This is a genomic window from Pseudomonas sp. P20, assembly GCF_016463925.1.
Taxonomy (GTDB): Bacteria; Pseudomonadota; Gammaproteobacteria; order Pseudomonadales; family Pseudomonadaceae; genus Pseudomonas; species Pseudomonas aeruginosa.
This window is the reverse complement of record NZ_JAEMVM010000003.1, coordinates 111,828-225,294: the sequence shown is the minus strand read 5'-3', so window position 1 is coordinate 225,294 and position 113,467 is coordinate 111,828. Positions and strand designations below refer to the sequence as shown.

The following is a 113,467-nucleotide window of genomic DNA, read 5'->3' as shown; positions in this document are numbered from 1 at the left end:
CGACGCCGAGGGCGTCGAGCAACTGCTCGCGGCTGAATACCCGCTCGGGCTGCCCGAGCAGCGTCTGCAACAGGCGGAACTCGTGGCGGGTGAGGTTGAGCGGGGTGTCGCGGTAGTGGATCCGCACGCGCTCCTCGTCGACCTGGAACGGCCCGCTCGGCGCGGCCCCTTCCAGCGCCGCCGGGCGCGGCGCCATGCGCTTGAGGATGGCCTTGACCCGAGCCGCCACCTCGCGCGGGCTGAACGGCTTGACCACGTAGTCGTCGGCGCCGATCTCCAGGCCGACCACGCGGTCGATCTCGGCATCGCGCGCGGTGAGGAAGATCACCGGCACCTCGGAGAACCGCCGCAGGCGCTTGCAGGCCTCGAAACCGCTGATGTCCGGCAGACCGACGTCGAGGATCAGCAGATCCGCCGGCTGGCGCTCCTGTAACGCCAGCGCCTCGCCGGCGAGGGTCACCCAGGTGGTGGCGAAGCCTTCGGCCTGCAGGGCGTAGAGCAGGGTGTCGGCAATCGCGGCTTCATCTTCGACGATCAGGATATGCGGCATGGCGTGACGGCGGCTGACGGGAATGCCGGAACGGTGCCGCAAGCCGGCGCGCGCGTCAATCGCGCCGCCGGTGGCGTAGGACGCTTACTTGCAGGTGGGCTTGTCGGCGACGAAGCGCTCGGAGGGATCGACCGCGACGTGGAATTTGCGCAAGCCCTTGGTGCCCATCAGGAACGGATAGTTGAAGGCGCTGCGGTCGGTGAGGTTGACCTCGATGGTCTTCATCGCTCCGCCCAGGCAGACCTGCAGGTCGATCACCGGGCGTTCGCTCAGGCGGTCCTCATCCTCGTCCTCGCCGTTGCGGTTGTCGGCGCGGTTCTTGATCTTGCCGATGCGCGCCAGCTTGTGCTCGAACACCGAGCCATCGGCCTCCTTGGTGGCCAGGCGGAAGCGCACCCACTCCTCGCCGTCGCGCTGGAACAACTCGATGTCCTTGGCCGACAGCGAGGAGGTGTAGGCGCCGGTGTCCATCTTCGCCTGCAGGGTGCGGTCCAGCTCCGGCAGGGAGACCCATTCGTAGCGGCCGTAGAGGTTGGGCTCGGCGGCGAGGACCGGCAGGGCGAACAGCGAGAGCAAGGCAAGGGCACGCTTCACGCGGGCATCTCCTGAAGTGATACGAGGTCCACATAGGACTAGCACGGCGCGGTTTCGTTCGCCACGCCGGCGGCTTGGGCGGCGCGGCGCGGATGCGTATGATGGGCCGCGTCGACCCACACCCAGGACAGGGAAACCAACCATGCGGGAACTGTTGACCGGCCTGACCAGCAGCCTTCTGCTGCTTCTCAACACGCTGATCCTGATCGGCCCGATGATGCTGATCGCACTGCTCAAGCTGGTGCTCCCCGGCCAGCGCCTGAAGGACCTCTGTTCCAGGGGCGTGATGTGGATCGCCGAGACCTGGGCGGAGATCGACAAGTGGATCTTCGCCACTTGCACGCCGACGGTCTGGGACGTGCGCGGCGCCGGCGACCTGCGCCAGGACACCTCGTACCTGGTGGTGAGCAACCACCAGTCCTGGGTCGACATCCCCGCGTTGATCCAGGTGTTCAACCGGCGCACCCCGTACTTCAAGTTCTTCCTCAAGAAGGAGCTGATCTGGGTGCCCTTCCTCGGCCTGGCCTGGTGGGCGCTGGAGTATCCGTTCATGAAGCGCTATTCCAAGGCCTTCCTGGAGAAGCACCCGGAACTCAAGGGCAAGGACCTGGAGATCACCAAGGCCGCCTGCGAGAAGTTCAAGCGCATCCCGGTGACCGTGGTGAACTACCTGGAAGGCACGCGTTTCAGCGAGCAGAAGAAGGCCCGGCAACAGTCGCCCTATCGCCACCTGCTCAAGCCCAAGGCCGGCGGGGTGGCCTTCGTCCTCGCCGCGCTGGGCGAGCAACTGGACGCCCTGCTCGACGTCACCGTGGTCTACCCGAGCGACAAGGTGCCGGGATTCTGGGACCTGCTCTGCGGCCGAGTGCCGAAGGTGATCGTCGACATCCAGACCCGGCCGATCGATCCCGCCCTGTGGCAGGGCGACTACGAGAACGACCCGGTGTTCCGCCAGTACGTGCAGGAATGGGTCTCGCGCATGTGGGAAGAAAAGGACGAACGCATCGCCCGCTTGCGGCAACTGCGCTGAAGTACCGGCCGAAGCACACCCATCTCGTAGGGCGGATAACGCCGGGGGCGTTATTCGCCCTACCGGTGCAGGCAACGAATATCCGGGCGCCGCACCCACTTCGTAGGGCGAATAACCGCAGCGCGGTTATCCGCCGATCCGCTGGCGGCAGATCAGAGCAGCGACGAGCCGCCCGCCTTGCTCACTCCCCAGAGATTGCTCAGGCTGCCCAGCAGCTCGCTGTTGGCGCCCTGCTTGCCGAAGTAGTCGACCAGCACCTGGGCGAACTTCTCGGTCATCCCGCTATCCATGCCCAGGGTGCCGAAGGCCTTGTTCACGTCGCCCATGCTGTCCGCATTGCCGAGCAGCGAACCGAGGCCCTTGCTGTCGCCGCCGCTCTTGCCGAGCACGTTGCCGAGCCCGCCGAGACCGGCCAGGGCGTTGTTGCCGGCCAGCTTGTCGAGGCCGGGGATGGTCTTAACCAGTTGTGAATAATCGTTGCCGGCCAACTGGTTCTTGGCCAGGCCGAGCAGGGCGCCGGTACCGCCGACCGCCTGCTCCTGGCTGACCCCGAGCTGGCCGGTGAGTGCGCCGAGCAGACCGCTGGTCTGCGGGGTGGTGGCTACCTGGGCAGAGTCGCCCTGGGATGCCCCGGCGACCGCCTTGGCGGCATCCCCGAGATTGAAGGCGAACGCGGAGGCGGCGCTGAGCAGCAGGGCCGCGGCCAGGGTAGCGTGGGTGGTGACGCGCATCGGCAATTCCTCATGAGATATCGAACGCCCCGGCCGCATTCGCAGGCCGGGGTGAGATTTCGACCGGCCGGCCGGTGCCTTGTTCCCCAACCTTGGTCGGGTCACTTGGCCTTCGGCTTGTCGGCCTTGCCCTTGGCGGCGGCGCCTTTCTTCGCCGCCGGCTTCCTCGCCGCCGTCGCGCGGCCCTTGGGCGTCTCGCCGGCGCCGGACTTCTTGCGTGCCGCCGGCTTCGGCGCGGTGCCCTTGCGGTAGCCGACGCCGTCCTTGGCATCGTAGAAGAAGGTGACCGTCTCGCCCTCTTTCACCTCGCCCTTGAGCATCGCCGTGGCCAGGCGCGTCTCCAGTTGCTGGCGGATCTGCCGCTTCAGCTCGCGGGCGCCGAACTCCGGCTGGTAGGCCTCTTCGGCGAGGTGGCCGACCAGGCTGTCGTCGATGTGCAGGTAGATGTCCTGAGCGTGCGCGGCGCGCTTCACCCGCTCCAGTTGCAGGCGCACGATGTCCTCGATCTGCGCCTTGCTCAGCGACTCGAAGACGATCACCTCGTCGAGGCGGTTGAGGAATTCCGGGCGGAAATGTCCGCGCAGGGTAGTCATCAGTTCGCGCTTGAGCTTCTCCGGCGGCTGGGCGAACTCGCCGGCCTGGGCGTTCTTCATGATCAGCTCGGAGCCGAGGTTGCTGGTGGCGATGATGATGGTATTGGTGAAGTCCACCACGCGCCCCTTGCCGTCGGTCAGGCGGCCGTCGTCGAACACCTGCAGGAGGATGTTGTTGACGTCGGCGTGGGCCTTCTCGATCTCGTCGAGCAGGATCACGCTGTACGGCCGCCGGCGCACCCGCTCGGTGAGCTGGCCGCCCTCGTCGTAGCCGACGTAGCCCGGCGGCGCACCGATCAGCCGGGACACCGCGTGGCGCTCCATGTATTCGCTCATGTCGATGCGGATCATCGCGTCTTCGTCGCCGAACACCACCTCGGCCAGGGCCTTGGCCAGCTCGGTCTTGCCCACCCCGGTCGGGCCGAGGAACAGGAAGGTGGCGATCGGCCGGCTGCCCTGGCGCAGCCCGGCGCGGGCCAGGCGCACGGCGTCGCTGACCGCGGTGATCGCTTCCTGCTGGCCGATCACCCGCTGGTGCAGGCGCTCTTCCATCTGCAGGAGCTTCTCGCGCTCCTCGGCGGTCAGTTCGGTGACCGGGATGCCGGTGAGCCTGGAGATGATCTCGGCGATGTCCTCGACCCGCACCTCCTCGGTCTTCGACCCCTGGGTCTGCTGCCAGCGCTCGGTGATCTGCTCGAGGTGTTCCTTGCGTTCCTGGATGCGTTTCTCGAAGACCTTCGCCTCGTCGTACCACTTGCGGCTGGCGGCGTAGTCCTGCTCGCGCTTGAGCTGCGCCAGCTCGGCCTCCAGTTCCTGGATCTCGGCCGGCCGCGAGGTGCTGGCGATGCGCACGCGGGCGGCGGCCTGGTCGATCAGGTCGATGGCCTTGTCCGGCAGGAAGCGGTTGCCGATGTAGCGGTCGGACAGCTCGGCGGCGGCGACGAAGGCCTCGTCGCGGATGGTCACCTTGTGGTGGCCTTCGAGCTTGTCGCGCAGGCCACGGAGGATGGAGATGGTCTGCTCCACCGTCGGCTCGGGGATGAACACCGGCTGGAAGCGCCGCTCCAGCGCGGCGTCCTTCTCGATGTACTTCTGGTACTCGTTGAGGGTGGTGGCGCCGATCAGGTTCATCTCGCCGCGCGCCATCGCCGGCTTCAGCACGTTGGCCACGTCCAGCCCGCCTTCGCCGCCGCCCTGGCCGGCACCGACGATGGTGTGCACCTCGTCGATGAACAGGATGATCTCGCTCTGCGCCGCCTGCAGTTCGTCCATCACCTGCTTGAGGCGTTCCTCGAACTCGCCGCGGTACTTGGCGCCGGCGACCATGGCGTTGATGTTCAGTTCGACCAGGCGCTTGTCGCGCAGCACCTCCGGCACCTCGCCCTGGACCATGCGCTGGGCCAGGCCTTCGACGATGGCGGTCTTGCCGACGCCGGGCTCGCCGATCAGCACCGGGTTGTTCTTCTTGCGCCGGGCGAGCACCTCGATGGTGGTCTCGACTTCCTTCGAGCGGCCGATCACCGGATCGAGCTTGCCTTCGCGGGCCAGCCGGGTCAGGTCGCGGCTGAACTTGTCCAGTTGCGGAGTGTTGCTCGGGCCGTCCACGCGGCCATCCTCGGCGCCCTTGCCGACCACCTTGACCGCTTTCTGCCGTAGCGCCTGCTCGGTCAGGCCGTACTTCTTCAGGAGCGTCCCGGCGAAGCTGTCCGGCACCGCCGCCAGGCCGAGCAACAGGTGCTCGGGGCCGACATAGCTGTGGCCGAGTTCGCGGGACAGGGCGAAGGCATGCTGCAAGGCGCTCTTCACCCGTGGGGAGATGGTCATGTCCTCGCTCGCCTCGCCCTTGCTGGCGCCGCGCACGGCGTTGGCCTCGATGTACTGCTTGAGGTCGGCCGGCGACAGGCCGAACTGCTTGAGCACCGCCTGCACCACGTCGGCGTCGGCCAGGGCGTAGAGCAGGTGCTCGGTGTCCACTTCGCGCTTGCCGAATTCGGCGGCGACCTGCGCGGCGCGTTGCAGGTACTCGGTGGTCTGCTTGCTGAAGTACTCGGCGATGTCCACCGCCTCCGGCTCGCGGGCGCGCACCGGGGTGACCGGGCTCTGCTCGCCGAAGCCGGAGAAGATCTCGTCGAACGGGCTGCCGCCGCCGAACAGCGACTCCAGCGGCGAGCGCATACGCTGCTGGCGCATCAACTGGCGGTAATGCAGTTCGCAGAGGGCGAGTTCGCGGCGCTGGCCGTTCTGTACCAGGCTGACGCGGGCGACGGCGGGACGTTCGTGGCAGATAGCGCAAAGTTCCTGGGCCATGGGAGGACTCCTGTTTCCACGGAAGGTGGGCTTCGGCGACGGCAGCGGCGACCGGGGTCGCCGAGCGCTGCGTGGAGAACATCGCGACAAGGCGGTGAAGCACGCGCCGTCGAGCATGCAACGCGGGACATGTCCGTGCGATGACGAAGCGCCGACGTCGCATCCGCAGCCACTGACGGGGTGACTCTTGAGTACTAGCACAGCAGCCGGCGAGCGCCAGCGCTTCGGCTTGACCCAGGACAATGAAAGGCGACCTCTCTGGCCGCGACTTCCGCCGCAATGCCCGCTGTTCGCCCCGATCCGGTCGTCGGCCGTCCCATCGCGGCGAGAACTTCTCTATGCTTGGGCCCTGTCCGCCCGAGGGAGCCCGTCCATGAGCGAGCCGTTCCAGCTCACCCCCCGCATCGCCCGCCAACTGCCCTGGCTGGTCGCCGTCGCCTTCTTCATGCAAGCCCTCGACGGCACCATCCTCAACACCGCACTACCGAGCATGGCCAGTTCGCTGAACGAAAACCCGCTGCGCATGCAGGCGGTGGTGATCGCCTACCTGCTCACGGTGGCCCTGCTGATACCGGCCTCGGGGTGGATCGCCGACCGTTTCGGCACACGCCGGGTATTCCTCGGCGCGGTACTGCTGTTCAGCCTCGGCTCGTTGCTTTGCGCGCTGTCGCCGAGCCTCGAACTGCTGGTCGGCGCGCGCATCGTACAGGGCGTCGGCGGCGCGCTGATGATGCCGGTGGGACGGCTGGTGATCCTGCGCGTCTACCCGCGCCAGGACCTGGTGCGGGTGCTCAGCTTCGTCACCATTCCCGGCCTGCTCGGCCCGCTGGCGGGACCGACGCTGGGCGGCTGGCTGGTGGAGTACGCCTCCTGGCACTGGATCTTCCTGATCAACCTGCCGGTCGGCCTGCTCGGCTGCCTGGTGGCGATGAAGCTGATGCCGGACCTGCGCAGCCCGGTGCCGAGCCGTTTCGACAGCATCGGCTTCCTGCTCTTCGGCGGCTCCATGGTGCTGATCTCCATCGCCCTGGAAGGACTCGGCGAGCTGCACCTGTCGCACCTGCGCGTGGTCCTGCTGCTGATCGGCGGACTGGTCCTGCTCACCGCCTACTGGCTGCGCGCGCTACGCATCGACAAGCCGCTGTTCCCACCGAACCTGTTCAAGGCGCGGACCTTCGCCGTCGGCATCCTCGGCAACCTGTTCGCCCGCCTGGGCAGCGGCGCCCTGCCCTTCCTCACCCCGCTGTTGCTGCAGGTGGGACTGGGCTACCCGCCCTCCACCGCGGGCATGACCATGATCCCGCTGGCGCTGTTCGCGATGGTCGCCAAGCCGATGGCCAAGCCACTGCTGGACTTCTTCGGCTATCGCAAGCTGCTGGTCGGCAACACCCTGATCCTCGGCTGCCTGATCGCCGGCTTCGGCCTGGTCGACCAGGACACCCCCTACGTCTGGCTGCTGCTGCACCTGAGCCTGCTCGGCGCGGTGAACTCCCTGCAATTCACGGCGATGAACACCCTCACCCTGATCGACCTGCAGGACAGCAACGCCAGCAGCGGCAACAGCCTGATGTCGGTGGTCGTGCAGTTGTCGATCAGCCTCGGCGTGGCTTGCGCGGCGGCGTTGCTGGGCGGTTTCCAGACCGACCTGGATACGGGGCAGGACACCGTACTCGGCGCCTTCCACGCCACCTATGTCAGCGTCGGCCTGATGTCGATGCTGGCCGCGGCGATCTTCTTCCAGCTCGGCAGCGAGGACGGTCGCACCAGCCCGCGCCGGGTCGATCCGGAAAAGGACCCGGACCTCTAGGATGGCCTGGATCGCTACGCTCAAGCGCTGGGCTCGCGAGCTGAAGACCGAGGTCATCGCCCTCTGGCTGTGCAGCCGCCATCAGCACATGCCCTGGCTGGCCCGACTGGTGGCTCTGCTGGTGGTGGCCTATGCGCTGAGTCCGATCGACCTGATCCCGGACTTCATACCGCTGCTCGGCTACCTCGACGACCTGTTGCTGGTGCCGCTGGGGATCTGGCTGGCGATCCGCCTCACCCCACCCACGCTGCTCGCCGAGTGCCGCGCGCGGGCTCGCGAGGTCGAGACGCACCCGCGCAACCTGTGGATGGCTGCGCTGATCGTGCTGTTCTGGGTGGCGCTGGGCGCTGGACTGCTGCGCTGGTTCTTCTACTGAGCGGCGAGCGCGCTGCAGGTAGGTTTGCGGGTAAAGGTTCGGGACACGTCGACCGCGCCGAGGTGTTCGAGCGTGCGGCGACCGAGCAGCACCGGATAGTTCATGTTGCCGCGGTCGCGCAGGGAGAACTGCTCGCGCAGCAGCTTGGCGCCCAGGCAGATGTCCATCGCCACCACCAGACGGCTGTCGCTGCCGCCGGCGCCGCGTACCTTGATCAGCCGCAGCACCTTGCGCTCGAAGGTCACGCTGACCGGCGCCTTGCTGTCGGCGGTGGGCAGCACGACATCGAAGCGCACCCAGCGCTCGCCGTCCTTCCTGTAGCGATGGATATTCCTCGCGTCCAGCGACGAGGTCAGCGCGCCGGTATCCAGCTTGGCCTTGGCCTGCATGCGCTCGGGCATCAGCCAGGACTGCTCGATCCAGCCCCAGTGCTCGGTGGCGGCATGGCAGGACGCGGAAGAGAACGACAGCGACAACAGCGCGGCGAAGGCCAGACGACGGGATTGCACAGGCTTCATCGAAACGACTCCGAACGGGACCGGGCCACTCTGGGCGGGAACTCGTCAAGACAGGGTGAACGGCAGGCGAAGACAGTGTGACGGTTTTCTCCGGGCAATAAAAAACCCGGATGCTTCCATCCGGGTTCTTCGGGCTGGGGCCCAGGGATCTTAGTTGATCACCTGAACGCGCTCGGCCTGCATGCCTTTCTGGCCTTGTACGACTTCGAAGCTGACCTTCTGGCCTTCGGCCAGAGTCTTGAAGCCGTTACCTTCGATGGCACGGAAGTGAACGAAAACGTCCGGGCCGCTTTCCGGGGTAATGAAGCCGTAGCCTTTGGTTTCGTTGAACCACTTAACGGTGCCGTTCTGACGGGACATTGCAAGTTCTCCTTGGAACTATGGGTATTGATTTAGCCACGAAATCGTAGCCGGTAACTGAGTTGCAAGGAGTTACAAGGAGTCGAGCAGGACGGGCTGGAATTTCCGACCGCATCAGGTCACGATCGACGGCGACCCATGCAAACACAGTGTCAGCACTCTACGACAAAAAACTGAGGAAAGCGAACCTGTATAAAAATACAGAAACGCGCTTTTTTCGTTTTTCGGACGAACGGTACTGGCCAAAGATACATTGCCTGTCGCTGCTGCTCCGGCGGCGATCGCACGCGGCAAGCCGCCGCAGGCTGCTAGACTAGCCGCTCGTATCGCCTGCCGAGCCCTGCCCCGTGACCTCCACCGCTTTCTCCTCGCTGCCGCTTTCCGCGGACCTCCTGGCCAATCTCGACTCCCTCGGTTACCGGGAGATGACGCCGATCCAGGCGCAGAGCCTGCCGCTGATCCTCCAGGGCCACGACCTGATCGCCCAGGCCAAGACCGGCAGCGGCAAGACCGCGGCCTTCGGCCTCGCCCTGCTCAGCCCGCTGAACCCGCGCTACTTCGGCTGCCAGGCGCTGGTGCTGTGCCCGACCCGCGAACTGGCCGACCAGGTCGCCAAGGAGATCCGCCGGCTGGCCCGCGCCGCCGACAACATCAAGGTCCTGACCCTCTGCGGCGGCGTCCCCTACGGCCCGCAGGTGGCTTCGCTGGAGCACGGCGCGCACGTGGTGGTCGGCACCCCGGGGCGCATCCAGGAGCACCTGCGCAAAGGCACCCTGGTCCTCGACGGGCTCAATACCCTAGTCCTCGACGAAGCCGACCGGATGCTCGACATGGGCTTCTACGACAGCATCGCCGAGATCATCGGCCAGCTCCCCGAGCGCCGGCAGACCCTGCTGTTCTCCGCCACCTACCCGGACGGCATCGAGAAGCTGGCGAAGACCTTCATGCGCGATCCGCGACAGGTGAAGGTCGAGTCGCTGCACGCCGACAGCCAGATCGAGCAGCGCTTCTTCGAGATCGATCCGAAGCAGCGCATGGACGCCGTGGTACGCCTGCTCCAGCATTTCCGGCCGCAGTCCTGCGTGGCCTTCTGCCAGACCCGCCAGCAGTGCCAGGAGCTGGCCGACGCACTGAAGGCGCAGCGGATTTCCGCCCTGGCCCTGCACGGCGACCTGGAGCAGCGCGAGCGCGACCAGGTCCTGACGGTGTTCGCCAACCGCAGTTGCAACGTACTGGTGGCCACCGACGTGGCCGCCCGCGGGCTGGACATCGCCGCCCTGGAAACGGTGATCAACGTCGAGCTGGCGCGCGACCCGGAGGTCCACATCCATCGCATCGGACGCAGCGGTCGCGCCGGCGAGAAAGGCCTGGCCCTGTCGCTGGTGGCACCGGCCGAGGCCAGCCGTGCGCAGGCCATCGAGGACCTGCAGAAGCAGCCGCTGGCCTGGTACGCCCTCGGCCAGTTGAAGGCCAGCCCGGAGCCATTGCTGCCGCCGATGAGCACCCTGTGCATCGCCGGCGGACGCAAGGACAAGGTGCGCCCCGGCGACCTGCTCGGTGCCCTCACCGGCGACGCCGGGCTGCCCGGCAGCGCGGTGGGCAAGATCGCCATCTTCGACTTCCAGGCCTTCGTCGCCATCGAGCGCGGCCTCGCCCACCAGGCCCTCAAGCGCCTGAGCGAAGGCAAGATCAAGGGGCGCTCGTTCAAGGTCCGCCTGCTGTAGCGCGCCGCCGCTTCGCTCGCCGGGCCCGCTCCGGCGAGCGATATCGCCGCCGGGTAACTTCCGGCGCGGCGACGACGTCTTAGCGTTCGCAGGCACGAAGCCTGCATCCGCCAGATGCCCGGCTCGACCGAGTTGCCCACGGCAGCGTTTCCTGCGACTGCGGCGGGCAGCGGACTTCCAGTCGCGCGAAATCGGCCGATTGAATTAGCCGGACAGGCCACATAGGCTGAACCACGGACCATCGGATAGCACTCCGCCCCCATGCCGCCCTCTTCGCTGACACACACGCTCCGCCGCCTCTGGGCCCTCGACAAGTTCGCCTACAGCCTGCGGGTGTTCATCGCCCTGGCCGGCGCCCTGCTGCTGTGCTGGTGGCAGGACCGCATCGAGCTGCTGATCCCGCTGTTCCTCGGGATCATCGCCAGCGCCCTGGCGGAGACCGACGACAACTGGCTCGGCCGCCTGCAAGCGCTGCTGGTGACCCTGCTGTGCTTCAGCGTCGCCGCCTTCGCCGTCGAGTTGCTGTTCCCCTATCCCTGGCTGTTCGTTTCCGGGATGGCGCTGTCGGCGTTCGGCATGATCCTCCTCGGCGCCCTGGGCGAGCGCTATGCGGCGATCGCCTCGGCGACCCTGATCCTCTCGATCTACACCATGATCGGCGTGGACCAGCGCGGCGGTGAGGTCGCCGATGTCTGGCACGAACCGCTGCTGCTGGTGGCCGGGGCGGCCTGGTACGGGCTGCTCTCAGTGCTGTGGAACGCGCTGTTCTCCAACCAGCCGGTGCAGCAGAGTCTTTCCCGCCTGTATTTCGAGCTGGGCGAATACCTGAGGATCAAGTCGAGCCTGTTCGAACCGTTGCGCCAGCTCGACGTGGAGGGCCAGCGCCTCGCCCTGGCACGGCAGAACGGCAAGGTGGTGGTGGCGCTGAACCAGGCCAAGGAGACCATTCTCAACCGCCTCGGCCATGGTCGGCCGGGCCCCAAGGTGAGCCGCTACCTGAAGCTCTATTTCATCGCCCAGGACGTCCACGAGCGCGCCAGTTCCTCGCACTACCCGTACAACCGGCTGGCCGAGGCGTTCTTCCACAGCGACGTGCTGTTCCGCTGCCAGCGCCTGCTCAACCAGCAGGGCAAGGCCTGCCAGGCCCTGGCGCGGGCTATCCGCCTGCGCCAGCCGTTCGACTACGCCGACCGCGAGCTGGCCCTGGAAGACCTCCAGGCCTCGCTCGAACACCTGCGCCAGCAGAGCAACCCGGCCTGGAAGGGCCTGCTGCGCTCGCTCGGCGCCCTGGCCGCCAACCTCACCACGCTGGACCGCAAGCTGGCCGGGGCGAGCAACCCGGACGCCATCGCCGACGAACAGGACAGCGCCCTGCTCGACCGCTCGCCGCGCAGCCTGAAGGACGCCTTCGAGCGCCTGCGCCAGCAGCTTACCCCGACCTCGCTGCTGTTCCGCCACGGCCTGCGCATGGCCCTGGCGCTGACCGCCGGCTACGGCGTGCTGCACTGGATCCACCCGACCCAGGGCTACTGGATACTGCTCACCACGGTGTTCGTCTGCCAGCCCAACTATGGCGCGACCCGCCTGCGCCTGGTGCAGCGGATCCTAGGTACGGTGGTCGGCCTGGTGGTCGGCTGGGCGCTGATCGACCTGTTCCCCAGCCCGCTGGTGCAGTCGCTGTTCGCGGTCGCCGCCGGGGTCGCCTTCTTCGCCACCCGCAGCAGTCGCTATACCCTGGCGACGGCGGCGATCACCCTGCTGGTGCTGTTCTGCTTCAACCAGGTCGGCGATGGCTACGGGCTGATCCTGCCCCGCCTGTTCGATACCTTGCTAGGCAGCCTGATCGCCGGCCTCGCGGTGTTCCTGGTGCTGCCCGACTGGCAGGGCCGCCGGCTCAACCGCATGCTCGCCAACACCCTCGCCTGCAACAGCCGCTACCTGCGGCAGATCATGCAGCAGTACGCCACCGGCAAGCGCGACGACCTCGACTACCGCACCGCCCGGCGCAACGCGCACAACGCCGACGCGGCGCTCTCGACCACCCTGTCGAACATGCTCCTGGAGCCCGGCCACTTCAGGAAGGACGCCGAGATCGGCTTCCGCTTCCTGGTCCTCTCGCACACCCTGCTCAGCTATCTATCCGGCCTCGGCGCGCACCGCGAAAGCCTGCCCGAGGACGCCAGCGACGGCCTCCTGGAGCGCGCCGCCGAGCGGCTCTCCGCCAGCCTCGAGGAAATCGCCGCGAGCCTGGAACAGAAACGCCCGGTCGCCATCTACAGCGAAGAGGAGGAAGCGCTGGCCAAGGAACTGGAGCAGATGCCCGAGGACATGGACGACAGCCATCGCCTGGTACAGACCCAACTGGCGCACATCTGTCGCCAGCTCGCCCCGCTGCGCACCCTGGCCGCGCACTTGCTGAAGAAGGAACTGGCCGGCGCGCAGCCGCTGCCAGGCCAGCCCTAGCGCGCGCCGTAGCGCTCCAGCAGGCGCTGGTAGCTGCCGTCGTCGCGCATGCCGCGGATGGCCAGGTCGAAGCCGTCGACGATCTCGTCATGCCGGGGATTCCTCAGGCTCACCAGCAGGTGCAGGCCGTTCTCGCCAAGCGGGGTGGGCAGTACCTCCAGCTTGTCGCGCAAATCGGCCAGCTCGCCCTTGAAGGCGACCCCCAGCGCCAGCTCGTCCTCCACCGCCAGGTCGACCCGCCCCGCCTCGAGCATCCGCGCGGCGTTGGCGAAGCTGGTCACGTTGACCTTCTGCAGACGGCTGTCACGGTCGAATTCGGGCGCGTAGGCATAGTCGCGCACGACCGCGATGCGGTAGGGACGCAGGTCGCTCAGGCGGGAAAACTCGATACCCCGCCCCTTGCGTTGCAGCAGGCGAATGCGGTTGCTCAGGTAGGCGCGGGAAAACTGCCCGTAGAGGCTGCGGGCGGGCTCGTACCAGGCGCTCAGGGCGATGTCGTAGTCGCCGCTGCGCACGCCGTGCAGGGCACGCGACCAGGGTACCTGCTGGAAGCTCGAGTCGAAGCCGGCGCGCTTGAGCGCGGTGGTCACCAGTTCCACCGCCAGGCCGTTGCCAGGCAGGCGCGAATCGACGAAAGGCGGCCAGGAGTCGCCGACCAGGCGCAGGTTGGCGGCAGGCAGCGCGCAAGGGAGGAGCAATGTCAGCAGCAGGAGTGCGCATCGCAGCATGAAGGAGCGTCCCGGGAGTGGATCGCCACAGCATAGCCATCCCGACCCCGGGCACGCATGTCCCCGTGTCGCGGCTCGATGATATTTCCATCACAAACCGCGCGCGTTCACCTCTCCTCATCCTCTTCGGCGGCCTTTTCGTTCCGCGGCGCGGCACCTGCGTACTTGCCGCCGAAGAGTTCGATCGGCATCGGGAAGACGATGGTCGAACTCTTGTCGCCGGCGATCGCGCCGAGGGTCTGCATGTAGCGCAACTGCATGGCGCCACTCTGCCGGCCGAGCATCTGCGCCGCCTGCATGAGTTTCTCCGAGGCTTGCAGCTCGCCCTCGGCATGGATCACCTTGGCCCTGCGCTCACGCTCCGCCTCGGCCTGCCGGGCGATGGCGCGGACCATCGATTCGTTGAGATCGACGTGCTTGATTTCCACATTCGCCACCTTGATGCCCCAGGCGTCGGTCTGCGCATCGAGCACTTGCTGGATATCCAGGTTCAGGCGCTCGCGCTCGGCGAGCATCTCGTCCAGCTCGTGCTTGCCCAGCACCGCGCGCAGGGTGGTCTGGGCCAACTGGCTGGTGGCGGCCAGGTAGTTCTCCACCTGGATGATCGCCTTCTGCGGATCGAGCACGCGGAAGTACACCACCGCGTTGACCTTCACCGAAACGTTGTCGCGGGAAATCACATCCTGCGGCGGCACGTCGAGGACGATGGTGCGCAGGTCGATGCGCACCATCTGCTGGATCGCCGGGATCACCAGCACCAGCCCCGGCCCCTTGACCTTCCAGAACCGCCCGAGCTGGAACACCACGCCGCGCTCGTACTCGCGGAGGATGCGCAGCGCGCTGAACAGCAGCAGCGCGAGGAACACCAGCAACATCGCCAAACCATAGGAAATACCCATCATCCACCTCCTTCATCGGCCAGCGCGACTTCCAGGAGCAGGCCCTTGCGCGCCAGCACCCAGACCGGCTGGCCCACCGCCAGCGGCCGCGCGGCGAGCACCCGCCAGCGCTCGCCCTGGAGCAGCACCCAGCCTGCGCAGGGTTGTTCGGAATCCACCGCCGCCACCGTCGCCAGGCTGCCGACCAATCCGGCGGTGCCACTTACCACCGCTTGCCGGCGAGTACGCAGGGCCATGCCCAGCAGACCGACGATCAGCGCGGCGCTGAGCAACGCCAAGGCCACCACCAGGCCGGGCGGAATGCCGTAGCCGGGCACCTCGGTATCGATCAGGATCAGCGCGCCGACCACGAACGAGACGATTCCGCCGATGCCGAGCACGCCGAAGCTGGCGACGAACGCCTCGCCCACCATGAACGCCAGGCCCAGCGCGATCAGCGCCAGCCCGGCGTAGTTGACCGGCAGCATCTGCAGGGCGTACAGGCCAAGCAGCAGGCAGATGCCGCCGAGCACGCCGGGCAACGCCATGCCGGGATTGGCCAGTTCGAAGATCAGCCCGTAGATGCCGATCATCATCAGGATCAGCGCCACGCTGGGATCGGTGAGCACCGCCAGCAACCGCGCGCGCCAGTCCGGTGCCTGGCGCTCGACCGTGGCGCCGGCGGTAGCCAGGGTAAGCGCGCGCTCGCCGACGCGCAGGCTGCGGCCGTCGAGCTGGCGCAGCAGGTCGGGCAGGTCGCGGGCCTGCAGGTCGATCACCTTCTGCGCCGCCGCCTCGTGCGCCGCCAGGCTGACCGCCTCGCGCACCGCGCGCTCGGCCCATTCGACGTTGCGCCCGCGCAACTGCGCGAGGCCACGGATATAGGCGGCGGCGTCGTTGACCTGCTTGCGCGCCATGGGTTCGGCGTCCCGCGCCGGGGGCTTCTCTGCGGGCTTGTCCGGCGTCCCCAGGCGCACCGGGGTGGCGGCGCCGAGGTTGGTCCCCGGCGCCATCGCTGCGATATGGCAGGCATACAGGATGTAGGTGCCGGCGCTCGCCGCCCGCGCCCCGCTGGGCGCGACGAAACCGGCGACCGGCACCTGGCTGGCGAGGATCGCCTTGACGATGCGCCGCATCGATGCGTCCAGGCCGCCGGGCGTGTCCAGTTCCAGCACCACCAGTTGCGCGCCGTCCTCGGCGGCACGCTCGATGCCGCGCACCAGGTAATCGGCGCTGGCCGGGCCGATCGCACCATCCACCGAGAGCACCCGTACCGGTCCGGAGGCCGCGAGACAGGCCGGGCCGGCGAAGCACAGCAACAGCGCCAGCGCGAGCCGGCACGGCATCCGCATATCGACCTCCCCGACCGCCCGGCCGGGCCACCCCGGGACGAAGGCGCTCGTCCCGCGCACCGGGCCGGCAAGCGACCGGCCCCGCCGCGCACTTCTCAGTCTAGTCCAGTGGCTCTCGCCTTCCCCGCGCGTGTCCGGATCGGCAAATCCCTCAACATGCCAACTTTTTAGCGACGAAATGATGGCACTCGCCACAGGAATTCATTAATCTTCGCGGCCGCAGCGGGCAGGCCGCCTGGCGCCCGACCCCATCCGGCTTCCGGCGGCCTCCCGCGGCCCTTGTCCTTTCTTCGCCAGACGAAGCCGGTATGCGAAAGACATAACTTGTCACAATCGCCTGCCCATCATGTGCCGGTCATCCCCAGCGCGGACCCGCACCATGACCTCCGATGTCCTTCCCGCCGTCGCCGTCGCCAGTGCCGCCGGCAACGCGCACAAGCCCCATCTCGAGCAGCGCCCCGGCCGCCTCACCGCCTTCGTATTCTTCGCCGTGCTCGCCACCGGACTGCTGTTCAGCGCCTACAGCCTGATGCAGGACGTCGATGACGTCGGTTCCGCGATCACCACCTGGACGCCCTTCCTGCTGCTCGGCGTGGCCCTGCTGATCGCCCTCGGCTTCGAGTTCGTCAACGGCTTCCACGACACTGCCAACGCGGTGGCCACGGTGATCTACACCCACTCGCTGCCGCCGCACTTCGCGGTGGTCTGGTCGGGTTGCTTCAACTTTCTCGGCGTATTGCTCTCCAGCGGCGCGGTGGCTTTCGGCATCATCGCCCTGCTGCCGGTGGAACTGATCCTGCAGGTCGGTTCCTCGGCCGGCTTCGCCATGGTCTTCGCCCTGCTGATCGCCGCCATCCTGTGGAACCTCGGGACCTGGTGGCTGGGCCTGCCGGCGTCGTCCTCGCACACCCTGATCGGCTCGATCATCGGCGTCGGCGTGGCCAACGCGCTGATGCACGGGCGCGACGGCACCAGCGGGGTGGACTGGGGCCAGGCGACCAAGGTCGGCTATTCCCTGCTGCTCTCGCCGCTGATCGGCTTCGCCTGCGCCGCCCTGCTGCTCCTGGCGCTGCGCCTGCTGGTGAAGAACCGCGCGCTGTATAAGGCGCCGAAGGGCAAGGCGCCGCCGCCCTGGTGGATCCGCGGCCTGCTGATCCTGACCTGTACCGGGGTGTCCTTCGCCCACGGCTCCAACGACGGGCAGAAAGGCATGGGCCTGATCATGCTGATCCTGGTCGGCACCCTGCCGATGGCCTACGCCCTGAACCGCACCATGCCGGCGGACCAGGCAGTGCAGTTCGCCGCCGTCGCCGAGGTCACCCGGCAAGCGCTGGTGAAGAGCGCGCCGCAACCGGCGCCGGCCGATCCGCGCCAGGTACTCTCCGACTACGTGCGCAGCAAGCAGGCATCGCCTGAGCTGATCCCGGCGCTGGCCGCCCTGACCGGCTCGATCGGCCAGGAAGTGAAAGGCTATGGCGCGTTCTCGCGGGTACCGGCGCAAGCCATGGGCAACGTGCGCAACGACATGTACCTGACCTCCGAGGCGATCCGCCTGATGGACAAGGACGACGTCGGCCGCTTCGACGCCGACACCCGCGGCAAGTTGCAGGCGTTCAAGCGGAAGATCGACGACGCCACCAAGTTCATCCCGCTATGGGTGAAGATCGCCGTGGCCATCGCCCTCGGCCTGGGCACCATGGTCGGCTGGAAACGCATCGTGGTGACGGTCGGCGAGAAGATCGGCAAGACCCACCTGACCTACGCCCAGGGCGCCTCGGCGGAAACCGTGGCGATGCTGACCATTGGCGCGGCGGACCTGTATGGCTTGCCGGTATCCACCACCCATGTGCTGTCTTCCGGGGTGGCCGGGACCATGGCGGCGAACGGTTCGGGACTACAGTGGAAGACCATCCGCAACCTGCTGATGGCCTGGGTGCTGACGCTGCCGGCGGCGATCCTGCTCTCGGCCTCGCTCTACTGGCTGCTCACCCGGCTGTTCTGAAACACGGCGGCCGGCACGGGTGCCGGCCGCTCGTCGCGCCGATCAGGGCAGGACTTCGTCTTCCTTGAACTGGTCCTTGATGTAGGTGATCTCGGTCTTGCCGTGGGGCGCCGGCAGGCCGTCCGGGCCGAGGTTGACGAAGACCATCTTGTCGATGGTGAGGATGCTCTTGCGGGTGATCTTGTTGCGCACGTGGCAGGTCATGGTCAGCGAGGTACGACCGAAGTCGGTGGCGGTGATGCCCAGCTCGATGATGTCGCCCTGGCGCGCCGAGCTGACGAAGTTGATCTCGGAAATGTACTTGGTGACCACGCGCTGGTTGCCCAGCTGGATGATCGCGTAGATCGCCGCTTCTTCGTCGATCCAGCGCAGCAGGCTGCCGCCGAACAGGGTGCCGTTGGGGTTGAGATCTTCTGGCTTGACCCACTTGCGGGTGTGGAAATTCATGTGAACTCCTGGTGTGGTGCTCCGCGGCCGCCATCCTGGCCGTCGTGGAGGATGCCCGGCGGTATCGCCGCCGCGGCTCCGCGGGACCCGGCGGATCGGCCCGGTCCCGGGGCGGCGCGTCCTGCCTGCGCCACCCGATGTTCCTGCGCGTTCAGCCCAGCCCGTTGGCCTCGCGGTACTGCCTGGCCTCTTCCACCAGCCAGTCGCGGAAGGCATTGAGCATCGCCGATTCGACCCTGCGCTCGGGAATGATCAGGTAATACGCATTCTCGCTCAAATAGGCATGTTGCATGGGCACGATAAGCCTTCCGTCGGCCAGCTCGTCCTGGATCAGGAAGGGCGGTATGAGGGCCACGCCCATGCCGTGCATGGCCGCCTGGGCAAGCATGGAGAACAGCTCGTAGCGCGGCCCGCTCATGTCGTGGGCGACGTTCAGTCCCTGGGAGTGAAACCACTGGCGCCAAGCGTAGGGCCGGGTGCTCTGCTGCATCAGCGGCAGCCCGGCGACCTGCTCGGCGCTCAGCGTTCGACGCCCGCCCAGCAGCTCCGGGCTGCACACCGGCACCGGATTCTCGCGCATCAGGAAATGCGAGACGGTACCCGACCAGTCGGCGTCGCCGAAGTACAGCGCGGCGTCGAACTCGGTGTCGGCGAAGAGGAACGGGCGGGTGCGGTTGGTCAGGTTGATCGTGACCTCCGGGTGCAGCCGCTGGAAACGCTTGAGCCGCGGCAACAGCCATTGGGTGCCGAAGGTCGGCACCACCGCCAGTTCGATCGCGCCGCCGCCCTGGTGCCCCATCACCGCCAGGGTGTCGCGCTCCACCGCGTCGAGGCGTACCGCCACCCGCCGGCTATAGGACAGCCCGGCCTCGGTGAGCTTGACCCCGCGCCGCGAGCGACGGAACAGCTCGACACCGAGGAACTCCTCGAGCGTGGCGATCTGCCGGCAGATCGCGCTCTGGGTCAGGGACAACTCCTCCGCCGCCTTGGTGAAGCTCTCGTGGCGCGCGGCGGATTCGAAGCTGACCAGCGCGGCGGTGGAAGGGATCTTGCGTCGCATGGAGGACTCCGGAGTGCCGGTTTCGCATCTATGACGCCCAGGTCACGATTCCTCGCGCCTCTTCAAGGGCATGAAATACGAGACTCATTTTCTCGGAGTGAGAAAATAGCACAAGTGCGTGCGAATTCCTCGTTTGCCGCCCCATTCGCTAGGCTCTTAGGATGCTTCCATTCCGGCTGGCCCACGCCAGCCTCCGCTACCGCTTGACGAGGATGTACGCATGGCCACCAAAGCTAGCTTCAACTGGGAAGATCCCCTGCTGCTGGACCAGCAGCTCACCGAAGAAGAGCGCATGGTTCGCGACAGCGCCCAGCAGTTCGCCCAGGACAAGCTGGCCCCGCGCGTGCTCGAGGCCTTCCGCCACGAACAGACCGACCCGAAGATCTTCCGCGAGATGGGCGAGACCGGCCTGCTCGGCGCGACCATTCCCGAAGCCTACGGCGGCAGCGGCCTCAACTACGTCTGCTATGGCCTGATCGCTCGCGAAGTCGAGCGCGTCGACTCCGGCTATCGCTCGATGATGAGCGTGCAGTCCTCGCTGGTGATGGTGCCGATCCATGAATTCGGCAACGAAGCCACCCGGCAGAAGTACCTGCCCAAGCTGGCCAGCGGCGAATACATCGGCTGCTTCGGCCTGACCGAGCCGAACCACGGTTCCGACCCGGGCTCGATGGTCACCCGGGCGAAGAAGGTCGACGGCGGCTATCGCCTGAGCGGCAGCAAGATGTGGATCACCAACAGCCCGATCGCCGACGTCTTCGTGGTCTGGGCCAAGGATGACGAAGGGCAGATCCGCGGCTTCGTCCTCGAGAAGGGCTGGGAAGGTCTGAGCGCCCCGGCGATCCATGGCAAGGTCGGCCTGCGTGCCTCGATCACCGGCGAGATCGTGATGGACAACGTGTTCGTTCCGGAAGAGAACGCCTTCCCCGAAGTGCGCGGCCTGCGCGGTCCGTTCACCTGCCTGAACTCGGCGCGCTACGGGATCTCCTGGGGCGCCCTGGGCGCCGCCGAATTCTGCTGGCACACCGCCCGCCAGTACGTGCTCGACCGCCAGCAGTTCGGCCGCCCGCTGGCCGCCAACCAACTGATCCAGAAGAAGCTGGCCGACATGCAGACCGAGATCACCCTGGCCCTGCAAGGCTGCCTGCGCCTGGGGCGGATGAAGGACGAAGGCACCGCGGCGGTGGAAATCACCTCGATCATGAAGCGCAACAGCTGCGGCAAGGCCCTCGACATCGCCCGCCTGGCCCGCGACATGCTGGGCGGCAACGGCATCTCCGACGAATTCGGCATCGCCCGCCACCTGGTCAACCTGGAAGTGGTGAACACCTACGAGGGCACCCACGATGTCCACGCGCTGATCCTCGGCCGCGCGCAGACCGGCATCCAGGCATTCTTCTGAGCCACCGAGCAACACCCCGGCGCGCTTTTTCACGGTAGCGCGCCGGCCGCCGGGGAGACGGGCAAGGAACCCGTCTTCCCGGCCATTTCCGTTTCCAGCCCCCAGCAGCGAGAACCGTCATGCCCGGCGCCCTTTCCCATATCCGCGTACTCGACCTGTCCCGTGTCCTGGCCGGCCCCTGGGCCGGGCAGATCCTCGCCGACCTCGGCGCCGAGGTGATCAAGATCGAGCGCCCCGGCAGCGGCGACGACACCCGCGCCTGGGGCCCGCCGTTCCTCAAGGATGCCGAAGGCAACGACACCAGCGAGGCGGCCTACTACCTGTCGGCCAACCGCAACAAGAAGTCGGTGACGGTGGACTTCACCCAGCCGGAAGGCCAGCGCATCGTTCGCGAACTGGCGGCCAAGGCCGACATCCTGCTGGAGAACTTCAAGGTCGGCGGGCTCAAGGCCTATGGCCTCGACTATGAATCGCTGAAGCAGGTCAACCCGAAGCTGATCTACTGTTCGATCACCGGCTTCGGCCAGTCCGGCCCCTATGCCAAGCGCGCCGGCTATGACTTCATGATCCAGGGCCTGGGCGGCCTGATGAGCCTCACCGGGCGCGCCGACAACGAGGAAGGCGCCGGTCCGGTGAAGGTCGGCGTGGCGCTGACCGATATCCTCACCGGGCTGTACTCCTCCACCGCGGTGCTCGCCGCCCTCGCCCACCGCGACGTCAGCGGCATCGGCCAGCACATCGACATGGCCCTGCTCGACGTGCAGGTCGCCTGCCTGGCCAACCAGACCCTCAACTACCTGACCACCGGCGTGCCGCCGCGGCGCCTGGGCAACGCACACCCGAACATCGTGCCATACCAGGACTTCCCCACCGCCGACGGCGACATGATCCTCACGGTCGGCAACGACAGCCAGTTCCGCAAGTTCGCCGAGCTGGCAGACCACCCGGAATGGGCCGACGACCCGCGCTTCGCCACCAACAAGGCGCGGGTGGCCAACCGCGAGGTGCTGATCCCGCTGATCCGCCAGGCCACGGTGCTGCACACCACCGCCGAGTGGATTCTTTCCCTGGAGCGCGCCGGCGTGCCCTGCGGGCCGATCAACGACCTGGCGCAGGTGTTCGCCGACCCGCAGGTGCAGGCCCGCGGCCTGCGCGTGGAGCTACCGCACCCGCTGGCCGGGACGGTGCCGCAGGTGGCCAGCCCGATCCGCCTGTCCGAGACGCCGGTGGAATACCGCAACCCGCCGCCCACCCTCGGCCAGCACACCGATGAGGTCCTCGAGACGCTCCTCGGCCTGGACGCGGCCGCGCTGGAAAGGCTGCGCGACGGCAAGGTGATCTGAGCCCCGCGCCCCGCCCCAGCGACGCATCGACGGACAACGCCCCACCGTACCCCGCGCAGCACCACGTAGGGCGCATAACCGCAACGCGGTTATCCGCCGCCCAGCCGCGCATCGGCGGATAACGCCCCTGGCGTTATTCGCCCTACCGTACCCGTGTAGAAGGCGGTCGATGCCGGCGCCTCGATGGAAGCGCCACTCAGGCCGCCAGGCGGCCGCCGGCGATCGCCTCGGAGGCCTTGAGCATGGCCCGCAACAGCACCGCGCAGCCGGCGGCCAGGTCGTCGGGGCTGACGTTCTCGATCTCGTTGTGGCTGATGCCGTTCTCGCAGGGCACGAAGATCATCCCCGCCGGACCGAGTTCGGCGAGGAAGATCGCGTCGTGGCCGGCGCCGCTGACGATGTCCATCTGCGGCATGCCCAGCGCCTGCGCCGCCTCGCGCACCGCGCCGACGCATCCCTGGTCGAAGTACAGCGGCGGGAAATCGGCGGTCGGCACCAGCTCGTATTGCAAGCCATGCTTCTCGCAGGTAGCGGCGATCACCTGGCGGACCTCGGCGATCATCGAGTCCAGGCGCTCCGGTTGCAGATGGCGGAAGTCCAGGGTCATCTTCACTTCGCCGGGTATCACGTTGCGCGAACCGGGATAGGCGTGCAGGCAGCCGACCGTGCCGCAAGCATGCGGCTGATGGCCGAGGGCCGCGCGATTGACCGCCTCGACCACCGCCGCGGCACCGACCAGGGCATCCTTGCGCAGGTGCATCGGCGTTGGCCCGGCGTGTGCCTCGACGCCGCGCAGGGACAGGTCGAACCATTTCTGCCCGAGCGCGCCGAGCACCACGCCGATGGTCTTCTCCTCGTCCTCGAGGATCGGCCCCTGTTCGATGTGCGCCTCGAAATAGGCGCCCACCGGATGTCCGAGACAATCGCGCGCTCCCGCGTAGCCGATGGCGTCCAGCGCCTCGCCTACGCTGACACCGTCGGCATCGCGCTTGGCCAGGGTCTCCTCCAGGGTGAACTTCCCGGCGAATACGCCCGAGCCCATCATGCAGGGCGCGAAGCGCGAGCCTTCCTCGTTGGTCCACACCACCACCTCCAGCGGCGCCTCGGTTTCCACCCCGAGGTCGTTGAGGGTGCGGATCACCTCGAGGCCGGCCATCACCCCGAAGCAGCCGTCGAACTTGCCACCGGTGGGCTGGGTGTCGATGTGGCTACCGGTCATCACCGGGGGCAAGTCCGGGTTACGCCCGGGACGACGGGCGAAGATGTTGCCGACCCGATCGACGCTGACCGTGCAGCCGGCCGCTTCGCACCATTGCACGAAGAGATCGCGGGCCTGGCGGTCGAGATCGCTCAGGGCCAGGCGGCAGACCCCACCCTTGGCGGTGGCGCCGAGGCGGGCGAGATCCATCAGCGATTGCCAGAGGCGCTGGCCATCGATGTGTCGCTGGGTGGATTGCAGGACGTTCCGGGCAGTGCTCATTGTCGTCTCCTCAGGCTTGGAGTAGGTGTCGGCGGCTCGCCGGCCGCCTGTATGCCCATCAGGGCAGCGGTTTGGCCAATGCCGCCGGGCTCCGCGCACGGCGGCCGCAGAGGCCGTAGTAGAGCGCGCCGCCGAGCAGCGAGCCGGTGAACCAGCCGTAGTCGTAGAACCAGTGGAACTGGCGGTTGCCGAGGGCCATGACGGTCAGCGCCACCGGCACCGCGAAGGCGGCGAAGCCGGGCCAGTTCCAGGCCGGGTAGACGTCGTCGCGGTAGAGTCCGGCGAGGTCGAGGCGTTGCCTGCGCACCAGGAAGTAGTCCACCACCATGATCCCCGCGATCGGCCCGAGCAGGCTGGAGTAGCCGAGCAGCCAGTTGGAGTAGACGCTTTCCAGGCTGAGGTCGGAAACGATCCAGCCGAGCTTCTTCAGCAACTCGTGGGCCATCAGCGCCAGGCCGATGAAACCGGTGAGCCAGACGGCGCGGGTGCGGCCGATGAGTTTCGGTGCGATGTTCTGGAAGTCGTTGGTCGGCGAGACGATGTTCGCCGCGGTGTTGGTCGAGAGGGTGGCGACGATGATCAACGCCATCGCCACCGCCACCCAGCCGGGGCTGGGGATGTGGCCGATCAGGCTGACCGGGTCGGAAACCGTCTCGCCCACCAGCGAAGCCGAGGCGGCGGTCATCACCACGCCGAGGGCGGCGAACAGGAACATGGTCAGCGGCAGGCCGAAGATCTGCCCGAGTATCTGGTCCTTCTGGCTACGCGCATAGCGGCTGAAGTCGGGGATGTTCAGCGACAGCGTGGCCCAGAAGCCGACCATCGCCGTCAGCCCGGCCATGAAGTAGCCGGTGACGCTGGCGCCTTCCGGGCGCTTCGGCGGCTGCGCCAGCAGTTCGCTGACCGATATGTGCGGCAGCGCCCACACCAGCAGGCCGAGGCCGACCAGCACCAGCAGCGGTGCCGAGAGTGTCTCCAGCCATTTGATCGACTCCGCGCCGCGCAGCACCACCCACAGGTTCAGCCCCCAGAACAGGAGGAAACCGATCACCTCGCCGGTACCGCCGAGGGCTTTCCAGGCGGGAAAGATCGAACCGAGGAAGAGATGGATCGCCAGCCCGCCGAACAGCGTCTGGATGCCGAACCAGCCGCACGCGACCACGGCGCGGATCAGGCATGGCACGTTGGAGCCGATGATGCCGAACGAAGCGCGCAGCAGCACCGGGAAGGGAATGCCGTAGCGGGTGCCGGCGAAGGCATTGAGGGTCAGCGGGATCAGCACCACCAGGTTGGCCAGCAGGATCGCCAGCAGCGCTTCGCCGACGCTGAGGCCGAAGTAGGCGGTGAGGACGCCGCCGAGGGTGTAGGTGGGCACGCAGATGGACATGCCGATCCACAGCGCGGTGATGTGCCACCTGTTCCAGGTACGCTGTTCCACCCGGGTCGGGGCGATGTCGTGGTTGTAGCGGGGGCTGTCGAGTACGTCGCTGCCGGCGGACAGCTCGACCAAGCCGTCGCGCTCGGTCACTTCCGATCTGCTCTGTTGCATGGGCCTCTCCAGAATTCTTTTAGTTATTCGCTCATCGGGCTAATGCGATGGCCGGAGTACCGCACCACCAGTACTGCACCTCCGGTCCGGACAATGCCGTGGCGGGCGGCACTCAATAAGCGTGCCGAAAACCCCGCGACGTCACTGGGCAGGCCGGTCTACTGGAGGTAACCGACTGATCTGAAACACTTCATCGACAACGTCGGTGACACGCCGACGGGCAGTCCGGCGTGTCACCGGGGGAAATGCGCGAGCCTGTCGCCCCGGTCAGGAACCAAAGGAGTGCAGGCGAACTTTTTTCATCTCCCCACAACCGTTCGAACACGGCTTTCAAGCGGCTGATTTTGCATGGGAAATCTCGACCTTTTTGAATTCTTGTCAAGCGCGTCAAAATAGTGAGAACCCTCACCATTTTGGTGATATTTATTTTTAATTATTTAAAATCAATAAGTTACAAACTCAAACAACCATTTGAAAATAATCTTGCTCAATCGATGATCAGCATCTAGATTCGAATCCTGTCAGCGCTGACAGGATTACAAAAGTCCTCGGCGCATGGCGAAAAAACAATTTCAAGAACCGGCAACGACCGGTCAGCCTGCGAGGAAAGACGGCATGTCCCTGTTGATCCGTGGCGCCACCGTGGTTACTCACGAAGAGAGTTATCGAGCCGACGTGCTCTGTGCCAACGGCCTCATCCAGGCCATCGGCGAGAACCTCGAAACCCCCTCCGGCTGCGACGTCCTCGACGGCGGTGGCCAGTACCTGATGCCGGGCGGCATCGACCCCCATACCCACATGCAGTTGCCCTTCATGGGCACGGTGGCCAGCGAGGACTTCTTCAGCGGCACCGCGGCCGGGCTGGCCGGAGGGACCACCTCGATCATCGACTTCGTCATCCCCAACCCGCGACAGTCGCTGCTGGAGGCCTTCCACACCTGGCGCGGCTGGGCGCAGAAATCCGCTGCGGACTACGGCTTCCACGTCGCCATCACCTGGTGGAGCGACGAGGTCGCCCGGGAAATGGGCGAGCTGGTGGCACAGCACGGGGTGAACAGCTTCAAGCACTTCATGGCCTACAAGAACGCCATCATGGCCGCCGACGATACCCTGGTGGCCAGCTTCGAGCGCTGCCTGGAGCTGGGCGCGGTGCCGACGGTGCACGCGGAGAACGGCGAACTGGTCTTCCACCTGCAGCAGAAACTCCTCGCCCAGGGCCTCACCGGCCCCGAGGCGCATCCGCTGTCGCGTCCGCCGCAAGTCGAGGGCGAGGCCGCCAGCCGCGCCATCCGCATCGCCGAGACGCTGGGTACGCCGCTGTACCTGGTGCATATTTCCAGCCGCGAGGCGCTGGACGAGATCGCCTATGCCCGCGCCAAGGGCCAGCCGGTCTACGGCGAGGTGCTGGCCGGGCACCTGCTGCTCGACGACAGCGTCTACCGCCACCCGGACTGGGCCACCGCGGCCGGCTACGTGATGAGCCCGCCGTTCCGTCCCGTCGAACACCAGGAAGCGCTGTGGCGCGGCCTGCAGTCCGGCAACCTGCATACCACCGCCACCGACCACTGCTGCTTCTGCGCCGAGCAGAAGGCCATGGGCCGCGACGACTTCAGCAAGATTCCCAATGGCACGGCCGGCATCGAGGACCGCATGGCGCTGCTGTGGGACGCCGGGGTCAACAGCGGGCGCCTGTCGATGCACGAGTTCGTCGCGCTGACCTCCACCAACACCGCGAAGATCTTCAACCTGTTCCCGCGCAAGGGCGCGATCCGCGTCGGCGCGGATGCCGACCTGGTGCTCTGGGACCCGCAGGGCAGCCGCACCCTCTCGGCCGCCACCCATCACCAGCGGGTCGATTTCAACATCTTCGAAGGTCGCACCGTGCGCGGCATTCCCAGCCACACCATCAGCCAGGGCAAGCTGCTCTGGGCCGCAGGCGACCTGCGCGCCGAACCCGGCGCCGGACGCTACGTGGAGCGCCCGGCCTACCCGTCGGTGTACGAAGTGCTCGGCCGCCGCGCCGAACGCCAGCGCCCGGTCGCCGTCGAGCGCTGATCCTTCCCGCAATACCGGACCGGCCCGTAGAGGCCGGACGGTGCCGTATTGCCGTTGACTGCCCCGAGAAGAAACCAGAAGAGAGGCTACAACCGTGATCGATTCCCTGAACCACCTCCCCCGTCCGGACACCGGCGCGGACACGCTCGCCGAGCGCTTCGCCGACCTCGCGCCGCCGCTCAACGCCCGCCAGGCCGCCCTGGAAAGCGCCCGCTGCCTGTACTGCTACGACGCGCCCTGCGTCAACGCCTGCCCGACCGAGATCGACATCCCCGGGTTCATCCGCAGCATCGCCCAGGAGAATGTCCAGGGCGCGGCGCAGAAGATCCTCTCGGCGAACATCCTCGGCGGCAGCTGCGCCCGCGTCTGCCCCACGGAAATCCTCTGCCAGCGGGCCTGCGTACGCAACAACGCCCAGGAATGCGCACCGGTGCTGATCGGCCAGTTGCAACGCTACGCCCTCGACCACGCCGGCTTCGGCGAACATCCGTTCAAGCGCTCGCCGGCCACCGGCAAGCGCATCGCCGTGGTCGGCGCCGGGCCGGCCGGGCTGTCCTGCGCCCACCGCCTGGCCATGCACGGCCACGACGTGGTGCTCTTCGAGGCCCGCGCCAAGGCCGGCGGCCTCAACGAGTACGGCATCGCCCGCTACAAGCTGGTGGACGACTTCGCCCGGCGCGAAGTGGAATTCCTCCTGCAGATCGGCGGTATCGAACTGCGCCACGGCCAGCGTCTCGGCGACAACCTGGCGCTCGGCGCCCTGCACGACGAGTACGACGCGGTGTTCCTCGGCATCGGCCTGGCCGCCAGCAAGCGCCTCGGCCTGGAAGACGAGGACGCCCCCGGCCTGCTCGCCGCCACCGACTACATCCGCGAACTGCGGCAGAGCGACGACCTGCTCGACCTGCCCGTCGCCGACCGTTGCATCGTCATCGGCGCCGGCAACACCGCCATCGACATGGCGGTGCAGATGAGCCGGCTCGGCGCCCGCGACGTCAACCTGGTCTACCGCCGTGGCTTCGAGGAAATGGGCGCCACCGGCCATGAGCAGGAGATCGCCAAGGCCAGCCAGGTGCGCCTGCTGACCTGGGCCCGACCGGAACGGGTACTGCTCGACGAGCACGGCCGGGTGCGCGGCATGCGCTTCGCCCGCACGCGCCTGGAGAACGGTCGCCTGGGCGACACCGGCGAGCACTTCGAACTGGCCGCCGACGCCATCTTCAAGGCCATCGGCCAGGCCTTCGAAGGCGCCAGCCTGGGCGATCCGCTGGCAGCGCAACTGCGGCGCGACGGCGAGCGCATCCAGGTCGACGGACAGATGCGCACCAGCATCCCCGGCATCTACGCCGGCGGCGACTGCGTGGCGCTCGGCGAGGACCTCACCGTGCAGGCGGTGCAGCACGGCAAACTGGCGGCGGAAGCGATCCACGCCCAACTCATGCTCAACGTGGAGGCTGCGTGATGGCCGACCTGTCTATCGAATTCGCCGGCATCAAGTCGCCCAACCCCTTCTGGCTGGCCTCCGCGCCGCCCACCGACAAGGCCTACAACGTGGTCCGCGCCTACCAGGCGGGCTGGGGCGGGGTGGTCTGGAAGACCCTCGGCGAAGACCCCGCGGCGGTCAACGTGTCGTCGCGTTATTCCGCGCACTTCGGACCGAACCGCCAGGTGCAGGGGATCAACAACATCGAGCTGATCACCGACCGCTCGCTGGAGATCAACCTGCGCGAGATCGCCCAGGTGAAGAAGGACTGGCCAGACCGCGCGCTGATCGTGTCGCTGATGGTGCCCTGCGTCGAGGAGTCGTGGAAATACATCCTGCCGCTGGTGGAAGCCACCGGCGCCGACGGTATCGAGCTGAACTTCGGTTGCCCCCACGGCATGCCCGAGCGCGGCATGGGCGCGGCGGTGGGCCAGGTACCGGAGTACGTGGAGATGGTCACCCGCTGGTGCAAGACCCACTGCTCGCTGCCGGTGATCGTCAAGCTCACCCCCAACATCACCGACATCCGCCAGTCGGCGCGCGCCGCCCATCGCGGCGGCGCCGACGCGGTGTCGCTGATCAACACCATCAACTCGATCACCAGCGTCGACCTGGAGCGCATGGTCGCCCTGCCCGTGGTCGGCACCCAGAGCACCCACGGCGGCTACTGCGGCTCGGCGGTGAAGCCGATCGCCCTGAACATGGTCGCCGAGATCGCCCGCGACCCGCAGACCCGCGGCCTGCCGATCTGTGGCATCGGCGGTATCGGCAGTTGGCGCGACGCAGCGGAATTCGTCGCGCTCGGCTGCGGCGCGGTGCAGGTATGCACGGCGGCGATGCTGCACGGCTTCCGTATCGTCGAGGACATGCAGGACGGTCTCGCGCGCTGGATGGACAGCCATGGCTACCAGCGGCTGTCCGATTTCAGCGGCGGCGCGGTGGGCAATACCACCGACTGGAAGTACCTGGACATCAACTACCAGGTGATCGCCCGCATCGACCAGGACGCCTGCATCGGTTGCGGCCGCTGCCATATCGCCTGCGAGGACACCTCGCACCAGGCCATCGCCAGCCTGCCCCGGGCCGACGGTACACACCGCTACGAAGTGATCGACGCCGAGTGCGTGGGCTGCAACCTGTGCCAGATCACCTGTCCGGTGGAGAACTGCATCGAAATGGTGCCGCAGGACACCGGCAAGCCCTATCTCAACTGGACCCAGGATCCGCGCAACCCCTACCGCGAAGCCTCCTGAACGCAGGGCGGCGCCCGCATCCCCGGCGGACGCCGCCCTGCCGCGCGCCGGCACGCTTCCTGCGTGCCGCTGCGGTCCGACGACGCGCAACGGCGTCTGTCGGATCGACCCGCCTTCGACTACCATTCGCCGCGGCCCGGCCGACGCTCCCGGACGGCCGGCGCCCCACGGAGACTCGCGCATGTCCGCAGACAGCAACTACAGCCAGCAACCGGTCCCGCTGGCAGCGCGCAAGAGCGCGCTGGCCCTGAGCGTGGTGATGCTCGGCCTGACCTTCTTTTCCGCCAGCATGTGGACCGGCGGCACCCTCGGCACCGGCCTGAGCTACGACGACTTCTTCCTCGCCGTGCTGCTGGGCAACCTGATGCTCGGCCTGTACACCGCGATCCTCGGCTTCATCGGCGCGCGCACCGGCCTTTCCACCCACCTGCTGGCGCATTACTCGTTCGGCAGCAAGGGCTCCTGGCTGCCCTCGGCGTTGCTCGGCGGCACCCAGGTCGGCTGGTTCGGCGTCGGCGTAGCGATGTTCGCCATCCCGGTGGCCAAGGCCACCGGCCTCGACGTCAACCTGCTGATCCTGGTTTCCGGAGCGCTTATGACCCTCACGGTGTTCTTCGGCATCGCCGGTCTGACCCTGCTGTCGGCCATCGCGGTCCCGGCGATCGTCGTTCTCGGCAGCTACTCGGTATGGCTCGCGGTGCGCGACGCCGGCGGCCTGGCGGCGCTGCAGCAGGTGACGCCGAGCGCGCCGCTGAGCCTCTCGACCGCGATCGCCCTGGTGGTCGGCTCGTTCGTCAGCGCCGGCACCCTCACCGCCGACTTCGTCCGCTTCGGCCGCAGCGCGCGTACCGCCGTGGTGGTGTGCCTGGTGGCGTTCTTCCTCGGCAACTCGCTGATGTTCATCTTCGGCGCGGCCGGCGCGGCGGCGGTGGGCAAGTCGGACATCTCCGACGTGATGATCGCCCAGGGCCTGCTGATCCCGGCGATCCTGGTCCTCGGCCTGAACATCTGGACCACCAACGACAACGCGCTGTATGCCTCCGGCCTCGGCTTCGCCAACATCACCGGCCTCTCCAGCCGCTTCCTGGCGATGCTCAACGGCGCCCTCGGCACCCTCGCCGCGCTCTGGCTGTACAACCACTTCGTCGGCTGGCTGACCTTCCTCTCCGCCGCCATCCCGCCCATCGGCGGGGTGATCATCGCCGACTACCTGAGTCGCCGCCGGCGCTACCGCCAGCACCCCTGCGCGGACATCCAGGCGATCAACTGGGCGGCGATCCTCGCCGTCGCCTGCGGCACCGCCGCCGGCCACTGGCTGCCGGGGATAGTGCCGGTCAACGCGGTGCTCGGCGCCGCCATCGCCTACCTGCTGCTCAATCCCCTGCTGAGCCGCAGCCCGAACAAACCAGAAGAGGTCCTCCATGCTGATTGACAACCTGCGCCTGCGCGGCCGCGAAGGTCTCTGGCAACTGCGCGTCGCCGATGGCCGTATCGCCGCCCTGGTGCCGATGGAACAGGCCGCCGACGACGCCGGCGAGCGCCTGGACGGCGCCGGCGGTCTTGCCGTGCCGCCGTTCATCGAGCCGCACATCCACCTCGACACCACCCAGACCGCCGGCCAGCCGGAGTGGAACCGCTCCGGCACGCTGTTTGAAGGCATCGAGCGCTGGGCCCAGCGCAAGGCCCTGCTCAGCCACGAGGACGTCAAGCAGCGCGCCTGGCAGACCCTGAAATGGCAGATCGCCAACGGCGTGCAGCACGTGCGCAGCCACGTCGACGTCTCCGACCCGACCCTCACCGCGCTCAAGGCCATGCTCGAGGTGCGCGGCGAAGTGGCGCCCTGGGTCGACCTGCAGATCGTCGCCTTCCCTCAGGAGGGCATTCTCTCCTACCCCAACGGCCTGGAACTGCTGGAGGAGTCGCTGCGCCTGGGCGCCGACGTGGTGGGAGCGATCCCGCATTTCGAATTCACCCGCGAGCTGGGCGTCGAGTCGCTGCACAAGGCCATCGACCTGGCCAAGCGCTACGACCTGCCAGTGGACGTGCATTGCGACGAGATCGACGACGAGCAGTCGCGCTTCCTCGAGACCCTGGCCATGCTCGCCCATCGCGACGGCCTCGGCGCACGGGTCACCGCCAGCCACACCACGGCGATGCACTCCTACAACGGCGCCTACACCTCGCGGCTGTTCCGCCTGCTGAAACTGTCGGGAATCAACTTCGTCGCCAACCCGCTGGTGAACATCCACCTGCAGGGTCGCTTCGACGACTACCCGAAGCGCCGCGGCATCACCCGGGTCAAGGAACTGCTCGGTGCCGGGATCAACACCTGCTTCGGCCACGACGACGTGTTCGACCCCTGGTACCCGCTGGGCACCGCGAACATGCTGCAGGTGCTGCACATGGGCCTGCACGTGACGCAGATGATGGGCTACGACGAGATCGACGGCGGCCTCGACCTGATCACCCGCAACAGCGCCCGCACCCTCGGCCTGCGGGAATACGGCATCGAGGTCGGCCATCCGGCCAACCTGCTGGTGCTGCCGGCCCGCGACGGCTTCGACGCGGTGCGCCGGCAGGTCCCGGTGCGCTACTCGATCCGCGGCGGACGGCTGCTCGCCGAGACGGTCCCGGCGCAGACCACGGTGTTCCTCGAACAGGCTGAAGCGGTGGACTTCACCCGCGCCAGCTGAGCCTTCGCCGGAGCCTTCTAGCGAAGGCTCCGCTGCTCAGGGCTCCAATCCGATTCCGCGCAGGACCACGCTGGTCACCGTCTGCACCGCCCTTTCGAACTGCATGTCGCTGAGCGGCTGGTGGCCGTTGAGCACCTCGACCTGGTAGCCGAAGTCGGCGTAGTGCTGGGTGGAGGCCCAGATCATGTAGAGCAGGCTGCTCGGTTCGATCGACAGGATGCGCTTTTCCTCGACCCACTGGCGGATCTTCGCCTCCTTCATCTTGGCCCATTCGTAGAGGCTGTCGTCGAGGGTGGCGCCGAGCAGCGGCGCGCCATGCATGATTTCGTTGGCCCAGACCTTGGAGCCATGCGGGCGGGTGCGCGAATGGTTCATCTTCGCGCGGATATAGCTGGTCAATACCACCCTTGGGTCATCGAACATCTCGAAGCAGAGGGCGTCCTGCTTCCAGACCTCGAGCAGGCCGAGGAGGACGTCGCGGTACAGCTCGTCCTTGGTGCTGAAGTAGTAGTGCAGGTTGGAGCGCGGCAGTTCGGCTTCTTCGGCGATGTTGCCCATGGAGGTGCCGGCGTAGCCTTTTTCGGCGAAGACTTTTTCGGCGGCCAGGAGAATCTTCTCGACGTTGCGGCGGCGGATCTCGATCTTGTGTGTGCCCATGTGCGATCCATTACTGCGAATTCAACCAAGGCTACCAGCAAATCCGGGCGTGCGGCGACGCCCAGTCTTGCCAGGTAGCCCCTCTCAGCGACGCTTCGGACGGCGGCCGCGCAGGCGACGCCAGCCGATCCAGCAGCCGCTGGCGCAGACCACCAGGCCGCCGAGGCTGAAACCGAGCATCCACAGGTCCCACAGCGGACGCCGGGTCAGCAGCGGCAGCCAGTCCCAGCTATGCAACAGGGAAAACAGCCAGCGGCTGCCGCGCCGACCGTCGTCGAGCACGCCAACCACCGCGCCGCTGTAGGGATCCAGGTGCACCCAGGTATGCCGGGGATCGTCGAAACGCAGGCGCCAGACCGGCAGGCGCCGCTCCAGGTAGCCCATCATGCTGTGTTCTTCGCGCGGGTAGTAATAGAAGTCGTAGCGTTCCAACCGTTCGGCCTGCATCGGCACGCCCGGCAGCAGCGCGCGAGCCGCCGCCAGCAGGCGATCCGCGGGTAGCTCGCGGAGGATTTCGCCATCCGCCGTCAGCAGCAGGCTGTTGCCGCTGGCGCTGCGCCCGAGCGCATAGGGCTCGCCGTCGAGCGCCCGCCACTCCAGCTCGCGCACCCGCAACCCGGCGGCACGCAAGCGCCGCAGGACAGCGTCCGCCTCCAGTCCGGCGGGCAGCGCCCGGTCCCAGCTACCGCCCTGGTAGGCCGCGAGGTCGAGCGGCGTACCGCGGCCGAACAGGTTCCACGGATTCATCGACATCAGCCCGCTGAAGATCCAGCTCAGCACCAGCGCGCCGAAGAGCAGGCCGGCGAGGTGGTGCCAGCGCTGGAAACCGCCCGCATAGGGCGAGCGCGAGCCGCTGCGGTAGGGCTTGCGGAAGCGCCAGCGGAGCAGGCCGACGAGGATGCCGAGGACGGTCGCCAGGGTCGCCAGCAGCGACAGGCCGATCACCAGGTTCGCCCACTGCCCGTCGAACCCGCCGCCGCGCAGCGGATAGAGCCAGTGCAGCCAGGCGCCGAGCCAGTTCCAGGCGCGCTCCCGGCGGCTGGCGTCGCGTACCACCTCGCCGGTCTGCGAGGACAGGTAGAGCAGCCGGCCCTGCTCGTCCGCGGTCTGCACCCGCCATAGCGGCCGGTGCGGATCGAGGTTGCGGGTATGGGTCCAGGCGTCTTCCTCGATCCGCCCTTGCAACTGCATCGGTACTTCGCCGCTGAAAGCACGGGCCGAAGCCAGCACCCTGTCCGCGTCCACCGCCAGCGGTCGGCCGTCGCGCGCCGCCAGCGCACGCGTGCGTCCGTCGGCATCGTCCAGCAGGTAGGTCGGCAGGCCTCCTACGCTGGCCAGCCGGATGCTCCGCGGGGTCTTTCCATCGCTGCCGGCGAGGGCCGTCCGCAGCGGTACGCAGGCCTCGCAGCCGTCCAGCTCGGGCAGGTGGGCCAGGCGTTCCAGCGGAGTCAGCTTGGGATAGCCGACATACAGCATGACCATGCCGGAGACGAACCAGAGCACCATCAGCAGGCAGCAGCCGATGCCCAGCCAGCGGTGCCACAGGTACAGGTAGCGTTTCATCGACGACTCCTCAGAAGCGCGTCTGCACGCTCAGCTCGAAGGTGCGCGGGTCGCCGACGTAGTACAGCGGCGTGCTCTGCACGAAGCGCGCGTAGACCTCGTCGGTGAGGTTGCGCACGCGCCCGGTGATCCGCGTGCGCTCGTCCAGCCGGTAGCTGAGGAAAGTCCCGTAGACCGTGTAGGACGGCACGTGCCAGGTGTTGGCGTTGTTGGCGTACACCGAGGACACGTAGCGCGCGTCCACCCCGCCCTGCCAGGCCGGGTCGAAGTCGTAGGTCAGCCACAGGTTGCCGACCCGCTCCGGCACGTTCGGCGGCGTCTTGCCCTTGCGCGAGACAGCGACGCCGCCGACGTTCTCGGTGAACTCGTCGTACTGCGCGTCGACCCAGGCGAAATTGCCCTCGGCCAGAAGCTTCGGGGTGATCCGCAGGGAGGCGGCGGCCTCGATGCCCCTGGAGGTCTGCTGGCCCACCGGCACGCTGAGGTTGGGGTTGTTCGGGTCGGCCACCGAGAAGTCCCGGCGGACGATGCGGTAGGCGGCCAGGGTGGCGCTGCCGCGACCCTCGAGGAAATCGAACTTGCTGCCCAGCTCCCACTGGTCGCCGGTGGACAGGTCGTAGTCGCGGACCTGGCCGAAGCTGGCGCTGGTCAGCACCCCGCCCGGCGGGTCGGCGGCGGTACTGTATTGCAGGTAGACGTTGGCGTGCGGAGTGAACTGGTAGACCAGCCCGGCGCGCCCGGTGAGCACGTCCCAGCGCCGTTCGAAGTGTGCAGGATCGCTGGCGGTCACCGTCCGATGGTTGCGCACGTCGAGGTCGAGGTGGTCGTAGCGCAGCCCGGTGACCAGCGACAGCTCGTCGGTCAGGCCCAGGCGGTTCTCGGCGAACAACGCGCTGGTGCGCACCTCGTTGCTGCGGTCCTTCCGGTGGCCGGGACGCATGCCCGGCAGGTCGTAGAAGTGGCCCGGCTCGAAACTGGCCGGATCGACCGTACCGAACGGCCCGGAGGCGGTACTCGGGAAGCGCGTCTGCTTGTTGATGCTGTAGTCGAAGCCCAGCGCCCAGTCGCTGGCCAGTCCGAACAGCGGCTGGCTGTGCTGTAGCTCGAAGCGGTTGCCGTTGAGCTGCTGGTCGTGGCGCTGGAGGAATGCGTTGGAGCGCACCACCCCGCTGTTGTCGGCGTTGTAGCGGTAGGTCTCGAGGTTGCGGTAATCGCGCTCGGCGTCGTAGTGGTAGAAGGTGTTGCGCCAGCGCGTGCTGTCGCTGACCCGGTATTCGAGGATCGAGCGCAGCCAGCGCACGCGCTGTTCGTAGCGGCCATCGGCGACGTTGTAGTTCTCGCGGCGACGGCTCTTGTCGATCTTCAGCTCGCCGGCGTAGGGATTGAGCACCGGTGTGCCCCAGTAGGGGCTGTCTTCCTGCTCGTCCTGGTACTCCAGGGCCAGGGTGTGGGAAAGGTCCGGGGTCAGGTCGCTGAGCAGGGAGAAAGCGACGTTCCACGATTCGCGCGAATTGCGGTCGACGTAGCCGTTGCCGCCGCTGCGGCTGACGTCCAGGCGCACGAAGTGCTTCGGCTCGGGGCCGATGCCCAGGGCCTGGTTGAAGCCGAAGGCGACTTCCGAATCGTCGTAGCTGCCGTAGCGCACCCGGCCTTCCATGAAATCGCCGTAGCGGTCGGCGAGCTTGCTGATGTAGTCCAGCGAGCCGCCGACGGCACCGGCGCCGTTGAGGAAGGAGGACGGACCGCCGACCAGCTCGACGCGGTCGACGATCCAGTCGTCCAGCGGACGCATGGCGCTGCTGTATTGCACCGGAATGCCGTTGAACAACTGGTTGACCTGGTTCGAGCTGAAGCCGCGGTAGGTGACGAAGCCGCCGAAGCCGGGCGGCGCCGAGGCGTTCACGCCGGGCAGGCTGTTGGCGATGTCCTGGGTGCTGCGCAGGCCGCGCCGCTCGAAGCTGGCACGGTTGGCCACGCTTACCGAGCCGGGAGTCTCGCGCAGGCTCAGGCCCAGGCGCGAGCCGCCGCCGGCGCTGTCGTCGAGATCGAGGGCCGGCGGGGTTTCCCCGCCGGCGCCGGCGCTGACGGTGAGGGCGGGCAGTTCGGTGGGTTCCTCATCGGCCCAGAGCAAGGCCGGAACGCCGGCCAGGGTGAGGTTGAGACCCAGCGCGAGGACGCGGCGGGCCGTAGAGTGCTTTTTCATCGAGCGATCCTGAAGCAAGGCATGGTGGGCACGCCCGCCTCGCCCGGATGGACAGCGGCGAGCGCTGCGCGGACGAGGCAGGACGGGCGACGGATGCAAATGCCCGGCGCGGCGGGCGTTCAGGATCAGGCGGGGGAAGCGCGCGGGTTGGCCGGCGGCCAGACGTACCGGGGCGGCACCGGCTCGCGCGTGGCGGGCGGGCGGAAACGTGCCTGGCGTCGCCGTTGCAAGCGCCAGGACCAGATCACCCCGAGCGCGACGAACAGCACCAGGGCGCTGCACATCGGGCAGCTCATCGGCAACTGGGGATTGACCGGTGCCGGATCGCCGGCGGACCCGTCGTCGGGATCCAGGGATAGCCATTGGCTGGCACCGGCGACGCAGAACAGCCCGACGCTGGCCTTCTGCCCCTTGTCGCTGCCCACTCCCAGCGCCTGCAGGTGCAGGACGCCGCAAGCCAGCGCGTTGACCAGCACGCAGGCACAGAGGGCGAAGCTCAGCCACTGCAGCAGCGGCGAGCGGGAGATGGGAGCGATTCTCATGACCGCGCACTCTAGCATCCTGACCCGCAAATTCCCCGCGCTTCTGCGCTGCGGTGCATCGCCGCAGCCCGAGGACGCGACGCACGGCGACGAGCGGCGTATCAGGGGTGACTTGGGAGTTTCATGTGGCGCCGCTATAATCGCCCGCTCAGGCGGCCCTTCGGGTCGCTCCCGCCTTCCGTTCGAGGGGCGCTGCAGCAGGCCTAGGCCTGTCAGGCTCGAACGGAGCGCGCTCTCAGGCCGGTCTCGCCGGTCTGTCAACGCACCAACGGCGCCCATTCGCAGACAACGAATGGAGAGTTACGCATGAGCGCTGTCATGACGCCCGCCGGTTTCACCGACTACAAGGTCGCCGACATCACCCTGGCCGCCTGGGGCCGCCGCGAGCTGATCATCGCCGAATCGGAAATGCCCGCACTGATGGGCCTGCGCCGCAAGTATGCCGGCCAGCAGCCGCTGAAAGGCGCAAAGATCCTCGGTTGCATCCACATGACCATCCAGACCGGCGTGCTGATCGAGACCCTGGTCGCGCTGGGCGCCGAAGTCCGCTGGTCGAGCTGCAACATCTTCTCCACCCAAGACCAGGCCGCCGCCGCCATCGCCGCCGCCGGCATCCCGGTGTTCGCCTGGAAGGGCGAGACCGAGGAAGAGTACGAATGGTGCATCGAGCAGACCATCCTCAAGGACGGCCAGCCGTGGGACGCCAACATGGTGCTGGACGACGGCGGTGACCTGACCGAGATCCTGCACAAGAAATACCCGCAGATGCTCGAGCGCATCCACGGCATCACCGAAGAGACCACCACCGGGGTCCACCGCCTGCTCGACATGCTCAAGAACGGCACCCTGAAAGTCCCGGCGATCAACGTCAACGACTCGGTGACCAAGAGCAAGAACGACAACAAGTACGGCTGCCGCCATAGCCTCAACGACGCCATCAAGCGCGGCACCGACCACCTGCTGTCGGGCAAGCAGGCCCTGGTGATCGGCTACGGCGACGTGGGCAAAGGCTCCTCGCAGTCGCTGCGCCAGGAAGGCATGATCGTCAAGGTCGCGGAAGTCGACCCGATCTGCGCCATGCAGGCCTGCATGGACGGCTTCGAAGTCGTCTCGCCGTACAAGAACGGCATCAACGACGGCACCGAGGCCAGCATCGACGCCGCGCTGCTGGGCAAGATCGACCTGATCGTCACCACCACCGGCAACGTCAACGTCTGCGACGCCAACATGCTCAAGGCGCTGAAGAAGCGCGCGGTGGTCTGCAACATCGGCCACTTCGACAACGAGATCGACACCGCCTTCATGCGCAAGAACTGGGCCTGGGAAGAGGTCAAGCCGCAGGTGCACAAGATCCACCGCACCGGCAAGGATGGTTTCGACGCGCACAACGACGACTACCTGATCCTTCTCGCTGAGGGCCGCCTGGTCAACCTGGGCAACGCCACCGGCCATCCGAGCCGGATCATGGACGGTTCCTTCGCCAACCAGGTGCTGGCGCAGATCCACCTGTTCGAGCAGAAGTACGCCGACCTGCCGGCCGCCGAGAAGGCCAAGCGCCTGAGCGTCGAAGTGCTGCCGAAGAAGCTCGACGAGGAAGTGGCCCTGGAGATGGTCAAGGGCTTCGGCGGCGTGGTCACCCAACTGACCCCGAAACAGGCCGAGTACATCGGCGTGAGCGTGGAAGGCCCGTTCAAGCCGGACACCTATCGCTACTAAGCGGACCACGGGGCAGGCGCCATGCGCCTGCCCCGTTCGCATGAGCGCTCCCACGATGTCCACGCACCTCGCCGATCGCTACAACCAGGCCTGGCTGTTCGCCGCCCGCGCCCACCGCAACCAGACCCTCAGCGGCTCGCCGCTGCCTTATCTGGTGCACCTGGGCATGGTCGCCAACGCGCTGCTGGCCGCCGATCGCGACGGTGCCATCGAACGGCTCGGGGAAACCCTGCAGATCGCGGTCCTGCACGACACCCTGGAAGACACGGCGACCTCACCCGAGGAGCTGCGGCAACAGTTCGGCGAGTTCGTCTGTGCCGGCGTGCAGGCCCTGAGCAAGCGCGTCGGCGACGGCCCCAAGCGTTCCCTCGACGACTATCTCCAGGCGCTTGCCGAGGGCCCGGCGCAGTACGCCCTGGTCAAGCTGTGCGACCGCATCACCAACCTGCAGCCACCGCCGCAGACCTGGAACCAGGACAAGATCGCGAACTACCACCAGGAGTCGCAGCTGATCCTCGCTCGCCTCGGCCATGCCCACGCCGCGACGGCCCGACGCCTGCGGGAAAAAATCGAGCACTACCGCCAGTACTACTGAAGTACCCGGCGCTAGTCGGAATCAACAAGAAGAGGCGCGGCCGTGGTCGCGTCCAAGGAACCGATCATGAGTCAGAGCGAACGCCGTTTCAGCTTCGAGTTCTTCCCGGCGAAGACCGAGGCCGGCCATGAAAAGCTGTTGGCCACCGCCCGCAACCTGGCGGGCTACAAGCCCGACTTCTTCTCCTGCACCTACGGCGCCGGCGGATCCACCCGCGACCGCACGTTGAGTACCGTGCTGCAACTGGACGGCGAGGTGAAGGTGCCGACCGCGCCCCACCTGTCCTGTGTCGGCGACTCGAAAGCCGAGTTGCGCGAACTGCTCGACCGCTACCGCGAGGCCGGCATCCGCCGCATCGTCGCCCTGCGCGGCGACCTGCCGTCGGGCATGGGCATGGCCAGCGGCGAACTGCGCTACGCCAACGAACTGGTGGACTTCATCCGCACCGAGACCGGCGACCACTTCCACATCGAGGTCGCCGCCTATCCGGAAGTCCACCCCCAGGCGCGCAGCTTCGAGGATGACCTGGCGAACTTCGTGCGCAAGGTGAAGGCCGGCGCCAGCAGCGCCATCACCCAGTACTTCTTCAACGCCGATGCCTATTTCTACTTCGTCGAGCGGGTCGCCAAGCTCGGCGTGGACATCCCGGTGGTCCCCGGCATCATGCCGATCACCAACTACTCCAAGCTGGCGCGCTTCTCCGATGCCTGCGGCGCCGAACTGCCGCGCTGGATCCGCAAGCAACTGGAAGCCTACGGCGACGACAGCCGCAGCATCCAGGCCTTCGGCGAGCAGGTCATCAGCGAGATGTGCGAACGCCTGCTGGAGGGCGGCGCACCGGGACTGCATTTCTATACTTTGAACCAGGCCGATCCGAGCCTGGCGATCTGGAAGAATCTCCAGCTGCCACGCTGATACCGCCCACGCGGTTCGGCCCGGCAGCGTATACCGGCAGGGAAGCCTCTCACGCGATCCACGACAGACATGGCCAACTCACGCAAGCATCTGATCTACCTGGTCTACGGGCGACAGACCTACCACCAGGAAGCCCTGTTCAGCATCGCCAGCGCCTTCGCCCACCTCCGCGACGGGGCGGCGCATGGCCTGACGGTCAGGGTCTATACCGACGACCCCAGTCCCTACGCCGGCCTGCCGGTGCAGGTCCGCGAAGTGACGGCCGAGGAGCTGGTCGCCTGGTGCCAACCGCACGGCTATCACTTCCGCGCCAAGCACATGGCCCTGCGCGACGCCCTGGAAGACGCCGACCAGGCATTGCTGATCGACACCGATACCTTCTTCCACAGTTCGCCCCTGCGCCTGTTCGACCGCATCCAGCCCGGCAGCCTGCTGTGCAACGCGATCGGCGCGCGCTATGGCGAACACCGTAACTTCCCGCTCTACCGCGACCTCTCGCCCTACCTGTTCGAGCGCGGCTGGGCCGACGACGAGATGCACCAGCTCAACTCCGGCGTCATCGGCCTGCCTCGGGAAGAGGCGAAAATACTCGACCGTTCGTTGGAATTAATGGATGAACTCTATCCAATTGCCAACGGTGCCTATACTCTTGAGGAATTCGTCCTGGCCGTCGCCGCCCACAAGCGGCTGGAGCTGGTGGGTTGTACCGACCTGATCCACCATTACTGGAGCCGGAAACAGCTGTTCCGCGCGAAGATCCAGGCCTGGTTGTGCAAGCACGGTTCCTCCCTTCTCAGCGCTGCAGCCCTCGACGACACCCTCAAGGTGACCGATCGACTGCCACGCCCACCGCGTGCCAAGCGTCTGCTGTACAAGCTGGGAACCCTGCCGTTGCCGGCTCCGATGCGCCAGTTCAGTATCGAACTGCTCTACGGTTGCCACGAATATAGTAACGAGTTCGACCGGGCCTGCGGCCCCGTCTGGTGGGAGAAAGCCGCGACCAATGCCATCGAACGCTATCCGCAGGAACCGATTGCGGAACAAATCGAGGATTGGCTGAATCACAGCTTGCTGCGCAACCTCCTTGGCTCCCGGGCCAACGAGATCCGCCAGCATTTGCGCCAGCGTGACCTGCTCTGACCGCAGCCCTCCGTTGACGCTGCCCCCGGCCCCCCCACCCAGGGCCGGGAGCGAACCGGCCAGCGCCCCCGACCAGGTGCGCGGCCATGCCCGCGAGGGCACCCGTTCGACACCGGCCACCGAGCGCATACGCAGCGCCGCGGCCAGACCTTCCGCCCTGGCCGACAGGGCCCGAAGGTAGACAGGAGTTCGCAGAACTTGGTGATTTCACAGCAGCCGGCCTCGCCCCGGCCCATATAGGAAAACCCGCATGTCCTTTTCTTCCCTCGGACTCTCCGAGGCGCTTGCCCGCGCTGTGGAGGCTGCGGGCTACAGCCAGCCCACTCCCGTGCAACAGCGGGCGATTCCCGCCGTGTTGCAAGGTCGCGACCTGATGGTTGCGGCACAGACCGGCACCGGCAAGACCGGTGGTTTCGCCCTGCCGGTACTGGAGCGCCTGTTCCCCGCCGGTCATCCCGACCGCGAACACCGCCACGGCCCGCGCCAGGCGCGCGTGCTGGTACTGACCCCGACCCGTGAGCTGGCCGCCCAGGTGCATGACAGCTTCAAGGTCTACGCCCGCGACCTGCCGCTGAACAGCACCTGCATCTTCGGTGGGGTTGGCATGAACCCGCAGATCCAGGCCCTGGCCAAGGGCGTCGACGTACTCGTCGCCTGCCCCGGCCGCCTGCTCGACCTGGCCGGGCAGAACAAGGTCGACCTGTCCCACGTGGAAATCCTCGTCCTCGACGAAGCCGACCGCATGCTCGACATGGGCTTCATCCACGATGTGAAGAAGGTTCTCGCCAAGCTGCCGCCCAAGCGCCAGAACCTGCTGTTCTCGGCAACCTTCTCGAAAGACATCGTCGACCTCGCCAACAAGCTCCTGCACAACCCGGAACGCATCGAGGTAACGCCGCCGAACACCACGGTCGAGCGCATCGAGCAACGCGTGTTCCGCCTGCCGGCGCCGCAGAAGCGCGCCCTGCTGGCGCACCTGGTGACCGTCGGCGCCTGGGAACAGGTGCTGGTCTTCACCCGTACCAAGCACGGCGCCAACCGTCTCGCCGAGTACCTGACCAAGCACGGCCTGCCGGCCGCCGCGATCCATGGCAACAAGAGCCAGAACGCGCGGACCAAGGCGCTGGCCGACTTCAAGGCCAACGACGTGCGCATCCTGGTGGCGACCGACATCGCCGCCCGCGGCCTGGATATCGACCAGTTGCCCCATGTGGTCAACTACGAGCTGCCCAACGTCGAGGAAGACTATGTCCACCGCATCGGCCGTACCGGCCGAGCCGGACGCAGCGGCGAGGCGATCTCGCTGGTGGCGCCGGACGAAGAGAAGCTGCTCAAGGCCATCGAGAAGATGACCAGACAGCGTATTCCCGATGGCGATGCCCAGGGTTTCGACCCCGAGGCCGTGCTGCCCGAGGTGGCCCAGCCGGAGCCCCGCGAAGCGCCGCAGAAGCAGCCGCGCCGCGACAAGGAACGGCGCAGCAGCCGCGAGCGCAAGCCGAAAGACGCCCAGGCGAGCAACCCCGACAGCAATGTCGCTGCGGCCCAGGACGGTACCGAGAAGCCGGCTGGAAAGCGCCGCCGTCGCGGTGGCAAGAACAAGGAAAACCGCGAGGCCGGCCAAGCGCAGCAGCCGCGGCAGAGCCGCGAAGCGCGTCCGGCCAAGCCCAATCGGCCGCCGGAAGTCGACGGTAATCGCGATCCGGAAGAGTTCCTCGACGACGACTTCGACAATTTCGGCAACCGCGCCGACTACGTCAGCCCCTACCAGGGCCAGGAAAACAAGGGACGCGGACGCCGCGGTGGCCAGCAGAAACCCCAGGGCGGCACCGGCCAGCAGGGTCGTGGCCAAGGCCAGGGCCAAGCTCGCGGCAAGAGCCAGGGCGCCGCTCAAGGCGGCGCTCGCGGTCAGGGTGCCGGCCAGGGCAAGGCGAAGAAACCGCGCGCCGGCAAGCCGCGCGGCCAGGGTCGCGAGAATGCCTCGCGGATGAGCGACGCGCCGCTGCGCGAGCCGTCCGAGTATGGCACCGGCAAGCAGCCGAGCCGCCAGCCGGTGGTGATCAACAAGCGCGACCTGGTGCGCATGGATCGCTTCCCCACCGCCGAGCAGCTCGACGAGCTGGAACCGCGGCGCAAGGGCGAGCGCCCCGCACTGCTGACCCGCAACCGCTAAGGCCGAGCGGGTCCGTGACGCGGACCCGCCGACTTCCGCGAGGATAAAAAAACGCCGACCCTAGGGTCGGCGTTCTTGCATGGCGCGGAAGGCGATCAAGCCTGGGGATCTTCCTTCTTCGCGGTCTGCTGCTGGGTCACGGTCTGCTGGTTCCAGCCGCCGCCGAGGGCCTTGTACAGGTTGACCTCGCTGGTCAGCTGATTGAGGCGGTCGGTGATCAGTTGCTGCTGCGCGGTGAACAGCGAGCGTTGCGCGTCGAGCAGGGTCAGGTAGTTGTCCACCCCCGTGCGGTAGCGCTTGTCGGCGAGCTGGTAGTACTCGTCGCTGGCCTTGACCAGATCACGCTGCGCCTGCAACTGCTCGGTGAAGGTACCGCGCGCGGCCAGGCCGTCGGCGACTTCCTGGAACGCCGTCTGGATCGCCTTCTCGTACTGCGCGACGTTGATGTCCTTCTGGATCTTCGCGTAGTCCAGGCTGGCACGCAGGCTGCCGGCGGTGAAGATCGGCAGGTTGATCGACGGCTGGAACAACCAGGAACCCGAACCGGCGTCGAACAGGCCGGACAGTTGGCGGCTCATGGTGCCGGCGTTGGCGGTCAGGCTGATGCTCGGGAAGAACGCCGCGCGCGCGGCGCCGATGCTGGCGTTGGCAGCCATGAGCTGGTGCTCGGCCTCGAGGATGTCCGGGCGCCGTTGCAGCAGGTCCGACGGCAGACCCGCCGGCACTTCGGTCAGCAGGGTCTGGTCCAGGCCCAGGCCTTGCGGCAGGTTCGCCGGGATCCCGGAGCCCAGCAGCAGGACCAGCGCATTCTGGTCCTGGGCTACCAGGCGGGTGTACTGCGCCAGGGTCGCGCGGGCGCCTTCCACGGCGGTCTGCGCCTGGCGCAGGTCGAGCGCGGAGGCGACGCCGACGTCGTAGCTGCGCTGGGTCAGGTCGAAACTCTTCTGGTAGGTGCCCAGGGTGTCCTTGGTCAGCTGCAACTGCGCCTGGTCGGCCTTCAGCGTCAGGTAGGCGGTCGCCACGCTGGCCACCAGGGTGGTCTGCGCGCTGCGCTGCGCCTGTTCGGTCGCCAGGTACTGCTCCAGGGCCTGGTCGCGCAGGCTGCGCAGGCGGCCGAAGAGATCGAGTTCCCAGGCGGTAGTGCCCAGGGTCACCCCGTACTGGCTGGAAATCGCCGGACTGCCGGTGGTCGACAGGTCGCCCGGCAAACGCTGGCGGGTGCCGCTACCGTCCACGCCGATCCGCGGGAACAGGTCGGCCCGCTGGATGCGGTACTGCGCCCGGAAGGCCTCGACGTTCAGCGCGGCGACCCGCAGGTCGCGGTTGTTTTCCAGCGCCACGCCGATCAGTTGCTGCAACTGCGGGTCGCGGAAGAACTCGCGCCAGCCGATGTCGGCGGCCGGAACGGCCGCCGCGCCGGTGTTCTGCCCGTAGGCCTGCCCTTGCGGGTAGGCCGCGGCTACCGGCGCCTCGGGGCGCTGGTAGTCGGGGATCAGCGAGCAGCCGGACAGAACGACAGCGGCTACCGCCAGGGAAAGGAAGGACCGTTTCATATCATTGCCCCTTTTCGACGGACGCTTGCTGCTTGGACGCCTCGTCCTTGAACAGCGTGCTGACCGCCACGTAGAACAGCGGTACCCAGAAGATCGCCAGGACGGTCGCAGTGACCATGCCGCCGATCACGCCGGTACCGATCGCATGCTGGCTGCCCGAGCCGGCGCCGGTGGAGATCGCCAGCGGGACCACGCCGAGGATGAACGCCAGGGAGGTCATCACGATCGGCCGCAGACGCATGCGGCAGGCTTCGATGGCCGCCTCGACGATGCCCTTGCCCTGCTCGTGCAGCTCCTTGGCGAACTCCACGATGAGAATGGCGTTCTTCGCCGACAGGCCGATGGTCGTCAACAGGCCCACCTGGAAGAACACGTCGTTGGACAGGCCGCGCATGGACGTCGCCAGCAGCGCGCCGATCACGCCCAACGGCACCACCAGCATCACCGAGAACGGAATCGACCAGCTTTCGTACAGGGCCGCCAGGCAGAGGAACACCACCAGCAGCGACAGCGCATACAGCGCCGGCGCCTGCGAGCCGGACAAGCGCTCCTCGTAGGACAGGCCGGTCCAGGAGTAGCCAACGCCTTTCGGCAATTGCTTGACGATCTCCTCGACCGCCGCCATGGCGTCACCGGAACTCAGGCCGGGCGCCGGCTCGCCGAGGATCTCCATCGCCGGCACGCCATTGTAGCGCTCCAGCTTCGGCGAACCGTATTCCCACTTGCCGGTGGCGAAGGCGTTGAACGGCACCATCTCGCCCTTGTCGTTGCGCACGTACCACTTGCTCAGGTCGTCCGGGTTCATCCGCGCGTCCGGCCTGCCCTGCAGGTAGACCCGCTTGACCCGGCCACGGTCGATGAAGTCGTTGACGTAGCTGGAACCCCAGGCGATGGACACGGTGCTGTTGACGTCGGCAAGGGACACGCCGAGGGCGCTGGCCTTCTCGTCGTCGATCTCCAGCTTGTACTGCGGTTCGTCGCTCATGCCGTTGGGGCGCACGCGTTGCAGCGCCGGGTTCTGCGCGGCGAGCATGAGGAACTTGTTGCGCGCCTGGAGCAGGACTTCGTGGCCGACACCCGCCTGGTCCTGGAGGAACAGGTCGAAGCCGGTGGCGTTACCCAGTTCCAGTACCGACGGCGGCGCGAAGGCGAACACCATCGCGTCCTTGAAGCTGAAGAAGTGCATCTGCGCGCGCTTGGCCAGTTCGAACACGCTGTTCTCGCCACCGGGACGCTCTTCCCAGGGCTTGAGCATGATGAACGCCATGCCCGAACTCTGGCCGCGGCCGGCGAAGTTGAAGCCGGTCACGGTGAACACCGAGCTGACCGAAGAGCTTTCCTTCTCCAGCAGGTATTCGCGCATCGAGTCCACCACCACCTGGGTACGCTCGGCACTGGAGCCCGGCGGGGTCTGTACCTGGGCGAACAGTACGCCCTGGTCCTCGTCGGGAAGGAACGCGGTGGGAATGCGGGTGAACATCCAGATCATCCCGGCCACGATCACCACGTAGATCAGCAGGTACGGCGCGCGATGCTTGAGGATCGACGCCACGCCCCGCTCGTAGCCGTGGGTGGTGGAAAGGAACATCCGGTTGAACCAGCCGAAGAAGCCGCCCTTGTGCTCGCCATGGTCGCCTTTCTCGATCGGCTTGAGCATGGTCGCGCAGAGCGCCGGGGTGAGGATCAGCGCCACGATCACCGAGAGGGCCATGGCCGACACGATGGTGATGGAGAACTGCCGGTAGATCACCCCGGTGGAGCCGCCGAAGAACGCCATCGGCAGGAATACCGCCGAGAGCACCATGGCGATACCGACCAGCGCGCCCTGGATCTGACCCATGGACTTGCGCGCCGCCTCCCTTGGCGACAGGCCTTCCTCGGCCATCACCCGCTCGACGTTCTCCACCACCACGATGGCGTCGTCCACCAGCAAGCCGATGGCCAGCACCATGCCGAACATGGTCAGGGTGTTGATCGAGAAGCCGAACGCGGCGAGCACGCCGAAGGTCCCCAGCAGCACCACCGGTACGGCGATGGTCGGGATCAGCGTGGCGCGGAAGTTCTGCAGGAACAGGTACATCACCAGGAACACGAGGAGGATCGCCTCGCCGAGGGTCTTCACTACCTCATGGATCGAGGCCGAGACCACCGGGGTGGTGTCGTACGGGTAGACCACCTTCATGCCCTGCGGCATGAACGGTTCCAGGTTGGCGATGGTCTGGCGGATCGCCTTGGCGGTATCCAGCGCGTTGGCGCCGGTGGCCAGCTTGATCGCGATACCGGACGCCGGGCTGCCGTTGAACTGCGCGTTGATGCTGTAGTCCTGGCCGCCCAGGCCGACATCGGCGACGTCCTTCAGGCGCACCTGGGAACCGTCGGGATTGACCTTGAGCAGGATGTTCTCGAATTGCTCCGCGGTCTGCAGGCGGGTCTTGCCGATGATGGTGGCGTTGAGCTGCTGGCCCTTGACCGCCGGCAAGCCGCCGAGCTGGCCGGAGGAAATCTGCACGTTCTGCGCCTGGATCGCGCTGCTCACGTCGCCGGGGGTCAGCTGGTAGCTGTTCAGCTTGGCCGGGTCGAGCCAGATGCGCATCGAGTACTGCGAGCCGAACACCTGGAAGTCACCGACGCCCTTGGTCCGCGAGAGCGGGTCCTGGATGTTGGAAACGATGTAGTTCGACAGGTCTTCCTTGGTCATGCTGCCGTCGGTGGAAACCACACCGACCACCATGAGGAAGTTCTTCACCGCCTTGGTCACCCGGATCCCCTGGCGCTGCACTTCCTGCGGCAGTAGCGGGGTGGCCAGTTGCAGCTTGTTCTGCACCTGGACCTGGGCGATGTCGGGGTCGGTGCCCTGTTCGAAGGTCACGGTGATGGTCATGCTGCCGTCGGAGTTACTCTCCGAGGAGATGTAGCGCAGATTGTCGATCCCGTTCATCTGCTGCTCGATCACCTGGACCACGGTGTCCTGCACCGTCTCGGCCGAGGCGCCCGGGTAGCTCACCTGCACGGCGATGGCCGGCGGGGCGATGGCCGGGTACTGGTTGACCGGCAGACTGAGGATCGACAGGCCGCCCGCGAGCATGATCACCAAGGCGATCACCCACGCGAAAATGGGCCTATCAATGAAAAACTTCGACATTACGAATCCCCTTGATCAGCCCTTGCTGTCGGTTTTCGCCGGAGCGGCGTCGGCCTTCTGCGCGGACGCGACATTCTTCGCCGGCACGGTCTTCACCTCGACACCCGGCTGCACGAACTGCAGGCCTTCGGTAATGATCTTGTCGCCGGCGTTCAGGCCTTCGGTAACCAGCCATTTGTCGCCGATCACCCGGTCGGCCTTGATCACCCGCAGCTCGACCTTGTTCTGCGCGTTCACCACCAGCGCGGTAGCCTGGCCCTTGAGGTCGCGGGTCACGCCTTGCTGCGGAGCGAGGATGGCCTTCTGCTTGACGCCTTCCTGCAACTGCGCGTGAACGAACATGCCGGGCAGCAGCTCGTTGTTCGGGTTGGGGAACACGGCGCGGATGGTGACCGAGCCGGTGCCTTCGTCGACGGAAACCTCGGAGAATTCGAGGCGACCTTCCAGCGGGTATTGGCTACCGTCCTCCAGCTTCAGGGAGACCTTCGCCGCGTTGTCGCCGGCGCGCTCCAACTGGCCGCTGGCCAGTTCGCGGCGCAGGCGCAGCAGGGCGGTGGACGGCTGGGTGACGTCGACGTAGATCGGGTCGAGCTGTTGCACGGTGGCCATCGCGTTGGCCTGGCCGTTGGTCACCAGGGCGCCTTCGGTCACCGCGGAACGGCCGATGCGGCCGGAGATCGGCGACAGCACCTTGGTGTAGCGCAGGTTGATCCGCGCCTGCTCCACCGCCGCCTTGGACTGCAGGTAGGCGGCATTGGCGTCGGCGTACTGCTGCTTGCTCACGGCCTGGTCGGCGACCAGCAGCTTGTAGCGCTGGGCCTGCTCCTGGGTCGAAGCCAGGTTGGCCTGGGCGCTCTGGTAGTCGGCCTCGTAGGTGGCGGGGTCGATCTGGTAGAGCTGCTGCCCGGCCTTGACGTCGCTGCCTTCCTTGAACAGGCGCTTGAGGATGATGCCGTTCACCTGGGGACGCACCTCGGCGATGCGGAACGCATTGGTCCGGCCCGGCAGCTCGGTATTCAGGGTCACCGTCTGCGCTTCCAGGGTCACGATCCCGACCTCCGGCGTTTGCGCCGGCGGCGGCGCCTCGCTTTTTCCGCACCCGGAAAGGGCCGAAATCGCGACCAGCAGGGCCGGAACCAGTACACGCATGGCTGGCGTTCGTTGCATAGCGTTGTCCTCATGAGCGAAAGCGGCCGATGCAGCGTGAAGGCGCTGCACCGGCTCGAAGAAGGCAGGCAAAATACTTACATTCATAGGTGTTTGTAAACGTCCGAAAGCCTCGCGTGAAAACACCTGAAACGTTTTAGCTCGATGGCCGGTTATCCACCCGGCGCCATGGCCCATATTCAGAACCTGAAACAAGGTTGATAAGGTCAACTAAAATAAGCAAAATAGTTGACTGGATCAACCACATTTACATTAGGTTTACTCGGCCAAACCAATGAACTACCCCGTGAATCCCGACCTGATGCCCGCGCTGATGGCGGTCTTCCAGCATGTGCGGACGCGCATCCAGAGCGAGCTCGATTGCCAGCGACTCGACCTGACCCCGCCCGACGTCCATGTATTGAAGCTTATCGACGAACAACGCGGGCTGAACCTGCAGGACCTGGGACGCCAGATGTGCCGCGACAAGGCACTGATCACCCGGAAGATCCGCGAGCTGGAGGGAAGAAACCTGGTCCGCCGCGAGCGCAACCCCAGCGACCAGCGCAGCTTCCAGCTCTTCCTCACCGACGAGGGGCTGGCCATCCACCAGCATGCGGAGGCCATCATGTCACGCGTGCATGACGAGTTGTTTGCCCCGCTCACCCCGGTTGAACAGGCCACCCTGGTGCATCTCCTCGACCAATGCCTGGCCGCGCAACCGCTTGAGGATATTTAAGAACATTCTTTTCGAAGCACAATGAAAAACGCCGGCGATCGCCGGCGTTTTTCGTTTCAGGTATCCGCTTACTGGCGAATGCCTTCGACGGAGAGCAGCAGCTCGACTTCCTGGGATGCCGGGCCGAGGTCCATCTTGATGCCGAAGTCTTTCAGCTTCAGGGTGGCGCTGCCTTCGAAGCCGGCACGGTAGCCGCCCCACGGGTCGTCGCCCTGGCCGATCAGCTTGGCCTTGATGGTGACCGGCTTGGTCACGCCGTTCAGGGTCAGGTTGCCGGTGATGTCGGCGCTGTCGCCGTTGGCCTTCACTTCGGTGGATTCGAAGGTAGCGGTCGGGTTCTTGCTGACGTTGAGGAAATCACCGCTGCGCAGGTGCTTGTCACGCTCGGCATGGTTGGTGTCCACGCTGTTGGTGTTGATGGTCACCTTGACCTTGTCGGCCGACGGGTTCTTCTCGTCGAAGGTGAAGCTGCCGTCGAAGTCGTTGAAGCGGCCGTACAGCCAGCTATAGCCCAGGTGCTTGATGCGGAACTCGATGAAGGCGTGCTGGCCTTCCTTGTCGATCTTGTAGTCCGCGGCCATTGCCTGGCCGGCGGTGAACAGTGCGGAGCCGAGCGCCAGCGCGGCAAGGGTCTTCTTCAGCATGGACATTCTCCTTAACGTGGTTGTTGATCATTCGACGAGCGACCGAGCATGCGCTTTAGGGTCGGGTCGCGGTCGACGAAGTGATGCTTGAGGGCGGCCAGGGCATGGAGGGCGGCGAAGACCACCAGCGCCCAGGCCAGGTAGAGATGGATTTCACCCGCGACGTCCGCCTGGTCGGGCAGCCCGCTGAGGGTCGCCGGCACGGAGAACCAGCCGAATACGCTGATCGGTTCGCCGTCGGCGGTGGAAATCAGGTAGCCCGCGACGATCACCGCCAGCAGCAGCCCGTACAGCGCGAGGTGGCCGAGCTTGCTCGCTACCCGCGTGAGCGGACCGTGGTTGACCGGCGCCGGCGGCGGCGGGCTGACGAAACGCCAGACGATCCGCACCAGCAGGGCGATGGCCAGCAGGATGCCGATGCTTTTATGCAGCGCCGGCGCGGGGTGGTACCAGGGGTCGTAATAGCTCAGTTCGCGCATCCACAGGCCCAGGCCAAACAGGCCGAAGACCACCAGCGCGCTGCCCCAGTGCAGGAACAGGCTGAATACGCCGTAACGGGATGAGGTATTGCGCCACTGCATGAAAAACTTCCTTGAAAAGCGAAGCCTCAAGACTAGCGGCAAATCCATCGAGTTAAAGCAGAAAATTCTGCTTTGAAACATCGATTCACAAGATAGGTTCGCAGGCTAAGAAAAAACCCTGGATTGCGCTGCGAACCGGGAAGCGCAAGGCGCCGGAGCTTCCGGCGCCGGCGAAGGGGATCAATCGAACAGGCGGGTGAACCAGGCGAACGGGTTCTTCTTCTCGCCGCCGGTCGTCGGTGCGGCTACCTTCTCGGCCTTCGCCACCATCGGCGCGCCCTCGATCACCGGCGTCTTGCCGGCGTACAGGTCGCGCACCTGGCTGGCGGCGCGCTTGCCGCTGCGCAGCGCCCCCTCGATGGTGCCGGGGTACAGCGCATCGGTGTGCTCGCCGGCGAAGGCGACCCGCGACAGCGGCTGTTCCCAGATCCGCCAGAAGCGCGTCACCTGGCCCGGACCGTAGGCCAGGTAGGAACCGCCGGTGCCCGGGTCGGCGCTGTAGCGACGAATTTCGTAGCCGGCGAAGGCACCGCGCATCTTCGGATAGAACTTGTTCATGCGGATCAGCACCTGGTCGACCATCTGCCGGTCGCCGAAAGCCTGCAGCACGCGGGCGTTGTCGCCGGACAGGTTGATCAGCACGTTGGCGCCGCCTTTCAGCGCCGGCTCGACCCAGATCATGCCCAGGCCCTGGTCGCTGAAGATCTCGCCGGAGAGGCGCGACTTGTCGTCCCACACCGGGCGCTTGAACTTCAGCAGGATCTGGTCGCGCCAGCCATAGTTGGTGCCCTTCAGCGCGGACATCTGGGTACCGCTCAGGGACGGGGTCATCTGGATCTGGCCGAGCGCCTTCAGCGGCACGGCGAGAACCACGTAGTCGGCCTTGTAGGTCTCGCTGCCGGCCTTGACGGCGACGCCGTCCTTGGCCTGGACGATGCTCGACACCTTGGATTTGGTCTTGATCGTCTTGATCTGCTTGACGAAGGCTTCCGCCAGCACCTGGCTGCCGCCGGGCAGGCGCGCCGCGCGCAGGTCGCGGTCATCGACGCCACGGTAGGCGCGGCCCTGCTGGGCGAGGTAGAGCAGCGACAGGCGCGACGGTTCGTCGTAGCGCGAGCGGATACGCTGGTTGACCAGCAGGCGCGCGGTCGGCGACAGGTTCAGCTTGTCCAGCCAGCGCGCGGCGTTCATCTGGTCGAGGGCGAACAGGGTATTGCTCGAGGCGGGGTTGAGCGGATCGGAGATCGATGCCGAGAGATCGTCCAGGGTCGACTCGAAGCGCTTGAGGTCGGCGGCGACGTTCGGCTGCTTGAGCGCGAGATCGCTGCTGCTGTAGTACAGGCCGTCGATCAGGTAGCTGGGGGTGCGGACGAAGTCCGGCGCCGGCACCGGCTTCAGCTTGAAGGTGTCCAGGTAGGCATTGAGCGTGGGCTGGACCTTCTGGTTGCCGACCCATTCGCTGGTGGCCAGGCCGGAACGCCCGCCCACCTGCGGCCGCGCCTCGAGCACCGTGACCTGCCAGCCGTCCTTCTGCAATTCGTAGGCCGCGCTCAGGCCTGCCAGGCCCGCGCCGACGACGATCGCCGTAGGCTGTCTATCCTTGCCCAGCGCCACCGCGCTGAACACCCCCAACATGAGAAACGCCGCGGCGCGCAGCCACCTTAACGACATACCGGACTCCCCAGAAAAAAAGCAAAGACGCAACGGCGCGCAGCATACGCCAGAGCCGTTTGGGCCACCATAGGAGTCCGTCGGCGGCTGCTGTCGGATGTGTCCCAACCCACCGGGTTGTTCATCTCACCCCCATTGCATAGGCTTTGCCGATCGATCCGAGGAGACAGCCCATGGGCCTTAACGCCGACTGGATGCAGCGCGACCTGAACGTACTCTGGCATCCCTGTACCCAGATGAAAGACCACGAACGCCTGCCGGTGATCCCGATCCGCCGCGGCGAAGGCGTCTGGCTGGAGGATTTCGAAGGCAAGCGCTACATCGACGCGGTCAGTTCCTGGTGGGTCAATGTGTTCGGCCACGCCAACCCGCGCATCAACCAGCGCATCAAGGACCAGGTCGACCAGTTGGAGCACGTGATCCTCGCCGGATTCAGCCACCAGCCGGTGATCGAGCTGTCGGAGCGACTGGTGAAGATCACCCCGCCGGGGCTCGACCGGGTGTTCTACGCCGACAGCGGCTCGGCGGGCATCGAGGTCGCGCTGAAGATGAGCTACCACTTCTGGCTCAATAGCGGCAGGCCGCGCAAGAAGCGCTTCGTCACCCTGACCAACAGCTACCACGGCGAAACCATCGCGGCGATGTCGGTGGGCGACGTGGCGCTGTTCACCGAAACCTACAAGTCGCTGCTGCTGGACACCATCAAGGTGCCCAGCCCGGACTGCTTCCTGCGTCCGGACGGCATGTGCTGGGAAGAACATTCGCGGAACATGTTCGCCCACATGGAGCGCACCCTGGCCGAAGGGCACGACGAGATCGCCGCGGTCATCGTCGAACCGCTGATCCAGGGCGCCGGCGGCATGCGCATGTACCATCCGGTCTACCTCAAGCTGCTGCGCGAAGCCTGCGACCGCTATGGCGTGCACCTGATCCACGACGAGATCGCGGTGGGCTTCGGCCGCACCGGGACGATGTTCGCCTGCGAGCAGGCCGGCATCGCCCCGGATTTCCTCTGCCTGTCCAAGGCCCTCACCGGCGGCTACCTGCCGATGTCCGCGGTGCTGACCAGCGAGACCATCTACCGGGGCTTCTACGACGACTACCAGACCCTGCGCGCCTTCCTCCACTCGCACACCTATACCGGCAACCCGCTGGCCTGCGCCGCCGCCCTGGCGACCCTGGACATCTTCGAGGAAGACAAGGTGATCGAGGCCAACCGCGCGCTGTCCACCCACATGGCCAGGGCCACCGCGCACCTGGCCGACCACCCGCATGTCGCCGAGGTGCGCCAGACCGGGATGGTCCTGGCCATCGAAATGGTCCAGGACAAGGCGTCCAGGACGCCCTACCCCTGGCAGGAGCGCCGCGGCCTGAAGGTCTTCCAGCATGGCCTGGAGCGCGGCGCGCTGCTGCGCCCGCTGGGCAGCGTGGTGTATTTCCTGCCGCCCTACGTGATTACCCCGGAGCAGATCGACTTCCTCGCCGAGGTGGCCAGCGAAGGCATCGACATCGCCACCCGCGACGCGGTCAGCGTGGCGGTCAGCGACTTCCACCCGGACCACCGCGATCCGGGCTGAACGTCGCCGCCCCTTCGTTCCGAGGGGGCCGGTTCCAGCGCCCCGCGGCAGGCAGTAAACTGCGCGCCTGTCGCCACTACCCTCGAATCGCCATGCGCCTGTCCCGCTTCTTCGTCGACCAGCCTCTCTCCCTCGGCCAGCACGACCTGCCCGAGGCCCAGGCCCACTACATCGGCCGCGTGCTGCGGCATGCCACGGGCGACGCCGTGCAACTGTTCGACGGCAGCGGCCGGGAATACCTCGGCGAGCTGGTCGAGGTCGGCAAGAAGAATGTCCGCGTCGAACTCCGCGAGCAGTTCGCCGGCCAGCCCGACTCGCCCCTACGTATCCACCTGGGGCAAGGCCTGTCGCGCGGCGAGCGGATGGACTGGGCTATCCAGAAGGCCACCGAGCTGGGGGTGGCGGAAATCACCCCGATCGTCAGCGAGCGTTGCGAAGTGCGCCTGAAGGATGAGCGCGCCGACAAGCGCCTGCAGCACTGGCGCCAGGTGGCGATCAGCGCCTGCGAGCAGTGCGGCCGTTCGAGCCTGCCGCTGATCCATCCGCCTCTGGCCCTGGAGGACTGGCTGCGTGGGCGGGACGATGAGCTCAGGCTGGTCCTGCACCCTGTGGCCGCCCCCCTGGCCAGCCATGCGCCGCCGTCGCGCCTGGCCTTCCTGGTGGGTCCCGAAGGCGGCCTGAGCGATGCCGAGGTGGAGCAGGCTCAGGCGGCCGGTTTCCACTCCGCGCGCCTCGGCCCGCGAGTGCTGCGCACCGAGACCGCTCCGGTGGTAGCGTTGGCGGTGGCCCAGCAACTCTGGGGCGACTTCGCCTGATATCCCTCCCGCCGCTTTACAACGGCGACAGCCAGTGAATACCGTTGCGCAACCCACTTCGCAACGGATCGCACGCATGGACACGCCCGTTACCTTCGATTGGAAGATCCGCCTGCCCGACGTGCTCGGCGTACTCCGCCGAGACTATGCCGGACGCTTCCCGCAGTTGGCCTCCGCCGCACTGGAGACGCTGTTGGAGCGCCTGCGCGACGACCTTCCCGAGGATTTCCTGCCAGCCCTCGGCCAGGAGCTGGAATCCCTCGGACTGGCGTTGGTGGAACGCCTGGACGAAGACGACAGCCTGAACCTGTACGTGGTCGGCGCCCCCCACAGCCAGCGCCTCCTCGATGCGCTCGCAGCGCAGGGCCACAACGCCCGCACGCTGCGCCAGGAAAACGCCCCCGAGGGCGCCCGGGCGGCCCTCCCCGCCGCCGCGCCGGCCGGCCTGGCGCCGGCTTCGGCCTACATCTGCCTCGAACACGCCGAGCACCTGGCGCCCGGCCTGGCCATCGCCCGCCTGCCGGGCGAGGACAGCCGCGACCTGCTGGACCTGCGCCAATGGCCCAGGCTGCAACGCCTGCCCGATGGCGCGGAGGAAACCCAGGGCGCGTTGCTCTGCCGGGCCAGTTCGGCGGACGGCCTGCACGCCTGGGTCAGGATGACCCGTTCGGGAAGCCCCTACGCCTGGCTGCATCGCTCCCGCGACCTCGCCTCGTTGACGCCCGAACTACCGCCCTTGCCGCTGCCGCCGGCGCAGTCGTTGCGCCAACGCCGCACCCCGGAACTTGCCATCGGCCTGGCCGGGGACGACCTGCTCCTGGCCGACCGCGGCCTGTTCTTCCTCTATCCGGGCTTCGCCCAGGGCAACGACGAACCGCGGTTGCTCTTCGAGGTGCCGCAAGCGCGGCGCTCCATCGAGAATCCGCCGGCGGTCTTCACCACTCCGGACCAGCGCGTCTGCCTGCTCTCCCGCGGGCAGTTCTTCGAATGGCGCGAGGCACGCATCCAGCCCCTGCCGTTCCCCGTCGGCAAGGATCTGCCCGCCGATCCGGCGCAACCGACCTCGGCGGCGCCCGGGACCATCGTCTGGCTGGAGCGTGAAACGCTCTGCGAAGGCCGGCTCGACAGCGGCGAGATCCGCAGCCACTCGCTGGACGGCCTGGCCGAAGGCCCCTACCTGAAGCTCCAGGCCCTGGACGGAGGCTGGCTGCTCCTGGCGCCGTGGCTGGAACCGCATCGCTCGCGGGACCTCGCCCAGCTCTGGCACCTCGAATCCGGCCGGGCGCTGCGCATCCGCTACGGCGAACTGGACCTGGAGGGCGGACTACAGCACTGGGCGGAGCTGCCCGACGGCCGGATCGTCGTCGGCGACCATGCCCGGCATGTCGACCTCGGCACGTTCGAAAGCCTGCGCCAACGCCTGCTGCGGCGGCGCCTGGCGCCGGCCTGAGGCGCGTCTACAGCCCGCGCAGCGCCAGTCCCGCCAGGCCGAGCAGGAGCACGCCGCAACCGGCGTAGCTGACGCGGTGCCAGAACAGCGAGGTGTTGCGCCGCAGCCAGTCCACCAGCGCCGCGCAGCAAAAGCACCAGATCAGCGACGAGAGCATGAAACCGGCGAAGAACACCAGCGACTGCGCCTGGTTCGGCGTGCCGTCGACGATCCCCGCCAGGGCGCTGCCGAGGGCACCCCAGTAGACCACGTTCTTCGGGTTGGACAGGGAGATCGCCGCGCCGGCGCCGAAGGCGTTGCGCCCCTGCTCGCCGGCATCCTCCGCCGCCAGCGGCGGACTCCAGGCGTCGCGCAAGCCTTGCACGCCGAGCCAGGCCAGGTAGGCGGCACAGGCCAGGGTCAGGGGAATCCGCACCTGCTCGTAGCCCAGCAGCAGCGCCAGCCCGGTGAGCCCGAGCAGGGCCCAGACGGCATCGCCGATCAGCGACCCCAGTTGCACCAGCAACGCCGGGCGGAAGCCGCCGGTCAAACCGCGGCGCAGCGTTTCGCTGAACACCGCGCCAGGGGAAACATTGAAGGCGAAACCGAACAGCAAGGCGGCGAGGAAGATGGCGAGCATGGAACGACGACTCCGTGGTGGGACGTCGGATTATCCCGGCCGGCGGCTCCGCCGACTTGAACCGGATTGCGCAGTTCAGCCGCGCACGGCGCGCTGGTAGCGGCCCGGCGAAATGCCGTAGGCGCTGGTGAAGTAACGGGTCAGGTGGCTCTGGTCGGCGAAGCCCAGGGCGTGGGCCACCTCGCCCACCGCCAGGCCACGGCGCAACAGGCCGAGGGCGCGGCGGGTGCGCAGTTGCATGCTCCACTGGCGCGGGCTGAGCCCGGTGGCCTTCTTGAACGCCCGCAGCAGGTGGTATTTCGACAGGCCCACCTGCTCCGCCATCTCATCCAGGTCCGGCGGTTCGGCCAGGCGCTCGGCGAGCAGCGCCTGCAGGCGGGCGACAGCCGGGCGCCCAGGATCGGCCCTCTGCGGCAGGCGGGTGCCGCTCGCCGCCAGCAGGCGGCCAAGGAAATCCAGCAGGCGCTCCTCGCCCCGTTCGCGGGCGAAACGGTCGCTGGCCAGCAAGGCTTCGATGCTGGCGGCCAACTCGCGGCCCAGCGCCGGACTGCGCAGCAGCGGGCGGTCGAACTCGACGGAGGAAAGATCCAGGCTGCTCGCCAGTTCGGCGGCAGGCAGATAGAGGCTGGCGAAGCGCCAGGGCTGGCCGTCGCGGACGCCGCCGCCCTGGATCTGCCCCGGGTTGTAGAGGGTCAGGTCGCCGCTGTCGGCCTGGAAGGTACGGCCATCCAGCCAGACATCTTCCAATCCGCAGAGGTTGGCGCTGATGACGAACTCGTCGTGGCTGTGCTTCTCGAAGCGGTGCCCGGCCAGGCTGGCGCTGGCGACCTCGAGGGAGGCGCCGATCCGCGCGTGCTGCAGGCCGGCCATGGACGGCTCAGATCAGGCCGGCGTCGGCGAGCTTCTCTTCGAGCCCGGCCAGGTCCGGAATCCGTGCGGTTTCGCCGCCGATGTCCACCGCCGCCAGTTCCAGCGCCGCCAGCGGCGCGGCGGTGCTCGCGAGATTGGCGTCCAGCCGCACCGAGCGCGGAATGCCCTGCACCAGCAGGGCGAGGAACTTCACATGGGGTCGTCCGCCGAGGGCGTTGATGACCACCACCCGCGCGCTGCTGCCGAGTACCGGCTGCTGTTCGCCGCTGGAGGCCGCCTCGAAGGACAGCAGCGGCAGGCGCAGGTCGCGCCAGGCCACCTGGCCCAGGTACCACTGCGGCAGGCCGGCGGCGACCTGCGGGTTGCGATAGGCGATCAGTTCGGCCACGGCGACGTTGGGCAACAGCAGGGTGCGGTCGCTCAGCGGCAGGAGCAGCCCGGTGAGGCTGTCCGGGGTCGGGTTGGCTGGGGTGTTCCGGCTCATGCCATCCTGCTCGATCACGGCCTGGTTCATGTTTCGACTCCTGTCGGCGCGCAGCGTGCGGCCAGATGCTTGACCAATGCCTCGGCCAGTTCGCGGGGGCTGGCATTGAAACTGCTGTAACCGGCTTCGCGCAAGCTGTCCGGCATGCTCGAACAGACGCAACTGTCGGCGCGCTGGGTCCATACCTCGCCACCCTGGCGCCGCACGTAGGCGGCAGCGGCGCTGCCGTCGCTACCCATGCCGCTGAAAACGATCACCCCGCAGTCGGGCCCGAACTGCTGGGCCAGGTTGAGCATCATCTGGTCGATGGACGGGGTGTAGGGTTCCGGCCAGGGACGCTGGCTGCATTTCAGTCGCCCGTCGTGGTGGAAACCGAGCTCGTGCAGCACCGGCACCACCATGACCTCGCCGCAACGCAGCGCTTCGCCGTCGCGGACGTTCTTCACATGCCACTGGCTGTGCCGGCCGACTGCCTGCGGCAGGTTCTGCTCGAAGCTGGCATCGATGTGCTGGGCATAGAGGAAGCCGATCGGCAGGCCGCCAGGCAAGGCGTCGAGAAATGCCTTCACCGCCGCCGGGCCGCCGAGCGAGGCCGCCAGCAGCCACACCTCGCGGGCCGCTTCGCCGGCCTGCAGCGGCATCGCCGCGAGGTCGCCGGGAATCTCCAGGCGCGGCGGACGCTCCTCGTCGAGCAATGCACCGAGGCTGTCGCCAACGCCATCGCTGGGGTCGCCGATCAAGCGCTTCAGCTTGCCGATCAGCCGCCGTTCCCAGCGCGGGTAATGTTCGGTATGCCGCTCCGGCGCGTGGCCCTCGCCGAACAGCACCGGCGCACGGTCCTGCTCCAGCAGGCTGTCCAGCAGCGGCGAGTCGTCCTGCTGGGTCAGGTCCACCAGCCACAGGTCGGGCGCGCACTCCAGCGCGGCGTCGTCGACCCTGGCCGGGTCGGCGTTGAGCACCACCTCGTAACCATGGCCGAGCAGCGCCTGTTGCAACACGTGGCGCTGCAACGAGGTGTCGGCGATCACCGCGACCCGTGGCGTGGCGCGCTCACTCATGCTGGCCGACCAGGGACTGGATGGCTTCGAGCAGCTCGGTTTCCTGGTAAGGCTTGCCGAGGTACTGGTTGACGCCGATGCCCAGCGCGCGCTCGCGGTGTTTCTCGCCGGTCCGCGAGGTGATCATGATGATCGGCAGGTTGCCCAGGCGTTCGTCGTGACGCACCAGGGTGGCGACCTCGAAACCGTCCATGCGCGGCATCTCGATGTCCAGCAGGAGGATGTCCGGACGATGCTCCTGGAGCTGGGCGATGGCGTCCACGCCGTCCTTCGCGGTCAGCACGTTCATGCCGTTGCGCTCCAGCAGGCGGGTGGTGACCTTGCGCACGGTGACCGAGTCGTCCACCACCATGACCAGCGGCGGCCGCTGCTGCTCGCTTTCGCTCGCCGCCATTTCCTGGCGCAGCGCCAGGCGTTCGCGACGGCTTTCCTGGCCGAGCAGCGCGTGCCGGGAGCGGATGGTCGCCAGCAGGTCGAGGATCACCACCACCCGGCCATCGCCGAGCAGGGTCGCCCCGGAAATCCCGGCGACCCCGGCGAACTGCGGACCGAGGCTCTTCACCACGATCTCGCGGGAACCGGCCAGCGAGTCGACCTGCACCGCCACCGCATGCTCCGAGGAGCGCACCAGGATCACCGGCAAGGGCAGCGACTGGCCGACCAGCTTGGGTTCCTGGCCGTTGTTCAGCAGCTCGCCGAGGTACTTCAGTTCGTAGGACTGCCCGGCGTATTCGAAGCTGGGCGTATCCAGCCCCGCCTCGCCGCGCTGGTCGTAGAGCGCCTCCAGTTCGTAGGGCGAAACCCGCACGATGCCCTCGATGGTGTTCAGCGGCACCGCGTAGAGATCCTCGCCGGATAGCACCATCAGCGCCCGGTTCACCGACACGGTGAACGGCAGCCGCACGTTGAAGCGGGTGCCCTGGCCCGGCTCGGTCTGGATGCTCACCGAGCCGCCGAGCTGCTTGACCTCGGAGTTGGCCACGTCGAGGCCGACGCCGCGCCCGGAGATCTGGGTGACCTTTTCGGCGGTGGAGAAACCGGACTCGAGCACGAACTGCAGCACTTCATGATCGCTGAGGTCGCTGTCGGCGCTCATCAGGCCACGCTCGATGGCCTTGCGCCGTACCGCATCGAGGCGGATGCCGGCGCCGTCGTCGGAGAGGGTGAGGAGAATGTCGCCGCCCTCGCGGCCGATGTTCAGGCGGATCGTACCGTGCTCCGGCTTGCCCGCCGCGCGGCGCGTCTCGCCGGACTCGATGCCGTGGTCCACGGCGTTGCGCAGCATGTGCTCCAGCGGCGCGACGATGCGTTCGAGGACGGTACGATCCATCTCGCCGTCGGCGTTGCCGACCACGAATTCGACCTGCTTGCCAAGCTCGCCGGCCACCTGCCGGACGATCCGCCGCAAACGCGGTACCAGCCGATCGAACGGCACCATGCGGGTGCGCATCAGGCCTTCCTGGAGTTCGGTGTTGACCCGCGCCTGTTGCAGCAGCAGGGTCTCCGCGTCACGGTTCTTCGCCGCCAGGGTTTCCTTCAGGTCGAGAAGGTCGGAGGCCGATTCGAAGAGTGCGCGCGAGAGCTGCTGCAACTGCGAATAGCGGTCCATTTCCAGCGGGTCGAATTCTTCGTAGCCGGCGCGTTCGGCATCGGCCTGGTGACGCGAGAGGATCTGCGCCTGGGTCTCGGTGTCGAGGCGGCGCAACTGGTCGCGCACCCGCTCGATGGTGGACTCCATCTCGCCGAGGGTGAAGCCGACGTCGCTCACCTGCTGCTCGACCCGGCCGCGGAAGATCGAGGTCTCGCCCGCCAGGTTGACCAGGTTCTCCAGCAGTTCCGCCGGCACCTTCACCAGCTCCTGCGGGGCACGTCGGGAAGCGGCCTCCTGGGCCGCCTCCTGGGCCTTGCGCACGAACGGCAGGGTGGTGGCCGGGGCGGCCGGAGGCGCCGCCTCGGCCGCCATGATCGCGCCGGCCGCCGGGGCCAGGCGGGTCAGCTCTGCCAGCGCGGAGGCCACCGCGCGGTCGGTATCGTCGGCCTGGACCAGCGCCTGGGCGGGCTCGGGCCGCTCACCGGCCTCGTCGTCCTCGGCCAGCCGCTCGCGCAACAGGTCGACCTGCCGCTGCAGGCCTTCCAGCCCCGACTGCGCATCCAGCAGCAGGCTGTCCGGCCACGGCGCGCCCTGTAGCTGCGCATCGGTGAGATGCTGCTCGAGGTCGTGGGCCAGGTTGCCCAGCTCGGTCTGTCCGGCCAGGCGCGCACCGCCCTTGAGGGTGTGCAGGATCCGCAGCAGGTCGTCCAGCGGCTGGGCGTCGCCGTTGCCGCCGTCCCAGCGGCCGAGCGCCAGTTCGAGGTTCTCCAGCAGGTCGTCGGCTTCCTCGAGGAAGATGTCGAGGATCTCGCTCTCGTCGGCCGCCGCGCCCTTCGCCGCCAGCGGCTTGAGGCTGACGCTGGTGGGTACGCTCAGTTGCTCGTCGGGATCGCTGCGCAGGCGCCTGATCTCCGCGATCAGCGCCTGCCCGTCGGGCAGCGTGCGGTGGCCACGCACCGCCTCGAGCATCTCGGCCAGCTCGTCGTGGCAGCGCTGCAGCAGGCCGAACAAGGCCGGGCTGGCGCGCAGGCGTCCACCGCAGAGGCCTTCGTAGAGGAATTCAAGCTCATGGGCGAGGTCGCCGATCTCGCCGATCTCGGCCATCCGCGCACCGCCCTTGAGGGTATGCAGGTCGCGCTGCAAGGCTTCCAGTTCGATGGTGTTGTCGACGTCGTCGATCCAGCGCTGCAACGCGGCGGCAGCGCTGTCGAGGATATCGAAGCCTTCCTCGAGGAAGATCTCCACCAGTTCGGGATCGCGCTCTTCGAACGCCTCCGCAGCGGGCGCGGCGGGCTCCTCGACGGCAGGTGCAACGAGTTCCTCGACAGGGCTTTCCGCCTCGCCCGGTGTCGCGGCCTCGGCCACCGGGCCCTGGCGGAACCGGCGGATCGACTGGATAAGGTCGTGCGGGTCGGCCAGGAGCTGGCCGGCGCTCAACTGGTCGAGCTGTTCGGCCAGGCGGTCGTGACAGGCTTGCAGCAATCCGGCCAGTTGCGGGGAGTGCTGGTAACGGCGGTCGACCAGTCCTTCGTAGAGGGCCTCCAGCTCGTGGGCCAGGTCGCCGATCTCGGCGATCTCGGCCATCCGTGCGCCGCCCTTGAGGGTATGCAGGTCGCGCTGCAGGGCGCTGAGCGAAGACAGCGCGCCCGGCTCGGCCTGCCATTGGGCCAGTGCCTGGCCGGCGCTTTCGAGGATGTCCACCGCCTCTTCGAGGAAGATCGACACCATTTCCTCGTCCAGCTCGCGGCCGGGAGCCGGTGCAGGCGCTGCCGGTACGGTCTCCTCGGCAGGCGTCCCGGCCTCTTCGAAGACCGCCTCGGGGAGGGCCGGTTCTTCGTCTTCCGGGGGGAAATCGTCGGCGCCGAGGCTCTCCGGGTCGATGAACGGAACGGCCTCGGCGGCGGGCGCTTCCAACAGCTCCTGCAGGGCCGCGACCCGCTCCGGACGCGGCGTGACCTGCAGGCCGGCGGCGACCTGGTCCATCATCCCGATCAGCGCCTCGTGGGCCTGGCGGGCTTCCTCGAAGAACGCCGGGCTGACCGCCAGGCGGCCTTCCTCGACGGCATCGTAGAGCGCCAGCAAGGCCTGGCAGAGTTCTTCCACCTGTGGCAGCTCGGCATGCCGGGCGCCCCGGTCCAGAGTGCTGAGCTCCTCGCGCAGCGCACTCAGTTCCTGGCGCTCCTGCGGATGCTCGTGCCAGCGCTCGAGCAGGTCCTCGGCGTCCAGCAGGATGTCCATGCCTTCGACGAGGAACGCCTCGATCAGCAACGGATCGCGGCGCTCGCCGGCATCGCTGTAGCGCTCGGCCTCGAGCGAGGCGATGCGTTCCTGATGCAGTGCCTCGATACGCTCCAGCAACGCGTCGCTGCCGGGGATCGGGTTCAATGGCCGTTGCGCGCCGACCTGCTCCAGGCCGATGCGGAACAGTTGCTCGGCGTCGTGCAGCAACTCCGCTTCGCGCAGGTCGAAGGCGAGCAGGTTGGACTTGTATTCCTTGACCAGTTTTTCCAGCGGCGTGGCGATCTCCGCGATCGGCAGGATGCCGGCCATGTGTGCGCTGCCCTTGAGGGTATGCAGGGCACGCTGCAAGGCATCGGTGACCGGCTGCGGCAGTTCGCGGGCGCAGTCGGCGAGGAAGCCGACCAGGGCCTCGAGATGGGTTTCCGCCTCGTTGGTGAAGATCTCCAGCAGTTGCGGATCGAGCAGTTCGACGTCGCTCTGCGCCTCGGCAGCGGCCTGCGGCGCGTCGGCCAATGGCGGCGCCTGGACGCCGTTGTCCAGGCTCGACGGCTGCTCCGCCCCGGCTTCCGGCGGTACTCCGCCGTCGTCCGGCGCCGGCGGTTCCGGCAGCGGCTCGCCCTTGGCCAGGGCATGCGCGGTGGCCGCCAGCAGGTCGACATCGTCGCGCTGGCGCTGGGCATTGGCGGCGAACTCCTCGACCAGCTCCGGCAACAGGGCCACGACCTGGTCCACCACTCGCTGCACCGGCTCGCTGGCGGCGATGCTGCGATCGAGCACGCGGTTGAACAGGTTCTCTATCGACCAGGCCAGTTCGCCGATCACCAGGGCACGGACCATCCGTCCGCTACCCTTGAGGGTATGGAAGGCACGGCGTACCTCGGTCAGCGCTTCGCGGTCGTCGTGGTCGGCTTTCCAGGCCGGCAGGTAGCGGCCGATGGTCTCCAGGACCTCGCCGGCCTCCTCGATGAAGACCTCGCGCAGTTCCTCGTCCACCGGTTCCTCGTCGGCCGGCGGTGGCAGCAGGCTGACCGGAACGTTCTGCGCCGGCGGGTTGATCGGCTGCACCGGCGCAGCCATCACCTCGGCCAGAGACAGGGCCGGCGCTTCGCTGGCGAGCGCCTCGGCGGCAGGCGGCGCCTCGGCCTCAGCCTCGGGCAATTGCACCTCGGGGAGATCGAGGTCGGAAAGATCCAGTTCCTCCAGGCTCGAGCCCTCCCAGGCGGACACCTCGCCCTCCGCCTCCGGCAAGGCTACATCCAGCGGCAGCGGATCGAGCGCATCGAGAACCAGCTCCTGTTCAGCGGAGCCGTCGAAAGGCTCCAGCGCCGGCAACGGCTCGAGGCTTTCCAGCGGCGCGTCGAAGGACAGCGCCGGCTCCTCCAGGCTCAGATCCAACGTCTCGCCGGCCTGCGCCGGCTGCGCCAGGTCATCGCCGAGCCCCCACTGCTCCGGCAGCGACCAGTCCGCCAGGGCCGCCGGCCCGGAGGCCGGGGCCGCATCGGCGGGCAGGTCGAGGCCGGAGAGATCGATCTCGTCGAGGCTGAAATCGTCCAGGCTGCGGGCAGGCGCCGGGGTCGACTGCGGCTGGCCGCTCTCCTCGACCACCTCCGGCAACGCCGGCGGCACTTCGGCGGAATCGTCCAGCGGCAGGTCCAGGGCCAGGTCGAGGGACGGCTCGCCGGCGTCGGGCGCGACTTCGCCAAGGGTCCAGTTGTCGTCGCTGGCCAGCTGCGGGGCATCTTCCCTCGCGGCCTCGGCAGGAGCCGTGTCGGCGGGCGGTTGCTCCGCTGTCTCGGCGACCTCGACGACCGCCTCCGGCCTCTCCGGCTCGGCAGCCGGGGACTCGATGGCAGCGGGCCCGGACAGGCCAGGCTCGGCCGGGGCCGACGAATTCGGTTTCAGCGTATAGCCGAGGTTCGCCAGGCTGTCCTCGGCGACGTCGAGGATCAGGTCGCTCTGGCTGGCATGGTCCTCGCTCAGGCGCTCCAGGTAATACTCGACGCTGGTGATGGCATCGGCCAGGGTATCCAGGCTCTGCCAGTCCGGCACCGCCTTGCGCGCCAGCAGCTGTTCCTGGATATAGCGGTTGCAGGTTTCCAGCAGGGTCGCGGCGCGCTCCAGCGGGATCATCGCCAGGCCGCCGCGGACCTGGGTCAGCAGCTCCGGCACGCGGGCCAGGTGCTCGTGGTTCCACTGCGAGGCGATGAACTCGATGATCGCGTCCTTGGCCTGCTCCAGACCGTTGCGCGCTTCCTTGATCACCAACTGGTGGATCTGCGCCACATCGGTGGTGGGCAGGCGGCTTTCCTCGCTGTTGCGCTCGTCGCCGGGACCGGCCATCCCGGCCAGGGTGGCCTCGACGTAGAGCAACGCGCCGGCGACGTCCATCAGGATCGCGTCGCTCGGCTCGCGGCGGCCCTGGGCCAGGGCGTGGATGACGTCCAACTGGTCGAGGATGACCTTGCGCGGTTGGCCGAAGCCGAGTACCGCCAGGGTATCGGCGATCTGCTTGAGCGGCGCCAGGAGGGCGTCCAGTTCCGAGGGGTGGCCACGGTCGCTGCGCACGAACAGGTCGAGGCTGTCCTTGATCCGCACCAGTTCCTCGCACAAGGCACCGACCACCGAACGCATCGCGTCGCGGTCGGGTCCGGCGAGGCGGGCGCGCTCAGCATCCACCGTCTCGTGGTCGGGCAGCGCCTCGTCGAGGCGGTACTGTTCCTTCAGTGCGCGGATCCGCGGCGACTGCGAAGGCGCCTTGGCCACGTAGAACAGCAGGTTCTTCACCAGCTCGTCCGGCGCGGCCTGGTTCAGGCCGTCGGCGCCCTGCTCGACCAGGCGCTTGAGTTCGCGGTCGAGCTGGCGCAGCAGGGTGCGCACCGAGGCGCTGTTGACCACGCTACCGTTGGCCAGGCCCTCGACCAGGCCGGAAGCGATGCTCCACAGCGGCCCCAGCGGTGCCTCGCGGCACAGGCCCTCCAGGCGCGCATAGACACGCGCCAGGTAGCCGAGGCTGGTGGCCACGTCCTGGTTGCGCAGCAGGCCGACCAGGGCCATCTGCTGGGTCTGGCGCAGCTTGCGCAGCAAGCCGCCAAGTTCGTCGGTGCGCAGTTGCGCGATGGCCTCGCCGTCCAGTTGCGGCTGGCGCTGCGACAGGTCGGGCGCGAACAGGCTGGTTTCCGAGAGCAGCTTCTCGCCGCGCGCGGCGCGCAGGTCGTTGAGCAGCGGCAGGACCACCATCGGCAGGTCGCGCCGGGCGGTCTGGATCCGGTCGAGGTAGACCGGCAGTTGCAGGATCGCCTGCATCAGCACTTCCAGGGCCTCGCCCTGGTTCGGCACGCGACCGTCCAGCAAGGCCTGGACCAACTGCTCCATTTCCTCGGCGAGCAGGGCCGCGCCGTAGAACTCGACCATCTGCAGGGTGCCCTGCACCTGGTGCACGTAGGTCAGGCAGAACCGCATGCGGGTCGGGTCCTGCGGGTTCTCGACGAACGCTTCCAGCGCCTGGCGCGCCTGTTTCAGGGTTTCGGCGATCTCGCCTTTCACCCACTCCAGAGCGACGTAGTCGTGCCGGTCACCCATAGCCACTCCATTCATGTGCCTGAGTACCCCTTACGGGTAAAGGCCAGGACCCGCTCGTCGGCGACCGGCTCGAGCTCCGGATGGCTCCAGTCGACCACTTCGCCGACCCCGATCACCAGCAAGCCTCCCGGCGCCAGCCGTTCGGCCAACCGGTTGAGGATCTCGCGCCGTCGCCAGCGACGGAAGTAGATCAGCAGGTTCTGACAAAAAATCACGTCCATGCCGGACCAGGGCGCCGTCGCCAGGTCCAGCACATTCAGCCGGGCGCAGCAGACGCGCTCGGTCAGTATCGTTTTCACGCTGAAGCTGCCGTCGGCCTGGCGTTCGCAATAGCGTTCGACCAGCCCGGCCTCCAGTTGCTCCAGCTTGCGGGCCGGATAGTTCGCCTGCCGCGCCCGCTGCAGGGCGTGAAGGCTGATATCCGTCCCGGTGACGCCGAAAAAATCTTCCCGTTCCTGCCCGCGCAACACCTGCGCGGCGCACATCGCCAGCGAGTAGGGTTCCTCGCCGCTGGAGCAGCCGACGCTCCACAGGGCCCAGGGCCGCGGCATGCCTTCGCGGCGCAGGCGCTCGCCCAGGTAGCGCTCGAGCAGCTCGAAAGACGGGGGATGACGGAAGAAACGGGTTTCCTGGACGGTCAGGCGGTCCAGCAGGGTCGCCCACTCCACTGCGCCACGCGGACCGTCGGTCACCTGGCGGTAGTAGCTGTGGTAGTCGCCGATGCCCAGTTCACGCATGCGCGCGGTCAGGCTGGCCTGCAGGAACGTCCGGCGTTGCTCGTTGAGCACCACGCCGGTGCGGTTCTCCAACAGGACCTGCCAGTCGCGGAACTCCGCTGCCGACATATCGGCCAGCGGCTGCAGTGACCAGACGCCGTTCGCCTGCATGCCGTGCCCCTCGTCCAAGGTGTCGACGCGGCGCCCGCCAGGCGGCCGCCGCGCCTATGCTCAGGCCTGCTCCACGCCCTCCGGCAGTTTGAAGCCGGATACCGAGTTGCGCATCTCGCTCGCCATCTTCGCCAGGTTGCCGATGCTCCGTGCGGTGGCGGTGGTACCGGCGGAGGTCTGCGAGGTGATCTCCTGAATGACGTTCATGGTGTTGGAAATGTGGCCGGCCGACGATGCCTGCTGACGGGCGGCGTTGGAGATGTTCTGGATCAGCGCCGCGAGGGTCTTGGATACCTTCTCGATCTCCTCCAGGGCCACACCGGCGTCCTGGGCCAGGCGCGCGCCGCGGACCACCTCGGAGGTGGTCTGCTCCATCGAGATCACCGCTTCGTTGGTGTCGGTCTGGATGGTCTTCACCAGCGCCTCGATCTGCTTGGTCGCCGCCGAGGAACGTTCCGCCAGTCGCTGTACCTCGTCCGCTACCACGGCGAAGCCGCGGCCCGCGTCCCCGGCCATCGACGCCTGGATCGCGGCGTTAAGGGCGAGGATGTTGGTCTGGTCGGCGATGTCGTTGATCAGGCTGACGATGTCGCCGATCTCCTGGGACGATTCGCCGAGGCGCTTGATTCGCTTCGAGGTGTCCTGGATCTGCTCGCGGATGTTGTCCATGCCGGTGATGGTGTTGTGCACTACCTCGTTGCCCTTGTTGGCAATGGCTACCGAACGTTCCGCTACCGCCGAGGATTCCGAGGCGTTCGCCGATACCTGGTCGATCGACACCGCCATTTCGTTGATCGCCGCCGAGGCGCCGGCGATTTCCTGCGCCTGGTGCTCGGAGGCTTCGGCCAGGTGCATCGCGGTGGACTGGGTCTCCTGGGCCGCTGCGGCCACCTGCACGGCGGTCTGGTTGATGGTCTCCACCAGTTCGCGGAGCTGGTCGATGGAGTAGTTGATCGAGTCGGCGATGGCGCCGGTGAAGTCCTCGGTCACGGTCGCGGCCACGGTCAGGTCGCCGTCCGCGAGGTCGGCGATCTCGTCGAGCAGACGCAGGATCGCGGCCTGGTTGCGGTCGTTCTTCTCGGCGGTCTCGGCCAGCCGGCGGTTGGTCTCGCGCACCATCACCAGGCCGATCAGGATGATCGAGGCCAGGGCCAGGGCGCCGAGGGCGTAACCGGCGAACAGGTTGATGCTGCGCCCGCCGGCCAGGTTCTCGAAGCCGTCGGCCAGTTGCGAGGCCTTGTCCAGCAGGGTCTGCGAAACGCTGAAGATGTTGTTCGCCGCTTCCCGGACCTGGAACAGGTCGGGCGAGGTCTCGAGGATCTCGTCCACCGAACCGGAGACGAACTCGAAGAGTTCGGCGATCTCGTTCAGGCGATCCACCGCCTCGGCGTTGGTCACCTTGGAGATGCTCATCGCCGCGTTGCCTTCCTGCATGCCCTTCAGTACGCGGCCGAACAGGCTGGCGTCGCGGCCGAAGCTGTCGGCGGCCTGCACCGAGTTCTCGTCGCCGGCCAGCACCTTGTTCACCGAGCCGAGGATACGTTCGGCGAGCAGCGACTGGCGCTGGGCGACCGCGACCTGGTCGGCCGGGGCACCGTTCTCCAGCAGGATGTCGACCACCTCTTCGTATTCCACCTGCAGCTGCGGGATGGTTTCGGCGAGGGTCGAGGCCACCTGGTGCAGGGACAGTACGGTCTGTTCGCTGGCGAGGATGGAGTCGGCGTTCTTGCGCAGGCCGTCCCAGTCCTGCTGCACCACGTCCATCTGCGGCTTCACCGCTTCGGGGCTGGGCGGCAGGGATGTGCTCTCGTCGCCGTTGACCAGGATGTTCCAGCGTTTCTCGAAGTCGTTGCGCGCATCCTTCAGGAGCTTGAACGCCTCGCCCTTGCCCGCCGCCGCTTCGGTGGCGTTCTTCGCGATCCGCTGCGACAGGACGCGCAGTTCGCCGGCATGGCCGATGTACTGCTTGTCATGGTTCGACTGGGTGTTGAGGTAGGCAAAGTTGGCGAACAGCAACACGATCGAGACGATGAGGACGATGAACAGCCCCGCGATCACCGAGCTGCTGCGCATGCCCGCGAAAAGATTGCCTGCGTTGATTTTCTTCATATTTGGCCCCCGCCCGGACCGACCACGATTACGATTTCCATGTCACGACACGGGCCGGCAGACCGGCCCAACCGGTGAAGCTGTTTATACGGCGACGTCGAGGAAGCCCTGGTGTTGCGCCAGCGCATGCGGGCTGAACACCAGCCACGGCTGCTCTCGATGGAAGACGCCATGAATGAAGGGTTGCAGTGCCGCTTCTAGTGGCGGCAGCTGTTCGCTGAAGGTGTCCACCGGGAAGTGCTGCATGCCGAACACCTCATCGACGATGAGGCCGGCGAACACGTCCAGGTGCTCCACCACCAGCACCCGCCGCTGCTTGCGCAAGGGCGACAGTTCGGTGCCGAGGAAACCGCAGAGGTCCATGATCGGCAGCAGGCGGCCACGTACGTTGGCCACCCCCTTGACCCAGGTCTTCACGCCCGGCAGCTGGGTGTAGCGCGGTTCGTGCAGGACTTCGCCGACCTCCCCCATGGGGGCGACGAAGAACCGCCCGCCCATGCGGAAGCCGATCCCGCTCCAGCTCTGCACCGCCTCCTGCTGGGCCGGCAGGCCGGCGGCCAGGCGTCGGCAGCGCTGATCGATGTCGACGAGGAGCTGGAAGGGGGTCTGAACGTCCGACATGCGGGGCCTGGTCTTTCCGGGGTCAGGGTGAGCGATGCGCTGCGACGGGCTCAGCCCGCCAGCACCGCATTGATGGTTTTCAGCAGGGTCTCTTCGTCCACCGGCTTGGTCAGGTAGTCGCGAGCGCCCTGGCGCTTGCCCCAGACCTTGTCGGTCTCCTGGTCCTTGGTGGTGACGATGATCACCGGGATGGCGCTGGTCTCGGCGTCCTTGGTCAATTGACGGGTCGCCTGGAAGCCGTTGAGGCCGGGCATGACGATGTCCATCAGGACCACGTCGGGCTTTTCCTGGCGGGCCAGGGCGACGCCGTCGCCGCCGTTCTCGGCCTTGAGTACCTGGTGACCATGCTTTTCCAGCATGGCGGTCAGCTTGTACATCTCGGTCGGAGAGTCATCAACAATCAAAATACGAGCCATGGGATCCCCATCACGAAATAAGCATCAACGGCCATGCGGCCGGATATCAGGAAACGGCGTCCACCGGGGTGAAGCTGGGTACGTGTGCCTTGATCGCGCCCAGCAGCTCTTCCTTGCTGAACGGCTTGGTGAGGTACTGGTCGGAGCCGACGATGCGCCCCTTGGCCTTGTCGAACAGGCCGTCCTTGGAGGACAGCATGATCACCGGGGTGGACTTGAACGCGCTGTTGTTCTTGATCAGGGCGCAGGTCTGATAGCCATCCAGGCGCGGCATCATGATGTCGACGAAAATGATGTTCGGATGGGTATCGGCGATCTTCGCCAGGGCATCGAAGCCGTCGATTGCCGTGATCACGTCGCAACCGACCTTTTTCAGCAGTGTTTCGGCGGTGCGACGAATCGTTTTCGAATCGTCGATCACCATCACTTTCAAACCGTCGGATTGCTGTTCCATGTTCGCCCTATATCGACTCGGTGAATCATTCTTCTGTGTTTTCTTCAGTGCGCTAACGCCCTGTCACCGACGGGCTGCGACCCAATCGCGGGCCTTTTTAGCACACTCGACGCAACTCTATCCATAATGCCCGGAACAGGCCGGCTTTTTCCTTGACCAAGCGCAAACGGGGCGCCAACCTGAGCGTCAAACCCGCTTGCCACGCGGCCTCCCCGCCGCGACCGGACAACCCACCCCCTTTCGGAGGAATTCCCATGAGCGTACGCCTCGGGATCGTCATGGACCCCATCGCGCGCATCAACTTCAAGAAGGACAGCTCGCTCGCCATGCTGCTGGCTGCCCAGGCCCGCGGCTGGTCGCTGTTCTACATGGAACAGCAGGACCTCTACCAGAAGGCCGGCGTCGCGCGTGGACGCATGCGCCCGCTGAAGGTCTTCAACGATGCCTCCCGCTGGTTCGAACTGGAAGCGGAAAGCGACCAACCGCTGCACGAACTGGACGTGATCCTGATGCGCAAGGACCCGCCCTTCGATAACGAATTCGTCTATTCGACCTACCTGCTGGAACAGGCCGAGCGTGCCGGCGCCCTGGTGGTGAACCGGCCGCAGAGCCTGCGCGACTGCAACGAGAAGTTCTTCGCCACGCAGTTCACCCAGTGCACTCCGCCGACGATGGTCAGCCGGCGATCCGATATTCTGCGCGAGTTTGCCGCCGAGCATCGTGACATCATTCTCAAACCCCTGGACGGAATGGGCGGTTCGTCGATATTTCGTCACCGCGAAGGCGACCCGAACCTCTCGGTGATCCTCGAGACCCTCACCCAGCATGGCAGCCAGCAGATCATGGCACAGCGCTATCTGCCGGAAATCAAGGACGGCGACAAGCGCATCCTGATGATCGACGGCGAACCGGTGCCCTACTGCCTGGCGCGCATCCCCGCCCAGGGCGAGACTCGCGGCAACCTCGCCGCCGGCGGCCGCGGCGTGGCCCAGCCGCTGAGCGAGCGCGACCGCTGGATCGCCGCCGAGGTCGGCCCGCACCTGCGCGAGCGCGGCCTGCTGTTCGTCGGCCTCGACGTGATCGGCGATTATCTGACGGAAATCAACGTCACCAGCCCGACCTGCATCCGCGAGATCGACCAGGCCTTCGACACCCGCATCGGCGACAAGCTGATGGACGCCATCGCCGCCCAGCTGGCTGCCCGCTGAATCGCGCGGGCGGGCCTCGGTCCGCCCGCCTCGGCCCGCCCGATGCGCCACGGCGAGCGACCGCGTGTCCAAGGCGCGGAGTGCGTCATAGACTTTTCCGCCCCCCATCGGCAGACTTCGCCCCACGCCAGCCACCACGATCCGCAATGAACGCCGCCGTCCTCAAGTCCCCCTCCGCCGCTGCCGGCGTCCGCCCGGCGGACCGTTTGGGCTTCACCCTGTTCATCGCAGCCATCCTGCACGTCGCCCTCATCCTCGGGGTGGGCTTCTCCATGCCCGCGCCGAGCCAGATCAGCAAGACCCTGGAAATCACCCTGGCCACCTTCAAGAGCGACAAGGCGCCGGAGAAGGCCGACTACCTCGCGCAGATGAACCAGCAGGGCAGCGGAACCCTGGAGCACAAGGCCGCGCCGAAGACCACCGAGGTCGCGCCGTTCCAGGACAACCAGGTGAAGAAAGTCGCGCCGCCGGCTACGCCGAAGCAGGCCAGGAGCGAAGAGGCGCCCAAGGCCGCGGTGACCACCACCCGCCAGCGCCAGCAGAAGGCACCGAGCAAGACCCAGGCACAGAAGGCCGAGCAGGTCGCCAAGCCGGCGCCGCATTTCGACTCAACCCAGCTGTCGGCGGAAATCGCCAGCCTCGAGGCCGACCTGGCCAAGGAGCAGCAGGCCTACGCCAAGCGCCCGCGCATCCACCGCCTGAGCGCCGCCTCGACCATGCGCGACAAGGGCGCCTGGTACAAGGAAGACTGGCGCAAGAAGATCGAACGCATCGGCAACCTCAACTACCCCGACGAGGCCCGCCGGCAGAAGCTCTACGGCAGCCTGCGGCTGCTGGTGTCGATCAACCGCGACGGCACCATCTACGAGGTGCAGGTGCTGGAGTCTTCCGGCGAGCCGATCCTCGACCAGGCCGCCCAGCGCATCGTCCGCCTGGCCGCGCCCTATGCGCCGTTCAGCGGCGACCTGGCCGACATCGACCGGCTGGAGATCATCCGTACCTGGCGCTTCGAACGCGGCGACCGGCTGTCCAGCAAGTAGCGCCGGCAAGGCTGGCTTTCTCGCGTCCGAAGCAGGACACTAGCGGCCATGAAACAGAGCAGCCCAACCTACCTCAAGCATCATTTCCTGATCGCCATGCCGCACATGGCCGACCCCAATTTCGCCCAGACCGTGACCTACCTGGTCGAACACAACGAGCAGGGCGCCATGGGCCTGGTGATCAACCGTCCCAGCGGCCTCAACCTGGCGGAAGTCCTCGAACAGCTCAAGCCGGACGCCCTGCCGCCGGCGCGCTGCCAGCACATCGACATCTACAACGGCGGCCCGGTGCAGACCGACCGTGGCTTCGTCCTCCACCCCAGCGGCCTGAGCTACCAGTCGACCCTGGAACTGGGCGAGCTGGCGATGTCCACCTCGCAGGACGTGCTGTTCGCCATCGCCGCCGGCACCGGCCCGGAAAAGAGCCTGATCAGCCTTGGCTATGCCGGCTGGGAAGCCGGCCAGCTGGAGGCCGAACTGAGCGACAACGCCTGGCTGACCTGCCCGGCGGACCCGGCGATCCTCTTCGACCTGCCGGCCGAGGAGCGCCTCAGCGCCGCCGCCGCGCGCCTGGGCGTCAACCTCAGCCTGCTCACCGCCCAGGCCGGTCACGCCTGATGGCCAGCGACAAGCCGCTGCGCCTGCTGCTGGGCTTCGACTACGGCACCCGGCAGATCGGCGTCGCCGTCGGCCAGGCGGTGACCGGCCAGGCCCGCGAGCTGTGCGTATTGAAGGCGCAGAACGGCGTGCCGGACTGGAACCGGGTGGAAGCGCTGATCAAGGAATGGCAGCCGGACGCCATCGTCGTCGGCCTGCCGCTGAACATGGACGGCAGCCCAAGCGAGATGAGCGAGCGCGCGGAAAAGTTCGGCCGCCGCCTCAACGGCCGTTTCAACCTGCCGGTCTTTACCCACGACGAACGTCTCACGACCTATGCCGCCAAGGGCGAGCGCCTGGCCCAGGGCCAGCGCGACGGCTACCGCGAGCGACCGGTGGACGCCTTGGCCGCCGCCCTGCTGCTGGAAGGCTGGCTGGCCGAACACCCGGATTGACCCATGGCAGCCGGCACGCCGCCGTTTGCCATTATGCTTTCGCCACCGCGGGCGCCTCCCTACAGCGGGCTCTCCCGGCGGCCATCCCATCGATGTCAGCGAGGAGCCACCATGAGCCTACCCAATCCCGCCGAACTCCTGCCGCGCATGGCCAGCGACCTGCGCGCCCATCTCGCCGAGCGCGGCATCGAGCGGCCGCGCTTCGTCGGCATCCATACCGGCGGCATCTGGGTCGCCGAGGCGCTGCTGAGGGAACTGGGCAACCAAGAGCCGCTGGGCACCCTCGACGTCTCCTTCTACCGCGACGACTTCACCCAGAACGGCCTGCATCCGCAGGTCCGCCCGTCGGCGCTGCCGTTCGAGATCGACGGCCAGCACCTGGTGCTGGTGGACGACGTGCTGATGAGCGGCCGCACCATCCGCGCCGCACTCAACGAACTGTTCGACTACGGCCGTCCGGCCAGCGTGACCCTGGTCTGCCTGCTCGACCTGAACGCCCGGGAGTTGCCTATCCGCCCCGACGTGGTCGGCCAGACCCTGTCCCTGGGTCGCGATGAACGGGTAAAATTGGTCGGTCCCGCACCGCTCGCCCTCGAGCGCAAGGTCCTTTCCTCCGCTTCCTGATCCTCTTCACTAGGGCCTGCCCCATGCCGACAGACGCCAAGCGCCCGCTGCAGCTCAACGACCAGGGCCAGCTGCGCCACTTCATCTCGCTCGACGGATTGCCCCGCGAGCTGCTCACCGAAATCCTCGATACCGCCGATTCCTTCCTGGAGGTCGGCGCCCGCGCGGTGAAAAAGGTCCCGCTGCTGCGCGGCAAGACCGTCTGCAACGTGTTCTTCGAGAACTCCACGCGCACCCGCACCACCTTCGAGCTGGCCGCCCAGCGGCTGTCGGCCGACGTGATCAGCCTGAACGTATCCACCTCTTCCACCAGCAAGGGCGAGACGCTCACCGACACCCTGCGCAACCTGGAGGCGATGGCCGCCGACATGTTCGTGGTGCGCCACAGCGACTCGGGCGCGGCGCACTTCATCGCCGAGCACGTCAGCCCCAACGTGGCGGTGATCAACGGCGGCGACGGACGCCACGCGCACCCCACCCAGGGGATGCTCGACATGCTGACCATCCGCCGGCACAAAGGGAACTTCGAGCAGCTATCGGTGGCGATCGTCGGCGATATCCTGCATTCGCGAGTAGCCCGTTCGAACATGCTGGCGCTCAAGACCCTGGGTTGCCCGGACATCCGCGTGATCGCCCCGCGCACCCTCTTGCCGATCGGCCTGGAAGAGCAGTACGGCGTGCGCGTGTTCACCAACGCCGACGAAGGCCTGAAGGACGTCGACGTGGTGATCATGCTGCGCCTGCAACGCGAGCGCATGCAGGGTGGCCTGCTACCCAGCGAGGGCGAGTTCTTCAAGCTCTACGGCCTGACCGAGAAGCGCCTGAAGCTGGCCAAGCCGGATGCCATCGTCATGCACCCTGGCCCGATCAACCGTGGCGTGGAGATCGAGTCGGCGGTGGCCGACGGGGCCCAGTCGGTGATCCTCAACCAGGTCACCTACGGCATCGCCATCCGCATGGCGGTGCTGTCCATGGCCATGAGCGGCCAGAACACCCAACGCCAGCTGGAACAGGAGGACGCCGAATGACCATCAGTATCCGAGGCGCCCGCGTCATCGACCCGGCCAGTGACCTGGACCAGGTCGGCGACCTCCACATCGAGGCTGGCAAGATCGTCGCCATCGGCGCCGCGCCGGCCGGCTTCAGCGCCCAGAAGACCCTCGACGGCGCCGGCCTGGTGGCCGCGCCGGGACTGGTCGATCTGAGCGTCGCCCTGCGCGAGCCGGGCTATGGACGCAAGGGCAACGTCGAAAGCGAGACCCGCGCCGCCGCGGCCGGCGGCACCACCAGTCTGTGCTGCCCGCCCTACACCCGGCCGGTGCTGGACACCCCGGCGGTGGCCGAGCTGATCCTCGACCGCGCCCGCGAGGCCGGCAACGCCAAGGTCTACCCCGTCGGCGCGCTGACCCGCGGCTTCGGCGGCGAGCAACTGTCGGAACTGGTGGCCCTGCGCGACACCGGTTGCGTGGCCTTCACCAATGGCCTGCATGGCTTCGCCAGCAACCGCATCCTGCGGCGCGCCCTGGAGTACGCGGCGACCTTCGACCTGACGGTGATCTTCACCTCGCAGGACACCGATCTCGCCGAAGGCGGCCTCGCCCACGAAGGCCCGACCGCCAGCTTCCTCGGCCTCGCGGGGATCCCGGAGACCGCCGAGACCGTGGCCCTGGCCCGCAACCTGCTGCTGGTGGAACAGAGCGGCGTGCGCGCGCACTTCAGCCAGTTGACCAGCGCCCGCGGCATCGAACTCGTCGCCCAGGCCCAGGCCCGTGGCCTGCCGGTGACCTGCGACGTGGCGCTGTACCAGTTGATCCTCACCGACGAAGCGCTGGTGGGCTTCTCCAGCCTCTACCACGTGCAACCGCCGCTGCGCACCAGGGCCGACCGCGAAGCCCTGCGCGAGGCGGTGAAGAACGGCGTGGTACAAGCCATCGCCAGCCACCACCAACCCCACGAGGCGGACGCCAAGAACGCGCCGTTCGCCGCCACCGAGCCGGGCATCAGCGGCGCCGAGCTGCTGCTGCCGCTGGCGATGACGCTGGTGCAGGACGGCCTGCTCGACCTGCCGACCCTGCTCGCCCGCCTCTCCCACGGCCCGGCCCAGGCACTACGCCTGCCTGCCGGGCGCCTGGCGGTGGGCCAGGCCGCCGACCTGGTGCTGTTCGACCCGCAGGGTTCGACCCTGGCCGGTGAGAGCTGGTACTCGAAGGGGCAGAACAGCCCGTTCGTCGGTCACTGCCTGCCGGGACGAGTGCGCTACACCCTGGTGGACGGACACCTGACCCACGAGGGCTGATCCCTGCCACCACGAAAAAGCCCGCCATCCGGCGGGCTTTTTCATCTTCGCGTTCGCGATTCCGGGGGCGTATCCGTTGCCGGGGTGGGCGCCCTATCCCAGCCTCTGCCACCAACCCGCCTCAACGGCAGGGCGAATAACGCGGAGCGTTATCCACCGAGGCATGCTCGCCGGGAACACCCGATGGCCGGCAGCCGCGCCGGTCGGCGCCGCTCCCTGCGGAGCCTCAGATCTTCGCCAGCGCCTGCGCCAGGTCGGCCTGCAGGTCCTCCAGCGCCTCGACGCCCACCGACAGGCGGATCAGCGAGTCACCAATGCCCAGGTCGGCGCGGGTTTCCGCCGGGATGCTGGCGTGGGTCATGATCGCCGGATGCTCGATCAGGCTTTCCACCCCGCCCAGGCTCTCCGCCAGGGAGAAGATCCGCACGTTCTCCAGGAAGCGCCGGGCGCCGGCCAGGTCGCAACGCAGGTCGAGGGAGATCATCCCGCCGAAGCCACGCATCTGCCGTTTCGCCAGCTCATGCTGCGGGTGCGAAGCCAGGCCGGGGTAGTAGACCCGCGCCACCTGCGGCTGGCGCTCCAGCCACTGGGCCAGGGCCAGGGCGTTACTGCAATGGCGCTCCATGCGCAGCGCCAGGGTCTTCACCCCGCGCAGGGTGAGGAAGGCGTCGAACGGCCCGGAGATGGCGCCCACCGAGTTCTGCAGGAAGCCCAGGCGCTCGCGCAGGTCCGGGTTGTCGCCGACGATGGCGATGCCGCCGATCACGTCGGAATGGCCGTTCAGGTACTTGGTGGTGGAGTGCACCACCACGTCGAAGCCCAGTTCCAGGGGGCGCTGGATGTAGGGGCTGGCGAAGGTGTTGTCGGCCACGCTGATGATGCCGCGGGCGCGGCAGAGCTGGGCGATGGCGCGCAGGTCGGTGAGGCGCAGCAGCGGGTTGCTCGGGGTTTCCACCCAGACCATGCGGGTTTCCGGGGTCAGCGCGGCCTCGAAGGCCTGCAGGTCGGTCGGGTCGACGAAGCTGAAGCGATGCCCGGCGCTGCGCCGGCGGACCCGCTCGAACAGGCGGAAGGTACCGCCGTAGAGGTCATTGCCGGAAACGATGTGGGAACCGGCGTCGAGCAGCTCCAGCACCGAGGAGATCGCCGCCAGGCCGGAGGCGAAGGCGAAGGCCTGGGTGCCGCCCTCGAGGTCGGCCACGCAGCGCTCCAGGGCCCAGCGGGTCGGGTTGTGCGAGCGGCCGTAGTCGAGCCCCTTGTGTACCCCGGGGCTTTCCTGGATATAGGTGGAGTTGGCGTAGATCGGCGGCATGATCGCGCCGGTCGAGGGATCGGGGGCCTGCCCGGCGTGGATGACCCGGGTCGCAAAGGCCTGGGCCGGGGCGTCGGGATGCTGGTCGTGCTGGCTCATGCGAGCTTTCTCCGCAAATGGTTCAACAGGTCGAAACGGGTGATCAGGCCGTGGAAGCCGCTGGCATCGGCAACGATCGCCACCAGGCCGCGGTCCAGGACCGCCTGCAACTGGGCCAGGCTGGCGCCGGGCGCGAGGGTCTCCGGCGCGGCGTTCATCGCGCTGCTTACCGCATCGCGGAAGCGTGGCGCGTCGGCGTGGACACCGAGCAGGATATCCGACTCGTCGATCACACCGACCAGTTTTCCATCGTCCAGCACCGGCAATTGCGAAACGTCGGCCAGGCGCATGCGCTGGAAGGCGGTGAGCAGGGTGTCGTCCGGACCGACGCTGATCACCCGGCCCTCCTCGAAGCGCCGCGCGATGATGTCGCGCAGGTCGCCGTAGTGCTTGCGTTGCAGCAGGCCCTGGTCGGTCATCCACTGGTCGTTGTAGATCTTCGACAGGTAGCGGGTGCCGGTGTCGCAGACGAAGCTGACCACCCGCTTCGGCTCCTTCTGCTCGCGACAGAAGCGCAGCGCCGCGGCCAGCAGGGTGCCGGTGGAGGAGCCGCCGGGAATGCCCTCGACGCGCAACAGTTCGCGGGCCATGGCGAAGCTTTCCTCGTCGCTGATGGAATAGGCATGGCGCACGCTGGAGAGGTCGGCGATGGCCGGTACGAAGTCCTCGCCGATGCCCTCCACCGCCCAGGAACCCGGCGTACCCAGGGTGCCGGAGCGGGAGTACTCGGCCATGATCGAGCCCTCGGGATCGGCGAGCACCATCTCCAGCTCCGGCTGGACCTTCTGGAAGAACCGGGTAAGGCCGGTCAGGGTACCGGAGGAGCCGACGCCGACGACGATGGCATCGAGATCGTGGCCGGTCTGCGCCCAGAGCTCCGGGCCGGTGCCGCACTCGTGGGCCAGCGGGTTGGCCGGGTTGTTGAACTGGTCGGCGAAGAAGGCGCCGGGAATATCCTGCGCCAGGCGCGCGGCAACGTCCTGGTAGTACTCCGGATGGCCCTTGCCGACGTCCGAGCGGGTGATGTGCACCTCGGCGCCCATGGCGCGCAGGTGCAGGACCTTCTCGGTGGACATCTTGTCCGGCACCACCAGCACCACCCGGTAGCCCTTGGCGCGGCCGACCAGGGCCAGGCCGAGACCGGTGTTGCCGGCGGTGGCCTCGACGATGGTGCCACCGGGCCGCAGGCGGCCGTCACGCTCGGCGGCCTCGATCATGGCGACACCGATGCGATCCTTGATGGAGCCGCCGGGGTTCTGCGATTCGAGCTTGAGGAACAGGGTGCAGGGGCCGGTATCGAAGCGCGTCACGCGAACCAGCGGGGTGTTGCCGATCAGGTCGAGCACGGCGGGGCGTGAGTCGGAAGTCATCTTTTCTCCTTTCGGTGTTTCCGCACGGAGCGATACGGTGCGCGGCCTCGTGAGCCATTGCACCTATCCGTTCTGGGGCTTGCAGACCATAGGGGCTGGCGCGCGCGGGCGCCAATAACCTACAGGTAGAACGTTAGAACCTTTGGTTCCTTAAGTCCCGCCGGAGGAATTCCCTGCCGACCGCGGCGACACCCATGAAAAAGCCCGCCGGATGGCGGGCTTCTCGCGTCTGGCGACGAGCCTCAGATGCGCTGCGGCCCGTTGCGCTCGGACACCTGTCCGTTGAGGGTCCAGAAGTCGTAGAGGACGCCGAGGAAGAACAGGCCGCCGGTGAACAGGTAGATGATCCCGGTGATCCACTTGCCCATGTACATCCTGTGCACGCCGAGCACGCCGAGGAAGGTCAGCAGGATCCAGGCCACGTTGTAGTCCAGGTTGCCGCCCTGGAAGCGCCGGTCGGCCTCGCGGTCCATCGACGGGATGAGGAACAGGTCGATGATCCAGCCGATGAAGAACAGGCCGAAGGTGAAGAACCAGATCGTCCCGGTGATCGGCTTGCCGTAATAGAAGCGGTGCGAACCGGTGAAACCGAAGATCCACAGCAGGTAGCCGATGGCCTTGCTATGGGTGTCGTGCTGTTGAGTCATGCGTCCCCCCTCGTTCCGTGCGCGGCTGCGGCCGCGCTTGAGCCGCAGGTTAGCGGAGCGGCGGACGCCGCGCCAGAGCGGCCCGGCGCATGACAGTTTTGCAATTGCCTATCCTGTAGGCTGGTGCTGCCGCCACCGCCCCACAGGAGCCGCCATGAGCGCCGGACACGAGCACAGCTTCGCCCAGACCAACTCGACCCGCCTGAAATGGGCGTTGCTGCTGACCGGAAGCTTCCTCGTCGCCGAGGTCGTCGGCGGCATCCTCACCGGCAGCCTGGCGCTGATCTCCGATGCCGCGCACATGCTCACCGACGCCGTGGCCCTGGCCATCGCCCTGGCCGCGATCAACATCGCCAGGCGCCCGACCAACGATCGCCTGACCTACGGCTACCACCGCTTCGAGATCCTCGCCGCGGCGTTCAACGCCTTCCTCCTGTTCGGCGTGGCCTTCTATATCCTCTACGCGGCCTACGAGCGGCTCAACCAGCCGGCGGAGATCCAGTCCGTGGGCATGCTGGTGATCGCCGTGCTCGGCCTGCTGGTGAACCTGGCCAGCATGCGCCTGCTGGCGCCGGCCCAGGGCAACAGCCTGAACGTCAAGGGCGCCTACCTGGAGGTCTGGAGCGACATGCTCGGCTCGCTGGGGGTGATCGTCGCCGCGATCGTGATCCGTTTCACCGGCTGGGCCTGGGTCGACTCGCTGGTGGCGGTGCTGATCGGTTTCTGGGTCCTGCCGCGCACCTGGATCCTGCTGCGCGAGAGCCTGCATGTGTTGCTCGAAGGGGTGCCGAAGGAAATCCAGTTGGCCGAGCTGCGCGAAGCGCTGCTGGGGATTCCCGGCGTGACCGGGCTGCACGACCTGCATGTGTGGTCGATCACCAGCGGCAAGATCAGCCTGACCAGCCATCTGGTGTACGACCCGGCCCTGGTCGATGCCGAGGCGCTGCTGGGAACGGTGAAGGCGCTGCTGCACGACCGCTACGAGATCGAACACAGCACCCTGCAACTGGAAACCTCGGCCTGCGCCCAGGCCGAGGAGCCGCTGGCCTACTGAAGACGGTTCAGCGGAAGCGCCGGCCGGCAGGGTCGTCGTCGGTGATTTCCAGGCTCAGGCCCTGGGTCAGGCTCGACAGGTGGTCGGCGTCGCTTTCCGAACCGAGCTTGATCATCAGACGCAGGTCGTTGGCCGAGTCGGCGTGGGCCAGGGCGTCCTCGTAGGTGATCTCGCCCTGGGTGTAGAGCTGGTACAGCGCCTGGTCGAAGGTCTGCATGCCCTGCTCGGTGGAGCGCTTCATCAGCGGCTTCAGCTCGTGCACCTCGCCCTTGCGGATCAGGTCGGCGGCCAGCGGGGTGTTCAGCAGCACCTCGATCACCGCCCGCCGCCCCTTGCCGTCGGGGGTCGGCACCAGTTGCTGGGCGACGATGGCCTTGAGGTTCAGCGACAGGTCCATCCACACCTGGCCATGACGGTCGGCCGGGAAGAAGTGGATGATCCGCTCCAGCGCCTGGTTGGCGTTGTTCGCGTGCAGGGTCGCCAGGCACAGGTGGCCGGTCTCGGCGAAGGCCACGGCGTGGTCCATGGTCTCCCGCGAGCGCACCTCGCCGATCATGATCACGTCCGGCGCCTGGCGCAGGGTGTTCTTCAGCGCCACCTCGAAGGAGTCGGTGTCCAGCCCCACCTCGCGCTGGGTGACGATGCAGCCCTGGTGCTGGTGGATGTACTCGATCGGGTCCTCGATGGAGATGATGTGCCCGGTGGAGTTCTTGTTGCGGTAGCCGATCATCGCCGCCAGCGAGGTGGACTTGCCGGTGCCGGTGGCGCCGACGAAGATCACCAGGCCGCGCTTGGTCAGCGCCAGCTTCTTGAGGATTTCCGGGAGCTTCAGCTCTTCCAGGGTCGGGATGTTGGTCTCGATCCGGCGCAATACCATGCCCACCAGGTTGCGCTGGTAGAAGGCACTGACCCGGAAGCGGCCGATGCCGCGGGCGCTGATGGCGAAGTTGCACTCATGGTTCTCGGCGAAATCGCGGCGCTGCTGCTCGTTCATCACGCCTAGCACGGTCTCGCGGGTCTGCTCCGGCGACAGCGGCGTCTTGGTCACCGGCATCACCCGGCCGTTGACCTTCATCGACGGCGGTACGCCGGCGGTGATGAACAGGTCGGAGCCGCCCTTTTCCACCATCAGGCGCAGCAGCTTTTCGAATTCCATGATGTTCTCGCTCACTCAGGGGCGCGCCGCGACGGCGAGCCGGATGCGGGCGAGCGGGCGCTGGACGCGCTCGCCGGCAAGGATAGGTAGGAATGCGCCTACGGTACCGCTCTCCCGCTCTTGAATCCTAGACGCAGTTCCGGGATTCGGGCGAAGCGCGGCGGATCGGCGCCAGGATCAGAAGTTTTCCGGGATCTTCGCCTTCTCGCGGGCGTTCTCGCGGCTGATCAGGCCCTTGGCGACCAGGCCCTTGAGGCACATGTCGAGGGTCTGCATGCCCAGCGAGCCGCCGGTCTGGATCGCCGAATACATCTGCGCGACCTTGTCCTCGCGGATCAGGTTGCGGATCGCCGGGGTGCCGATCATGATCTCGTGGGCCGCCACCCGGCCGCCGCCGATCTTCTTGATCAGGGTCTGCGAGATCACCGATTGCAGCGACTCGGAGAGCATCGAGCGAACCATGGCCTTTTCCTCGGCCGGGAACACGTCGACCACCCGGTCGATGGTCTTCGCCGCCGAGGTGGTGTGCAGGGTGCCGAATACCAGGTGGCCGGTCTCCGCCGCGGTCAGGGCCAGGCGGATGGTTTCCAGGTCGCGCATCTCGCCGACCAGGATGATGTCCGGGTCCTCCCGCAGCGCCGAGCGCAGCGCTTCGCTGAAGCCGAGGGTGTCGCGATGCACCTCGCGCTGGTTGACCAGGCACTTCTTCGATTCGTGGACGAATTCGATCGGGTCCTCGATGGTGAGGATGTGGTGGTACTTGGTGTTGTTCAGGTAATCGAGCATCGCCGCCAGGGTGGTGGACTTGCCCGAACCGGTCGGCCCGGTGACCAGTACCAACCCGCGCGGGACGTCTGAAACACGTTTGAACACTTCTCCCATGCCAAGCTCCTCCATGGTCAGTACCTTGGAGGGAATGGTCCGGAATACCGCGCCGGCGCCACGGTTCTGGTTGAAGGCGTTGACCCGGAAACGCGCGACGCCCGGCACCTCGAAGGAGAAGTCGGTCTCGAGGAATTCCTCGAAGTCCTTGCGCTGCTTGTCGTTCATGATGTCGTAGATCAGCGCATGCACCTGCTTGTGTTCCAGCGGTGGCAGGTTGATCCGGCGTACATCGCCATCCACCCGGATCATGGGTGGCAGGCCGGCGGAGAGGTGCAGGTCCGAAGCGCCCTGTTTGGCACTGAAGGCGAGCAGCTCGGTAATATCCATGGGACTCCCCAATTACAAGCAAGCAGGTAGAATGCCGCCAAAGCCGCCGTCTCGGACAAGGAAAACACCGGATGAGCCAGGGTGCTTCCAGGACACGCGTGGTGTCCTGCGCCAGACGCGGAACCTCGACACTGGAACAGGAAGATGGCCATCGAGGCCGGCGGTTTCGAGGGCGTCGAGCCGACGCCGACCGCACTTCCATAGGGCGCAGGTAATGTCCACGATAGCAGAGAATATTGCAAAGGTTGCCGCGCGCATCCGTGAGGCAGCGCAAGCTGCGGGGCGCGATCCGGCCACGGTCGGCCTGCTCGCCGTGAGCAAGACCAAGCCCGCCGCCGCGGTGCGCGAGGCGCACGCCGCCGGCCTTCGCGACTTCGGCGAAAACTACCTGCAGGAGGCCCTCGGCAAGCAGGCCGAACTGGCCGACCTGCCCTTGAACTGGCACTTCATCGGCCCCATCCAGTCGAACAAGACGCGGCCCATCGCCGAGCATTTCCAGTGGGTGCACTCGGTGGACCGGTTGAAGATCGCGCAGCGCCTGTCGGAGCAACGCCCGGCCGGGCTGCCGCCCCTGAATGTCTGCCTGCAGGTCAACGTCAGCGGCGAAGCCAGCAAGTCCGGCTGCGCCCCCGAGGACCTGCCGGCCCTGGCCGAGGCCGTGAAGCAACTGCCCAACCTCCGATTGCGTGGCCTGATGGCCATCCCCGAACCCACCGCCGAACGCGCCGCGCAACACGCCGCGTTCGCCCGCCTGCGCGAACTGCTGCTGGACCTGAACCTTGGCCTGGACACCCTGTCCATGGGCATGAGCGACGACCTCGAGGCAGCCATCGGCGAAGGTGCGACCTGGGTCCGCATCGGTACCGCCCTGTTCGGCGCCCGCGACTACGGCGCGCCGGCTTCTTGAAGGAATCCCCTATGAGCACACCCCGCATAGCGTTCATCGGCGCCGGCAACATGGCCGCCAGCCTGATCGGCGGCCTGCGCGCCCAAGGCGTGCCGGCGGCGCAGATCCGCGCCAGCGACCCGGGCGCCGAGCAACGCGCGAAGATCGCCGGCGAGTTCGCCATCGACGTGGTCGAGTCCAACGCCGAGGCCGTGGCCGACGCCGACGTCGTGGTCCTGTCGGTCAAGCCGCAGGCCATGAAATCCGTGTGCCAGGCCTTGGCGCCGGCGCTGAAGCCGGAGCAACTGATCGTCTCCATCGCCGCCGGCATCCCCTGCGCCAGCCTCGAAGCCTGGCTCGGCCAGCCGCGCCCGGTGGTCCGCTGCATGCCCAACACCCCGGCGCTGCTGCGCCAGGGCGCCAGTGGGCTGTACGCCAACGCGCAGGTCAGCGCCGCGCAACGCGAGCAGGCCGGGCAGTTGCTGTCTGCGGTAGGCATCGCCCTGTGGCTGGACGACGAAGCGCAGATCGACGCGGTGACCGCAGTGTCGGGCAGCGGCCCGGCGTATTTCTTCCTGCTGATGCAGGCCATGACCAACGCCGGCGAGAAGCTCGGCCTGTCCCGCGAGACAGCCTCGCGCCTGACCCTGCAGACCGCCCTCGGTGCGGCGCAGATGGCGCTGTCCAGCGAGGTCGAGCCGGCCGAACTGCGGCGCCGGGTGACTTCGCCCAACGGCACCACCGAGGCGGCGATCAAATCCTTCCAGGCCAACGGCTTCGAAGCACTGGTGGAGCAGGCCCTGAACGCCGCCAGCCAGCGCTCCGCCGAGCTGGCCGAACAGCTTGGCCAATAAGGAGTAGTCGATGATCGGCCTCAACACCGCTGCTATCTATATCCTCCAGACCCTCGGCAGCCTCTACCTGCTGATCGTGCTGCTGCGCTTCATCCTGCAGCTGGTCCGCGCGGACTTCTACAACCCCCTCAGCCAGTTCATCGTGCGCGCCACCAAGCCGCTGCTGAACCCGCTGCGGCGGATCATCCCCGGCTTCGGTGGGATCGACCTGGCCTCGCTGGTGCTGGCGATCCTGATCCAGCTGGTGCTGATGATCCTGATCCTGATGCTGATGGGCTACGGCGTCGGCGGCTTCATCATGCAACTGCTGATCTGGTCGATCATCGCCGTCACCTCGCTGTTCCTGAAGGTGTTCTTCTTCGCCCTGATCATCAGCGTGATCCTTTCCTGGGTCGCCCCGGGCAGCTACAACCCTGGCGCGCAACTGGTGAACCAGATCTGCGAACCGCTGCTGATGCCGTTCCGCAAGCTCCTGCCGAACCTTGGCGGACTGGATCTCTCGCCGATCTTCGCGTTCCTCGCGCTGAAGCTGATCGACATGCTGGTGATCAACAACCTGGCGGCCATGACCGGCATGCCCCAGCAGTTGAGCATTTTCCTCTGAGCTTCTACCGCTGGGACGGCGAGGACCTGCTCCTCGATTGCCACCTGCAGCCCAAGGCGAGCCGCGACGAGTTCGCCGGGCTGCACGGCGAGCGCCTGAAGATCCGCCTCACCGCACCGCCGGTGGAGGGCAAGGCCAACGCCCATCTGCTGGCCTTCCTCGGCAAGGCCTTCGGCGTGGCCAAGAGCCTGGTGAGTCTCGAAAGCGGCGAGCTGAACCGGCAGAAACGGGTGCGCATCCGCCGTCCGACCCGATTGCCGGAGGAACTGGGGATCGCCGCTCGACCCGCTTGACCGACCTTACGTGCAGGAATGTGAAGCAGGCCAATTGACGCTCCCCCGCTCCCCTGCATAATCCACGCCATCCTTCCCCCGCCGGTCCCGCGCCCTGGAGCCCCTGGATGAGCATGGAAAGACTCAGCCATCAAATCGACGCCTACGTCGCCTGGAAGCGCGAGCTGATGCGGGAAATCACCCGCTATCGCGGCTGGCTGGAGCGCAGCCGGCTGAACAGCCCGGCGGTCGAGGCCAAGCTCGAACGCGCCCTGCGCCAACTACGCGCGGACCACATCACCCTGGCCTTCGTCGGCGAGTTCTCGCGTGGCAAGACCGAGCTGATCAACAGCCTGTTCTTCGCCGGCTACGGCCAGCGCATGCTGCCGTCCCACGCCGGGCGCACCACCATGTGCCCCACCGAGCTGTTCCACGATCCGCGCGCCGAGCGCAGCTACATCCGCCTGCTGCCGATCGAGACGCGCCTGGCCGACGCCAGCGTCGCCCAGTTCAAGCGCGTGCCGCGCCACTGGGTGAACATTCCGCTGGACACCGGCGACCCGGAGGGCATGGCCCAGGCCTTCGCCCAGGTCGCCAAGACCAAGGCGCTGCCGGTGGAACAGGCGATCCAGCTCGGCTTCCACCCGGATGCCCTGGAAGCCGCCGACGAGCCCGACCAGGTGCGCGTCCCGGCCTGGCGCCACGCCCTGGTCAACTTCGACCACCCGCTGCTGCGCCAGGGCCTGCGGATCCTCGACACACCCGGCCTGAACGCCCTCGGCAGCGAGCCGGAGCTGACCCTGTCGATGCTGCCCAACGCCCAGGCGATCCTGTTCCTGCTGTCCGCCGACGCCGGTGTCACCGCCTCGGACATGGAAATCTGGCAGAAGTACATCCAGCCACTGCGCGAGGACGGCCACAGCAGCCTGTTCGCCGTGCTGAACAAGATCGACGTGCTCTGGGACGACCTTTCCGGCGAGCGCTTCGTACAGAACGCCATCCGCCTGATCCAGGACGGCACGGCCCGCCAGCTCGGCCTGCAGCGCGGCGACGTGCTGCCGCTGTCGGCGAAGCAGGCGCTGCTGGCCAAGGTCCGCGGCGAACCGGCGCTGCTCGAACGCAGTCGCCTGGATCGGCTGGAAGCGCTGCTCTGCGAGCGCATCGTCGCGCAGAAGGAAGCGCTGCTGGAGAACGCCGTGCTCGGCCAGGTCCTTGGCCTGCTGCACAACAGCCAGCATCTGCTGCGCCTGCGCCTGGAGAAGGTCGAGGAACAGCGCGCGCTGCTCGACGACAAGCAGCGCGACAGCGGCCAACTGCTGTTCGAACTGACCGCGAAGACCAAGGACGACCACGGCCGCCACCACCGCCGCCTGCTCAACCTGAAGACCAACCAGCGCCTGCTGCAGCACCAGGGCGCGACGCTGCGCGAGACGATCCGCAGCGAACGCATGGAACAGCACCTGCAGAAGGTGCGGCGCAACCTCAACGGCAGCCTGACCACGGTCGGCATCAACCAGGCGATCCTGGCGTTCTTCCGCGCGGTGGAGCACGACCTCGACAACCTCGAGCACGAGGCCGGCATGGCCAACCGCATGGTCGCCGCCATCTACCGCCGGCACAACGAGGAGAACCCGCTCTACGCCCTCGACGCGCCGCAGCTACGGGTCCAGCGCTACCAGCGCGAACTGTTGCAACTGAAGAAGAAGGGCGACCAGTTCCGCCTGCAGCTGAAGACCGTGCTTACCGAGCAACGCCTGCTGACCCGGCGCTTCTTCGCCACCCTGGTGCAGGAGGTGGTCGGCCTGCACCAGCGCCTGCGCGAGGAAACCGAGCGCTGGGCCAACGACGCGCTGATGCCGCTGATGCAGCACACCCTGGAAAACAAACAGTTGCTCGAAAGCCACATGCTCCGCCTCAAGGGCCTGGCCCAGGAGACCCAGCAGGTACGCCAGCGCAGCCAGGCCTTCGCCGGGTTCGCCGGGGAATTGCAGGAACAGTTGCGCGAAGCCGGCGACATCCTCCGCCAGTTGCGCCGCCCCTCGCCCCTGCAGCGCCAGGCCAAGGTGGTCAACCTGCCCGGCTCGCAGCGCGCCTGACCCCGCTCCCACGGCGCGCGCCAGCGCGCTTGCCGCTGGGGGCGACGCTCTTTAGACTGGCGCCCTCCTTTGTTCGAGAGCAGGGTCGATGCCCACAGTCTTCCCCGACGACTCCGTCGGTCTGGTCTCCCCCCAGACGCTGCACTTCAACGAACCGCTCGAGCTGACCAGCGGCAAGTCCCTGGCCGAGTACGACCTGGTGATCGAAACCTACGGCGAGCTGAATGCCACGCAGAGCAACGCGGTGCTGATCTGCCACGCCCTCTCCGGTCACCACCACGCCGCCGGCTACCACAGCGTCGACGAGCGCAAGCCGGGCTGGTGGGACAGTTGCATCGGTCCGGGCAAGCCGATCGACACCCGCAAGTTCTTCGTCGTCGCCCTCAACAACCTCGGCGGTTGCAACGGATCCAGCGGCCCCGCCAGCATCAATCCGGCGACCGGCAAGGTCTACGGCGCGGACTTCCCGATGGTCACGGTGGAAGACTGGGTGCATAGCCAGGCGCGCCTGGCAGACCGCCTCGGCATCCGCCAGTGGGCCGCGGTGGTCGGCGGCAGCCTCGGCGGCATGCAGGCGCTGCAATGGACCATCAGCTACCCCGAGCGCGTCCGTCACTGCCTGTGCATCGCCAGCGCGCCGAAGCTGTCGGCGCAGAACATCGCCTTCAACGAAGTCGCCCGGCAGGCGATTCTTTCCGACCCTGAGTTCCTCGGCGGCTACTTCCAGGAACAGGGCGTGATTCCCAAGCGCGGCCTCAAGCTGGCGCGGATGGTCGGCCATATCACCTACCTGTCCGACGACGCCATGGGCGCCAAGTTCGGCCGCGTACTGAAGACCGAGAAGCTCAACTACGACCTGCACAGCGTCGAGTTCCAGGTCGAGAGTTACCTGCGCTACCAGGGCGAGGAGTTCTCCACCCGCTTCGACGCCAATACCTACCTGCTGATGACCAAGGCGCTGGACTATTTCGACCCCGCCGCCGCCCACGGCGACGACCTGGTGCGCACCCTGGAGGGCGTCGAGGCGGACTTCTGCCTGATGTCCTTCACCACCGACTGGCGTTTCTCGCCGGCCCGCTCGCGGGAAATCGTCGACGCCCTGATCGCGGCGAAAAAGAACGTCAGCTACCTGGAGATCGACGCCCCGCAAGGCCACGACGCCTTCCTCATGCCGATCCCCCGGTACCTGCAAGCCTTCAGCGGTTACATGAACCGCATCAGCGTGTGAGGATCCGATGCGCGCCGATCTCGAAATCATCCAGGAATGGATTCCCGCCGGCAGCCGCGTCCTCGACCTCGGCTGCGGCGACGGCGAACTCCTGGCCTGGCTGCGCGACCACAAGCAGGTCAGCGGCTACGGCCTGGAGATCGATCCCGACAACATCGCCCGTTGCATCGAAAACGGGGTGAACGTGATCGAGCAGGACCTCGACAAGGGCCTGGGCAACTTCGCCAGCGACAGCTTCGACGTGGTGGTGATGACCCAGGCGCTACAGGCCGTGCACTATCCGGACAAGATCCTCGAAGAGATGCTGCGGGTCGGCAAGACCTGCATCATCACTTTCCCCAACTTCGGCCACTGGCGCTGCCGCTGGTACCTGGCGCGCAACGGCCGGATGCCGGTCTCCGAGTTCCTGCCGTATACCTGGTACAACACGCCGAACATCCATTTCTGCACCTTCCAGGACTTCGAGCGCCTGTGCCGCCAGTTGCGCATGCGCGTGCTCGACCGCCTGGCCGTGGACCGTGACCACCGGCATGGCTGGGCCAGCCGGCTGTGGCCTAATCTATTGGGTGAGATTGGAATCTACCGGGTCACCGGACCCGGAGTGCAGACCCGCAACCTCGCCGTCTAGGAACGCGCCAGGCTGCGGGCCAGGGCCGGGCGCCCCTCCGCTCGTCCTCGGGAGAGCGCTGCCGAAGCCGGCCAAGGCCGCCGGCAGCAGACCATGGACAACGTCCATGCCACCTTTCAGGAGAAACCACCATGCGCCGCTTCACCGCTTTCGTCCTCGGCCTCTGCCTGAGCCTGCCGGTCCTCGCCGAGCAGGTGCAGCGCTTCGGCGACCTGGACGTCCACTACAACGTGTTCAACTCCAGCTTCCTCCAGCCCAACGTGGCCAGCGCGGTCGGCCTGGTACGCAGCAAGGCGCAGGGCGTGATCAACGTGGTGCCGATGGAGAAAGGCAAGCCGGTGGAGGCCGCCGTGACCGGCTCGGCCAAGGACCTGACCGGCAAGGTCATCCCCCTGGAGTTCCGCCGAGTCAGCGAGGAAGGCGCCATCTACAACCTGGCGCAATTCCCGATCAGCCAGCGCGAGACCCTGGTCTTCACCATCAAGGTCGAGGCCAAGGGCGAACCTGCGCAAACCTTCAGTTTCAACAAGGAAATCTTCCCGGACGAATGATCAAGCTCGAACAGCTGGTGCTGGCCAGCCACAATGCCGGCAAACTCAAGGAACTCCAGGCCATGCTCGGCGCCAGCGTGAAGGTGCGCTCGATCGGCGAGTTCAGCCAGGTGGAACCGGAGGAAACCGGTCTTTCCTTCGTCGAGAACGCCATCCTCAAGGCACGCAACGCCGCACGCCTCTCCGGCCTGCCGGCGCTGGCCGACGACTCCGGGCTGGCGGTGGACTTCCTCGGCGGCGCGCCGGGCATCTACTCGGCGCGCTATGCCGCCGGCCGGGGCGACGCGGCGAACAACGCCAAGCTGCTGGAGGCCATGAAGGATGTCCCGGACGCCGAGCGCGGCGCACAGTTCGTCAGCGTGCTGGCGCTGGTGCGCCACGCCGACGACCCGCTGCCGATCCTCTGCGAGGGCATCTGGGAAGGCCGCATCCTCCGCGAAGCCCGCGGCGCCCACGGCTTCGGCTACGACCCGCTGTTCTGGGTGCCGGAACGCGACTGCTCCAGCGCCGAGCTGGCGCCCGAGGAGAAGAACCGCCTCAGCCACCGAGCCCGCGCCATGGCCCTGCTCAAGCAGCGCCTGGGTCTCTGAGCCGCAACCGCCGGCGCCGCCCCCGGGCGGCGTCGGCACGGCGTTTCGTCCGGCCGCCTTGGAGGTTGGCCGAACTCATGCCACGATAGCGCCCCGAAACCGCCTCCACCCCGCCCCGCCGTGACCCAAGCCACCCCGTTCCAGCTCCCGCCCCTGGCCCTGTACGTGCACATCCCGTGGTGCGTGCGCAAGTGCCCGTATTGCGACTTCAACTCCCACGCCGCTGGCCCGGAGCTGCCCGAAGAGGCCTATGTCGACGCCCTGCTCGCCGACCTGGAGCAAGACCTGCGCCATGTCCACGGCCGGCGCCTGGGTTCGATCTTCTTCGGCGGCGGCACGCCCAGCCTGTTCTCGGCCAAGGCCCTGGGCCGGCTACTGGAAGGCGTCGAGCGCAGGGTCGGCTTCGCCGACGGCATCGAGATCACCCTGGAAGCCAATCCCGGCACCTTCGAACAGGTCAAGTTCGCCGACTACCGGCGCCTCGGCATCAATCGCCTGTCCATCGGCGTGCAGAGCTTCCAGGCCGACAAGCTGCAGGCCCTGGGGCGCATCCACGACGGCGCCGAGGCAGTGCGCGCCGCCGACATGGCGCGCCAGGCCGGCTTCGACAACTTCAACCTCGACCTGATGCACGGCCTGCCCGGGCAGAGCCTCGACGACGCCCTGGCCGACCTGCGCCAGGCCCTCGCCCTGGCCCCCACGCACCTCTCCTGGTACCAACTGACCATGGAGCCGAACACGGTGTTCTGGAGCCAGCCGCCGGAGCTGCCCGAGGACGACATCCTCTGGGACATCCAGGAAGCCGGCCAGGCCCTGCTCGACGAGCACGGCTACCGCCAGTACGAGACCTCCGCCTACGCCCGCGACGGCCTGCGCGCCCGGCACAACCTGAACTACTGGAGCTTCGGCGACTTCCTCGGCATCGGCGCCGGCGCCCACGCCAAGCTGAGCGCGCCGGACGGACGCATCGTGCGGACCTGGAAGACCCGCCTGCCGAAGGACTACCTCAACCCGCAAAAGGCCTTCCAGGCCGGCGAGCGCCCGCTGGAAGCGGCCGACCTGCCATTCGAGTTCATGATGAACGTGCTGCGCCTGGTCGACGGCGTCCCCGCCGCGCTCTACCCGCAGCGCACCGGCCAGCCACTGGCGGCGATCGCCGATGCCTGCGCCGCCGCGCGCGACGCCGGGCTGCTCGCCGACGACCCGCAGCACCTGCGTCCCAGCGAACGCGGCCAGCTGTTCCTCAACGACCTGCTGCAACATTTCCTGCCGTGACGACGGATGCACGCCCATCCGTGCCGGCAGGCAGGTAAACTCCGCCGACCGACACGCCGATTCGTTACAAGGAACCCTCGATGGATTACGCGCTGGACCTGATCGCCACCCTGTCGCGCTGGAGCCGCAGCCACCTGTCGGACATCTCCCTGGCCATCATGGCCACCCTGCTGGTGCTGTTCGGCCCGGCGATCAACGCCTGGGTACAGCAGCGCATCGGCAGCCTCAACTTCGTCTTCCGCACCCTGCTGTTCGTGCTGATCTGCGCGGTCGGCTACGGCCTGGCGATGGTCTTCGTCACCCCCTGGCTGGCCAAGGGCCTCGGCTACTTCAACAACTACACCCTGGCGCCCGTGCTCCTGCTAGTGTTCTTCGTGATCGGCATGATCGCCGATCGCAGCTGAGCCCCCGGTCTCCCGGCGGCCAGCGCCGTCCCCAAGAGCGTCATGGCCTCCGGGAGCCCGCATGAAACCGATCAAGCACCTCTATCTGCATTTCACCGACGGCCAGCGCCTGTCGCTGCGCTTCCCGCGCCAGCAGGACGACCCGGCCGAGGTCGCCCGCAGCATCCGCCAGCAACTGGACACGCCCTATCTCAGCGTCGAGGTCGACGGCGACCTGCTGCTGATCCCGCGGGACAGCATCAAGTACCTGCAGATCAGCCCGGCGCCGGCGCGCCTGGACGACGACGGCACGCTACGCGGCGCCGAGCTGATCGTCTGAGGGCCGTCCGCCTCAGTTCCCCTCCCGGCGCAGCGCCTGCGGGGTGAAGTCGCGCGGCCCGACCTGCACGCCGAAGTCGTACATCGGCTCGTTGTTGTCCAGCCCATCGACGAAGTAGCGGCCGCCCTTGAAGTCGTAGATCGCTTCCAGGGTGCTGGAGACCAGCGGCACATCGTAGTAGTTGATCGGATGGACTTCCTGGGCCCGGGTCAGCACGCCATCCTTGTCGTAGATGTCGGCGGCGAGGATCTGCCAGCTGTCTTCGTCGAGGTAGAAGCGGCGCTTGGCGTAGGGATGGCTGAAGCCCTTGCGCAGGGTCGCCTCGACCACCCAGACGCGATGCAGCTCGTAGCGCAGCAGGTCGGGATTGATGAAGCGGCTCTTGAGTATGTCGCCATAGGCGAGGCCCTTCTGGTGCACCGCGTAGCTGTTGTAAGGCACCAGCATCTCGCGCTTGCCGAGCAACGCCCACTCGTAGTGGTCCGGTGCACCGTTGTAGACATCCACGGTGTCCGCCGTGGCCATGCCGTTGGTATCCGGCTGCAGGCTGTCGTAGGCCAGGGTCGGCAAGCGCCGCACGCGCCGCTCGCCACGGTTGAAGCGCCAGGCCTTGCGGATCGACAGCACCTGGTCGAGGGTTTCCTGCACCACCAGCGCCGAACCGGCCAGGCGCGCCGGCGCGACCACCTTGTACTTGTAGTAGAACAACGTGTTGTCGAGGTTCTCCGGGATCATCCCCTCGCGGCCATAGACGAAGTACAGGTAGCGGTCGAGCTTGAGCAGGTTGTAGCTGCCGTTGGCCAGCACCGCCGCCTGGTTGGTCTGCAGGTGCAGTTGCTCGCCGCGGTAGCGCATGATGTGGTTCCAGATCGCTTCCTGGCCGCTCTGCGGCAGGGGGAAGGGCACGCCGGCGGCAGCGCCCTGCACGCCGTTGCCGTCGGCGATCAGCTCGGCGCGGCTGGCGTTGGCGCGGGTAGCGTCGTACAGGCGCTGCGGCAGGGATGCGCTGCGGCGGGTGGGGAAGACCCGCAGGTGGTAGTCCGGGTTGGCCTGCAGCAAGGCCTGGGTGCCCGGCGTCAGCAGCGCCTGGTAGGCGGCCATGTTGCGGCTGTCGAGGACCAGGCGCGGACGATCGGCGGCGAACGGGTCGAGGTGATGCATGCCGGGCCGGTAGCCGGCCGGCGCCTGGGTGATGCCGCCGGTCCAGGGCGGGATGCTGCCATCGGCGTTGCCGGCCCGCTCCGCCCCCAGCGGGGTCAGGTCCTGGTCCAGGCGTGCGGCCTGGACTTCGTCTACCTTGGCCTGCGCCGCCCAGGCGCAACCGGCCCCGAGCAACAGGATGCCCAGTTTCTTCAACACAGCAGTCTCCTTTGCAGCCGGCCGAGCCGTGCCGCTCTTATTATTGGATCCGGCCGAAGCCGGGAAACGTGCAGCTTGAAGGTGAGGTCCGCCGGGTGTTCCCGGTCTGCTTGGAGTCCCGGCGCCGGTTCGGCGCCAGGGGTACGTCGCTGGTGCGGTGGATCAGTCGACGCGCTCGAACTTGAGGTCCCAGACGCCATGTCCCAGGCGCTCCCCGCGCCGCTCGAACTTGGTCACCGGACGCTCTTGCGGGCGCGGCACGAAGCGGCCGTCTTCGGCCTGGTTGCGGTAGCCCGGCGCCGCGCTCATGACGTCCAGCATGTGCTCGGCATAGGGCTCCCAGTCGGTGGCCATGTGCAGCACGCCGCCGACCTTCAGCTTGCGCCGCACCAGTTCGGCGAATTCCGGCTGGACGATCCGCCGCTTGTGGTGGCGCTTCTTGTGCCAGGGATCGGGGAAGAACAGCAGCAGCCGATCGAGGCTGGCGTCGGCCACGCAGTGGCGCAGCACTTCCAGCGCGTCGCAGCTATACACCCGCACGTTGCCCAGGCCCTGGGTCAGCAGGCCATTGAGCAGCGCGCCGACGCCCGGCTTGTGCACCTCGACGCCGATGAAGTCGATGTCAGGCGCAGCGGCGGCCATTTCCAGGGTGGAATGGCCCATGCCGAAGCCGATCTCGAAAGTCCGCGGCGCCTGGCGACCGAAGATCGCGTCGAAGTCCTGGACCTCATCGCTCAGTTCCAGGCCGAACTTCGGCCAGCCCAGGTCGAGGCCACGCTGCTGGCCTTCGGTCATGCGCCCGGCGCGCATCACGAAGCTCTTCACGGTGCGCATCGGCCGTGCTTCGTCGTGTTCCGCCAGGGAGTCCTGGGCCGGGGATTGCGGGGTATCGCTCATGGAAAAGAAAACCTTGCTAGAGACAGAAGGGCGGGCTGCCTGCCGGACGCTTCCCGCATCCGGCGGACAGCCCGCCCCAGGTAGTCGGTATCAGTCGATCAGGCCGTCCAGCGGCGACGAGGCGCTGGCATACAGCTTGCGCGGCATGCGTCCGGCCAGGTAGGCGAGACGACCGGCGACGATCGCGTGCTTCATGGCCTCGGCCATCATCACCGGGTCCTTGGCATGGGCGATGGCGGTGTTCATCAGCACCGCCTCGCAACCCAGCTCCATGGCGATCGCTGCATCGGAAGCGGTGCCCACGCCGGCGTCGACCAGCACCGGGACCTTGGCTTCCTCGAGGATGATGCGCAGGTTGTAGGGGTTGCAGATGCCCAGGCCGGAGCCGATCAGGCCGGCCAGCGGCATCACCGCGATGCAGCCGATCTCGGCCAGTTGGCGGGCGATGATCGGGTCGTCGCTGGTGTACACCATCACGTCGAAGCCGTCCTTCACCAGTTGCTCGGCGGCCTTGAGGGTCTCGACGACGTTGGGGAACAGGGTCTTCTGGTCGGCGAGGACTTCCAGCTTGACCAGGTTGTGCCCGTCCAGCAGCTCGCGGGCCAGGCGGCAGGTGCGCACGGCCTCGACCGCGTCATAGCAGCCGGCGGTGTTCGGCAGGATGGTGTAGCGATCCGGCGGGATCACATCCAGCAGGTTCGGCTCGTCGGGATTCTGCCCGATGTTGGTGCGCCGCACCGCCACCGTGACGATCTCCGCTCCGGAGGCCTCGATGGCCCGGCGGGTCTCGTCGAGGTCCTTGTACTTGCCGGTCCCCACCAGCAGGCGCGAGCCATAGGTACGGCCGGCGATGACGAAGGGGGTATCGGTACTGGATGCTTGGCTCATCGGATGACTCCTGGATGGAAAGGCTTGCGGGGCCGATGGAAGGGTTCGGGGGCCAGGCCTAGCCGCCGCCGATGGCGTGGACGATCTCCACGCGGTCGCCATCCTTGAGCGCGGTGCTGGCGTGCTGGCTGCGCGGCACGATATCCAGGTTCAGCTCGACGGCCACGCGGCGGCCGCCAAGCTCCAAGCGGGCCAGCAGGTCCGCGACGCTCTGCGCGTCGGGCAGCTCGAAGGGCTCGCCGTTCAGTTGAATCTGCATGGCTGGACGGTCACGAAAGTGAAAGGGAGCGGCATTCTAGCCCGATCCACCCCGATGACCAAGGCGCCTTGTCGACAAGTGCGCCGCCTGAGGCAACCGGTCTCAGGCGTTGCCCAGGCGCCAGGCGGCCAGCCCCAGGCACAGCCAGCCGGCGAGGAAGGAGACGCCGCCGAACGGGGTGACGATGCCGAGCTTGCCGATGCCACTGAGGGTCAGCAGGTAGAGGCTGCCGGAGAACAGCAGGATGCCCAGCGTGAACAGGCCACCCGCCGCGCTCACCAGGCGGCCGTCCAGGCGGGTGGCGAGCAGCGCCACGCCGAACAGCGCCAGGGCATGGATCAACTGGTAGTGCACGCCGGTCTGGAATACCGCCAGGTACTCGGCGCTCAGCTGCTTCTTCAGGCCGTGGGCGGCGAACGCCCCGAGGGCCACGCCGGTGAAACCGAAAAATGCCGCCAACAACAGGAAGGGACGAAGCATGGACAAGACTCCGGTGATAGCATCCAGCCCGCTATAATGGCCGCCCCCTTCTTCCAAGCCAAGCCGCGCATGTTGCGATCCCTGTTCCGCCGCCTGTTCAAGTACCTGCTCTGGTTCATGGCCTCCAGCGTCGTGCTGGTCGCGGTCCTGCGCTGGGTGCCGCCACCGGGGACCATGGTCATGGTCGAACGCAAGGTCGGCTCCTGGGTCGACGGCCAGCCCATCGACCTGCAGCGCGACTGGCGCTCCTGGGAGCAGTTGCCGGACAGCCTGAAGGTCGCGGTGATCGCCGGCGAGGACCAGCACTTCGCCGAGCACCACGGCTTCGACCTGCCGGCCATCCAGCAGGCCCTCGCGCACAACGAGCGCGGCGGCAGTATCCGCGGCGCCAGTACGCTCAGCCAGCAGGTGGCGAAGAACGTCTTCCTCTGGTCCGGGCGCAGTTGGCTGCGCAAGGGCCTGGAGGCCTGGTTCACCCTGCTGATCGAGACGCTCTGGACCAAGCAACGGATTCTCGAGGTCTACCTGAACAGCGCCGAATGGGGCCCGGGCGTCTTCGGCGCGCAGGCTGCGGCACGCTATCACTTCGGCCTCGACGCCGAGCGCCTGAGCCGCACCCAGGCCAGCCAGCTCGCCGCGGTGCTGCCCAGCCCGCTGAAATGGAGCGCGGCCAGGCCGGGCCCCTACGTACGCCAGCGCGCGGCCTGGATTCGCCAGCAGATGTGGCAGTTGGGCGGCGACGACTACCTGCTGCGCCTGGAGCGCTGAAAGCTCAACGCGGCGGTTTTTCCAGGGCCTGGCGCGGCACCGCGAGCATCAGTCGCAAGTCGTCGTCCGGCAGGTGCGCGGTCAGGCCCAGTTGCGGATAGACCCAGGCCTCGCCCTGGGCCAGTTGCAGGCGCAGGCGCGGCTGGCCGAGACTGGCCAGCAGCCGCTCGGCACCGACCCTGCCTTCGGGAATCATGCTCAGCGCCACGATCGGCTTGTCGCCCAACTGTCCTTCCAATCCGGCGCTCAATGGCTGCGGCGCGCTGCCAGGCTGCAACGCAGATGCCCGCTGCAGGCTCAGTTGCTCCTCGGCGCTCAGGCCCAGCTCGCCTTCCACCTGCCAGGGGCCGCCGTCGCCCAGCAGGCGGCCACGGAAGGCCAGGCGCACGCCATCCAGGCGCGGGTCCACCCACAACTCGCCATCCACCGCGTCGTGCAGCTGGCGCAGGGTCAAGGCGTTGTCCGCCAACGGCGCCAGCACCTGCTCCTGCCAGTCGGCCAGCCACGGCAACGGCCGTGCCGGTTCCGGCGTACGGACCAGCCAGGCGCCGACGACGAAGGTCAGGACCGCCAGCGACAGGTAGAACAGCCAGCGGGTATTGCGCGGCATGGGATTCCTCCGGGCAGAAAAAAACCGCACCCTTGCGGGGTGCGGTTTTCGCGAGGCGCGGCGATCAGGCGAGAATCCGCCCTTTCAGCTTGCTCATGGCGTTCTTTTCCAGCTGCCGGATACGCTCGGCGGAAACGTTGTACTTTTCCGCCAGGTCGTGCAGCGTGGCCTTCTCCTCGGACAGCCAGCGCTGCTGGAGAATGTCGCGGCTGCGCTCGTCGAGGCCTTCCAGCGCCTCGTGCAGGTTGGCGCTGGAGCTGTCGCTCCAGTCGGCGTCTTCCAACTGGCGCGCCGGGTCGTAGCGGTGGTCTTCGAGGTAATGCGCCGGCGACTGGTAGGCGCTCTCGTCGTCCGCGTCGGCGGCCGGGTCGAACGCCATGTCCTGGCCGGTCAGGCGGCTTTCCATCTCGCGCACTTCGCGGGGCTCGACCCCCAGGCTCTCGGCGACGCGATGGACTTCCTCGTTGTTCAACCAGGCCAGGCGCTTCTTCTGGCTGCGCAGGTTGAAGAACAGCTTGCGCTGCGCCTTGGTGGTGGCGACCTTGACGATCCGCCAGTTGCGCAGGATGAACTCGTGGATCTCCGCCTTGATCCAGTGCACGGCGAAGGACACCAGGCGAACGCCCATTTCCGGGTTGAAACGCTTCACGGCCTTCATCAGGCCGACGTTGCCTTCCTGGATCAGGTCGGCCTGGGCCAGGCCGTACCCCGAATAACTCTTGGCGATATGAACAACGAAGCGCAGGTGCGCCAACACCATCTGCCGCGCCGCTTCCAGGTCTTGCTGATAGAAGAGGCGTTCGGCCAGTTCACGCTCCTGTTCCGGCGACAACAGCGGAATGCTGTTCACCGAGTGCACGTAGGCTTCCAGGTTTGCGCCTGGAACCAAGGCATGTACAGGTTGCAAAGAAGTGGTCATGCGAATCCTCCGATTCACGAAACTCGCGCAGTGTAGCACTCGGATATCTGACTGCAAGCGGGTGTATAAGTTCCTTTACAGCGACCCGCTGGCCGGTCGTGATCCGCCTGTCCTCAGCGCGGCGCCAGCTCGCGCAGGTGGCGGGCCACGGCCAGCCAGGCGCCGACCCAGCCAAGCAGCACCGCGCCCACGGTCAGCGACAGGCCGTCGTCCAGCGGCACGCCCTGCAGGCCGAAGTCGCTGCCGTACAGCCCTGAAAGGTTGACCACCGAACCGTTCAGCCAGTTCAGCGAATAGGCCAGCAGCGCCCAGGACAGGATGCCCGCGCCCAGGCCGTACAACGCGCCCATGTACAGGAATGGCCGGCGCACGTAACCGTCCGTCCCGCCGACCAGCTTGATCACCTCGATTTCGTTACGGCGATTTTCGATGTGCAGGCGGATGGTGTTGCCCACCACCAGCAAGAGGGTCAGCACCAGCAGGATGGTCAGGCCGAAGACGAAGCGTTCGCCGAGCTTGAGGATCGCGCTCAGGCGCTCGACCCATACCAGGTCGAGCTGCGCCTGCTGCACATGAGGCAGCTCCGCGAGCTGCTGGCGCAGTGCCTCCAGGCCGGCCCGGTCGATCTGCTTGGGCGTGACCGAGATCACCGGCGGCAGCGGGTTCTCCGGCAGCTCCTTGAGCGCTTCGCCCAGGCCGGACTGTTCCTGCAATTCGCTGAGCGCCTGCTCGCGGCTGATCAGTTGGGCCTCGATCACGTCCGGCAGGCGTTCGATCTGCTCGCGCAGGTCCTGGCCCTGGTTTTCGCTGGTCTTCAGGTCGAGGAACAGGGAGATCTGCGCGGCGCGCTGCCAGGAGCCGCCGAGCCGTTCGACATTGTTCAGCAGCAGCGAGAGGCCCATCGGCAGGCTCAGGGTGATACCCATCACCAGGCAGGTGAAGAAGCTGCCGAACGGGTGGCCGAACAACCGGCGCAGGCTGTCCACCAGGCTGGCGCGATGGCTTTCCAGGTAGGCGCTGAACGAGCCGCTCCAGTCGGTCTGTTCCTGGCTCGGTTTCTCGCGGGTCTTGCGTTCCGGTGCGCCCTCTTCGGGGCCACGGGGAAGATCGTTGGCGCTCATCAGGCCTCGTCCTCACGGTCAGCGATGATCCGGCCACGCTGCAGGGTCAGCATGCGATGGCGCATACGGGCGATCAGGGCCAGGTCGTGGCTGGCGATCAGTACGGTGGTGCCCAGGCGATTGATATCCTCGAACACGCCCATGATTTCCGACGCGAGTCGCGGGTCGAGGTTGCCGGTGGGTTCGTCCGCCAGCAGCAGGGCCGGCTGGTGGACGATGGCGCGGGCAATGCCGACCCGCTGCTGCTGGCCGGTGGAAAGGTCGGAAGGCAACGCCTCGCCCTTTTCCTTCAGGTTCACCCGCTCCAGGGCCGAGGCCACGCGCTTGGCGATCTCCGGCTTGGGCATGCCGAGGATCTGCAGCGGCAGGGCGATGTTGTCCGCCACCGTACGATCGGTGAGCAGTTGGTGGTTCTGGAACACCACGCCGATCTGCCGGCGCAGGAAAGGGATCTGCGCGGTAGTGATGCGCCCCAGGTCCTGGCCGCCGAGCAACAGCTTGCCGCTGGTCGGTCGCTCCATCGCCAGGATGAGGCGCAGCAGGGTGCTCTTGCCGGCGCCGGAGTGGCCGGTGACGAAGAGGATCTCGCCACGGTGCACGCGGAAGGACACCTCGTGCAGGCCTACGTGGCCGTTGGGATAGCGTTTGCCGACCTGCTCGAAGCGGATCATGCGTTCTCCCGCTCTGCGAAGAGTGCCTGGACGAAGGCGTCGGCCTCGAAGGTACGGAGATCGTCGATCCCCTCGCCGACACCGATATAGCGGATCGGCAGGCCGAACTGCTTGGCCAGGGCGAAGATCACCCCGCCCTTGGCGGTGCCGTCCAGTTTGGTCAGGGCCAGGCCGGTCAGCTCCACCGCGAGGTTGAACTGCTTGGCCTGGTTGATGGCGTTCTGCCCGGTGCCGGCGTCGAGCACCAGCAGGACCTCATGGGGCGCCGTCTCGTCCAGCTTGCCGATCACCCGGCGCACCTTCTTCAGCTCCTCCATCAGGTTGTCCTTGGTATGCAGGCGTCCGGCGGTATCGGCGATCAGCACGTCGATGCCGCGGGCCTTGGCGGCCTGCACCGCGTCGAAGATCACCGAGGCGGAGTCGGCGCCGGTGTGCTGGGCGATCACCGGGATGCGGTTGCGCTCGCCCCAGACCTGCAACTGCTCCACGGCGGCGGCGCGGAAGGTGTCGCCGGCGGCCAGCATGACCTTCTTGCCCTCGAGTTGCAGCTTCTTCGCCAGCTTGCCGATGGTGGTGGTCTTGCCCACGCCGTTCACCCCGACCACCAGGATCACATAGGGCTCGCGCGCGACGTCGACCTGCAACGGCTGCTCCACCGGGCGCAGCAGGCTGGCCAGCTCTTCCTGCAGCGCCTTGTACAGCGCGCCGCTGTCGGCCAGCTCCTTGCGCGCCACGCGCTTGGTCAGGTTCTGCACGATCAGGGTGGTGGCCTCGACGCCGACGTCGGCGGTCAGCAGGCGCGTCTCGATGTCGTCGAGCAGGTCGTCGTCGATTTCCTTGCGGCCGAGGAACAGGCTGGCCATGCCTTCGCCGATGCTGGCGCTGGTCTTGGACAGTCCCTGCCGGAGGCGGGCGAAGAAGCCCGGCCTGGTCGCCGGCTCGCTGACTGCCGGAGCGGCGGCCAGCGGCGCAACGGGCTCGGGCTCGGCAGCCAGGATAGGCTCGGGTTGCGCGACGGGCGCCTCGGGCCGGGGCGAATGCTCCTCGGCCGACGCTGGCTCGTCACTGGCGAGCGGTGCTTCGGCAACCGGCGCCGGCTCGGCCGGCTCGGCAGCGGAGGGCTGCTGCCGACCTGGCTGTTCTGTCAGGGATTGCGCCACGTCATCGGCAGGCGCGCGCTGCTCGGCGGCCGCTGTCTCGGAGACCGGCTCGACAGGCTGATCGGCAGGCTGCTCGCCGGCTTGCGGCTTTTTCCGCCACCAGCCGAACAGACCTTTCTTTTCCCCGCCCTGCGGGGCCTTCTTGTCGTCGTTGGAACCAAACATGAATGCTTGTATCTCAAGGGAGCGGCACGGGACGTGGCCGCCCGGAAAACGGATGGGTATCCTAGCATCTCCTCGCCCGACGGGGCTAAGGGTCCTGCCCCGCAGTGACCTGAGACCCCGGTGGCGGCACGAAAGGTCCAGATCACCATGAAAACCCCAGCTCGCCGCCGCGTCGGCCTGCTCCTAGCCAGCCTTTGTCTCCCGCTTTTCGCCCAGGCGGCGGAAACCCAGCCCACCCACGAGTTCAGCCTCGACAACGGCCTGAAGGTCATAGTGCGTGAAGACCACCGCGCCCCGGTGGTGGTTTCCCAGCTCTGGTACAGGATCGGCTCCAGCTACGAGACACCCGGGCTCACCGGCCTGTCCCACGCCCTCGAACACATGATGTTCAAGGGCAGCCGCAAGCTCGGCCCGGGCGAAGCCTCGCGGGTGCTGCGCGACCTGGGTGCGGAAGAGAACGCCTTCACCACCGACGACTACACCGCCTATTACCAGGTCCTGGCCCGCGACCGCCTGCCGGTGGCGCTGGAGATGGAAGCCGACCGCATGGCCCACTTGAGCCTGCCGGCCGACCAGTTCAAGAGCGAGATCGAGGTGATCAAGGAGGAGCGCCGCCTGCGCACCGACGACAATCCCAACGCCCTCGCCTTCGAGCGCTTCAAGGCCGCCGCCTACCCGGCCAGCGGCTACCACACCCCGACCATCGGCTGGATGGCCGACCTGCAGCGCATGACCATCGACGACCTGCGCCACTGGTACGAATCCTGGTACGCGCCGAACAACGCCACCCTGGTAGTGGTCGGCGACGTCACCGCCGACGAGGTCAAGACCCTCGCCAAGCGCTACTTCGGCGAGATCCCCTGGCGCCAGCTGCCGCCGGCGCGCAAGCCGCTGGAACTGGCCGAGCCCGGCGAGCGCCGGCTCAAGCTGTACGTACGCACCCAGCTGCCGAACCTGATCATGGGCTTCAACGTGCCCAGCCTGGGCAGCAGCGAGAACCCTCGCGAAGTCAACGCCCTGCGCCTGATCGGCGCGCTGCTCGATGGCGGCTACAGCGCCCGCCTGGCCTCACGCCTGGAGCGCGGCGAGGAGCTGGTCGCCGGCGCCTCCACCTACTATGACGCGTTCAACCGCGGCGACAGCCTGTTCGTCCTCTCGGCCACGCCGAACGTGCAGAAGGGCAAGACCCTCGAGCAGGTCGAGGCCGGTCTGTGGAAGCAGCTCGATGACCTCAAGCAGAACCCGCCCAGCGCCGCGGAGATCGAGCGCGTGCGCGCGCAGATGATCGCCGGGATGGTCTACGAGAAGGACTCCATCGCCGCCCAGGCCAGCAGCATCGGCCAGCTGGAAAGCGTCGGCCTGTCCTGGAAGCTGATCGACCAGGACCTGGAGGCCCTCAAGGCAGTGACTCCGGACGATATCCAGAAAGCCGCCCGCACCTATTTCACCCCGTCGCGCCTGACCCTGGCGCAAGTGCTGCCTGTGAAGGCCGAGGAAAAGGAGGCCCGTCATGAGTGAGCGCACAGGGCTGCGTTATGGCCTGCTCGGCCTGATCGTCATCGCGTTGCTGGCCGCGCTGGCCTATTTCGTCGCGCGTCCCCCCCAGACCCCGGCGGCGGCCCATGCCGCGGCGGTCGAGGAAAACCAGTTGCAGTCGCTGAAGGACGTCGCCAAGCAGGCGCCGGTCCATCGCAAGCTGGACATCCAGGAATGGAAGACCGCCGAAGGTGCCAAGGTACTGTTCGTCGAAGCCCATGAACTGCCGATGTTCGACCTGCGCCTGACCTTCGCCGCCGGCAGCAGCCAGGACGCCGGCACCCCCGGCCTGTCGATGCTGACCAACGCCATGCTCAACGAAGGCGTGCCGGGCAAGGACACCACTGCCATCGCCGCCGGCTTCGAGGACCTCGGCGCCTCGTTCAGCAACGGCTCCTACCGCGACATGGCGGTGGCCGGCCTGCGCAGCCTGTCCGATGCCGACAAGCGGACCCAGGCGCTGAAGCTGTTCGAACAGGTGATCGGCCAGCCGACCTTCCCCGAGGACGCTCTGGCACGCATCAAGAACCAGGTCCTGGCCGGTTTCGAGTACCAGAAGCAGAACCCCGGCAAGCTGGCCGGCCTGGAGCTGTTCAAGCGCCTCTATGGCGAGCATCCCTACGCGCACTCCAGCGACGGCGACGAAAAGTCCGTTCCAACGATCAGCCGCGAACAATTGCAGGCGTTCCACAAGAAGGCCTACGCCGCCGGCAACGTGGTCATCGCGCTGGTCGGCGACCTCTCGCGGCAGGAGGCCGAAGCGATCGCCGCGGAAGTCTCCAAGGCGCTGCCCCAGGGCCCGGCGCTGGCCAAGACCGTCCAGCCGGAAACGCCCAAGCCCGGCCTGACGCACATCGACTTCCCCTCCGAGCAGACCCACCTGATGCTCGCCCAGCTTGGCATCGACCGCCAGGATCCCGACTACGCGGCGCTCTACCTGGGCAACCAGATCCTCGGCGGCGGCGGCTTCGGCACCCGCCTGATGGACCAGGTGCGAGAAAAGCGCGGCCTGACCTACGGCATCTATTCCGGCTTCACCGCCATGCAGGCACGCGGTCCGTTCATGATCAACTTCCAGACCCGCGCCGAACTCAGCGAGGGGGCGCTGAAGCTGGTCCAGGACATCGTCCGCGACTACCTGGCCAACGGCCCGACCCAGAAGGAACTGGACGACGCCAAGCGCGAACTGGCCGGCAGCTTCCCGCTGTCCACCGCGAGCAACGCCGACATCGTCGGCCAGCTCGGCGCCATCGGTTTCTACGGCCTGCCGCTGGACTACCTGGAAAGCTTCCTCAAGCAGGTCGAGGGACTCAGCGTCGAACAGGTCAGGACCGCCATGGCCAAGCACCTGGACGCCGACGCCTTCGTCATCGTCAGCGCCGGCCCGAGCGTGCCGCAGAAACCCCTGCCGCCACCCACCGCCAAGCCGGCCCAGCAACCCAGCGGCGTTCCGGAGCATTGATGAGCAAACCTACTGCGAAAGCCCCCGGCCGCCACGGCGGCCAGGGACAGCTGCGGATCATCGGTGGCGAATGGCGCAGCCGGCGTTTCGTCTTTCCCGACGGGCCCGGCCTGCGACCGACCCCGGACCGGGTCCGCGAGACCCTGTTCAACTGGCTGGCACCCTATGTCGAAGGCGCACGGGTGCTCGATCCCTTCGCCGGCAGCGGCGCGCTGTTCCTCGAGGCGTTGTCGCGCGGCGCCCGCGAAGGGCTGGCCCTGGATACCAACGGCGAAGCGGTGGCGGCCCTGCGCAACCACCTCGACGCGCTCAAGTGCGGCACCGCCCAACTGGTCCTCGGCGATGCCGTGCGCTACCTGGGAAACCAGGCTCCGAGCGCCTTCGACCTGGTGTTCCTCGACCCGCCGTTCCATCAGAACCTGCTGCAGGACGCCTGCCGCCTGCTCGAAACCCGCGGCTGGCTGAACCCCGACGCCTGGATCTATACCGAGAGCGAGAGCGTCCCCTCGTCCCTCGGCCTGCCCGGAAACTGGCGGCTGCACCGGGAAAAGAAAGCCGGCAACGTACATTACGCGCTCTGGCAGCGGGGAGCCTGAGGATGAGCCCGGCTTCCGCGAGCATTCGCCAACGCCTGCTGGCGCTTGGCGAGCCTTGCGCGGCGCAACCCGCCGCCGACTGGCAGGGCGATATCGCCCTGCCCGCCGAGCTGGAGCGTTTCTACCGCGAGGTCGGCCCACTCGACTGCACCCTGGAGAGTGCCGGCAACCCATTTTTCCTGCCGTCCCTGGCCCGCCTCTGGCAGCGCCAGGCCGGCTATCGCTGGCACGGCATCAGCGGCGAGCGCCTGTCGGGCTGGCAGGACGACTGGCTGGTGGTGGCCGACCAGGGCGCCGACCCGTTCATCCTCGAGACCGGCAGCGGGCGCATACTCTTCGACCTGCATGGCGGCAGGGGCTGGGACCCGGCGCCGTGCTTCGACGACCTGTGGCAGATGGCGGCCAGCCTGGCCTGCTTCGGCGAGGTCTGGAGCGGCGCCGGCGAGGACATCCTGCTGGACGACTGCAGCGTCGCGCCCCGCTATCGGCAGCAGCTCGTCGACGAACTGCAACCGATCCTCGGTTCGCGCCAGCGGGCGGAGGACCTCGCCGACGAGTTCGGCTGGTAAGCTGGTGGCCACACCACCACCGCCCATGACCTGCGCATGACCGCGTCCCCGACCTTCCAGCCCGCCTGGTGGCTGCCCAATCCGCACCTGCAGACCCTGTGGAGCCCGTTCTTCCGCCGCGGGCCGACCCTGGAACGGCAGCGCGAACGCCTGTGGCTGGCCGATGGCGACTTCATCGACCTCGACTGGGCCGGCCCGCACGATGCCGAGACCCCGCTGGTGCTGGCGCTGCACGGCCTCACCGGGTCATCCTCGTCGCACTACATCCTCGGTCTGCAGCGCGCCCTGCTGGAGCGCGGCTGGGCCAGCGTGGCGCTGAACTGGCGCGGTTGCTCGGGGGAGCCGAACCGCCTGCCGCGCGGCTACCATTCCGGGGTCAGCGACGACCTCGCCGAGGTGGTCGCGCACCTGCGCGCCAGGCGCCCGCAAGCGCCGCTGTACGCGGTCGGCTATTCGCTGGGCGGCAACGTGCTGCTCAAGTACCTGGGCGAAACCGCTGGGGACTGCCCGCTGCTCGGCGGCGTCGCGGTGTCGGTGCCGTTCCGCCTGGACGAGTGCGCCGACCGCATCGGCCTGGGCTTTTCCCGGGTCTACCAGGCGCACTTCATGAAGGCCATGCTGGCCTACGTGCAGGACAAGCAGCGGCTGTTCGGCGAGCAGGGCCAGGCGGAAGGCCTGGCCGCCCTGCAACGCCTCGGTCCGCTGGAGGGCATGCGCACCTTCTGGGACTTCGACGGCCGGGTCACCGCGCCGCTGCACGGCTTCGCCGACGCCAGGGATTACTATCGGCGCGCGTCCAGCCGCTACTACCTGCCGGACATCCGCACGCCGAGCCTGATCATCCATTCCAGCGACGACCCCTTCGTGTTCGCCCGCAGCCTGCCCGATCGCAGCGAACTGGCACCCTGCACCGAGCTGGAGCTGCACGCCCGCGGCGGTCACGTCGGCTTCGTCGACGGCTCTCCGCGCCAGCCCACCTACTACCTGGAACGACGCATCCCCGACTGGCTGGAGGCCCGCCTGCGGCAGCACTGAGCTGGCCGGCGTCCGGCGACGGGCGGCAGAATAGGAACAGGCTGAAGGAAAAAGGGGGGCGAATGGAACTGACGCTGCGGCACAACCCGATGCTCGACGACGCCGACTGCGAGGCGATCCTGGCGATCCACGCGGCGGTCGGCTGGGACCGGCGCATGCCGCCTGCCGAGCTACGCACGCTGTACCAGCATTCCGGGTATTCCCTGCTGGCCGAACGCGACGGCCGCCTGGTCGGCCTGCTGCGCGCCGAGGAAGAAACACCGATTCGCGTCTGGCTGGCGGAAATCGCCGTGCTGCCCGGCGCACAGAGCAGCGGCGTCGGCGCAGCCCTGCTGCGGCGCTTCGCCGAGGATCACCGCGGCGCCTACCTGTTCACCGACGCCACCCTCGGTACCGAAGCCTTCTTCCGCCGCCACGGCATCCACATCCAGCAGGTGCTGGAGAAAACCCTGCGCGATCAGAGCGGCACGTAGAGCCGCTCGGAAATCCCGTCCACCGCATCCTGGGCCTGCGCCTCGATGTGCCCGCTCTCCAGCGCCAGCACCTGGTAGATGCCGCGACGCAGTTGCGCCTCGCTGAGGTCGCCGTCGAGATCGAGGGTGGTGCAGAGGAAGCGCACCCAGGAGGTGAGGATGATCCAGGCGTTGAGGGTCAGGGCCTCCAGCTGGGTCTCGTTCATCCGCAGGATGCCGGCCTCGGTGAAGCCCCGGTAGATCGCCTTGGCGTTGACCAGGCAACGCTGGGCGAAGGCGCGGTAGCGCGCCGCCAGCTCCGGGTCGCTTTCCAGCAGGTGCTCGAGGTCGCGATGGAGGAAGCGGTAGCGCCACATCGCGGCCAGTAGCGCTTCCAGGTAGAAGGTCTTGTCGTCCACCGTCAGACCCCGCCCTTCGGGCAGGCGCAGGAAGCTCTCGACGTGGCTTTCGTACTCGGCGAACAGCTCGGCGATGATCGCCTGCTTGTTCGGGTAGTGGTAGTAGAGGTTCCCAGGCGATATACCCAGGTGGGTGGCGATATGGTTGGTGGTGACGCTGCGCTCGCCCTGGGCGTTGAACAGTTCCAGGCTGGCCTGGGCGATGCGATCGCGGGTCTTGATGCGTGGTGCCATGGGGACGACGGGCTCGTTCGGGTAACAGTGCGGGGCGCGCCCCGCCGTGACAGCGTAGAAGGTACACAAAGCTGGCCGCCCGGGTCAGCCCCCGGGGTGGCGGCCGGCGACCGGCCCGCCTTTCGTTGGGTACGCAAGCGCCGGGCTGGCAGGCATGCTGTTTGACACTTTAGAGTATTTACTCTAGAAATCCAGCGACGCAGCGAAATTCATCGGACCGAACCAGGTCCGCCATAACGACAGACGCGCGGCCACGCAGCCGCCCACGCTTCGCCGAGGAGCCAGCCCATGGTCGCCGATATCGCCTACCTGCAGCAGAGCCAGCAGGAAATCAACCAGCTCGAAGCCCTCTTCGCCCGCCAGCGCGCCGCCTACCTGGCGCAGCCGATGCCCGACGCCACGCAGCGCGTGCAGTGGCTGAAGGCCCTGCGCGACCTGCTGTTCAAGGAACAGCAGGCACTGATCGAGGCCATCGACCGGGACTTCAGCGCGCGCTCCGCCGACGAGACCCTGCTCGCCGAGATCATGCCCAGCCTGCACGGCATCCACTACGCCGCCAAGCGCGTGAAGAAGTGGATGAAGCCCGCGCGCCGCGCGGTCGGCCTGCAATTCCAGCCGGCCTCGGCCCAGGTGGTGTACCAGCCGCTGGGCGTGGTCGGGGTGATCGTGCCTTGGAACTATCCGCTGTTCCTCTCCATCGGCCCGCTGACCGGGGCCCTCGCCGCCGGCAACCGGGTGATGATCAAGATGAGCGAGTCGACCCCGGCCACCGGGCGCCTGCTCAAGGACCTGCTGGCGCGGATCTTCCCCGAGGACCAGGTCGCCGTGGTGCTAGGCGAGGTAGACGTCGGCGTGGCCTTTTCCAAGCTGCCGTTCGACCACCTGCTGTTCACCGGCGCCACCAGCGTCGGCAAGCACGTGATGCGCGCCGCCGCCGAGAACCTGACCCCGGTCACCCTGGAGCTGGGCGGCAAGTCGCCGGCGATCGTCTCCGACAGCGTGCCGATGAAGGACGCCGCCGAGCGGATCGCCTTCGGCAAGAGCCTCAACGCCGGGCAGACCTGCGTCGCGCCCGACTACGTGCTGGTACCGAGCCGGCGCGTCGAGGAATTCGTCAGTCAGTACAAGGAGGTGGTCCAGGGCTTCTTCCCGCGTCTTTCGGACAACCCCGACTACACCGCGATCATCAACGAGCGCCAGCTCGGCCGCCTCCGGGGCTATCTCGACGACGCCCGCGAGAAGGGCGCGACCCTCGTCCCGCTGTTCGCCGAAGGCCAGCAACGGCGCCTGCCGCAGACGCTGCTGCTGAACGTCAGCGACGACATGAAAGTGATGCAGGAGGAAATCTTCGGCCCGCTGCTGCCGGTGATCCCCTACGAGCGCCTGGAAGACGCCCTGGCCTACGTCAACCAGCGCCCGCGACCGCTGGCCCTGTACTACTTCGGCTACGACAAGGCGCAGCAGCAGCGCGTGCTGCACGAGACCCACTCAGGCGGTGTGTGTCTGAACGACACCCTGCTGCATGTCGCCCAGGACGACATCCCGTTCGGTGGCGTCGGTCCCTCCGGCATGGGCCACTACCATGGCCACGAAGGCTTCCTCACCTTCAGCAAGGCCAAGGGCGTGTTCAGCAAGCCGCGCTTCAACGCCGCGCGAATGATCTACCCCCCCTACGGCAAGTCGATCCAGAAGCTCGTCTACAAGCTGTTCGTGCGCTGAACCGGGGCGCGTGCGGCGCCCCCTCATTCCTACGCTGCAGGTGACATAACAACAATGAGCGACACCACCCTTGAAAGCGCCGGCCTGTCCCGACGCAGCCTGATGAAAGTCGGCCTGATCGGCGGCGCCTTCCTCGCCACCGCGGGCGTCACCGCCAGCCTCACCGGCTGTTCGGCGGAGAAACCGGCGAGCGGCCTGGAAAAGGTCCGCGAATCCGACCTGCCGTTCCTCCGTGCGCTGCTGCCGGTGATGCTGCTCGGCGCGGTTTCCGCCGAGCAGATGCCGAAAGCCGTGGAGGGCGCGATCCAGAGCCTCGACCACAACCTGGCGCGGCTCTCCCCGGAGATGTTCAAGCTCACCCAGCAACTCTTCGACGTGCTCGCCCTGCCGCTCACCCGTGGCCCGCTCACCGGTATCTGGGGCAGTTGGGAGAACGCCAGCGGCGACGACGTGCGGGCATTCCTTTCGCGCTGGGAAAACAGCTTCATCGGCCTGTTGCGGATGGGCCACAGTTCGCTGATGCAACTGGCGATGATGGCCTGGTACGCCCGCCCCGAGGCGTGGGCCCATTGTGGCTACCCCGGACCGCCGAAGATCGCTTGAGCCGCCCCCGGAACAATACGAAGAGCCCGAAGCCGCCTAGCCTGAGAGTGCATTCATGCCTGTACCCGATCTGTTCGCCGAGGGCCTCGCCCGCGGCTGGAAAACCTACAACGGCTCGCGCCTGGACGACGACCTGGAGCTGGAGGCCGACGTGGTCGTGGTCGGCACCGGCGCCGGCGGCGGCACCACCGCGGAAATCCTCAGCGCCGCCGGCCTGAAGGTGCTGCTGGTGGAAGAAGGCC

General features: G+C 67.3%; 101 protein-coding genes and 1 riboswitch (2 of these 102 only partly in view). Of the genes, 52 read left to right on the top strand and 49 right to left on the bottom strand.

Annotated features, from left to right (window positions below):
- Positions 1–550: the 5' portion of a two-component system response regulator CreB gene (gene creB, locus JHD77_RS05200; protein WP_003084734.1), read on the bottom strand. Its footprint begins 140 nt before the window's first position; only the first 550 of its 690 coding nucleotides appear in the window; the start codon lies at positions 548–550; its stop codon lies off the left edge, out of view.
- 84 nt (positions 551–634) lie between these two features.
- The gene (rloA2, locus tag JHD77_RS05195) at positions 635–1,144 is read right to left on the bottom strand and encodes a retropepsin-like aspartic peptidase RloA2 (protein WP_003084733.1); all 510 of its coding nucleotides are present in this window, start codon (positions 1,142–1,144) and stop codon (positions 635–637) included.
- A gap of 142 nt (positions 1,145–1,286) precedes the next feature.
- Here rloA2 and JHD77_RS05190 point away from each other — a divergent pair, with 142 nt between their 5' ends.
- Positions 1,287–2,174, top strand: coding sequence for an acyltransferase (locus JHD77_RS05190; protein WP_003099939.1), 888 nt, complete (start codon positions 1,287–1,289; stop codon positions 2,172–2,174).
- 152 nt (positions 2,175–2,326) lie between these two features.
- Here the strand turns inward: JHD77_RS05190 and JHD77_RS05185 are convergent, their stop codons facing one another.
- A complete protein-coding gene (locus JHD77_RS05185; RefSeq protein WP_003084725.1) occupies positions 2,327–2,905 on the bottom strand; it encodes a DUF2780 domain-containing protein in 579 nt (192 codons plus the stop codon).
- Positions 2,906–3,006: 101 nt separating this feature from the next.
- Positions 3,007–5,805, bottom strand: coding sequence for an AAA family protein disaggregase ClpG (gene clpG / locus JHD77_RS05180; RefSeq protein ID WP_031756996.1), 2,799 nt, complete (start codon positions 5,803–5,805; stop codon positions 3,007–3,009).
- A 373-nt stretch (positions 5,806–6,178) separates the two neighbouring features.
- On the opposite strand from clpG, the gene mdtD reads away from it, so the two are divergent.
- A complete protein-coding gene (mdtD, locus tag JHD77_RS05175) occupies positions 6,179–7,612 on the top strand; it encodes a multidrug transporter subunit MdtD (RefSeq protein ID WP_003142686.1) in 1,434 nt (477 codons plus the stop codon).
- Between the two features lies 1 nt (position 7,613).
- Positions 7,614–7,988, top strand: a complete 375-nt coding sequence (locus JHD77_RS05170; RefSeq protein WP_023086810.1) for a YkvA family protein — start codon at positions 7,614–7,616, stop codon at positions 7,986–7,988.
- Here JHD77_RS05170 and rloA3 read toward each other — a convergent pair.
- Both rloA3 and JHD77_RS05160 read right to left on the bottom strand, forming a co-directional pair.
- Positions 7,982–8,506 (bottom strand): retropepsin-like aspartic peptidase RloA3, encoded by a 525-nt coding sequence (rloA3, locus tag JHD77_RS05165; protein ID WP_031756998.1) that lies wholly within the window; start codon positions 8,504–8,506, stop codon positions 7,982–7,984. The genes JHD77_RS05170 and rloA3 overlap by 7 nt on opposite strands.
- 150 nt (positions 8,507–8,656) lie before the next feature.
- The gene (locus JHD77_RS05160) at positions 8,657–8,866 is read right to left on the bottom strand and encodes a cold-shock protein (RefSeq protein ID WP_003084710.1); all 210 of its coding nucleotides are present in this window, start codon (positions 8,864–8,866) and stop codon (positions 8,657–8,659) included.
- Positions 8,867–9,213: 347 nt separating this feature from the next.
- Here JHD77_RS05160 and dbpA point away from each other — a divergent pair, with 347 nt between their 5' ends.
- Together dbpA and yccS are read left to right on the top strand one after the other, a co-directional pair.
- Positions 9,214–10,590, top strand: a complete 1,377-nt coding sequence (gene dbpA, locus JHD77_RS05155) for an ATP-dependent RNA helicase DbpA (RefSeq protein ID WP_003084703.1) — start codon at positions 9,214–9,216, stop codon at positions 10,588–10,590.
- A gap of 261 nt (positions 10,591–10,851) precedes the next feature.
- Positions 10,852–13,053: a YccS family putative transporter gene (gene yccS / locus JHD77_RS05150; protein ID WP_003084700.1), complete on the top strand. Its 2,202-nt coding sequence runs from the start codon at positions 10,852–10,854 to the stop codon at positions 13,051–13,053.
- On the opposite strand, the gene JHD77_RS05145 is transcribed toward yccS, so the two are convergent.
- From JHD77_RS05145 to JHD77_RS05135, 3 genes are all read right to left on the bottom strand, one after another.
- Positions 13,050–13,781 carry a substrate-binding periplasmic protein gene (locus tag JHD77_RS05145; protein WP_009315073.1) on the bottom strand — a complete coding sequence of 244 codons (732 nt, stop codon included), beginning with the start codon at positions 13,779–13,781 and terminating at the stop codon, positions 13,050–13,052. The two genes, yccS and JHD77_RS05145, sit on opposite strands and share 4 nt — an antisense overlap.
- A gap of 107 nt (positions 13,782–13,888) precedes the next feature.
- Positions 13,889–14,683, bottom strand: a complete 795-nt coding sequence (locus JHD77_RS05140; RefSeq protein ID WP_019371385.1) for a slipin family protein — start codon at positions 14,681–14,683, stop codon at positions 13,889–13,891.
- Positions 14,680–16,011 carry an NfeD family protein gene (locus tag JHD77_RS05135; protein ID WP_003099925.1) on the bottom strand — a complete coding sequence of 444 codons (1,332 nt, stop codon included), beginning with the start codon at positions 16,009–16,011 and terminating at the stop codon, positions 14,680–14,682. Before JHD77_RS05135 ends, JHD77_RS05140 begins: the two co-directional genes overlap by 4 nt.
- Positions 16,012–16,390: 379 nt before the next feature.
- Between JHD77_RS05135 and JHD77_RS05130 the strand changes: the two genes are divergently transcribed.
- Entirely contained in the window at positions 16,391–18,013 is a 1,623-nt protein-coding gene (locus tag JHD77_RS05130) for an inorganic phosphate transporter (RefSeq protein WP_023081626.1), read from the top strand.
- Between the two features lie 42 nt (positions 18,014–18,055).
- Here the strand turns inward: JHD77_RS05130 and JHD77_RS05125 are convergent, their stop codons facing one another.
- Together JHD77_RS05125 and gcvA are read right to left on the bottom strand one after the other, a co-directional pair.
- On the bottom strand, positions 18,056–18,460 hold the full coding sequence (locus JHD77_RS05125) for an acyl-CoA thioesterase (RefSeq protein WP_003084686.1): 405 nt from the start codon (positions 18,458–18,460) through the stop codon (positions 18,056–18,058).
- A gap of 151 nt (positions 18,461–18,611) precedes the next feature.
- A complete protein-coding gene (gene gcvA, locus JHD77_RS05120) occupies positions 18,612–19,520 on the bottom strand; it encodes a transcriptional regulator GcvA (RefSeq protein WP_003084684.1) in 909 nt (302 codons plus the stop codon).
- 220 nt (positions 19,521–19,740) lie between these two features.
- On the opposite strand from gcvA, the gene JHD77_RS05115 reads away from it, so the two are divergent.
- Together JHD77_RS05115 and JHD77_RS05110 are read left to right on the top strand one after the other, a co-directional pair.
- On the top strand, positions 19,741–20,922 hold the full coding sequence (locus JHD77_RS05115; protein WP_003084682.1) for an acyl-CoA dehydrogenase: 1,182 nt from the start codon (positions 19,741–19,743) through the stop codon (positions 20,920–20,922).
- Between the two features lie 119 nt (positions 20,923–21,041).
- Positions 21,042–22,265: a CaiB/BaiF CoA transferase family protein gene (locus JHD77_RS05110; RefSeq protein ID WP_003084679.1), complete on the top strand. Its 1,224-nt coding sequence runs from the start codon at positions 21,042–21,044 to the stop codon at positions 22,263–22,265.
- Between the two features lie 196 nt (positions 22,266–22,461).
- Here JHD77_RS05110 and JHD77_RS05105 read toward each other — a convergent pair whose 3' ends face one another.
- On the bottom strand, positions 22,462–23,745 hold the full coding sequence (locus JHD77_RS05105; protein WP_031756999.1) for a Zn-dependent hydrolase: 1,284 nt from the start codon (positions 23,743–23,745) through the stop codon (positions 22,462–22,464).
- Between the two features lie 58 nt (positions 23,746–23,803).
- Entirely contained in the window at positions 23,804–25,294 is a 1,491-nt protein-coding gene (locus tag JHD77_RS05100; protein WP_003084674.1) for an NCS1 family nucleobase:cation symporter-1, read from the bottom strand.
- 615 nt (positions 25,295–25,909) lie between these two features.
- Here JHD77_RS05100 and hydA point away from each other — a divergent pair.
- The 5 genes from hydA (at position 25,910) to JHD77_RS05075 (ending at position 32,778) form a co-directional block, all read left to right on the top strand.
- Positions 25,910–27,349, top strand: coding sequence for a dihydropyrimidinase (gene hydA, locus JHD77_RS05095; RefSeq protein WP_003099919.1), 1,440 nt, complete (start codon positions 25,910–25,912; stop codon positions 27,347–27,349).
- A gap of 94 nt (positions 27,350–27,443) precedes the next feature.
- Positions 27,444–28,811, top strand: coding sequence for an NAD(P)-dependent oxidoreductase (locus JHD77_RS05090; RefSeq protein ID WP_003099917.1), 1,368 nt, complete (start codon positions 27,444–27,446; stop codon positions 28,809–28,811).
- The gene (gene preA / locus JHD77_RS05085; protein ID WP_003118829.1) at positions 28,808–30,085 is read left to right on the top strand and encodes an NAD-dependent dihydropyrimidine dehydrogenase subunit PreA; all 1,278 of its coding nucleotides are present in this window, start codon (positions 28,808–28,810) and stop codon (positions 30,083–30,085) included. Before JHD77_RS05090 ends, preA begins: the two co-directional genes overlap by 4 nt.
- 181 nt (positions 30,086–30,266) lie before the next feature.
- The gene (gene codB, locus JHD77_RS05080; RefSeq protein ID WP_003084659.1) at positions 30,267–31,517 is read left to right on the top strand and encodes a cytosine permease; all 1,251 of its coding nucleotides are present in this window, start codon (positions 30,267–30,269) and stop codon (positions 31,515–31,517) included.
- Positions 31,507–32,778 (top strand): cytosine deaminase, encoded by a 1,272-nt coding sequence (locus JHD77_RS05075; RefSeq protein ID WP_003084657.1) that lies wholly within the window; start codon positions 31,507–31,509, stop codon positions 32,776–32,778. The genes codB and JHD77_RS05075 overlap by 11 nt, the downstream gene beginning before the upstream one ends.
- 36 nt (positions 32,779–32,814) lie before the next feature.
- Here JHD77_RS05075 and JHD77_RS05070 read toward each other — a convergent pair whose 3' ends face one another.
- The 4 genes from JHD77_RS05070 to JHD77_RS05055 form a co-directional block, all read right to left on the bottom strand.
- Positions 32,815–33,435, bottom strand: a complete 621-nt coding sequence (locus tag JHD77_RS05070) for a TetR/AcrR family transcriptional regulator (RefSeq protein WP_003084655.1) — start codon at positions 33,433–33,435, stop codon at positions 32,815–32,817.
- Positions 33,436–33,519: 84 nt separating this feature from the next.
- On the bottom strand, positions 33,520–34,998 hold the full coding sequence (locus JHD77_RS05065; RefSeq protein WP_004352114.1) for a PepSY domain-containing protein: 1,479 nt from the start codon (positions 34,996–34,998) through the stop codon (positions 33,520–33,522).
- Positions 34,999–35,008: 10 nt separating this feature from the next.
- Positions 35,009–37,201: a TonB-dependent receptor gene (locus JHD77_RS05060; protein ID WP_128682072.1), complete on the bottom strand. Its 2,193-nt coding sequence runs from the start codon at positions 37,199–37,201 to the stop codon at positions 35,009–35,011.
- Between the two features lie 125 nt (positions 37,202–37,326).
- Positions 37,327–37,743, bottom strand: coding sequence for a DUF2946 domain-containing protein (locus tag JHD77_RS05055; RefSeq protein ID WP_003109726.1), 417 nt, complete (start codon positions 37,741–37,743; stop codon positions 37,327–37,329).
- 178 nt (positions 37,744–37,921) lie between these two features.
- A riboswitch (S-adenosyl-L-homocysteine riboswitch) is annotated at positions 37,922–38,027 on the top strand.
- A gap of 22 nt (positions 38,028–38,049) precedes the next feature.
- On the opposite strand from JHD77_RS05055, the gene ahcY reads away from it, so the two are divergent.
- The 5 genes from ahcY (at position 38,050) to JHD77_RS05030 (ending at position 44,279) form a co-directional block, all read left to right on the top strand.
- Positions 38,050–39,459 (top strand): adenosylhomocysteinase, encoded by a 1,410-nt coding sequence (gene ahcY / locus JHD77_RS05050; protein ID WP_003099900.1) that lies wholly within the window; start codon positions 38,050–38,052, stop codon positions 39,457–39,459.
- Between the two features lie 40 nt (positions 39,460–39,499).
- Positions 39,500–40,054 carry an HD domain-containing protein gene (locus JHD77_RS05045; protein WP_012613508.1) on the top strand — a complete coding sequence of 185 codons (555 nt, stop codon included), beginning with the start codon at positions 39,500–39,502 and terminating at the stop codon, positions 40,052–40,054.
- A gap of 66 nt (positions 40,055–40,120) precedes the next feature.
- Positions 40,121–40,969, top strand: coding sequence for a methylenetetrahydrofolate reductase [NAD(P)H] (gene metF / locus JHD77_RS05040; RefSeq protein ID WP_029769647.1), 849 nt, complete (start codon positions 40,121–40,123; stop codon positions 40,967–40,969).
- A 69-nt stretch (positions 40,970–41,038) separates the two neighbouring features.
- The gene (locus tag JHD77_RS05035) at positions 41,039–42,109 is read left to right on the top strand and encodes a hypothetical protein (protein ID WP_199506525.1); all 1,071 of its coding nucleotides are present in this window, start codon (positions 41,039–41,041) and stop codon (positions 42,107–42,109) included.
- A 250-nt stretch (positions 42,110–42,359) separates the two neighbouring features.
- Positions 42,360–44,279 carry a DEAD/DEAH box helicase gene (locus JHD77_RS05030; protein WP_003099895.1) on the top strand — a complete coding sequence of 640 codons (1,920 nt, stop codon included), beginning with the start codon at positions 42,360–42,362 and terminating at the stop codon, positions 44,277–44,279.
- Between the two features lie 95 nt (positions 44,280–44,374).
- Here JHD77_RS05030 and oprM read toward each other — a convergent pair whose 3' ends face one another.
- The 3 genes from oprM to mexA are packed head-to-tail and all read right to left on the bottom strand — an operon-like array spanning position 44,375 to position 50,141.
- Positions 44,375–45,832: a multidrug efflux RND transporter outer membrane channel subunit OprM gene (oprM, locus tag JHD77_RS05025; RefSeq protein ID WP_003084633.1), complete on the bottom strand. Its 1,458-nt coding sequence runs from the start codon at positions 45,830–45,832 to the stop codon at positions 44,375–44,377.
- Position 45,833: 1 nt separating this feature from the next.
- On the bottom strand, positions 45,834–48,974 hold the full coding sequence (gene mexB, locus JHD77_RS05020) for a multidrug efflux RND transporter permease subunit MexB (protein ID WP_017148571.1): 3,141 nt from the start codon (positions 48,972–48,974) through the stop codon (positions 45,834–45,836).
- 15 nt (positions 48,975–48,989) lie between these two features.
- Entirely contained in the window at positions 48,990–50,141 is a 1,152-nt protein-coding gene (gene mexA / locus JHD77_RS05015) for a multidrug efflux RND transporter periplasmic adaptor subunit MexA (RefSeq protein WP_003118819.1), read from the bottom strand.
- A gap of 274 nt (positions 50,142–50,415) precedes the next feature.
- On the opposite strand from mexA, the gene mexR reads away from it, so the two are divergent.
- Positions 50,416–50,859, top strand: coding sequence for a MarR family transcriptional repressor MexR (gene mexR, locus JHD77_RS05010; RefSeq protein ID WP_003114897.1), 444 nt, complete (start codon positions 50,416–50,418; stop codon positions 50,857–50,859).
- 68 nt (positions 50,860–50,927) lie between these two features.
- Here mexR and JHD77_RS05005 read toward each other — a convergent pair whose 3' ends face one another.
- The 3 genes from JHD77_RS05005 to JHD77_RS04995 form a co-directional block, all read right to left on the bottom strand.
- Positions 50,928–51,503 (bottom strand): YceI family protein, encoded by a 576-nt coding sequence (locus tag JHD77_RS05005; RefSeq protein ID WP_003084626.1) that lies wholly within the window; start codon positions 51,501–51,503, stop codon positions 50,928–50,930.
- A gap of 11 nt (positions 51,504–51,514) precedes the next feature.
- Positions 51,515–52,084, bottom strand: a complete 570-nt coding sequence (locus JHD77_RS05000) for a cytochrome b (RefSeq protein ID WP_003111544.1) — start codon at positions 52,082–52,084, stop codon at positions 51,515–51,517.
- A 180-nt stretch (positions 52,085–52,264) separates the two neighbouring features.
- A complete protein-coding gene (locus JHD77_RS04995; RefSeq protein ID WP_009315065.1) occupies positions 52,265–53,755 on the bottom strand; it encodes a flavin monoamine oxidase family protein in 1,491 nt (496 codons plus the stop codon).
- Positions 53,756–53,928: 173 nt separating this feature from the next.
- Here JHD77_RS04995 and JHD77_RS04990 point away from each other — a divergent pair, with 173 nt between their 5' ends.
- From JHD77_RS04990 to JHD77_RS04980, 3 genes are all read left to right on the top strand, one after another.
- A complete protein-coding gene (locus tag JHD77_RS04990) occupies positions 53,929–55,332 on the top strand; it encodes an adenosylmethionine--8-amino-7-oxononanoate transaminase (protein WP_003106128.1) in 1,404 nt (467 codons plus the stop codon).
- A gap of 92 nt (positions 55,333–55,424) precedes the next feature.
- Entirely contained in the window at positions 55,425–56,147 is a 723-nt protein-coding gene (locus JHD77_RS04985; RefSeq protein WP_003160910.1) for a 16S rRNA (uracil(1498)-N(3))-methyltransferase, read from the top strand.
- Between the two features lie 34 nt (positions 56,148–56,181).
- Positions 56,182–57,597: a hypothetical protein gene (locus JHD77_RS04980; protein WP_010895506.1), complete on the top strand. Its 1,416-nt coding sequence runs from the start codon at positions 56,182–56,184 to the stop codon at positions 57,595–57,597.
- Positions 57,598–57,604: 7 nt separating this feature from the next.
- Here JHD77_RS04980 and JHD77_RS04975 read toward each other — a convergent pair whose 3' ends face one another.
- The 10 genes from JHD77_RS04975 to pilG form a co-directional block, all read right to left on the bottom strand.
- A complete protein-coding gene (locus tag JHD77_RS04975) occupies positions 57,605–58,216 on the bottom strand; it encodes a LysE family translocator (protein ID WP_003084610.1) in 612 nt (203 codons plus the stop codon).
- A gap of 75 nt (positions 58,217–58,291) precedes the next feature.
- Complete coding sequence (locus JHD77_RS04970) at positions 58,292–59,086, bottom strand: AraC family transcriptional regulator (protein WP_003117898.1); 795 nt, start codon at positions 59,084–59,086, stop codon at positions 58,292–58,294.
- 7 nt (positions 59,087–59,093) lie between these two features.
- Positions 59,094–59,600, bottom strand: coding sequence for a chemotaxis protein CheW (locus JHD77_RS04965; protein WP_003106119.1), 507 nt, complete (start codon positions 59,598–59,600; stop codon positions 59,094–59,096).
- On the bottom strand, positions 59,597–60,628 hold the full coding sequence (locus JHD77_RS04960; RefSeq protein ID WP_003084598.1) for a chemotaxis protein CheB: 1,032 nt from the start codon (positions 60,626–60,628) through the stop codon (positions 59,597–59,599). Before JHD77_RS04960 ends, JHD77_RS04965 begins: the two co-directional genes overlap by 4 nt.
- A complete protein-coding gene (chpA, locus tag JHD77_RS04955; protein ID WP_034023100.1) occupies positions 60,621–68,039 on the bottom strand; it encodes a chemotaxis signal transduction system protein ChpA in 7,419 nt (2,472 codons plus the stop codon). Before chpA ends, JHD77_RS04960 begins: the two co-directional genes overlap by 8 nt.
- An 11-nt stretch (positions 68,040–68,050) precedes the next feature.
- On the bottom strand, positions 68,051–68,926 hold the full coding sequence (pilK, locus tag JHD77_RS04950) for a type 4 fimbrial methyltransferase PilK (protein WP_031757002.1): 876 nt from the start codon (positions 68,924–68,926) through the stop codon (positions 68,051–68,053).
- Positions 68,927–68,986: 60 nt separating this feature from the next.
- On the bottom strand, positions 68,987–71,035 hold the full coding sequence (gene pilJ / locus JHD77_RS04945; RefSeq protein ID WP_003100940.1) for a chemotaxis chemoreceptor PilJ: 2,049 nt from the start codon (positions 71,033–71,035) through the stop codon (positions 68,987–68,989).
- 84 nt (positions 71,036–71,119) lie between these two features.
- Entirely contained in the window at positions 71,120–71,656 is a 537-nt protein-coding gene (locus JHD77_RS04940) for a chemotaxis protein CheW (protein WP_003084590.1), read from the bottom strand.
- 50 nt (positions 71,657–71,706) lie between these two features.
- Positions 71,707–72,072 carry a twitching motility response regulator PilH gene (pilH, locus tag JHD77_RS04935; protein ID WP_003084587.1) on the bottom strand — a complete coding sequence of 122 codons (366 nt, stop codon included), beginning with the start codon at positions 72,070–72,072 and terminating at the stop codon, positions 71,707–71,709.
- Positions 72,073–72,118: 46 nt separating this feature from the next.
- Positions 72,119–72,526 carry a twitching motility response regulator PilG gene (gene pilG / locus JHD77_RS04930; RefSeq protein WP_003084583.1) on the bottom strand — a complete coding sequence of 136 codons (408 nt, stop codon included), beginning with the start codon at positions 72,524–72,526 and terminating at the stop codon, positions 72,119–72,121.
- A gap of 254 nt (positions 72,527–72,780) precedes the next feature.
- Here pilG and gshB point away from each other — a divergent pair, with 254 nt between their 5' ends.
- The 7 genes from gshB to JHD77_RS04895 all read left to right on the top strand — a co-directional run bounded on the left by gshB (position 72,781) and on the right by JHD77_RS04895 (position 78,746).
- Positions 72,781–73,734 carry a glutathione synthase gene (gshB, locus tag JHD77_RS04925; RefSeq protein WP_003100943.1) on the top strand — a complete coding sequence of 318 codons (954 nt, stop codon included), beginning with the start codon at positions 72,781–72,783 and terminating at the stop codon, positions 73,732–73,734.
- A gap of 146 nt (positions 73,735–73,880) precedes the next feature.
- Positions 73,881–74,774 carry an energy transducer TonB gene (locus JHD77_RS04920; RefSeq protein ID WP_003162015.1) on the top strand — a complete coding sequence of 298 codons (894 nt, stop codon included), beginning with the start codon at positions 73,881–73,883 and terminating at the stop codon, positions 74,772–74,774.
- 48 nt (positions 74,775–74,822) lie between these two features.
- Entirely contained in the window at positions 74,823–75,392 is a 570-nt protein-coding gene (locus JHD77_RS04915) for a YqgE/AlgH family protein (RefSeq protein ID WP_003084577.1), read from the top strand.
- Positions 75,392–75,826 (top strand): Holliday junction resolvase RuvX, encoded by a 435-nt coding sequence (ruvX, locus tag JHD77_RS04910; protein WP_003084575.1) that lies wholly within the window; start codon positions 75,392–75,394, stop codon positions 75,824–75,826. The genes JHD77_RS04915 and ruvX overlap by 1 nt, the downstream gene beginning before the upstream one ends.
- A 111-nt stretch (positions 75,827–75,937) precedes the next feature.
- Entirely contained in the window at positions 75,938–76,450 is a 513-nt protein-coding gene (gene pyrR, locus JHD77_RS04905) for a bifunctional pyr operon transcriptional regulator/uracil phosphoribosyltransferase PyrR (RefSeq protein ID WP_003084574.1), read from the top strand.
- A 23-nt stretch (positions 76,451–76,473) separates the two neighbouring features.
- Positions 76,474–77,478, top strand: a complete 1,005-nt coding sequence (locus JHD77_RS04900) for an aspartate carbamoyltransferase catalytic subunit (RefSeq protein WP_003084569.1) — start codon at positions 76,474–76,476, stop codon at positions 77,476–77,478.
- Positions 77,475–78,746: a dihydroorotase gene (locus tag JHD77_RS04895; RefSeq protein ID WP_003100951.1), complete on the top strand. Its 1,272-nt coding sequence runs from the start codon at positions 77,475–77,477 to the stop codon at positions 78,744–78,746. The genes JHD77_RS04900 and JHD77_RS04895 overlap by 4 nt, the downstream gene beginning before the upstream one ends.
- Before the next feature lie 226 nt (positions 78,747–78,972).
- On the opposite strand, the gene JHD77_RS04890 is transcribed toward JHD77_RS04895, so the two are convergent.
- From JHD77_RS04890 to JHD77_RS04880, 3 genes are all read right to left on the bottom strand, one after another.
- A complete protein-coding gene (locus JHD77_RS04890; protein ID WP_003100953.1) occupies positions 78,973–80,157 on the bottom strand; it encodes a cystathionine gamma-synthase in 1,185 nt (394 codons plus the stop codon).
- Positions 80,154–81,527, bottom strand: coding sequence for a pyridoxal-phosphate dependent enzyme (locus JHD77_RS04885; RefSeq protein WP_003084562.1), 1,374 nt, complete (start codon positions 81,525–81,527; stop codon positions 80,154–80,156). The genes JHD77_RS04890 and JHD77_RS04885 overlap by 4 nt, the downstream gene beginning before the upstream one ends.
- 242 nt (positions 81,528–81,769) lie before the next feature.
- Positions 81,770–82,174 carry an NINE protein gene (locus tag JHD77_RS04880; protein WP_003084560.1) on the bottom strand — a complete coding sequence of 135 codons (405 nt, stop codon included), beginning with the start codon at positions 82,172–82,174 and terminating at the stop codon, positions 81,770–81,772.
- Between the two features lie 154 nt (positions 82,175–82,328).
- Here JHD77_RS04880 and czcD point away from each other — a divergent pair, with 154 nt between their 5' ends.
- The gene (czcD, locus tag JHD77_RS04875; RefSeq protein WP_003100957.1) at positions 82,329–83,228 is read left to right on the top strand and encodes a CDF family zinc transporter CzcD; all 900 of its coding nucleotides are present in this window, start codon (positions 82,329–82,331) and stop codon (positions 83,226–83,228) included.
- Positions 83,229–83,235: 7 nt separating this feature from the next.
- On the opposite strand, the gene pilU is transcribed toward czcD, so the two are convergent.
- Positions 83,236–84,384 (bottom strand): type IV pilus ATPase PilU, encoded by a 1,149-nt coding sequence (gene pilU, locus JHD77_RS04870; protein ID WP_003100959.1) that lies wholly within the window; start codon positions 84,382–84,384, stop codon positions 83,236–83,238.
- A gap of 177 nt (positions 84,385–84,561) precedes the next feature.
- Complete coding sequence (pilT, locus tag JHD77_RS04865) at positions 84,562–85,596, bottom strand: type IV pilus twitching motility protein PilT (RefSeq protein ID WP_003084552.1); 1,035 nt, start codon at positions 85,594–85,596, stop codon at positions 84,562–84,564.
- Between the two features lie 214 nt (positions 85,597–85,810).
- Here pilT and JHD77_RS04860 point away from each other — a divergent pair, with 214 nt between their 5' ends.
- The 12 genes from JHD77_RS04860 (at position 85,811) to JHD77_RS04805 (ending at position 95,303) form a co-directional block, all read left to right on the top strand.
- Complete coding sequence (locus tag JHD77_RS04860; protein WP_003084549.1) at positions 85,811–86,503, top strand: YggS family pyridoxal phosphate-dependent enzyme; 693 nt, start codon at positions 85,811–85,813, stop codon at positions 86,501–86,503.
- An 11-nt stretch (positions 86,504–86,514) separates the two neighbouring features.
- Positions 86,515–87,336, top strand: a complete 822-nt coding sequence (gene proC / locus JHD77_RS04855) for a pyrroline-5-carboxylate reductase (protein WP_031757004.1) — start codon at positions 86,515–86,517, stop codon at positions 87,334–87,336.
- Between the two features lie 10 nt (positions 87,337–87,346).
- Positions 87,347–87,940 carry a YggT family protein gene (locus tag JHD77_RS04850; protein WP_003084544.1) on the top strand — a complete coding sequence of 198 codons (594 nt, stop codon included), beginning with the start codon at positions 87,347–87,349 and terminating at the stop codon, positions 87,938–87,940.
- A complete protein-coding gene (locus JHD77_RS04845) occupies positions 87,937–88,233 on the top strand; it encodes a DUF167 domain-containing protein (RefSeq protein WP_031628111.1) in 297 nt (98 codons plus the stop codon). Before JHD77_RS04850 ends, JHD77_RS04845 begins: the two co-directional genes overlap by 4 nt.
- A gap of 107 nt (positions 88,234–88,340) precedes the next feature.
- Positions 88,341–90,308: a dynamin-like GTPase family protein gene (locus tag JHD77_RS04840; protein ID WP_003121751.1), complete on the top strand. Its 1,968-nt coding sequence runs from the start codon at positions 88,341–88,343 to the stop codon at positions 90,306–90,308.
- Between the two features lie 88 nt (positions 90,309–90,396).
- Positions 90,397–91,536, top strand: coding sequence for a homoserine O-succinyltransferase MetX (gene metX, locus JHD77_RS04835; protein WP_003084535.1), 1,140 nt, complete (start codon positions 90,397–90,399; stop codon positions 91,534–91,536).
- 7 nt (positions 91,537–91,543) lie between these two features.
- On the top strand, positions 91,544–92,164 hold the full coding sequence (gene metW / locus JHD77_RS04830; protein ID WP_003084530.1) for a methionine biosynthesis protein MetW: 621 nt from the start codon (positions 91,544–91,546) through the stop codon (positions 92,162–92,164).
- Positions 92,165–92,295: 131 nt separating this feature from the next.
- Positions 92,296–92,715 (top strand): DUF4426 domain-containing protein, encoded by a 420-nt coding sequence (locus tag JHD77_RS04825; protein WP_003100965.1) that lies wholly within the window; start codon positions 92,296–92,298, stop codon positions 92,713–92,715.
- Positions 92,712–93,305 carry an RdgB/HAM1 family non-canonical purine NTP pyrophosphatase gene (rdgB, locus tag JHD77_RS04820; protein WP_031757006.1) on the top strand — a complete coding sequence of 198 codons (594 nt, stop codon included), beginning with the start codon at positions 92,712–92,714 and terminating at the stop codon, positions 93,303–93,305. The genes JHD77_RS04825 and rdgB overlap by 4 nt, the downstream gene beginning before the upstream one ends.
- 120 nt (positions 93,306–93,425) lie before the next feature.
- A complete protein-coding gene (gene hemW / locus JHD77_RS04815) occupies positions 93,426–94,580 on the top strand; it encodes a radical SAM family heme chaperone HemW (RefSeq protein ID WP_003114885.1) in 1,155 nt (384 codons plus the stop codon).
- Between the two features lie 80 nt (positions 94,581–94,660).
- Complete coding sequence (locus JHD77_RS04810; protein WP_003084525.1) at positions 94,661–94,984, top strand: DUF3392 domain-containing protein; 324 nt, start codon at positions 94,661–94,663, stop codon at positions 94,982–94,984.
- A 61-nt stretch (positions 94,985–95,045) separates the two neighbouring features.
- A complete protein-coding gene (locus tag JHD77_RS04805) occupies positions 95,046–95,303 on the top strand; it encodes a hypothetical protein (protein ID WP_003084524.1) in 258 nt (85 codons plus the stop codon).
- A 12-nt stretch (positions 95,304–95,315) separates the two neighbouring features.
- On the opposite strand, the gene JHD77_RS04800 is transcribed toward JHD77_RS04805, so the two are convergent.
- The 5 genes from JHD77_RS04800 to JHD77_RS04780 form a co-directional block, all read right to left on the bottom strand.
- Positions 95,316–96,662 carry a DUF1329 domain-containing protein gene (locus JHD77_RS04800; protein ID WP_003114884.1) on the bottom strand — a complete coding sequence of 449 codons (1,347 nt, stop codon included), beginning with the start codon at positions 96,660–96,662 and terminating at the stop codon, positions 95,316–95,318.
- Between the two features lie 162 nt (positions 96,663–96,824).
- A complete protein-coding gene (gene trmB, locus JHD77_RS04795) occupies positions 96,825–97,496 on the bottom strand; it encodes a tRNA (guanosine(46)-N7)-methyltransferase TrmB (RefSeq protein WP_003118800.1) in 672 nt (223 codons plus the stop codon).
- A 153-nt stretch (positions 97,497–97,649) separates the two neighbouring features.
- On the bottom strand, positions 97,650–98,447 hold the full coding sequence (locus JHD77_RS04790; protein WP_003084517.1) for a thiazole synthase: 798 nt from the start codon (positions 98,445–98,447) through the stop codon (positions 97,650–97,652).
- 58 nt (positions 98,448–98,505) lie between these two features.
- Positions 98,506–98,706: a sulfur carrier protein ThiS gene (gene thiS, locus JHD77_RS04785; protein WP_003084514.1), complete on the bottom strand. Its 201-nt coding sequence runs from the start codon at positions 98,704–98,706 to the stop codon at positions 98,506–98,508.
- Positions 98,707–98,808: 102 nt separating this feature from the next.
- The gene (locus JHD77_RS04780; RefSeq protein ID WP_003084513.1) at positions 98,809–99,186 is read right to left on the bottom strand and encodes a DUF423 domain-containing protein; all 378 of its coding nucleotides are present in this window, start codon (positions 99,184–99,186) and stop codon (positions 98,809–98,811) included.
- 36 nt (positions 99,187–99,222) lie between these two features.
- Here JHD77_RS04780 and mtgA point away from each other — a divergent pair, with 36 nt between their 5' ends.
- Positions 99,223–99,954, top strand: a complete 732-nt coding sequence (gene mtgA, locus JHD77_RS04775) for a monofunctional biosynthetic peptidoglycan transglycosylase (RefSeq protein WP_073658746.1) — start codon at positions 99,223–99,225, stop codon at positions 99,952–99,954.
- A gap of 4 nt (positions 99,955–99,958) precedes the next feature.
- Here mtgA and JHD77_RS04770 read toward each other — a convergent pair whose 3' ends face one another.
- The 5 genes from JHD77_RS04770 to ftsY all read right to left on the bottom strand — a co-directional run bounded on the left by JHD77_RS04770 (position 99,959) and on the right by ftsY (position 104,600).
- Complete coding sequence (locus tag JHD77_RS04770) at positions 99,959–100,564, bottom strand: hypothetical protein (RefSeq protein ID WP_003084511.1); 606 nt, start codon at positions 100,562–100,564, stop codon at positions 99,959–99,961.
- A gap of 64 nt (positions 100,565–100,628) precedes the next feature.
- Positions 100,629–101,483: an RNA polymerase sigma factor RpoH gene (rpoH, locus tag JHD77_RS04765; RefSeq protein ID WP_003084510.1), complete on the bottom strand. Its 855-nt coding sequence runs from the start codon at positions 101,481–101,483 to the stop codon at positions 100,629–100,631.
- A 113-nt stretch (positions 101,484–101,596) separates the two neighbouring features.
- Positions 101,597–102,604 (bottom strand): permease-like cell division protein FtsX, encoded by a 1,008-nt coding sequence (ftsX, locus tag JHD77_RS04760; RefSeq protein ID WP_003084508.1) that lies wholly within the window; start codon positions 102,602–102,604, stop codon positions 101,597–101,599.
- A complete protein-coding gene (gene ftsE / locus JHD77_RS04755) occupies positions 102,604–103,275 on the bottom strand; it encodes a cell division ATP-binding protein FtsE (RefSeq protein ID WP_003084505.1) in 672 nt (223 codons plus the stop codon). The genes ftsX and ftsE overlap by 1 nt, the downstream gene beginning before the upstream one ends.
- Entirely contained in the window at positions 103,272–104,600 is a 1,329-nt protein-coding gene (gene ftsY / locus JHD77_RS04750) for a signal recognition particle-docking protein FtsY (RefSeq protein ID WP_031757009.1), read from the bottom strand. Before ftsY ends, ftsE begins: the two co-directional genes overlap by 4 nt.
- Positions 104,601–104,720: 120 nt before the next feature.
- Here ftsY and JHD77_RS04745 point away from each other — a divergent pair, with 120 nt between their 5' ends.
- From JHD77_RS04745 to JHD77_RS04720, 6 genes are all read left to right on the top strand, one after another.
- On the top strand, positions 104,721–106,118 hold the full coding sequence (locus JHD77_RS04745; RefSeq protein ID WP_003084498.1) for a M16 family metallopeptidase: 1,398 nt from the start codon (positions 104,721–104,723) through the stop codon (positions 106,116–106,118).
- A complete protein-coding gene (locus JHD77_RS04740; RefSeq protein ID WP_003102862.1) occupies positions 106,111–107,598 on the top strand; it encodes a M16 family metallopeptidase in 1,488 nt (495 codons plus the stop codon). The genes JHD77_RS04745 and JHD77_RS04740 overlap by 8 nt, the downstream gene beginning before the upstream one ends.
- The gene (gene rsmD / locus JHD77_RS04735) at positions 107,598–108,194 is read left to right on the top strand and encodes a 16S rRNA (guanine(966)-N(2))-methyltransferase RsmD (protein WP_003102864.1); all 597 of its coding nucleotides are present in this window, start codon (positions 107,598–107,600) and stop codon (positions 108,192–108,194) included. Before JHD77_RS04740 ends, rsmD begins: the two co-directional genes overlap by 1 nt.
- A 2-nt stretch (positions 108,195–108,196) precedes the next feature.
- The gene (locus JHD77_RS04730; protein WP_003084491.1) at positions 108,197–108,763 is read left to right on the top strand and encodes a hypothetical protein; all 567 of its coding nucleotides are present in this window, start codon (positions 108,197–108,199) and stop codon (positions 108,761–108,763) included.
- 36 nt (positions 108,764–108,799) lie between these two features.
- The gene (locus tag JHD77_RS04725) at positions 108,800–109,798 is read left to right on the top strand and encodes a hydrolase (RefSeq protein WP_003084490.1); all 999 of its coding nucleotides are present in this window, start codon (positions 108,800–108,802) and stop codon (positions 109,796–109,798) included.
- Positions 109,799–109,860: 62 nt separating this feature from the next.
- Positions 109,861–110,271: a GNAT family N-acetyltransferase gene (locus JHD77_RS04720; RefSeq protein ID WP_003102866.1), complete on the top strand. Its 411-nt coding sequence runs from the start codon at positions 109,861–109,863 to the stop codon at positions 110,269–110,271.
- Here JHD77_RS04720 and JHD77_RS04715 read toward each other — a convergent pair.
- On the bottom strand, positions 110,256–110,903 hold the full coding sequence (locus tag JHD77_RS04715) for a TetR/AcrR family transcriptional regulator (protein WP_003084488.1): 648 nt from the start codon (positions 110,901–110,903) through the stop codon (positions 110,256–110,258). The genes JHD77_RS04720 and JHD77_RS04715 overlap by 16 nt on opposite strands.
- A 288-nt stretch (positions 110,904–111,191) precedes the next feature.
- On the opposite strand from JHD77_RS04715, the gene JHD77_RS04710 reads away from it, so the two are divergent.
- The 3 genes in view from JHD77_RS04710 to JHD77_RS04700 are tightly spaced (at most 55 nt apart) and all read left to right on the top strand, a layout consistent with a single transcriptional unit that may run on beyond the window.
- Positions 111,192–112,622, top strand: coding sequence for a coniferyl aldehyde dehydrogenase (locus tag JHD77_RS04710; RefSeq protein WP_003102868.1), 1,431 nt, complete (start codon positions 111,192–111,194; stop codon positions 112,620–112,622).
- A gap of 54 nt (positions 112,623–112,676) precedes the next feature.
- On the top strand, positions 112,677–113,225 hold the full coding sequence (locus JHD77_RS04705; protein WP_003084486.1) for a hypothetical protein: 549 nt from the start codon (positions 112,677–112,679) through the stop codon (positions 113,223–113,225).
- Between the two features lie 55 nt (positions 113,226–113,280).
- Positions 113,281–113,467, top strand: the 5' end (the start) of a protein-coding gene (locus JHD77_RS04700; protein WP_003102870.1) for a GMC family oxidoreductase. It continues 1,409 nt past the right edge of the window; only the first 187 of its 1,596 coding nucleotides appear in the window; its start codon is at positions 113,281–113,283; the stop codon falls past the right edge of the window.

Excerpts from the sequence above, each read along its gene's own strand:
- pilK (WP_031757002.1), bottom strand. The coding sequence starts at position 68,926 with ATGCAGGCGAACGGCGTCTGGTCACTGCAGCCGCTGGCCGATATGTCG.
- pilJ (WP_003100940.1), bottom strand. The coding sequence starts at position 71,035 with ATGAAGAAAATCAACGCAGGCAATCTTTTCGCGGGCATGCGCAGCAGC.
- rloA3 (WP_031756998.1), bottom strand. The coding sequence starts at position 8,506 with ATGAAGCCTGTGCAATCCCGTCGTCTGGCCTTCGCCGCGCTGTTGTCG.
- JHD77_RS04975 (WP_003084610.1), bottom strand. The coding sequence starts at position 58,216 with ATGCTCGCCATCTTCCTCGCCGCCTTGCTGTTCGGTTTCGCCTTCAAT.
- metW (WP_003084530.1), top strand. The coding sequence starts at position 91,544 with ATGCGCGCCGATCTCGAAATCATCCAGGAATGGATTCCCGCCGGCAGC.
- JHD77_RS04985 (WP_003160910.1), top strand. The coding sequence starts at position 55,425 with ATGCGCCTGTCCCGCTTCTTCGTCGACCAGCCTCTCTCCCTCGGCCAG.
- JHD77_RS04850 (WP_003084544.1), top strand. The coding sequence starts at position 87,347 with ATGATCGGCCTCAACACCGCTGCTATCTATATCCTCCAGACCCTCGGC.
- JHD77_RS04720 (WP_003102866.1), top strand. The coding sequence starts at position 109,861 with ATGGAACTGACGCTGCGGCACAACCCGATGCTCGACGACGCCGACTGC.
- JHD77_RS05170 (WP_023086810.1), top strand. The coding sequence starts at position 7,614 with ATGGCCTGGATCGCTACGCTCAAGCGCTGGGCTCGCGAGCTGAAGACC.
- JHD77_RS05160 (WP_003084710.1), bottom strand. The coding sequence starts at position 8,866 with ATGTCCCGTCAGAACGGCACCGTTAAGTGGTTCAACGAAACCAAAGGC.
- JHD77_RS05075 (WP_003084657.1), top strand. The coding sequence starts at position 31,507 with ATGCTGATTGACAACCTGCGCCTGCGCGGCCGCGAAGGTCTCTGGCAA.
- pilT (WP_003084552.1), bottom strand. The coding sequence starts at position 85,596 with ATGGATATTACCGAGCTGCTCGCCTTCAGTGCCAAACAGGGCGCTTCG.
- JHD77_RS04995 (WP_009315065.1), bottom strand. The coding sequence starts at position 53,755 with ATGTCGTTAAGGTGGCTGCGCGCCGCGGCGTTTCTCATGTTGGGGGTG.
- yccS (WP_003084700.1), top strand. The coding sequence starts at position 10,852 with ATGCCGCCCTCTTCGCTGACACACACGCTCCGCCGCCTCTGGGCCCTC.
- trmB (WP_003118800.1), bottom strand. The coding sequence starts at position 97,496 with ATGCGCACCGTGAAGAGCTTCGTGATGCGCGCCGGGCGCATGACCGAA.
- pilG (WP_003084583.1), bottom strand. The coding sequence starts at position 72,526 with ATGGAACAGCAATCCGACGGTTTGAAAGTGATGGTGATCGACGATTCG.
- JHD77_RS05065 (WP_004352114.1), bottom strand. The coding sequence starts at position 34,998 with ATGAAACGCTACCTGTACCTGTGGCACCGCTGGCTGGGCATCGGCTGC.
- JHD77_RS05055 (WP_003109726.1), bottom strand. The coding sequence starts at position 37,743 with ATGAGAATCGCTCCCATCTCCCGCTCGCCGCTGCTGCAGTGGCTGAGC.
- rdgB (WP_031757006.1), top strand. The coding sequence starts at position 92,712 with ATGATCAAGCTCGAACAGCTGGTGCTGGCCAGCCACAATGCCGGCAAA.
- JHD77_RS04965 (WP_003106119.1), bottom strand. The coding sequence starts at position 59,600 with ATGAACCAGGCCGTGATCGAGCAGGATGGCATGAGCCGGAACACCCCA.
- pyrR (WP_003084574.1), top strand. The coding sequence starts at position 75,938 with ATGAGCCTACCCAATCCCGCCGAACTCCTGCCGCGCATGGCCAGCGAC.
- JHD77_RS05110 (WP_003084679.1), top strand. The coding sequence starts at position 21,042 with ATGCCCGGCGCCCTTTCCCATATCCGCGTACTCGACCTGTCCCGTGTC.
- JHD77_RS05145 (WP_009315073.1), bottom strand. The coding sequence starts at position 13,781 with ATGCTGCGATGCGCACTCCTGCTGCTGACATTGCTCCTCCCTTGCGCG.
- JHD77_RS04900 (WP_003084569.1), top strand. The coding sequence starts at position 76,474 with ATGCCGACAGACGCCAAGCGCCCGCTGCAGCTCAACGACCAGGGCCAG.
- JHD77_RS05100 (WP_003084674.1), bottom strand. The coding sequence starts at position 25,294 with ATGCAACAGAGCAGATCGGAAGTGACCGAGCGCGACGGCTTGGTCGAG.
- JHD77_RS04940 (WP_003084590.1), bottom strand. The coding sequence starts at position 71,656 with ATGTCGGACGTTCAGACCCCCTTCCAGCTCCTCGTCGACATCGATCAG.
- JHD77_RS05030 (WP_003099895.1), top strand. The coding sequence starts at position 42,360 with ATGTCCTTTTCTTCCCTCGGACTCTCCGAGGCGCTTGCCCGCGCTGTG.
- JHD77_RS04915 (WP_003084577.1), top strand. The coding sequence starts at position 74,823 with ATGAAACAGAGCAGCCCAACCTACCTCAAGCATCATTTCCTGATCGCC.
- JHD77_RS04790 (WP_003084517.1), bottom strand. The coding sequence starts at position 98,447 with ATGAGCCAAGCATCCAGTACCGATACCCCCTTCGTCATCGCCGGCCGT.
- JHD77_RS05005 (WP_003084626.1), bottom strand. The coding sequence starts at position 51,503 with ATGCTGAAGAAGACCCTTGCCGCGCTGGCGCTCGGCTCCGCACTGTTC.
- JHD77_RS04805 (WP_003084524.1), top strand. The coding sequence starts at position 95,046 with ATGAAACCGATCAAGCACCTCTATCTGCATTTCACCGACGGCCAGCGC.
- JHD77_RS04705 (WP_003084486.1), top strand. The coding sequence starts at position 112,677 with ATGAGCGACACCACCCTTGAAAGCGCCGGCCTGTCCCGACGCAGCCTG.
- JHD77_RS05125 (WP_003084686.1), bottom strand. The coding sequence starts at position 18,460 with ATGAATTTCCACACCCGCAAGTGGGTCAAGCCAGAAGATCTCAACCCC.
- ftsX (WP_003084508.1), bottom strand. The coding sequence starts at position 102,604 with ATGAGCGCCAACGATCTTCCCCGTGGCCCCGAAGAGGGCGCACCGGAA.
- JHD77_RS04885 (WP_003084562.1), bottom strand. The coding sequence starts at position 81,527 with ATGACTTCCGACTCACGCCCCGCCGTGCTCGACCTGATCGGCAACACC.
- JHD77_RS05105 (WP_031756999.1), bottom strand. The coding sequence starts at position 23,745 with ATGAGCACTGCCCGGAACGTCCTGCAATCCACCCAGCGACACATCGAT.
- JHD77_RS04960 (WP_003084598.1), bottom strand. The coding sequence starts at position 60,628 with ATGAGTGAGCGCGCCACGCCACGGGTCGCGGTGATCGCCGACACCTCG.
- JHD77_RS04710 (WP_003102868.1), top strand. The coding sequence starts at position 111,192 with ATGGTCGCCGATATCGCCTACCTGCAGCAGAGCCAGCAGGAAATCAAC.
- metF (WP_029769647.1), top strand. The coding sequence starts at position 40,121 with ATGAGTCAGAGCGAACGCCGTTTCAGCTTCGAGTTCTTCCCGGCGAAG.
- mexB (WP_017148571.1), bottom strand. The coding sequence starts at position 48,974 with ATGTCGAAGTTTTTCATTGATAGGCCCATTTTCGCGTGGGTGATCGCC.
- JHD77_RS05045 (WP_012613508.1), top strand. The coding sequence starts at position 39,500 with ATGAGCGCTCCCACGATGTCCACGCACCTCGCCGATCGCTACAACCAG.
- JHD77_RS05000 (WP_003111544.1), bottom strand. The coding sequence starts at position 52,084 with ATGCAGTGGCGCAATACCTCATCCCGTTACGGCGTATTCAGCCTGTTC.
- codB (WP_003084659.1), top strand. The coding sequence starts at position 30,267 with ATGTCCGCAGACAGCAACTACAGCCAGCAACCGGTCCCGCTGGCAGCG.
- JHD77_RS04730 (WP_003084491.1), top strand. The coding sequence starts at position 108,197 with ATGAGCCCGGCTTCCGCGAGCATTCGCCAACGCCTGCTGGCGCTTGGC.
- chpA (WP_034023100.1), bottom strand. The coding sequence starts at position 68,039 with ATGGGTGACCGGCACGACTACGTCGCTCTGGAGTGGGTGAAAGGCGAG.
- JHD77_RS05070 (WP_003084655.1), bottom strand. The coding sequence starts at position 33,435 with ATGGGCACACACAAGATCGAGATCCGCCGCCGCAACGTCGAGAAGATT.
- JHD77_RS05185 (WP_003084725.1), bottom strand. The coding sequence starts at position 2,905 with ATGCGCGTCACCACCCACGCTACCCTGGCCGCGGCCCTGCTGCTCAGC.
- JHD77_RS04740 (WP_003102862.1), top strand. The coding sequence starts at position 106,111 with ATGAGTGAGCGCACAGGGCTGCGTTATGGCCTGCTCGGCCTGATCGTC.
- gcvA (WP_003084684.1), bottom strand. The coding sequence starts at position 19,520 with ATGCGACGCAAGATCCCTTCCACCGCCGCGCTGGTCAGCTTCGAATCC.
- oprM (WP_003084633.1), bottom strand. The coding sequence starts at position 45,832 with ATGAAACGGTCCTTCCTTTCCCTGGCGGTAGCCGCTGTCGTTCTGTCC.
- JHD77_RS04860 (WP_003084549.1), top strand. The coding sequence starts at position 85,811 with ATGTCCACGATAGCAGAGAATATTGCAAAGGTTGCCGCGCGCATCCGT.
- JHD77_RS05115 (WP_003084682.1), top strand. The coding sequence starts at position 19,741 with ATGGCCACCAAAGCTAGCTTCAACTGGGAAGATCCCCTGCTGCTGGAC.
- JHD77_RS04890 (WP_003100953.1), bottom strand. The coding sequence starts at position 80,157 with ATGAGCCAGCACGACCAGCATCCCGACGCCCCGGCCCAGGCCTTTGCG.
- metX (WP_003084535.1), top strand. The coding sequence starts at position 90,397 with ATGCCCACAGTCTTCCCCGACGACTCCGTCGGTCTGGTCTCCCCCCAG.
- mexA (WP_003118819.1), bottom strand. The coding sequence starts at position 50,141 with ATGCAACGAACGCCAGCCATGCGTGTACTGGTTCCGGCCCTGCTGGTC.
- rpoH (WP_003084510.1), bottom strand. The coding sequence starts at position 101,483 with ATGACCACTTCTTTGCAACCTGTACATGCCTTGGTTCCAGGCGCAAAC.
- mtgA (WP_073658746.1), top strand. The coding sequence starts at position 99,223 with ATGGCCGCCCCCTTCTTCCAAGCCAAGCCGCGCATGTTGCGATCCCTG.
- hydA (WP_003099919.1), top strand. The coding sequence starts at position 25,910 with ATGTCCCTGTTGATCCGTGGCGCCACCGTGGTTACTCACGAAGAGAGT.
- JHD77_RS04780 (WP_003084513.1), bottom strand. The coding sequence starts at position 99,186 with ATGCTTCGTCCCTTCCTGTTGTTGGCGGCATTTTTCGGTTTCACCGGC.
- JHD77_RS04810 (WP_003084525.1), top strand. The coding sequence starts at position 94,661 with ATGGATTACGCGCTGGACCTGATCGCCACCCTGTCGCGCTGGAGCCGC.
- JHD77_RS04990 (WP_003106128.1), top strand. The coding sequence starts at position 53,929 with ATGGGCCTTAACGCCGACTGGATGCAGCGCGACCTGAACGTACTCTGG.
- proC (WP_031757004.1), top strand. The coding sequence starts at position 86,515 with ATGAGCACACCCCGCATAGCGTTCATCGGCGCCGGCAACATGGCCGCC.
- JHD77_RS05140 (WP_019371385.1), bottom strand. The coding sequence starts at position 14,683 with ATGATGGGTATTTCCTATGGTTTGGCGATGTTGCTGGTGTTCCTCGCG.
- pilU (WP_003100959.1), bottom strand. The coding sequence starts at position 84,384 with ATGGAATTCGAAAAGCTGCTGCGCCTGATGGTGGAAAAGGGCGGCTCC.
- JHD77_RS04725 (WP_003084490.1), top strand. The coding sequence starts at position 108,800 with ATGACCGCGTCCCCGACCTTCCAGCCCGCCTGGTGGCTGCCCAATCCG.
- ftsE (WP_003084505.1), bottom strand. The coding sequence starts at position 103,275 with ATGATCCGCTTCGAGCAGGTCGGCAAACGCTATCCCAACGGCCACGTA.
- JHD77_RS04840 (WP_003121751.1), top strand. The coding sequence starts at position 88,341 with ATGAGCATGGAAAGACTCAGCCATCAAATCGACGCCTACGTCGCCTGG.
- gshB (WP_003100943.1), top strand. The coding sequence starts at position 72,781 with ATGAGCGTACGCCTCGGGATCGTCATGGACCCCATCGCGCGCATCAAC.
- rsmD (WP_003102864.1), top strand. The coding sequence starts at position 107,598 with ATGAGCAAACCTACTGCGAAAGCCCCCGGCCGCCACGGCGGCCAGGGA.
- ruvX (WP_003084575.1), top strand. The coding sequence starts at position 75,392 with ATGGCCAGCGACAAGCCGCTGCGCCTGCTGCTGGGCTTCGACTACGGC.
- pilH (WP_003084587.1), bottom strand. The coding sequence starts at position 72,072 with ATGGCTCGTATTTTGATTGTTGATGACTCTCCGACCGAGATGTACAAG.
- JHD77_RS05190 (WP_003099939.1), top strand. The coding sequence starts at position 1,287 with ATGCGGGAACTGTTGACCGGCCTGACCAGCAGCCTTCTGCTGCTTCTC.
- JHD77_RS04970 (WP_003117898.1), bottom strand. The coding sequence starts at position 59,086 with ATGGCCGGCCTGCAGCACGCGCGGATCGGCGCCTCCCTCGAGGTCGCC.
- ahcY (WP_003099900.1), top strand. The coding sequence starts at position 38,050 with ATGAGCGCTGTCATGACGCCCGCCGGTTTCACCGACTACAAGGTCGCC.
- JHD77_RS04825 (WP_003100965.1), top strand. The coding sequence starts at position 92,296 with ATGCGCCGCTTCACCGCTTTCGTCCTCGGCCTCTGCCTGAGCCTGCCG.
- JHD77_RS04920 (WP_003162015.1), top strand. The coding sequence starts at position 73,881 with ATGAACGCCGCCGTCCTCAAGTCCCCCTCCGCCGCTGCCGGCGTCCGC.
- clpG (WP_031756996.1), bottom strand. The coding sequence starts at position 5,805 with ATGGCCCAGGAACTTTGCGCTATCTGCCACGAACGTCCCGCCGTCGCC.
- JHD77_RS05135 (WP_003099925.1), bottom strand. The coding sequence starts at position 16,011 with ATGCGGATGCCGTGCCGGCTCGCGCTGGCGCTGTTGCTGTGCTTCGCC.
- czcD (WP_003100957.1), top strand. The coding sequence starts at position 82,329 with ATGAGCGCCGGACACGAGCACAGCTTCGCCCAGACCAACTCGACCCGC.
- thiS (WP_003084514.1), bottom strand. The coding sequence starts at position 98,706 with ATGCAGATTCAACTGAACGGCGAGCCCTTCGAGCTGCCCGACGCGCAG.
- JHD77_RS05060 (WP_128682072.1), bottom strand. The coding sequence starts at position 37,201 with ATGAAAAAGCACTCTACGGCCCGCCGCGTCCTCGCGCTGGGTCTCAAC.
- ftsY (WP_031757009.1), bottom strand. The coding sequence starts at position 104,600 with ATGTTTGGTTCCAACGACGACAAGAAGGCCCCGCAGGGCGGGGAAAAG.
- mdtD (WP_003142686.1), top strand. The coding sequence starts at position 6,179 with ATGAGCGAGCCGTTCCAGCTCACCCCCCGCATCGCCCGCCAACTGCCC.
- JHD77_RS04770 (WP_003084511.1), bottom strand. The coding sequence starts at position 100,564 with ATGCCGCGCAATACCCGCTGGCTGTTCTACCTGTCGCTGGCGGTCCTG.
- JHD77_RS04880 (WP_003084560.1), bottom strand. The coding sequence starts at position 82,174 with ATGACTCAACAGCACGACACCCATAGCAAGGCCATCGGCTACCTGCTG.
- mexR (WP_003114897.1), top strand. The coding sequence starts at position 50,416 with ATGAACTACCCCGTGAATCCCGACCTGATGCCCGCGCTGATGGCGGTC.
- JHD77_RS05130 (WP_023081626.1), top strand. The coding sequence starts at position 16,391 with ATGACCTCCGATGTCCTTCCCGCCGTCGCCGTCGCCAGTGCCGCCGGC.
- JHD77_RS04715 (WP_003084488.1), bottom strand. The coding sequence starts at position 110,903 with ATGGCACCACGCATCAAGACCCGCGATCGCATCGCCCAGGCCAGCCTG.
- JHD77_RS05035 (WP_199506525.1), top strand. The coding sequence starts at position 41,039 with ATGGCCAACTCACGCAAGCATCTGATCTACCTGGTCTACGGGCGACAG.
- JHD77_RS04895 (WP_003100951.1), top strand. The coding sequence starts at position 77,475 with ATGACCATCAGTATCCGAGGCGCCCGCGTCATCGACCCGGCCAGTGAC.